99 protein-coding genes, 7 tRNA genes and 10 pseudogenes (2 of these 116 only partly in view) are annotated in these 115,343 nt (G+C 39.2%); 50 read left to right on the forward strand and 66 right to left on the reverse strand.

What is annotated here, in order from left to right:
• From JEU79_RS01855 to JEU79_RS01865, 3 genes are all read left to right on the forward strand, one after another.
• Positions 1-19 carry the end of a hypothetical protein gene (locus JEU79_RS01855; RefSeq protein WP_198262735.1) on the forward strand. It extends 569 nt beyond the left edge of the window, so only the last 19 of its 588 coding nucleotides appear in the window; its start codon lies off the left edge, out of view; it ends in the stop codon at positions 17-19.
• Positions 20-197: 178 nt separating this feature from the next.
• Positions 198-3,005 (forward strand): valine--tRNA ligase, encoded by a 2,808-nt coding sequence (locus JEU79_RS01860; RefSeq protein WP_198262736.1) that lies wholly within the window; start codon positions 198-200, stop codon positions 3,003-3,005.
• A 162-nt stretch (positions 3,006-3,167) separates the two neighbouring features.
• Positions 3,168-6,218: a DUF349 domain-containing protein gene (locus JEU79_RS01865; protein WP_198262737.1), complete on the forward strand. Its 3,051-nt coding sequence runs from the start codon at positions 3,168-3,170 to the stop codon at positions 6,216-6,218.
• Positions 6,219-6,388: 170 nt separating this feature from the next.
• Here JEU79_RS01865 and JEU79_RS01870 read toward each other — a convergent pair whose 3' ends face one another.
• The 5 genes from JEU79_RS01870 to JEU79_RS01890 all read right to left on the reverse strand — a co-directional run bounded on the left by JEU79_RS01870 (position 6,389) and on the right by JEU79_RS01890 (position 12,684).
• Positions 6,389-6,961 carry a DUF302 domain-containing protein gene (locus tag JEU79_RS01870; protein ID WP_246539902.1) on the reverse strand — a complete coding sequence of 191 codons (573 nt, stop codon included), beginning with the start codon at positions 6,959-6,961 and terminating at the stop codon, positions 6,389-6,391.
• A gap of 118 nt (positions 6,962-7,079) precedes the next feature.
• Positions 7,080-8,699 carry an ABC transporter ATP-binding protein gene (locus JEU79_RS01875; protein ID WP_198262738.1) on the reverse strand — a complete coding sequence of 540 codons (1,620 nt, stop codon included), beginning with the start codon at positions 8,697-8,699 and terminating at the stop codon, positions 7,080-7,082.
• A 12-nt stretch (positions 8,700-8,711) separates the two neighbouring features.
• Positions 8,712-9,767 carry an ABC transporter permease gene (locus JEU79_RS01880; protein WP_198262739.1) on the reverse strand — a complete coding sequence of 352 codons (1,056 nt, stop codon included), beginning with the start codon at positions 9,765-9,767 and terminating at the stop codon, positions 8,712-8,714.
• Between the two features lie 8 nt (positions 9,768-9,775).
• Positions 9,776-10,825: a microcin C ABC transporter permease YejB gene (locus JEU79_RS01885; protein WP_198262740.1), complete on the reverse strand. Its 1,050-nt coding sequence runs from the start codon at positions 10,823-10,825 to the stop codon at positions 9,776-9,778.
• A gap of 14 nt (positions 10,826-10,839) precedes the next feature.
• Positions 10,840-12,684, reverse strand: coding sequence for an extracellular solute-binding protein (locus JEU79_RS01890; protein WP_198262741.1), 1,845 nt, complete (start codon positions 12,682-12,684; stop codon positions 10,840-10,842).
• 111 nt (positions 12,685-12,795) lie between these two features.
• Between JEU79_RS01890 and JEU79_RS01895 the strand changes: the two genes are divergently transcribed.
• Positions 12,796-13,602, forward strand: coding sequence for an enoyl-ACP reductase FabI (locus JEU79_RS01895; protein ID WP_198262742.1), 807 nt, complete (start codon positions 12,796-12,798; stop codon positions 13,600-13,602).
• 204 nt (positions 13,603-13,806) lie between these two features.
• On the opposite strand, the gene JEU79_RS01900 is transcribed toward JEU79_RS01895, so the two are convergent.
• The 12 genes from JEU79_RS01900 to JEU79_RS01955 form a co-directional block, all read right to left on the reverse strand.
• A complete protein-coding gene (locus JEU79_RS01900; RefSeq protein ID WP_198262743.1) occupies positions 13,807-15,687 on the reverse strand; it encodes a peptidylprolyl isomerase in 1,881 nt (626 codons plus the stop codon).
• A gap of 121 nt (positions 15,688-15,808) precedes the next feature.
• A tRNA-Asp gene (locus JEU79_RS01905) sits at positions 15,809-15,885 on the reverse strand.
• 121 nt (positions 15,886-16,006) lie between these two features.
• Positions 16,007-16,083, reverse strand: a tRNA-Val gene (locus tag JEU79_RS01910).
• A 23-nt stretch (positions 16,084-16,106) separates the two neighbouring features.
• A complete protein-coding gene (locus JEU79_RS01915; protein WP_198262744.1) occupies positions 16,107-16,379 on the reverse strand; it encodes an HU family DNA-binding protein in 273 nt (90 codons plus the stop codon).
• Between the two features lie 544 nt (positions 16,380-16,923).
• Entirely contained in the window at positions 16,924-19,347 is a 2,424-nt protein-coding gene (gene lon / locus JEU79_RS01920; RefSeq protein WP_198265812.1) for an endopeptidase La, read from the reverse strand.
• Positions 19,348-19,553: 206 nt separating this feature from the next.
• Entirely contained in the window at positions 19,554-20,828 is a 1,275-nt protein-coding gene (clpX, locus tag JEU79_RS01925) for an ATP-dependent Clp protease ATP-binding subunit ClpX (protein ID WP_198262745.1), read from the reverse strand.
• A gap of 142 nt (positions 20,829-20,970) precedes the next feature.
• On the reverse strand, positions 20,971-21,618 hold the full coding sequence (gene clpP, locus JEU79_RS01930; protein ID WP_198262746.1) for an ATP-dependent Clp endopeptidase proteolytic subunit ClpP: 648 nt from the start codon (positions 21,616-21,618) through the stop codon (positions 20,971-20,973).
• A 136-nt stretch (positions 21,619-21,754) separates the two neighbouring features.
• Entirely contained in the window at positions 21,755-23,068 is a 1,314-nt protein-coding gene (gene tig / locus JEU79_RS01935; protein ID WP_198262747.1) for a trigger factor, read from the reverse strand.
• A gap of 353 nt (positions 23,069-23,421) precedes the next feature.
• Positions 23,422-23,506: transfer RNA gene (locus JEU79_RS01940), tRNA-Leu, on the reverse strand.
• Positions 23,507-23,559: 53 nt separating this feature from the next.
• Positions 23,560-23,635, reverse strand: a tRNA-His gene (locus JEU79_RS01945).
• A 103-nt stretch (positions 23,636-23,738) separates the two neighbouring features.
• Positions 23,739-23,815 (reverse strand) — tRNA-Arg (locus JEU79_RS01950).
• Positions 23,816-23,907: 92 nt separating this feature from the next.
• Positions 23,908-23,984: transfer RNA gene (locus JEU79_RS01955), tRNA-Pro, on the reverse strand.
• 255 nt (positions 23,985-24,239) lie between these two features.
• Between JEU79_RS01955 and folD the strand changes: the two genes are divergently transcribed.
• The gene (gene folD, locus JEU79_RS01960; protein WP_198262748.1) at positions 24,240-25,109 is read left to right on the forward strand and encodes a bifunctional methylenetetrahydrofolate dehydrogenase/methenyltetrahydrofolate cyclohydrolase FolD; all 870 of its coding nucleotides are present in this window, start codon (positions 24,240-24,242) and stop codon (positions 25,107-25,109) included.
• Positions 25,110-25,269: 160 nt separating this feature from the next.
• Here folD and ribA read toward each other — a convergent pair whose 3' ends face one another.
• Positions 25,270-25,854 carry a GTP cyclohydrolase II gene (ribA, locus tag JEU79_RS01965; RefSeq protein WP_198262749.1) on the reverse strand — a complete coding sequence of 195 codons (585 nt, stop codon included), beginning with the start codon at positions 25,852-25,854 and terminating at the stop codon, positions 25,270-25,272.
• 73 nt (positions 25,855-25,927) lie between these two features.
• The gene (locus JEU79_RS25725; protein ID WP_214660470.1) at positions 25,928-26,101 is read right to left on the reverse strand and encodes a hypothetical protein; all 174 of its coding nucleotides are present in this window, start codon (positions 26,099-26,101) and stop codon (positions 25,928-25,930) included.
• 206 nt (positions 26,102-26,307) lie between these two features.
• Between JEU79_RS25725 and pdsR the strand changes: the two genes are divergently transcribed.
• The 12 genes and pseudogenes from pdsR (at position 26,308) to nhaD (ending at position 36,754) form a co-directional block, all read left to right on the forward strand.
• Complete coding sequence (pdsR, locus tag JEU79_RS01970) at positions 26,308-26,940, forward strand: proteobacterial dedicated sortase system response regulator (protein WP_246540486.1); 633 nt, start codon at positions 26,308-26,310, stop codon at positions 26,938-26,940.
• The gene (locus JEU79_RS01975) at positions 26,909-28,612 is read left to right on the forward strand and encodes a histidine kinase dimerization/phospho-acceptor domain-containing protein (RefSeq protein ID WP_198262751.1); all 1,704 of its coding nucleotides are present in this window, start codon (positions 26,909-26,911) and stop codon (positions 28,610-28,612) included. Before pdsR ends, JEU79_RS01975 begins: the two co-directional genes overlap by 32 nt.
• A gap of 154 nt (positions 28,613-28,766) precedes the next feature.
• Positions 28,767-29,714 (forward strand): IS1595 family transposase, encoded by a 948-nt coding sequence (locus tag JEU79_RS01980; RefSeq protein WP_198262526.1) that lies wholly within the window; start codon positions 28,767-28,769, stop codon positions 29,712-29,714.
• 109 nt (positions 29,715-29,823) lie between these two features.
• A complete protein-coding gene (locus JEU79_RS01985) occupies positions 29,824-30,300 on the forward strand; it encodes a hypothetical protein (protein ID WP_198262752.1) in 477 nt (158 codons plus the stop codon).
• A gap of 15 nt (positions 30,301-30,315) precedes the next feature.
• Positions 30,316-30,714, forward strand: a complete 399-nt coding sequence (locus JEU79_RS01990; RefSeq protein WP_198262753.1) for a hypothetical protein — start codon at positions 30,316-30,318, stop codon at positions 30,712-30,714.
• A gap of 59 nt (positions 30,715-30,773) precedes the next feature.
• Complete coding sequence (locus JEU79_RS27895; protein ID WP_343074925.1) at positions 30,774-31,028, forward strand: hypothetical protein; 255 nt, start codon at positions 30,774-30,776, stop codon at positions 31,026-31,028.
• Positions 31,029-31,072: 44 nt separating this feature from the next.
• The gene (locus JEU79_RS27900) at positions 31,073-31,447 is read left to right on the forward strand and encodes a DDE-type integrase/transposase/recombinase (RefSeq protein ID WP_343075000.1); all 375 of its coding nucleotides are present in this window, start codon (positions 31,073-31,075) and stop codon (positions 31,445-31,447) included.
• 119 nt (positions 31,448-31,566) lie between these two features.
• A pseudogene (locus JEU79_RS28255) lies at positions 31,567-31,734 on the forward strand (Mu transposase domain-containing protein); the annotation flags it as partial.
• A 513-nt stretch (positions 31,735-32,247) separates the two neighbouring features.
• Positions 32,248-33,009, forward strand: a complete 762-nt coding sequence (gene istB / locus JEU79_RS28260; protein WP_425511161.1) for an IS21-like element helper ATPase IstB — start codon at positions 32,248-32,250, stop codon at positions 33,007-33,009.
• A gap of 74 nt (positions 33,010-33,083) precedes the next feature.
• Entirely contained in the window at positions 33,084-33,701 is a 618-nt protein-coding gene (locus JEU79_RS02005) for an ATP-binding protein (RefSeq protein ID WP_198262754.1), read from the forward strand.
• A 173-nt stretch (positions 33,702-33,874) separates the two neighbouring features.
• Positions 33,875-35,092, forward strand: a complete 1,218-nt coding sequence (locus tag JEU79_RS02010; protein WP_198262755.1) for an HDOD domain-containing protein — start codon at positions 33,875-33,877, stop codon at positions 35,090-35,092.
• Between the two features lie 165 nt (positions 35,093-35,257).
• The gene (gene nhaD, locus JEU79_RS02015) at positions 35,258-36,754 is read left to right on the forward strand and encodes a sodium:proton antiporter NhaD (RefSeq protein WP_198262756.1); all 1,497 of its coding nucleotides are present in this window, start codon (positions 35,258-35,260) and stop codon (positions 36,752-36,754) included.
• Positions 36,755-36,864: 110 nt separating this feature from the next.
• Here nhaD and JEU79_RS02020 read toward each other — a convergent pair whose 3' ends face one another.
• The 3 genes from JEU79_RS02020 to rluC all read right to left on the reverse strand — a co-directional run bounded on the left by JEU79_RS02020 (position 36,865) and on the right by rluC (position 39,602).
• Positions 36,865-37,857, reverse strand: coding sequence for a S49 family peptidase (locus JEU79_RS02020; protein ID WP_198262757.1), 993 nt, complete (start codon positions 37,855-37,857; stop codon positions 36,865-36,867).
• Positions 37,858-37,896: 39 nt separating this feature from the next.
• The gene (locus tag JEU79_RS02025) at positions 37,897-38,562 is read right to left on the reverse strand and encodes an HAD family hydrolase (RefSeq protein ID WP_198262758.1); all 666 of its coding nucleotides are present in this window, start codon (positions 38,560-38,562) and stop codon (positions 37,897-37,899) included.
• A gap of 83 nt (positions 38,563-38,645) precedes the next feature.
• Positions 38,646-39,602, reverse strand: a complete 957-nt coding sequence (gene rluC, locus JEU79_RS02030; RefSeq protein ID WP_198262759.1) for a 23S rRNA pseudouridine(955/2504/2580) synthase RluC — start codon at positions 39,600-39,602, stop codon at positions 38,646-38,648.
• A 921-nt stretch (positions 39,603-40,523) separates the two neighbouring features.
• Here rluC and JEU79_RS02035 point away from each other — a divergent pair.
• Entirely contained in the window at positions 40,524-43,577 is a 3,054-nt protein-coding gene (locus JEU79_RS02035) for an Rne/Rng family ribonuclease (protein WP_246539904.1), read from the forward strand.
• A gap of 116 nt (positions 43,578-43,693) precedes the next feature.
• Here JEU79_RS02035 and JEU79_RS02040 read toward each other — a convergent pair whose 3' ends face one another.
• Positions 43,694-44,188: a low molecular weight protein-tyrosine-phosphatase gene (locus tag JEU79_RS02040; protein ID WP_425511135.1), complete on the reverse strand. Its 495-nt coding sequence runs from the start codon at positions 44,186-44,188 to the stop codon at positions 43,694-43,696.
• Between the two features lie 148 nt (positions 44,189-44,336).
• Entirely contained in the window at positions 44,337-45,146 is an 810-nt protein-coding gene (locus JEU79_RS02045; protein WP_198262761.1) for an IS66 family transposase, read from the reverse strand.
• A gap of 199 nt (positions 45,147-45,345) precedes the next feature.
• Between JEU79_RS02045 and JEU79_RS25895 the strand changes: the two genes are divergently transcribed.
• Both JEU79_RS25895 and JEU79_RS02050 read left to right on the forward strand, forming a co-directional pair.
• Positions 45,346-45,666, forward strand: a complete 321-nt coding sequence (locus JEU79_RS25895) for a transposase (RefSeq protein ID WP_198263033.1) — start codon at positions 45,346-45,348, stop codon at positions 45,664-45,666.
• A complete protein-coding gene (locus tag JEU79_RS02050) occupies positions 45,644-46,507 on the forward strand; it encodes an IS3 family transposase (protein ID WP_198263029.1) in 864 nt (287 codons plus the stop codon). Before JEU79_RS25895 ends, JEU79_RS02050 begins: the two co-directional genes overlap by 23 nt.
• A gap of 288 nt (positions 46,508-46,795) precedes the next feature.
• Here JEU79_RS02050 and JEU79_RS02055 read toward each other — a convergent pair whose 3' ends face one another.
• The 5 genes from JEU79_RS02055 to JEU79_RS02075 all read right to left on the reverse strand — a co-directional run bounded on the left by JEU79_RS02055 (position 46,796) and on the right by JEU79_RS02075 (position 50,462).
• Positions 46,796-47,521 carry a type IV pilus secretin family protein gene (locus tag JEU79_RS02055; protein WP_198262762.1) on the reverse strand — a complete coding sequence of 242 codons (726 nt, stop codon included), beginning with the start codon at positions 47,519-47,521 and terminating at the stop codon, positions 46,796-46,798.
• Positions 47,522-47,620: 99 nt separating this feature from the next.
• Entirely contained in the window at positions 47,621-48,118 is a 498-nt protein-coding gene (locus JEU79_RS02060; protein ID WP_246539906.1) for a pilus assembly protein PilP, read from the reverse strand.
• Positions 48,119-48,193: 75 nt separating this feature from the next.
• Complete coding sequence (locus tag JEU79_RS02065; RefSeq protein WP_198262763.1) at positions 48,194-48,838, reverse strand: type IV pilus inner membrane component PilO; 645 nt, start codon at positions 48,836-48,838, stop codon at positions 48,194-48,196.
• Positions 48,839-48,843: 5 nt separating this feature from the next.
• Entirely contained in the window at positions 48,844-49,431 is a 588-nt protein-coding gene (locus tag JEU79_RS02070) for a PilN domain-containing protein (protein ID WP_198262764.1), read from the reverse strand.
• Complete coding sequence (locus JEU79_RS02075) at positions 49,431-50,462, reverse strand: pilus assembly protein PilM (RefSeq protein WP_198265816.1); 1,032 nt, start codon at positions 50,460-50,462, stop codon at positions 49,431-49,433. Before JEU79_RS02075 ends, JEU79_RS02070 begins: the two co-directional genes overlap by 1 nt.
• Before the next feature lie 728 nt (positions 50,463-51,190).
• Between JEU79_RS02075 and JEU79_RS02080 the strand changes: the two genes are divergently transcribed.
• Both JEU79_RS02080 and JEU79_RS02085 read left to right on the forward strand, forming a co-directional pair.
• Positions 51,191-53,578: a penicillin-binding protein 1A gene (locus tag JEU79_RS02080; protein WP_198262765.1), complete on the forward strand. Its 2,388-nt coding sequence runs from the start codon at positions 51,191-51,193 to the stop codon at positions 53,576-53,578.
• Positions 53,579-53,607: 29 nt separating this feature from the next.
• Positions 53,608-54,204 carry a hypothetical protein gene (locus JEU79_RS02085; RefSeq protein WP_198262766.1) on the forward strand — a complete coding sequence of 199 codons (597 nt, stop codon included), beginning with the start codon at positions 53,608-53,610 and terminating at the stop codon, positions 54,202-54,204.
• Positions 54,205-54,296: 92 nt separating this feature from the next.
• Here JEU79_RS02085 and JEU79_RS02090 read toward each other — a convergent pair whose 3' ends face one another.
• The 5 genes from JEU79_RS02090 to trxA form a co-directional block, all read right to left on the reverse strand.
• The gene (locus JEU79_RS02090) at positions 54,297-55,565 is read right to left on the reverse strand and encodes a malic enzyme-like NAD(P)-binding protein (protein ID WP_198262767.1); all 1,269 of its coding nucleotides are present in this window, start codon (positions 55,563-55,565) and stop codon (positions 54,297-54,299) included.
• 65 nt (positions 55,566-55,630) lie between these two features.
• Positions 55,631-56,344 carry a thermonuclease family protein gene (locus tag JEU79_RS02095; RefSeq protein WP_198262768.1) on the reverse strand — a complete coding sequence of 238 codons (714 nt, stop codon included), beginning with the start codon at positions 56,342-56,344 and terminating at the stop codon, positions 55,631-55,633.
• 116 nt (positions 56,345-56,460) lie between these two features.
• Positions 56,461-56,670 carry a 50S ribosomal protein L31 gene (gene rpmE, locus JEU79_RS02100; protein WP_198262769.1) on the reverse strand — a complete coding sequence of 70 codons (210 nt, stop codon included), beginning with the start codon at positions 56,668-56,670 and terminating at the stop codon, positions 56,461-56,463.
• A 123-nt stretch (positions 56,671-56,793) separates the two neighbouring features.
• Complete coding sequence (rho, locus tag JEU79_RS02105; protein ID WP_198262770.1) at positions 56,794-58,050, reverse strand: transcription termination factor Rho; 1,257 nt, start codon at positions 58,048-58,050, stop codon at positions 56,794-56,796.
• Positions 58,051-58,458: 408 nt separating this feature from the next.
• Entirely contained in the window at positions 58,459-58,785 is a 327-nt protein-coding gene (gene trxA, locus JEU79_RS02110; RefSeq protein ID WP_198262771.1) for a thioredoxin TrxA, read from the reverse strand.
• 268 nt (positions 58,786-59,053) lie between these two features.
• Here trxA and rep point away from each other — a divergent pair, with 268 nt between their 5' ends.
• Positions 59,054-61,084 (forward strand): DNA helicase Rep, encoded by a 2,031-nt coding sequence (gene rep / locus JEU79_RS02115; protein WP_198262772.1) that lies wholly within the window; start codon positions 59,054-59,056, stop codon positions 61,082-61,084.
• Between the two features lie 119 nt (positions 61,085-61,203).
• Here rep and JEU79_RS02120 read toward each other — a convergent pair whose 3' ends face one another.
• Both JEU79_RS02120 and JEU79_RS02125 read right to left on the reverse strand, forming a co-directional pair.
• Positions 61,204-62,601 carry a TorF family putative porin gene (locus JEU79_RS02120; protein ID WP_198262773.1) on the reverse strand — a complete coding sequence of 466 codons (1,398 nt, stop codon included), beginning with the start codon at positions 62,599-62,601 and terminating at the stop codon, positions 61,204-61,206.
• 393 nt (positions 62,602-62,994) lie between these two features.
• Positions 62,995-63,507, reverse strand: coding sequence for a c-type cytochrome (locus JEU79_RS02125; RefSeq protein WP_198262774.1), 513 nt, complete (start codon positions 63,505-63,507; stop codon positions 62,995-62,997).
• Between the two features lie 216 nt (positions 63,508-63,723).
• On the opposite strand from JEU79_RS02125, the gene JEU79_RS02130 reads away from it, so the two are divergent.
• Positions 63,724-63,800 (forward strand) — tRNA-Arg (locus JEU79_RS02130).
• Positions 63,801-63,816: 16 nt separating this feature from the next.
• On the opposite strand, the gene JEU79_RS02135 is transcribed toward JEU79_RS02130, so the two are convergent.
• The 3 genes from JEU79_RS02135 to gmd all read right to left on the reverse strand — a co-directional run bounded on the left by JEU79_RS02135 (position 63,817) and on the right by gmd (position 66,996).
• Complete coding sequence (locus JEU79_RS02135) at positions 63,817-64,779, reverse strand: Rpn family recombination-promoting nuclease/putative transposase (protein ID WP_198262775.1); 963 nt, start codon at positions 64,777-64,779, stop codon at positions 63,817-63,819.
• Positions 64,780-64,906: 127 nt separating this feature from the next.
• Positions 64,907-65,869, reverse strand: a complete 963-nt coding sequence (gene fcl / locus JEU79_RS02140) for a GDP-L-fucose synthase (protein ID WP_198262776.1) — start codon at positions 65,867-65,869, stop codon at positions 64,907-64,909.
• Between the two features lie 20 nt (positions 65,870-65,889).
• Positions 65,890-66,996, reverse strand: coding sequence for a GDP-mannose 4,6-dehydratase (gmd, locus tag JEU79_RS02145; protein WP_198262777.1), 1,107 nt, complete (start codon positions 66,994-66,996; stop codon positions 65,890-65,892).
• Between the two features lie 237 nt (positions 66,997-67,233).
• Between gmd and JEU79_RS02150 the strand changes: the two genes are divergently transcribed.
• Entirely contained in the window at positions 67,234-68,184 is a 951-nt protein-coding gene (locus JEU79_RS02150; RefSeq protein WP_198262778.1) for a glycosyltransferase family 4 protein, read from the forward strand.
• A gap of 318 nt (positions 68,185-68,502) precedes the next feature.
• Complete coding sequence (locus tag JEU79_RS02155; protein ID WP_198262779.1) at positions 68,503-68,742, forward strand: hypothetical protein; 240 nt, start codon at positions 68,503-68,505, stop codon at positions 68,740-68,742.
• A gap of 104 nt (positions 68,743-68,846) precedes the next feature.
• Here JEU79_RS02155 and JEU79_RS02160 read toward each other — a convergent pair.
• Positions 68,847-69,843: pseudogene (locus tag JEU79_RS02160) on the reverse strand (IS3 family transposase); the annotation flags it as partial.
• Positions 69,844-69,868: 25 nt separating this feature from the next.
• Here JEU79_RS02160 and JEU79_RS02170 point away from each other — a divergent pair.
• Positions 69,869-70,294, forward strand: a complete 426-nt coding sequence (locus JEU79_RS02170; protein ID WP_198262781.1) for a hypothetical protein — start codon at positions 69,869-69,871, stop codon at positions 70,292-70,294.
• A 367-nt stretch (positions 70,295-70,661) separates the two neighbouring features.
• Here JEU79_RS02170 and JEU79_RS02175 read toward each other — a convergent pair whose 3' ends face one another.
• Together JEU79_RS02175 and JEU79_RS25900 are read right to left on the reverse strand one after the other, a co-directional pair.
• Positions 70,662-71,471, reverse strand: coding sequence for an IS3 family transposase (locus tag JEU79_RS02175; protein WP_198263365.1), 810 nt, complete (start codon positions 71,469-71,471; stop codon positions 70,662-70,664).
• Positions 71,472-71,501: 30 nt separating this feature from the next.
• The gene (locus JEU79_RS25900) at positions 71,502-71,822 is read right to left on the reverse strand and encodes a transposase (protein WP_198263033.1); all 321 of its coding nucleotides are present in this window, start codon (positions 71,820-71,822) and stop codon (positions 71,502-71,504) included.
• A 77-nt stretch (positions 71,823-71,899) separates the two neighbouring features.
• Here JEU79_RS25900 and JEU79_RS02180 point away from each other — a divergent pair, with 77 nt between their 5' ends.
• Both JEU79_RS02180 and JEU79_RS02185 read left to right on the forward strand, forming a co-directional pair.
• Positions 71,900-72,517, forward strand: a complete 618-nt coding sequence (locus tag JEU79_RS02180) for a hypothetical protein (protein WP_198262782.1) — start codon at positions 71,900-71,902, stop codon at positions 72,515-72,517.
• Between the two features lie 211 nt (positions 72,518-72,728).
• Entirely contained in the window at positions 72,729-74,303 is a 1,575-nt protein-coding gene (locus tag JEU79_RS02185; protein WP_198262783.1) for an ATP-binding protein, read from the forward strand.
• 5 nt (positions 74,304-74,308) lie between these two features.
• Here JEU79_RS02185 and JEU79_RS02190 read toward each other — a convergent pair whose 3' ends face one another.
• The 3 genes from JEU79_RS02190 to JEU79_RS02200 are packed head-to-tail and all read right to left on the reverse strand — an operon-like array spanning position 74,309 to position 76,365.
• On the reverse strand, positions 74,309-75,850 hold the full coding sequence (locus JEU79_RS02190; RefSeq protein WP_198262784.1) for an ATP-binding protein: 1,542 nt from the start codon (positions 75,848-75,850) through the stop codon (positions 74,309-74,311).
• Between the two features lie 46 nt (positions 75,851-75,896).
• Positions 75,897-76,133 carry a BrnA antitoxin family protein gene (locus tag JEU79_RS02195; protein ID WP_198262785.1) on the reverse strand — a complete coding sequence of 79 codons (237 nt, stop codon included), beginning with the start codon at positions 76,131-76,133 and terminating at the stop codon, positions 75,897-75,899.
• A complete protein-coding gene (locus tag JEU79_RS02200; RefSeq protein ID WP_198265818.1) occupies positions 76,120-76,365 on the reverse strand; it encodes a BrnT family toxin in 246 nt (81 codons plus the stop codon). Before JEU79_RS02200 ends, JEU79_RS02195 begins: the two co-directional genes overlap by 14 nt.
• Before the next feature lie 15 nt (positions 76,366-76,380).
• On the opposite strand from JEU79_RS02200, the gene JEU79_RS02205 reads away from it, so the two are divergent.
• On the forward strand, positions 76,381-76,734 hold the full coding sequence (locus JEU79_RS02205) for a PD-(D/E)XK nuclease domain-containing protein (RefSeq protein WP_198262786.1): 354 nt from the start codon (positions 76,381-76,383) through the stop codon (positions 76,732-76,734).
• A 61-nt stretch (positions 76,735-76,795) separates the two neighbouring features.
• Here JEU79_RS02205 and JEU79_RS02210 read toward each other — a convergent pair whose 3' ends face one another.
• Positions 76,796-77,185, reverse strand: a complete 390-nt coding sequence (locus JEU79_RS02210; protein ID WP_198262787.1) for a hypothetical protein — start codon at positions 77,183-77,185, stop codon at positions 76,796-76,798.
• Positions 77,186-77,229: 44 nt separating this feature from the next.
• Positions 77,230-77,649, reverse strand: a complete 420-nt coding sequence (locus tag JEU79_RS02215; protein ID WP_214660471.1) for a hypothetical protein — start codon at positions 77,647-77,649, stop codon at positions 77,230-77,232.
• Positions 77,650-77,724: 75 nt separating this feature from the next.
• On the opposite strand from JEU79_RS02215, the pseudogene JEU79_RS28265 reads away from it, so the two are divergent.
• Both JEU79_RS28265 and JEU79_RS02235 read left to right on the forward strand, forming a co-directional pair.
• Positions 77,725-78,850: pseudogene (locus JEU79_RS28265) on the forward strand (IS3 family transposase).
• A 373-nt stretch (positions 78,851-79,223) separates the two neighbouring features.
• The gene (locus tag JEU79_RS02235; RefSeq protein ID WP_246539909.1) at positions 79,224-79,859 is read left to right on the forward strand and encodes an FAD-dependent oxidoreductase; all 636 of its coding nucleotides are present in this window, start codon (positions 79,224-79,226) and stop codon (positions 79,857-79,859) included.
• Positions 79,860-79,989: 130 nt separating this feature from the next.
• On the opposite strand, the gene JEU79_RS02240 is transcribed toward JEU79_RS02235, so the two are convergent.
• The 5 genes from JEU79_RS02240 to JEU79_RS02260 all read right to left on the reverse strand — a co-directional run bounded on the left by JEU79_RS02240 (position 79,990) and on the right by JEU79_RS02260 (position 87,529).
• The gene (locus JEU79_RS02240; RefSeq protein WP_198262790.1) at positions 79,990-80,886 is read right to left on the reverse strand and encodes a cation diffusion facilitator family transporter; all 897 of its coding nucleotides are present in this window, start codon (positions 80,884-80,886) and stop codon (positions 79,990-79,992) included.
• A 6-nt stretch (positions 80,887-80,892) separates the two neighbouring features.
• Entirely contained in the window at positions 80,893-84,090 is a 3,198-nt protein-coding gene (locus JEU79_RS02245) for an efflux RND transporter permease subunit (RefSeq protein WP_198262791.1), read from the reverse strand.
• Positions 84,091-84,181: 91 nt separating this feature from the next.
• The gene (locus tag JEU79_RS02250; RefSeq protein ID WP_198262792.1) at positions 84,182-85,507 is read right to left on the reverse strand and encodes an efflux RND transporter periplasmic adaptor subunit; all 1,326 of its coding nucleotides are present in this window, start codon (positions 85,505-85,507) and stop codon (positions 84,182-84,184) included.
• Positions 85,508-85,544: 37 nt separating this feature from the next.
• Positions 85,545-86,849, reverse strand: coding sequence for a TolC family protein (locus JEU79_RS02255; protein ID WP_198262793.1), 1,305 nt, complete (start codon positions 86,847-86,849; stop codon positions 85,545-85,547).
• Between the two features lie 179 nt (positions 86,850-87,028).
• Entirely contained in the window at positions 87,029-87,529 is a 501-nt protein-coding gene (locus JEU79_RS02260) for a hypothetical protein (RefSeq protein WP_214660472.1), read from the reverse strand.
• Positions 87,530-87,711: 182 nt separating this feature from the next.
• On the opposite strand from JEU79_RS02260, the gene JEU79_RS02265 reads away from it, so the two are divergent.
• Positions 87,712-89,607 carry an FTR1 family protein gene (locus JEU79_RS02265; protein ID WP_198262795.1) on the forward strand — a complete coding sequence of 632 codons (1,896 nt, stop codon included), beginning with the start codon at positions 87,712-87,714 and terminating at the stop codon, positions 89,605-89,607.
• Between the two features lie 129 nt (positions 89,608-89,736).
• Positions 89,737-90,144: a heavy metal-responsive transcriptional regulator gene (locus JEU79_RS02270; RefSeq protein ID WP_198262796.1), complete on the forward strand. Its 408-nt coding sequence runs from the start codon at positions 89,737-89,739 to the stop codon at positions 90,142-90,144.
• Between the two features lie 3 nt (positions 90,145-90,147).
• On the opposite strand, the gene JEU79_RS02275 is transcribed toward JEU79_RS02270, so the two are convergent.
• The 7 genes and pseudogenes from JEU79_RS02275 to JEU79_RS28275 all read right to left on the reverse strand — a co-directional run.
• Entirely contained in the window at positions 90,148-90,831 is a 684-nt protein-coding gene (locus JEU79_RS02275; RefSeq protein ID WP_198262797.1) for a transglutaminase-like cysteine peptidase, read from the reverse strand.
• A 103-nt stretch (positions 90,832-90,934) separates the two neighbouring features.
• Positions 90,935-91,315 (reverse strand): hypothetical protein, encoded by a 381-nt coding sequence (locus JEU79_RS02280; protein ID WP_198262798.1) that lies wholly within the window; start codon positions 91,313-91,315, stop codon positions 90,935-90,937.
• A gap of 176 nt (positions 91,316-91,491) precedes the next feature.
• Positions 91,492-92,220: a TVP38/TMEM64 family protein gene (locus tag JEU79_RS02285; RefSeq protein WP_198262799.1), complete on the reverse strand. Its 729-nt coding sequence runs from the start codon at positions 92,218-92,220 to the stop codon at positions 91,492-91,494.
• A gap of 12 nt (positions 92,221-92,232) precedes the next feature.
• Positions 92,233-93,957 (reverse strand): annotated as a pseudogene (locus JEU79_RS02290) (copper-translocating P-type ATPase); the annotation flags it as partial.
• A 292-nt stretch (positions 93,958-94,249) separates the two neighbouring features.
• Positions 94,250-95,381, reverse strand: a pseudogene (locus JEU79_RS28270) (IS3 family transposase).
• A 30-nt stretch (positions 95,382-95,411) separates the two neighbouring features.
• Positions 95,412-95,882: a heavy metal-binding domain-containing protein gene (locus tag JEU79_RS02310; RefSeq protein ID WP_425511162.1), complete on the reverse strand. Its 471-nt coding sequence runs from the start codon at positions 95,880-95,882 to the stop codon at positions 95,412-95,414.
• A 3-nt stretch (positions 95,883-95,885) separates the two neighbouring features.
• A pseudogene (locus JEU79_RS28275) lies at positions 95,886-95,942 on the reverse strand (heavy metal-binding domain-containing protein); the annotation flags it as partial.
• Positions 95,943-96,012: 70 nt separating this feature from the next.
• Between JEU79_RS28275 and JEU79_RS25905 the strand changes: the two are divergent.
• A pseudogene (locus tag JEU79_RS25905) lies at positions 96,013-96,282 on the forward strand (transposase); the annotation flags it as partial.
• A gap of 55 nt (positions 96,283-96,337) precedes the next feature.
• Entirely contained in the window at positions 96,338-97,039 is a 702-nt protein-coding gene (locus JEU79_RS25910; RefSeq protein ID WP_198264404.1) for an IS3 family transposase, read from the forward strand.
• A gap of 257 nt (positions 97,040-97,296) precedes the next feature.
• Here the strand turns inward: JEU79_RS25910 and JEU79_RS02320 are convergent, their stop codons facing one another.
• The 3 genes from JEU79_RS02320 to JEU79_RS02330 form a co-directional block, all read right to left on the reverse strand.
• A complete protein-coding gene (locus JEU79_RS02320; RefSeq protein WP_198262801.1) occupies positions 97,297-97,764 on the reverse strand; it encodes a YHS domain-containing protein in 468 nt (155 codons plus the stop codon).
• A gap of 174 nt (positions 97,765-97,938) precedes the next feature.
• The gene (locus JEU79_RS02325) at positions 97,939-98,541 is read right to left on the reverse strand and encodes a c-type cytochrome (RefSeq protein ID WP_246539933.1); all 603 of its coding nucleotides are present in this window, start codon (positions 98,539-98,541) and stop codon (positions 97,939-97,941) included.
• A 9-nt stretch (positions 98,542-98,550) separates the two neighbouring features.
• Complete coding sequence (locus tag JEU79_RS02330; RefSeq protein WP_198262802.1) at positions 98,551-99,861, reverse strand: porin family protein; 1,311 nt, start codon at positions 99,859-99,861, stop codon at positions 98,551-98,553.
• A 422-nt stretch (positions 99,862-100,283) separates the two neighbouring features.
• Here JEU79_RS02330 and JEU79_RS25915 point away from each other — a divergent pair, with 422 nt between their 5' ends.
• The 7 genes and pseudogenes from JEU79_RS25915 (at position 100,284) to tnpC (JEU79_RS02355) (ending at position 105,108) form a co-directional block, all read left to right on the forward strand.
• Positions 100,284-100,943 carry a hypothetical protein gene (locus tag JEU79_RS25915; protein WP_246539935.1) on the forward strand — a complete coding sequence of 220 codons (660 nt, stop codon included), beginning with the start codon at positions 100,284-100,286 and terminating at the stop codon, positions 100,941-100,943.
• Positions 100,937-101,191, forward strand: coding sequence for a hypothetical protein (locus JEU79_RS25920; protein WP_246539938.1), 255 nt, complete (start codon positions 100,937-100,939; stop codon positions 101,189-101,191). The genes JEU79_RS25915 and JEU79_RS25920 overlap by 7 nt, the downstream gene beginning before the upstream one ends.
• The gene (locus tag JEU79_RS25925; protein WP_198263328.1) at positions 101,178-101,903 is read left to right on the forward strand and encodes an IS66 family transposase; all 726 of its coding nucleotides are present in this window, start codon (positions 101,178-101,180) and stop codon (positions 101,901-101,903) included. Before JEU79_RS25920 ends, JEU79_RS25925 begins: the two co-directional genes overlap by 14 nt.
• Positions 101,904-102,028: 125 nt before the next feature.
• Positions 102,029-102,568: an IS3 family transposase gene (locus JEU79_RS02340; protein WP_198262803.1), complete on the forward strand. Its 540-nt coding sequence runs from the start codon at positions 102,029-102,031 to the stop codon at positions 102,566-102,568.
• A 267-nt stretch (positions 102,569-102,835) separates the two neighbouring features.
• Positions 102,836-103,066: an IS66 family insertion sequence element accessory protein TnpA gene (tnpA, locus tag JEU79_RS02345; protein ID WP_198262617.1), complete on the forward strand. Its 231-nt coding sequence runs from the start codon at positions 102,836-102,838 to the stop codon at positions 103,064-103,066.
• A gap of 142 nt (positions 103,067-103,208) precedes the next feature.
• Positions 103,209-103,510 (forward strand): annotated as a pseudogene (tnpB, locus tag JEU79_RS02350) (IS66 family insertion sequence element accessory protein TnpB).
• A gap of 73 nt (positions 103,511-103,583) precedes the next feature.
• A pseudogene (gene tnpC, locus JEU79_RS02355) lies at positions 103,584-105,108 on the forward strand (IS66 family transposase).
• Here the strand turns inward: tnpC (JEU79_RS02355) and tnpC (JEU79_RS02360) are convergent.
• From tnpC (JEU79_RS02360) to JEU79_RS02370, 3 genes are all read right to left on the reverse strand, one after another.
• A complete protein-coding gene (gene tnpC, locus JEU79_RS02360; protein WP_246539941.1) occupies positions 105,091-106,617 on the reverse strand; it encodes an IS66 family transposase in 1,527 nt (508 codons plus the stop codon). The pseudogene tnpC (JEU79_RS02355) and the gene tnpC (JEU79_RS02360) overlap by 18 nt on opposite strands.
• Positions 106,618-106,721: 104 nt before the next feature.
• Positions 106,722-107,087, reverse strand: a complete 366-nt coding sequence (gene tnpB, locus JEU79_RS02365) for an IS66 family insertion sequence element accessory protein TnpB (protein ID WP_198262804.1) — start codon at positions 107,085-107,087, stop codon at positions 106,722-106,724.
• A complete protein-coding gene (locus JEU79_RS02370; RefSeq protein WP_198262805.1) occupies positions 107,084-107,224 on the reverse strand; it encodes a hypothetical protein in 141 nt (46 codons plus the stop codon). Before JEU79_RS02370 ends, tnpB (JEU79_RS02365) begins: the two co-directional genes overlap by 4 nt.
• Positions 107,225-107,265: 41 nt before the next feature.
• Between JEU79_RS02370 and JEU79_RS02375 the strand changes: the two are divergent.
• Positions 107,266-108,420 (forward strand): annotated as a pseudogene (locus JEU79_RS02375) (IS3 family transposase).
• Positions 108,421-108,569: 149 nt separating this feature from the next.
• Here JEU79_RS02375 and tnpA (JEU79_RS02380) read toward each other — a convergent pair.
• Entirely contained in the window at positions 108,570-108,836 is a 267-nt protein-coding gene (tnpA, locus tag JEU79_RS02380) for an IS66 family insertion sequence element accessory protein TnpA (protein WP_198262806.1), read from the reverse strand.
• 270 nt (positions 108,837-109,106) lie between these two features.
• On the opposite strand from tnpA (JEU79_RS02380), the gene JEU79_RS02385 reads away from it, so the two are divergent.
• The 6 genes from JEU79_RS02385 to tnpC (JEU79_RS02410) all read left to right on the forward strand — a co-directional run.
• Positions 109,107-109,985, forward strand: a complete 879-nt coding sequence (locus JEU79_RS02385) for a phosphate/phosphite/phosphonate ABC transporter substrate-binding protein (RefSeq protein ID WP_198262807.1) — start codon at positions 109,107-109,109, stop codon at positions 109,983-109,985.
• A 42-nt stretch (positions 109,986-110,027) separates the two neighbouring features.
• A complete protein-coding gene (locus JEU79_RS02390; RefSeq protein ID WP_198262808.1) occupies positions 110,028-111,680 on the forward strand; it encodes a sensor histidine kinase in 1,653 nt (550 codons plus the stop codon).
• 46 nt (positions 111,681-111,726) lie between these two features.
• Positions 111,727-113,298, forward strand: a complete 1,572-nt coding sequence (locus JEU79_RS02395; RefSeq protein ID WP_198262809.1) for an EAL domain-containing protein — start codon at positions 111,727-111,729, stop codon at positions 113,296-113,298.
• Positions 113,299-113,377: 79 nt separating this feature from the next.
• Positions 113,378-113,701, forward strand: a complete 324-nt coding sequence (gene tnpA, locus JEU79_RS02400) for an IS66 family insertion sequence element accessory protein TnpA (protein ID WP_198262602.1) — start codon at positions 113,378-113,380, stop codon at positions 113,699-113,701.
• Positions 113,698-114,027 carry an IS66 family insertion sequence element accessory protein TnpB gene (gene tnpB / locus JEU79_RS02405; protein ID WP_198262810.1) on the forward strand — a complete coding sequence of 110 codons (330 nt, stop codon included), beginning with the start codon at positions 113,698-113,700 and terminating at the stop codon, positions 114,025-114,027. Before tnpA (JEU79_RS02400) ends, tnpB (JEU79_RS02405) begins: the two co-directional genes overlap by 4 nt.
• A 178-nt stretch (positions 114,028-114,205) precedes the next feature.
• Positions 114,206-115,343: the 5' portion of an IS66 family transposase gene (gene tnpC, locus JEU79_RS02410; protein ID WP_425511136.1), read on the forward strand. The gene runs 317 nt beyond the window's last position; only the first 1,138 of its 1,455 coding nucleotides appear in the window; the start codon lies at positions 114,206-114,208; the stop codon falls past the right edge of the window.

Below are 115,343 nucleotides of genomic sequence, written 5' to 3' on the forward strand. Positions count from 1 at the left end.
ATTTAACAAGTTTTCATAAGTTTTCAATACAAATTATCTCCCTTGACTCATACCGGACAAAGAAACAAACATTTAAAGCCCTCTCCTCACTTCTTTAGCCACTAGTATGAATAAAAGTATTACCTTTCGTAAAAGATCAGACTATAATATTAGCCTTGAAAAATCAGTTAAATACATTTTAAGAGTAAGCCTCCAACATGGAAAAAATCTACAACCCTCATGCAATTGAACAACGCTGGTATGAGACCTGGGAAAGCAATGGGTATTTCTCACCTGACATGAGTCAGGACACTGCCGAACAAAACAGTTATTGCATAATGATCCCACCGCCCAATGTAACTGGTAGTTTACACATGGGCCATGCTTTTCAAGACACCATAATGGATACTCTTACTCGCTACCATCGCATGAAAGGTGATAAAACACTTTGGCAACCGGGCACCGACCATGCAGGCATTGCCACGCAAATGGTAGTAGAACGGCTAATCAATGCAGAAGGACAAACTCGCCATGATGTCGGTCGTGATGCCTTTATAGAAAAAATATGGGACTGGAAAAAAGAATCCGGTAATACCATTACCAAACAATTACGCCGTATGGGAGCCTCTCTGGATTGGCCTAGAGAACGTTTCACCATGGATGATGGCCTATCTGAAGCCGTTAAAGAAGTTTTTGTACAGCTCTATGAAGAAGATTTGATCTATCGAGGTAAACGCCTGGTTAACTGGGATCCCGTACTACACACAGCGGTTTCTGATCTGGAAGTTATCTCCGAAGAAGAAAATGGTCATTTTTGGCATATGCGCTATCCACTCAGTGATGGCAGTGGCTCACTCATCGTTGCTACAACACGTCCCGAAACCATGTTTGGTGACTCTGCGGTAGCAGTTCACCCTGATGATGAACGCTATCAGGCAATGATTGGCAAAACAATTTCCCTACCACTGAGTGACAGAGAAATTCCCATCATTGGCGATGATTATGTTGATCCTGAATTTGGTACCGGTTGTGTAAAAATCACGCCAGCACATGATTTCAATGACTATGAAATGGGCAAGCGCCATGACTTACCCATCATTAATATTTTTACTGTTGACGCCGCGATTAACGACAACGGCCCGGAAAAATACCAGGGTATGGATCGCTATGTTGCAAGAAAAGCCATTGTTAAAGCTCTCCAAGCCAGTGGCTTATTAGAAAAGATAGAAGATCATCGTCACATGGTGCCGCGTGGTGATCGTTCCGGTGCCGTTATTGAACCTTATTTAACCGATCAATGGTATGTCAAAATCGGTCCACTGGCCGAGCCTGCCATCAAAGCAGTAGAAGATGGTGATATCCATTTTGTCCCTGATAATTGGAAAAACACTTATTACGAATGGATGAACAATATTGAAGACTGGTGTATCTCTCGTCAAATCTGGTGGGGACATCGAATCCCAGCTTGGTATGATGAAGCTGGCAAGGTCTATGTCGGCCATGATGAACAGGCCGTGCGTAAAAAATACCAATTAGCTGACAGTTTTAAATTACGCCAGGACGAAGACGTACTAGACACCTGGTTCTCCTCTGCCCTATGGCCTTTTTCGACCCTAGGCTGGCCGGAAAAAACACCTGAGCTTGATACCTTTTATCCAACCAATGTGTTGGTGACTGGCTTTGACATTATCTTCTTCTGGGTTGCCCGTATGATTATGATGGGCCTCAAATTTACTGGACAAGTCCCCTTTAAAGAAGTCTATGTGCATGGCTTGGTCAGAGATGCCAATGGCCAGAAAATGTCCAAGTCTAAGGGTAATGTACTTGACCCAATAGACTTGATTGACGGCATTGAACTGGAAACTCTGGTTGCCAAACGTACCAAGGGCATGATGCAGCCACAAATGGCCAAGAAAATTGAAAAAGCGACCCGCAAAGAATTTAAGGATGGCATCCCCTCCTTTGGTACTGATGCGCTGCGCTTTACCTTTGCCATTCAAGCCACTACAGGCAGAGACATAAAATTTGATATGGGTCGCATTGAAGGCTATCGTAATTTTTGCAACAAGCTTTGGAATGCCTCACGCTATGTATTGATGAACACCGAAGGCCATGATTGTGGCATCGGTGGTCTTGAAAAACACCCTGACATGCAGTTCAGTCTGGCTGACAAATGGATTTTATCCCGCCTACAGGAAACCAAAAAGCAAGTAGCTGAATCCTTGGATACCTATCGACTGGATTTAGCGGCACAAGCCATTTATGAATTTACCTGGAACGAGTATTGTGACTGGTACTTAGAACTCTCTAAATCCGTACTAAGCGATAAGGCTATCGACAATGATGGTAGTCTGGCATTACGTCAACAAGGCGCACGTTTTACGCTAGTCCATGTATTAGAGAACTTATTACGCATTATTCATCCCATCATGCCTTATATCACTGAGGAAATATGGCAAAGAGTCGCACCATTGTCTGGCCTTGAAGGAGACAGCATTATGTTGCAGGCCTATCCAGTGGCTGACGATGCAATGCTTAATGCTTCAGCCATTGAAGAAATGAACTGGCTACAGCAGTTTGTTTTAGGTGTACGTCAAATTCGTAGTGGCTATGATATCAAACCCGGCAAACCCCTAACCGTATTGTTGCAAAATGGCTCCGAGATAGACAAAGCCCTGCTCGACAATAATGAGTTCATGCTAAAAAATCTTGCTCGTTTGGAAACCATCCAATGGCTGGACAAGGATGCTGAAGTGCCTGAGTCATCCACTGCACTCGTTGGTGAAATGCAATTACTGATCCCTATGGCAGGCTTAATCGATGTCGATGCTGAGCGCGAACGTCTCAACAAAGAAATCAACAATAGTCAGGGCTTTATTAAGGGACTGGAAGGCAAATTAAGCAATGAAAATTTTGTTAGCCGTGCCCCCGAAACTGTCGTTGCACTGGAGCGTCATAAATTAACCGATGCCCAAAGCAAACTGAATAGCCTGACGGAACAACTTGAAAAATTATCAGCCTTATAAACGCTAAATTTTTCTCAAACTCAGAGTAAGCGAATTAATTTCAGCTTACTCTTCCGATTATTTTTTATAACACAGCATAATATAAAATATATCTGGACTTATTATTCTAATGAGTGAAACATAGCCGACATAAGACTGTTTCATAAAGATGGATCTCAACAAATGACACAACAAACAAATATACTCAACAAACTGTTCAAACCATTGCTAAGCCCGTTCACAAAAAACAAATGGCAAAGTCGCAATATTGACACAAGAAAAAAAGCAGTACTAGAACTGCCGGTTAGCGATCAAGAGACTCTAAGTCATATTGCAATGAATGATAGCGATGAATCAATTCGTGCCATTGCCGCCAACAAACTCAGTAATTTAGACCTCTTACAAACCATTATCATGAAAGGGACTAATGGCACCGTTAAACAAGCTGCTCAAAACCGTTTATTTCAATTGATTTGTGGCCTGAAACACCCGGTGCCAGAATTTGCTTTACGTGAAAAAATGATCCGGGGCAGTCGTAATTCAGCCCTACTAGAATTTGTTGCCGCCAATGCTGAAGAAGCATCACTGCGGGAAATCACCATTAAGAAAATCAGCCGTGACCCCCTATTAGGCGATATTGCACTACGGGATGATAGTCCGCATATTCGACAACTAGCGGCTCAACAAATTGCCAAACGCTCAACACTTGAACGCGTTACCAAAAATTCACGCCGTAAAGATAAACGCGTTTACAAAATAGTAAAAAACAAGCTTGACCACATTATTGAAGATGAACAACGTCCCGCATTACTGGCACAAGAAGTCACTGATATTTGTATAAAGCTCGAAAAACTACATAAACGTAAACGCCTATTACAAGAAAAAACCACCGTTGAAAACTATGTCACTCGCTGGAGTGCGATTCAGAATTTTGCCTCGCCTGAAACAACAGAACGCTATCATACTATCTGCAAGCAAATCATAAATGACATCGATGCTCTGGAATTAGCACAGCAACAAGAACACAATGCCATACAATCGCTGGAAAGCCTGCTTAATAATTTATCTCTTGCTGTAGACGATTTACTCACAGCAAGAGAAGCCTTAACTGCTCAAGCTACAGACTCCGAGAAAAAGACCGAGACAGAAAGCACCACAATAACAAGCAACTCAACAAAAAATGACACCATTCAAACATCAGAAACCGTGATACAAAATCTTGGTCGTGAATGGGATAACATCATTGCCCTACTATCGAAAGTAGATTTAATTGCTGACTATAACAACAAGTTTCAGGCAATTCTTGATCTTGCAGATACTCATAGCGATTTTCAGCAAGGTAAACATAATAAAAATTCCGAACAAGCGATCAATAGTAGTAAAAAACTGATAACGCTCACAGAACAAGCGGAAAAGTTATTATCCAAAACGGGCTTTATTCCAGAAAAAACTATTTCTGCCCTGCAAGAAAAATTCGAACAAGCGATCCAAGCTAATCATCATATTACTGAAAGCTTGCCCGATGACATTAAACAAGTCCATGAAAAATTTTCTACCATTATTAAATCACTCAAAAAACAGTTGCACGAACAACAACAAAGTGCCAAAAACTTTCAATCTCAAATTGAATCTCAAACAACACAAATACAAACATTTATTCAGGATGGACTGATCAGCAAAGCCGAAAAACTACTTAAATCTCAACTTAAAGACATTGATCAATCTAATTTAATTTCCAATATTGAAAAGCAACATTATCAAGCAGAAGCAGAAAAACTACACACTCAACTCACCGAATTTTCATCTTGGCGTCATTGGGCACATGACAATGAGCGTGAAAATCTTGCCATCAAAGCAGAACAATTGACTGAACAGGCAAAAAACTTAAATTCACTTGAGGATGAATATACTGATATAACCGCGCAGATAAAAGAGCTCAGAGCACAATGGAAATCAATGCATAGCCATACTCAAGAAGAGCTATGGCAGCGTTTTAACCGTGCCTGTAATAGCGCTTATGAACTATGTCAGCCATTTATTGATAAACAAACCGAGATAAGAGCAGAGCACTTAAAAGCAAAAGAAGATTTATGTATTCAATTGGAAGACTACATCCAGACTATGGGTTGGCCCACCTCTGAAGGTGATGAAATTAATCATTCAATTGACTGGATACAAGTGGATAAAATCACTAAACAAGCGCGCAAAGAATGGTCGGAAATTGGCTTTGTCGAACGCAAGCATCACAAAAGTATCAATCATCGCTTTGATAAGATCATAGAAACCATTCGTACCGAACTGAAAAAAACCTGGTCAGTTAATCATGAGCAGTTTTTTTCTCTCATAGAAAAAGTGGAAGCACTGCACGAAACACTTGAAGACAATTTAGCGGATGCCATTAATAAGGCCAAAAAATATCAACAGGATTGGAAACAAATTGGTCCGGTATCATCGTTTCAACGTAACAAATTATGGAAACGCTTTCGCAAGGGCTGTGATGTTATTTTTAACAAACGTCAGGAAAGTATTGAGCAAAAAAACAATGCCGAGACTAAACACCTGAGGGAGAAAGAAGCTATTTGTGAAAATTTAGAAGCCTTAAATCAACAGCCACTTAAGGAAAGCGATTTACGTCATGCTTTTGCTGACATTGAAACGATTTGGAAAGAACACGAGCATCTGGCAAAATCACTGAGCAAAACAGTTAATCTTCGCTATGCAAAAGCAATCGAGGATTACCAAAACAAACTCGCTAAATTACAAGCTGAACAACAGAAGCAACAACTTGACTTCATTATTCAACAAGCAGCCTTATGTTCACAAATAGAAACATCTGCAAATTCAGACAATATTGACGAATTAAAAGAACAGTGGCTTGCCTTAAAAAATAACGATTTGAATCTGTCATTATTAGATCAGCGTTACAATAAGGCAATATCTGCAATTGAACTTGATAAGACTGATATGACTGAAGCTGAATTGTCGGAGAAACAAACATTTTGTCTTAAATACGAAATCTTATTAGGCAAAGAAAGTCCTGAGGCGGCGCAACAAGCTCGCATGGAAATGCAGGTTGAATTACTTAATTCAAATCTAGGACAAAAACGCAATGAAGCGTCAACTAATGATAAGATTTCACCCTTTGAATTACAAATTAAATGGTATCAGATGAGTAATTATGCTCAGGATGCAGAGTTAGAGGCACGCTTTGAGGCTTTGTTAGGGGCTATTTAGGCAGAATTCAGGGTACTATTCAGGGTACTATGATGGGTACTATGATGGGATTGATTATTTTGTAGTGCTTCGTAGGGTGGGCATGGCTTTATCTGCCCACGCTGAAGATAGTGACAGCGTGGGCAGATAAAGCCATGCCCACCCTACAGATTTCTAAAGCTAGTATTAGTTTAAAAATCCCCTTCAGCAGCACGTTCCATGACTTCAAGAATGATTTTCTTGACGTTTTCTGCTTCAGCTTTCAACTTCGGTGGTAATGGTTTGCCACCATGAATCATTAAATCCATATTCAAACTATATAACCAAAGCTGACCGCTTTTATCTTCTACTAAGCTAATTCTACAGGGCAAATAGGCTGAAAATGCATCATTATGATCTAGCATTTGTGCCGCAGTTAAAGAATTACAAAAAAGGAAGATTTTAACAAAGCGATATTCCTTGCCTGATCGTGCAGAAATATCTTTAGAAAGCGGTAATTCCCCAACATTAGCAATATTAAGCTCATTAGCAATCATTTTAAGACTTTTTTCAACATCTTCAGGGCTTAGACCCTCTTCCACTGGAAAACGCCAAACAGTAGCACTGGCAGCATCTTTTGTTTTTAAAATATTAGTAAACAGCTCAATATAGGTATCAGCCGCACCCGGATCAAATTCACTGAGCGTATTTTTAACCCCTACATAAAGAACGCCCGAAGCAACTACGGCAACTAAGCCAATCAAGGCAAATAAATTCTTAAACAAAATGATTCTCCAGTTTTCTTTCGATATAAAAATAAAAGTATAGTCGTCTAGGCTCTTGTGATCAATAAGTGATTAAATATTATTCAATCACAGAGCCAAATCTTTACTTTCAATAGACTTAAACATCAACATCCTTAAAAAGTGAGGCTGTTAATAATTTCTTGGTATAAACTTCTTTTGGGGCATTAAAGATTTGTTCTGTATCACCTGACTCAACAATTTGGCCATTTTTCATCACCATAACACGATGCGCCACCGCTTCAATCACTTTGAGATCGTGGGTAATAAATAAATAAGAAATTTTATGACGTTCCTGCAACTCACGTAATAATTCCAATACCTGCTTCTGCACTGAAACATCTAAGGCACTGGTTGGTTCATCCAATAAAATTAATTTTGGTTCAAGGATGACCACACGGGCAATGGCAATACGCTGTCTTTGGCCACCGGAAAATTCATGGGGATAACGCCATAAAATATTATCTTCCAGGCCCACTTCTAACAAGATTTTTTTAATTCTTTCCCGTCTTTGAAGTTTGTTCAACTGTGGAAAATGAATTAATAAGCCTTCACCAACTATCTGTTCAATCGTCATACGCGGTGATAAGGAAGAATAAGGATCTTGGAATACTACCTGAAATTCTTTTCTCAGAGGACGTAAGGCGGTATGTTTTAGTTGATCAATTTGTTGCTGATTGAAAAATATATCACCACTACATTTTTCCAAACGGAGTAAGCATCGCCCTAAAGTAGACTTGCCTGAGCCTGATTCGCCAACCAGACCTAAGGTTTCACCTTCTCTGAGAAACAAATCAATATTATCAACGGCTTTAACGGTATTCGTTGTACGTTTGAAAAAGCCTTTACTGCTGGTAAAATAACATTTAAGTGCATGGCCTGATAATAACTTAGACTTGTCCTGCAAACTTTGTGTTTCCCCATCAGGGATCACACGTTCAGGCTCACTTTTAAGTAGTTTAATGGTATAAGGATGCTCAGGCTGAGCAAACAGCGCATCAACACTCCCCTGTTCAACAATGTTACCATCCTGCATGACACAAACATTGTCAGCAAAATATTTCACCAGATTCAGATCATGAGTAATCATTAATACTGCCATTGAAAATTCTTTTTTCAACTTTTCTAAAAGTAATAAAATTTGCAATTGTACAGTAACATCCAATGCCGTCGTAGGCTCATCTGCAATCAACAGCTTGGGTTCACATGCTAGTGCCATCGCGATCATCATACGTTGCCGTTGCCCTCCGGAAAGCAGGTGTGGAAAAGCATTAAAGCGATGTTGTGGTTCAGGAATACCGGTGAGCTCCATGAGTTCTATAGCGCGTTTTTTAGCCGCCGTTTTACTCATGTTTTTATGAATCAGCAAGGGCTCCATAATTTGGCTACCCACGGTAAAGGTTGGATTTAAGGAGGTCATGGGCTCTTGAAAAATCATTGAAATTTCACTACCACGTACCGCTTTAATTTGGCTTTCATCAATCCCCAATAAATCATGATCATTAAAGAGTATTGAACCAGATGAATAGTTCACTTTTTCTTCATCATGCAAACGTAAAATAGACATTGCTGTAACGGACTTTCCAGAGCCTGACTCTCCTACTAATGCCATCGTTTCACCGGAGTGCAGCGAAAAATTAATGTCTCGTACGACATTAATTTCACCAGCAAGTGTATTAAAACTAACACTGAGATCATTTACTTCGAGAATTTTTTTCATATTTTTGTAGTATTAGCCACGTCGAGTATCCAAAGCCTCACGTAGAGCCTCACCGATAAAAATTAATAGTACCAAGGTACCGACCAGAACTGAAAATGTAGTCATAGAAAGCCACCAGGCATCGATATTTTCTTTACCTTGAGACAATAACTCCCCCAAACTCGGGGTTGAAGGCGGTACTCCCAAACCAAGATAATCTAGACTGGTCAAAGCTAAAATCGCTCCACTGATGCGAAAGGGTAAAAAGGTTAACACCGGCACCATACTATTGGGCAATAAATGCTTAAACATAATATTAATATTGGATACGCCCATGGAACGAGCCGCCTGTACATAGTCTAAGTTACGGCCACGTAAAAATTCTGCACGCACATAATCAGATAAGCCCATCCAGCCAAACAATGATAAGAGTATTATCAATAAACCAATACTAGGCTTAAAAATCGAGGCAAAAATAATCAACAAATACAGTTCTGGCATCGAACTCCAAACTTCAATTAAACGCTGAGCAACCAGATCAATCTTGCCCGCAAAATATCCTTGAAGACCGCCAATAATAATGCCAATAACAACCCCAATAGCCGTTAAAACCAACGCAAAAATAACAGACAAACGAAAACCATAAATCAGTCTGGCTAAAACGTCACGACCGCGATCATCGGTACCTAAGAAATTTTGTGACGACGGAGCGGCAGGATTAGGTGAGTCAGCAAAATAATTAATTGAATCAAAACTATAATGATTCAATGGATAGAGTGCCCAATTATCGTCTTTAGTGATTTTCTTTATGATATAGGGATCGTTATAGTCAGTCATAGTAACAAAATCACCGCCGAAGGTGGTTTCTGGATAATCACTCAATAAAGGAAAATAATATTGCTGTTCAAATTGAATAATAATCGGCTTATCATTACTGATGAGTTCTGCAAACAAACTCAGGACAAATAAAATGACAAAAATCCACAGCGAATAATAACCTCGGCGATTATTTTTAAAACGCATCCAGGCACGTTGTCGTGGCGATAGATTGATTAATTGATCATTGGTTAAATTCACTTGCTTATCCATCGTCATTATTAAACATCTGAGTCAAATTTTATTCTGGGGTCAATCCAGACATAAGATAAGTCAGTAATTAACTTGGTGAACAGGCCAAGCAAGGTAAACAAATACAATGAACCGAGTACCACTGGATAATCACGACGGACAATAGATTCATACGATAATAGGCCTAAACCATCTAGAGAAAAAATAGTTTCAATTAATAAGCTACCAGCAAAAAAAGCCGCTAAAAAGCTGGCGGGAAAACCAGTAATCAAAGGTATTAAAGCATTTCGAAAAATATGTTTATACAGCACTTGATTACTGCTCAAGCCTTTTGCTTTGGCTGTCACAACATAGTTCTTTCTTATTTCTTCCAAAAAACTATTCTTGGTTAGCATTGTCATCACAGCAAAACTACCAATCACTGAAGAAATAATGGGCAAGACCATGTGCCATAGGTAGTCAGTGGTTTTTCCAAACCAACTTAGCTCTTCCCAATTATCAGAAGTTAAACCTTTTAATGGAAAGACATCAAAGAAACTACCACCACCAAATAGCACCAGTAGTAAAATGGCCAAGACAAAGCCGGGAATCGCATAGCCCACTAACACTATCGTGCTTGTCACCACATCAAAGCGAGTGCCATCTCTAACGGCCTTAGCAATACCTAATGGAATACAAGTCAGATAAGTAATAAAGAAAGTCCATAAACCTAAACTGATCGACACCGGTAACTTCTCTACCATTAATTCTGTCACCGACTGGTGATGATGGTAACTATCCCCAAATTCGAAGCGTAAATAATTGGCCATCATGGTAAAAAAACGTTCCGTCGCTGGTTTATCAAAGCCATACAAGGCCTTGATCTCATTCAGACGCTCTTCATCGATACCCTCAGCACCACGGTATAATTCACTGGCCGTACTACCCGCTTCCGTTTGCTGATCCTGCCCCGTCAATTGAGCAACCAATTGTTCCACAGGTCCACCGGGTACAAATTGAGTAATGGCAAAAGTGATCAGCATAACCCCAAACAAAGTGGGAATCATCAGCAATAATCGTTTTAATATATAATATAACATTGTTTATAATGGCATCATTTATGTCGGTATTCAGGTTTAAACCACCAAGTTGAAAGCATCCAACCTTCGGCAGAAAAATACTTGGGCAAGGTTTTCGGAAATTCAAATTTATCCCAATAGGCAATTCGATGAGTGGAAATATACCAATGCGGTACCAAATAAAACTCACTCAATAAAACCCGATCCATGGAACGAGTAATTGCAATGATTTCTTTTCTATCGGTCGTATTTGAAAGCTTTTCCAATAACACATCAATGGCTTTATTTTTGATTCCAGGATAATTTGCCGAGCCTTTCACATCGGCATTCTTGGAGTGCCAGCGTCCTTCTAATTCATTGCCAGGCACCTGACTTTGCGGATAACTGGAAACAATCATATCAAAGTCTTTATTATCGACTTTACGTTTATACAAGGCATAATCAACGGTTCTATACTCCATGCTAATGCCTAACTTTTTTAAATTACGCGCATAGGGAGCATCTATACGCTCAAAGCCTTTTTGCGCTAGGATCAAGTCAAAACGAAACGCCTGACCTTTATCATTACGCAAAGCCCCGTCCTTATATTCCCAGCCCGCAGCTTTAAGCAAGGCGATTGCCTTGCGCAAATTTTGTCTTAAAGATGAGGGTGGTTTGGTACTGGGAGGGATCCAGGCCGAACCAAATACACTGGGCTCTAAAATAGCTTCAAAAGGCATTAATAAGGCTTTTTCTTGTGGACTAATCTCGCCCTTAGCAGCCAATTCAGTATTACTAAAATAGCTATTATTACGCTGATATTGATTATAAAACAACATCCGGTTTGCCCATTCAAAGTCATAGGCTAGCACCAAGGCTTCTCGAACCCGTTTATCGGCAAAAAGTGGCTTACGGGTATTCATGATAAAGCCCTGAATACCCACACTATTTTGATGAGCAATATTATCCTTTAAGACTTCATTGCTATTAAAGACCCGCCCGGTATAATCTCTGGCCCACATCTTAGAATTGTATTCATGGCGAAAATCATAGTCACCTGCTTTTAATGCTTCTAGGGCAATTGTATTGTCCCGGAAATACTTATAAACCACTTCATCAAAATTAAATTGTCCTTTACGAATACCCAGATCTTGTGCCCAATAATCAGGATTACGTTTAAACTTGAGCTGTTTGCCCGTACTATAGCTATCCAGGGTATAAGGACCACTGCCGATAGGAATTCTCATCGCGGTATCTTTAAAATCCGTTTCCCCCACCCAATGTTTTGGAAATACAGACAAATAACTGCTAAGCAACATGGGCAATTTAGCGTTTTTTTCTTTAAAACTAAAACGAATGGTCAGTCTATCAATAATAGTCGCCTGACTAATATTACCCAGCGTGATTTTATAGGCAGGATGAACATGCTTATTCGTCATCAGGGTATCAAAAGAGAATTTAACATCCTCAGTGGTGACGGGTGTATTATCAGAAAAACGTGCCTTGGGGTTTATATGGTATGTTATTGACAAGCCATCATCGGCCAATTCAATATCATCCGCTAGCAAGCCATAAAAAGTATAGGGCTCATCAAGACTTTGTTCCATCAGGGTCTCAAAGACCAGACCATCAATACCATCTGCTGCCACCCCCTTCAATAAAAAAGGATTTAAGCGATCAAAGGTGCGTGAGCCATTTAAGTCAAGACGACCACCCTTGGGCGCCCCAGGATTAACATAGTCAAAATTAGGGAAATTCTTGGGGTATTTAGGGGTATAACCGTAGGCAATCGCATAATCAGAGAGGGCTGATTTGCTAATAAAGACACAACAAATGAAAACAGTTAGCAACAAGCTATGGCGTAATCTATGACTGTTTAATGCATGAAGAAGTTCAGGCAACATTTTTTCCCGATATTTATGTTTTTTTTTAATAATATCTAGTTTATTCTATTTATCAAAGGTATCATATCTGTAATAGAATTTTTTACAAGTATTTTCAAGGAGTCAAATATGGGATTTATGCAAGGTAAGCGCGCACTAATTGTTGGTCTCGCCAGTAACCGATCTATTGCTTGGGGAATTGCACAGGCAATGAAACGCGAAGGGGCTGAGCTTGCATTCACTTATCAAAATGACAAGTTGAAGAGTCGGGTAGAAAAATTAGCCACTGAATGCGATTCAGATATCGTTTTACCCTGTGATGTTTCCGATGATGAACAAATTGAAAAAGTATTTGAAGACCTGGATAACTTCTGGGATCATTTAGATATCATCGTTCATTCTGTTGCCTTTGCACCTCGCGAAGAGCTCAGTGGCGAATATCTTGATAGTGTGACTCGAAAAGGCTTCAATATGGCTCATGAAATCAGCTCATACAGCTTTGCCGCACTCGCTAAGGCTGGGCGCAATATGATGGAAGGTCAGAATGGTGCATTGCTAACGTTGTCCTATTTAGGCTCTGAACGCATTATGCCTAACTATAATGTCATGGGCTTAGCCAAGGCAAGCCTGGAAGCCAATGTACGCTATATGTCCGAATCTTTAGGTCCTGATGGCATTCGGGTAAACTCAATTTCTGCCGGTCCCATTCGTACATTAGCCGCTGCGGGCATCAGTGATTTTAGAAAGATGCTGTCTCATGTAGAAGAAAATGCGCCATTACGTCGTAATGTCACCATTAACGATGTCGGCAATACCGCCGCTTTCTTATGCTCTGATTTAGCTTCTGGCATCACCGGTGAAAACATTTATGTTGACTCTGGTTACAATCATGTTGGAATGGGTCCTTTAATTAGCTCAGACGACAAGAAAAAATAGCAAGTAAAACCTGCTGCTTCAAATGTAGGATGTGGTGAGGAACGAACCGCATCAATGGCTTTAAACATAAATGGCTTTAAACATAAGTTCTTGATGCGGTTCGTTGCACTCACCACATCCTACAAACTAAAGCAAAAAAAAGGGTGAACATTTAAATGTTCACCCTTTTTTTTGCTTTGCTTTTTTTATATAGATTCTATTTTCTTACTCATCTTCACTTAAGGACTTAGCATTAATTGAAATTTTAGATTCTGAGCGAATCTGAAGAATCGATAAGGAAGTTTCAATATTTCCCTTATTTTGTAATAAGGCCATTTTTATACTGTCAAATAAAGCCTTATCATCACTATTACCGTCTTCAATGGCGTTCACAGCAACAATTGCTATATTACCACCCATGAGTCGAGTACTGGCAAACTTTGTCTCACGCGGCATGGTAAAAGCCTTGCCTAATATTTCCCCAGGGACTGTCGCACTTTGACGGTCAACAACACCTGCGTTTTCTATCGTTAAAGAGTTACTGGTCGCAATTTCAGAAAATTCTGTGCCGTCTGATAATAATTTAACCAGTTCGTTCGCTTTTTCCTGAGCTTTATCAGTGAGCGCTTGTTTCTTAAGTTGCACTTCGATTAGGTCTTTCACTTCATCAAAAGGTTTAACATTGGCAGGTATTCTTTCGACGACACGAATAACAACCACATGATCATCACCCAACTCAATCAAATCACTATTATTACCTTCTTCTAAAACACTTTCACCAAAGGCAATATTAAGTAACTTAGTATTAGAAAAAATGCCATCTGTTCCTGTACTACTCATCAAAGGGCTTTCTTTGATTGTCATGTTTAATTCTGCAGCCACAGGCTCTAAAGAATCAGGTTGTTCATAAGCAATCGTTTGCATAGACTCAACCATTTCAAAATACGCATTTTCAACTTGATCAAATTGAATAGACGCTATAATGTTTTCTTTAACTGACTCCAATGGCTCTACTTCACCACCTTCGATCTTGGTTAATTTAATAATGTGGAATCCAAATGAAGATTCAACCAAATCAGAAATTTCACCCGGCTTTAATGAAAAAGCACTCTTCTCAAATGCAGGTACCATTTCACCGCTACCAAAAAAGCCTAAATCACCGCCATTATCTGCTGAACCTGGATCCTTAGAATATTGCTTGGCCATCTCAGTAAAATCAGCACCCTGGTTAATTCTTTCCAAGACCATATTGGCTTCAGCTTTTAGTTTCTCTTTTTCTTCATCCGTGGCATCTGTCGATAAAGTAAAGAGTATATGGCTGGCCTGACGGCGCTCAGGTTGTGTATATTGTGGCAAGTGATCCTGATAATACTTTTCGATTTGTTCATCACTTATTTGTAAATCTTTGGCCAGATCCTGACGTGCAACTTCCAGATAAGCAAGTTTAATTTGTTCAGGATTTTCAAACTGTTTTTGAAAGTTTTGATAAAAAGTTTTTATTTCTTCTTCACTGACCTTAACAGCATCTTTGAAATTTTCTGCTTTAAGTACTGCATAAGAAATATCACGTTTTTGTTTCACTAATTGAATAACCCGTTCCACTTCTTGATCAGAAACAAAACTAGAACTCACAATGCCATCAGAAAACTGTCTTAATAGTAAATCGGTTGCAACTGAGTTGCGATAATTGGATTTACTATAGGCACTTGGCAAAGAACGGTTATACAAGTCTTCAGAAAAACGACCATCTAATTGGAAATTCGTATCGACACGTACATACGCATCAATTTGTTCTTTGCTTATCGACAAACCCGATGCTTGCAAATAACTGATGAGCGCACGATTATTAATTAATTTTTCCAGTACAATTTTTTTGATAAAGGCATCATTGTCAATTTTACCTCTGAGCTCTTTGGACTCTCTCTGTACTGCATTTTGAAATTCTTGAACTGATATTTTATAGTCACCCACATTGGCAACAGCAGGACTTGAATCAGGTGTGATATAACTATTGATACCCCACAATGCGAAGGGAATAGAAATAAGAATAACAATAACCCAGGCAAACCAACCCGTTGCTCTTTCTCTGATACTATGTAGTAACATGGAACCTATCTCATTAAATTATAGTTATTAAAAAAGCCATTAAAAAGTTATAAATAACTTTGACTAAAAAGTGCAAAAAAAAGTGCAAAAAAAAGCGCGTCAAAAACGCGCTTCCCATATTTGGCGGAACGGACGGGACTCGAACCCGCGACCCCCTGCGTGACAGGCAGGTATTCTAACCAGCTGAACTACCGCTCCTAATTTTCTAAAACATATTTTAACAGTGTTTAAATCTGTTAATTAAAATCAGAACTATTTTTTTATTAATATAAACACTGAAAATGTTTATATATTTTATATAAATCAAACTGAGTTTTAATGGTGGGTAATATAAGATTCGAACTTATGACCCCCGCCTTGTAAGGGCGGTGCTCTAACCAGCTGAGCTAATCACCCAAAACCGTTCTTTTGAAAGTGGCTTAGTTTACCGCTTCTTTTAAAGCTTTACCAGCTTTAAATGCAGGATTTTTTGATGCTTTAATTTGAATGGTTTCACCAGTACGAGGATTGCGACCAGGACGTGCTGCTCTCTCTCTTACTTCAAAAGTACCAAAGCCGATCAGAGTAACAGGTTCGTTACTTGCAAGTGAATCTGTGATGGCTTTAATTGTTGCATCTAATGCACGGCCTGCTGACGCTTTAGGTAAGTCTGCATTCTCAGCAATAGCGTTTATTAGTTCGGATTTATTCACAAAAGCTCCCCTTTTTTGTACCTATAAAAAAACATATCAAGTCAGATAAAATTAAAAATTTAAATCAAAAGTTTAAACAATTTTTTAAAAGTATTTTTAAATACATTTATTTTTAAAAACACAGATTGTTTAAGATGTCATTATAGATAGATAAAATAAAATTATTAAATAACACAAGTGTTGTGTAACAACGGATACAGCCATATTGAATCAAAATTTATAGTTAAAATCTAGCAAAACTTATCATTTATTTAAAATAGTTTCAAAATAACATAAAAACAGATATTTTATAAAATTAATTAAAGACTCTAAATATCTGCAAACGTATATTAAAACAATATGTTACAGCCTTTTAATGTAAAAGTTTTGATATTACCAAACTTAGATATAATTAAAAATCAAGCTCCCTATCAACAAAGTAAGTAATGACTAGAACGATGCTAACAATAAAAAATTAACTCAAATTAGCTAAAACAATGCACAAAAAAACACCAATGCAGGCATTGGTGTTTTTTTATACAACTTTATAAGAGTGAAATATAAGTTAGTGAGCTCTTATTGTTGCTGCTTTCTTCCTTGTTTTTACCTTATTTGTTGCCGTCGTTGCTTTGATCGGTGTGGGTGTGGGTGCATGAACTAAAGCAATTTGTAGTACTTCATCAATCCATTGTACTGGAATGATGTCGAGTTTAGAGACAATATTTTTCGGTAAGTCCACCAGATCTTTTTTGTTTTCTATGGGAATGACAACAGTTTTAATGCCACTTCTTAGTGCAGCCAGAAGCTTTTCTTTAAGACCACCAATGGGTAACACCTCACCTCTAAGCGTAATCTCGCCTGTCATGGCCACATCAGCCTTAACCGGTATTTCTGTCAGTGCTGAAACGAGTGCTGTGCACATGCCGATACCTGCACTGGGACCATCCTTAGGAATCGCACCTTCAGGAACATGAATATGAATATCCTTATTCTCATACGTTTCATAGGCAATACCTAAACTATCAGAGCGACTACGCACCACTGACATCGCAGCTTGTATTGACTCCTTCATCACATCACCTAATTGGCCAGTGACACTATTTTTTCCCTTACCCGGCATGACGGCGGTTTCAATGGTTAAGATTTCACCACCCACTTCTGTCCATGCAAGCCCTGTCACTTGACCTACTTGATTTTCTTGCTCAACACTGCCGTAACGGAAACGTTTTACACCCAGATATTTTTCTATATTGCGACTAGTGACAGCCACTTTTTTGGTTTTCTTGTCAAGTAAAATTTCTTTAACTACTTTACGGGCAATTTTAGCCACTTCTCGCTCAATGCTACGCACTCCGGCTTCACGGGTATAATAGCGGACAATATCTCGAATCGCACCTTCACTAATGGTCAATTCAGATTCTTTAAGGCCATTATTTTTTAGCTGTTTAGGTATCAAATAACGAGCAACAATATTTACTTTTTCTTCTTCGGTATAACCTGGTAAACGAATAACTTCCATTCGGTCAAGCAATGGACCGGGGATATTCATACTATTTGAAGTCGCAACAAACATGACTTCCGATAGGTCATAATCAACTTCCATATAGTGATCATTGAAGGTGTCATTCTGTTCCGGATCAAGCACTTCTAATAATGCTGAAGAAGGATCACCACGCATATCCATGGCCATTTTGTCAATTTCATCCAATAAGAAAAATGGATTTTTCACCTCAACCTTGGACATATTTTGCATAATCTTACCCGGCATGGAGCCGATGTAAGTGCGACGATGACCACGAATTTCAGCTTCATCACGCACACCACCCAGGGACATACGGGTAAATTTACGGTTTGTTGCCCGGGCAATCGATTGCCCTAATGAGGTCTTACCGACACCTGGAGGCCCAACCAAACAGAGAATAGGCCCTTTAAGTTTTTTCATCCGTTGCTGTACTGCAAGGTATTCAAGTATACGTTCTTTAACTTTTTCCAGACCATAATGATCTTCTTCTAAGATCGCTTCTGCTTTAGCTAAATCATGACGCACTTTTGAACGTTTCTTCCAGGGTACATTGGTCAGCCACTCAAGGTAATTTCTGACCACAGATGCTTCAGCCGACATAGGCGACATCATTTTTAATTTATTTAATTCTGCCATGCCCTTTTTCTTAGCTTCAGTAGACAGGCCTGAGTCTTTGATCTTGTTTTCCAGTTCTTCTAGCTCATTGGGTACATCATCAATGTCATTGAGCTCTTTTTGAATCGCTTTCATTTGCTCATTCAAATAGTATTCACGCTGACTTTTTTCCATTTGCTGTTTAACGCGACCACGAATACGTTTTTCTACTTGCAGAATATCAATTTCAGATTCCATTTGTGCCAATAAATGTTCTAGACGTTCACGCACATCTGAAATTTCCAGAATAACCTGTTTTTCTTCAATTTTAAGCGGCATGTGTGCTGCAATGGTATCGGCTAAACGACTAGGATCTTCGATACTGGATAAGGAGGAAAGTATTTCAGGCGGTACTTTATCATTCATTTTGACGTATTGATCAAACTGATTCATTACTGTACGCGTCAGCACATCAGCTTCACGTTCTTCAATTTTTGTGGCTTCGAAAATTGACACCTGTGCCGTATAAAAATCATCTGAAGCAAATAAATTATCTACCTGTGCACGCTCATCACCTTCGACTAAGACTTTAACCGTGCCATCCGGTAATTTTAATAAACGCAAAATAGAGGCGATTGTACCTACCGAATGGATATCTTCTGGCTTTGGATCATCATCCGATGCATTTTTCTGGGCAATAAGAATAATTTTCTTATCTTCTTCCATGGCAGCTTCAAGCGCATTTATCGACTTTTCTCTTCCCACATAAAGTGGAATGACCATATGAGGATAAACAACTACATCTCTAAGGGGTAAAACGGGATAGATTTGTGTGGTATCAGTGATTTTTGAAATATTAGCGTCATTCTCCATCAAGGAGTTCCTCTTGTAATACTTATTATTCAGACGCCCAATCAAGCACCTGAGAATGTTATTCTGTGTCTATTAAATATGGGTCTTAGAGCCAAAAAATCAAGTAAATATGCATTTTATAAAGCTTAAACACAAAAAAAGAGGCTATATAGCCTCTTTTTTTGTGTTGGTACTCATTAAGCAAATCAATAAAAACGACTAATGATTTACTCTCCGGAGGCTTTTTTGGCTTCTTTGGCGTAAATGAGCAATGGCTCAGATAAACCATTTATGACTGATTCATCAACAACCACTGTTTCCACGTCATCAATAGAAGGCAGATCATACATAGTGTCAAGTAATGACTGTTCTAAAATAGACCGTAAACCCCGTGCGCCGGTTTTTCTTGCCATGGCTTTTTTGGCAATGGCTTTTAATGCTTCCTGACGTAAATCAAGTTCAGCACCTTCCATTTCAATCAGCTTGCTATACTGTTTTGCCAAGGCATTCTTAGGTTCAGTTAGAATTCGAATAAGCGCTTCTTCATCTAACTCTTTTAAGGTCGCAATCACGGGTAAACGCCCAACAAATTCAGGAATTAATCCATAACGCGTTAAATCTTCTGGTTCGATATCATCCAATAACTCACCAAAACTTTTCGCATCATCCTTACTAGTGACCTCAGCCCCAAAACCAATACCACTCTTATCAGAGCGATTTTGAATAACCTTGTCCAAGCCGGAAAAAGCACCGCCACAGATAAATAAAATATTCGCAGTATTGACCTGCAAAAATTCTTGTTGCGGATGCTTACGACCCCCTTGAGGAGGTACTGAAGCAATAGTGCCTTCAATTAACTTTAACAAGGCTTGCTGTACGCCTTCACCCGAAACATCACGGGTGATGGATGGATTGTCAGACTTACGAGAAATCTTATCGATTTCGTCAATATAAACAATACCTGTTTGTGCCTTTTCTACATCATAATCACATTTTTGCAGTAATTTTTGGATAATATTTTCAACATCTTCACCCACATAACCTGCTTCTGTTAAAGTCGTTGCATCTGCAATGGTGAAAGGTACATCCAACATACGCGCTAAGGTTTCAGCTAATAATGTCTTACCTGATCCCGTAGGACCAATTAACAGGATATTACTTTTTGATAATTCCACGTCATCTTTTTTATGGCCACTTTCAAGACGTTTATAGTGGTTGTAAACAGCCACAGAAAGAATCTTTTTAGCACCGACTTGACCAATAACATACTCATCAAGGGTTTTGTTAATTTCACGGGGTGTTGGTAATTTCTTACCAGGCACAGATCCACCCTGCTCTTGAATTTCTTCACGAATAATGTCGTTACAGAGTTCAACGCATTCATCACAGATGAATACCGAAGGTCCAGCGATTAGCTTGCGTACTTCATGCTGGCTTTTACCACAAAAAGAGCAATAAAGTAACTTGCCATTTTCATCTTTATTTTGAGTATCATCACTCATAAAACAAACCTCATATCAGGGCTTATGCCCCTAGTTTTATACTGATTATGTTATCTATAACTAACATATATAAGTCTTATTTATTAATAAATCAACATTTATCATCAATTTGGCTTATTTATTCTCATAAATAAACTGCACATTAATCTTCTTCTGATGAAGTTTCACGTTTACTAATGACTTTATCAATTAAGCCATAATCAACTGCCTGATCAGCACTGAGGAAGTTGTCACGATCAGTATCTTGTGCAATGGCATCTAAATCCTGGCCAGTATGAGTCGCCATAATTTGATTTAATTTATCTTTAAGTGTCAAAATCTCTTTGGCATGAATTTCAATATCAGAAGCCTGACCTTGAAAGCCACCCAATGGCTGATGAATCATCATTCTTGAATTAGGCAAACAATAGCGCTTATCTTTTGCTCCACCGGTCAATAATAAAGCCCCCATACTGGCAGCCTGACCAATACACATGGTGCTGACATCTGGTTTAATAAACTGCATAGTGTCATAAATAGACATCCCTGCGGTAACCGAACCACCGGGTGAATTAATATATAGGTGAATATCTTTATCAGGATTTTCTGATTCAAGAAACAATAATTGGGCAACAATTAAATTAGCCATGTGGTCTTCAACCTGACCGACTAAAAAAATCACTCGCTCTTTTAATAATCTTGAATAGATATCGTAGGAGCGTTCCCCTCTTGAAGTCTGCTCGATAACCATTGGCACCAATCCCAGTGCATCAACTTGTGCAGCCCCATTTAAAATGTGATTATTTGTCATTGATAGACAGTCCTTTTTGTAAGACGAATGTATTTAAGATGATTTATTGGCAAAGCAATAAGGCAATAAAAAGGCTATCTATTGCCCTTCTATACCCCTTTTAAAAAAGGCTATAGACAATTGCTTAAAAAAGCAATTATGCTTCTTCTTCATCCTTTTTAGGATTCATAAATTCAGTAAAGCTAAAGTCTTTTTCTGCAATTGTTGCTTGTTCACAAGCCCAATCGACAATTTTCTCTTCTAACACAAAAGATTCGATTTCAGCTAACTTTTCTTTATGGGACATATAATAATCCATGACTTCTTGTGGATTTTCATAGCTCTCTGCCATTTCATTGATTTTTTCTTTCACCAACTCAGGTGTTGCTGTGATTTCATTCACTTTAACGAGTTCAGCCAAAATCATACCCAAAGTCACACGACGTGTAGCCTGATCTTCAAACAAGCTCGTTTGTAACTGGGAATCACCCTGGGTTTGCATTTGGTACTGAGACTGCATTTGCTCTGCCATGTTTTTAGCTTCTTCTTCCACTAAAGCCTTAGGCGCGATCACATCATTAATTTCAATGATGGTATCCATAACCTGGTTCTTTAATTTAGCATCAATAGCCTTATCAAGTTCAAGCTGCATGTTCTTTTTGACTTCTGCGCGGAAAGCGTCATTACCGCCCTCTGATACGCCAAACTTAGTAAAAAACTCATCATTTAACTCAGGTAATGTCGCTTCTTTTACTGCTGAAACAGTCACAGCAAAATCAACATTCTTGCCGGCAACATCTTTATAGTGATAATCTTCTGGGAATTTCAGGTTCAGGGTCTTTTCATCACCAGCCTTAGCGCCTTTTATGCCTTCTTCAAAACCTTCAATCATTTGACCCTGACCAATAGTCACAGGCACTTGCTTGCCTTCATTACCCTTGAATGCTTCGCCATCAATGGTGCCCACAAAATCAACAACAACCTGATCGCCTTCTTCTGCACCACGGTCAACATCAGTAAAAGTCTGATTTTGTTTACGAATATTTTCTACTGTTGAATCAATATCTTCTTCGCCAATCGTCACATTGGCTTTTTCAAAAGCCTGACCATCAAATGATGCGGGGGTGATTTCTGGATAAACTTCAAACACAGCCTTATATTTGACGATATTTTTATCATCATTATCAACCATATCGATGGTTGGCTGACCCGCAGGCTTTAATTTTTCTTGATTGACAGCTTCAAAATAGCTCTGTTGTAGTTTTTCATTTAAAACTTCGGCTTCAACATGACCACCATAACGCTTTTTGATCACTGACATTGGGATTTTACCCGGACGGAAACCATTAATTTTTGCAGTCTTTGTTAGCGATTGTAGACGAGAATTAACCTCACCATTAATATCTGATGTTGGAAACTCAACAAGCATTTCTCTTTCTAGCCCTTCTTTTGTTTCTATTGAAACCTGCATTTTTTATCCTCATTACAATCGAAATTAATTTTAAAAAAACTCATTACCCATATTCAGCAATGATTGTCTGAATATGGGTAATGAGTTTTACATCTTATAGCTATGCCACTTTTAGAATAAATGGTTTACTAAGCAGTTATATATAGCTGAACAGCTCATTATACAATATCTTGAAGGGAAAAATTAACACTTTTTAGCAAAGAAACTAATAAAAATGGGATATTGGGCAACTTAAAGAGAAACAAAGACTGTAATTCAATAAAACGAGGGTAAATTTTAGGAAATATAAGAGGCTTTACGTAAAGAGGGAAAAATTAGTAGAGATATTTGCAAATAAAAATGCAAAAAATAAATGGTGCGGATGGAGAGACTCGAACTCTCACGCCTCGCGGCACTGGTACCTAAAACCAGCGTGTATACCAATTTCACCACATCCGCATGTGATATTTATATAAAAATATAATTCTAAGAATATTTCATTGATAGGTAAATGGGGTGAACGAAGGGGTTCGAACCCTCGACCGCAGGAGTCACAATCCTGAGCTCTACCAACTGAGCTACGCTCACCACAATGATCTTACTTTAGAACAATTTTACTTTAGAACAATTTTACTTTAGAACAATTTTACTTTAGAACTACTGGATTTCGAAAAATCCGACTAGGCAATAATGGTGCGCCCGGCAGGACTCGAACCTGCTACCCTCGGCTTAGAAGGCCGATGCTCTATCCAGATGAACTACGGGCGCAGAGTCTATTGCTAAATCGTTTAATACTGGTTTTTTGTTGTATACGTCTGTATAACCAAAATTAACCAGTCCAAAAGACTTAGTAATAAAATTGGTCGGGGTAGAGAGATTCGAACTCCCGACATCTTGCTCCCAAAGCAAGCGCGCTACCAGACTGCGCTATACCCCGATTAATGTTTATTCTGCGTCGCTACGCCTGCTTTTAAGCAGTCACTGCGTCTAAACATCAAGTGGTGCGTATATTAATGAGTTTGCCAGAGCAATGCAAGCGTTTTTTTGAAATATTTCTTATGATAAATAAATGCCTGCTTTTTTATAATAAATTACCAATAAGCCTGAGTTTTAGGTAAAATATATCCCCTATAAAAAATAGGTCTGAATGACTTTTCATTCACTCAAATCAAATTTCGGAAAATTACCCTACATGACGGCAAAAATAATTGATGGCAAGGGCATTGCCAATGATATCAAAGCACAGTTAAAACTACGTGTTGAACAACGTCTACAAAAAGGTTTGCGTGTCCCCGGCCTGGCCGTCATTAAAGTAGGTAATGATCCGGCCTCTGAAGTATATGTACGCAACAAGCGCAACTCCTGTGAAAAAGTGGGAATTAAGTCTGTTGCTCATGACTTGCCAGAAGCAACCTCACAAGCCGATTTACTGGCACTCATTGATGAATTAAATGATGATGCCAGCATTGATGGCATTTTGGTGCAATTGCCGGTGCCAGCACATATTAATTCAGAAACCATTATTGAACGCATTCATCCGAATAAAGATGTCGATGGTTTTCATCCTTATAATGTCGGTCGTCTGGCATTACGTATGCCGGTTTTACGTCCTTGCACACCCCGTGGCATCATGACGCTATTAAACCAAACTCTCGATAGTACTAATACGAATATCAAAGGTTTAACGGTTTGCATTGTAGGCGCATCAAATATTGTTGGGCGTCCTATGGGGCTAGAGCTATTATTAGCAGGCTGTACTGTCACCACTTGTCACCGTTTTACCAAAAACCTTGAAGAACATGTGCGCAGTGCTGATATTTTGGTCGTTGCTGTGGGTAAGCCCGGTATCGTTAATAGCGAATGGGTTAAACAGGGCTCTATTGTTATTGATGTGGGTATTAATCGTCTTGATAATGGTAAATTGATCGGTGATATCGATTTTGAAGTCGCCTGCGAAAGGGCAGCCTATATTACCCCTGTTCCTGGTGGCGTTGGCCCTATGACAGTCGCAACATTATTACAAAATACTGTTGATGCGGCTGATAAGATGCATGTTGGCTAGGGGACAGTTCAAATAAACCAATTTATCTTTACATTGGTAGGATGTGGTGAGTACAACGAACCGCATCAAAGATGTACATTTAAAGCCATTGATGCGGTTCGTTCCTCACCACATCCTACTGAAATGTAAAATTGTAGGGTGGGCACTAGCCAGATGAATATTAAAACATGTGCCCTAATTTTCCGGCCTTAGTAGACAGATAGTGGGAGTTGTGGGGATTTTCACCATGTTTCCATGGTAAGCGTTCAACGACGTCAAAACCAAGCTCTTCAAGTGCTGACACTTTCTTGGGATTATTGGTCATTAAGCGTAGTTGTTTTACTTGTAGATGCTCTAGCATATCGCGAGCAATATCATATTCACGTAAATCTGCATCAAAACCCAGTTGTTCGTTGGCTTCAACGGTATCAGCACCACCATCTTGCAAGTGATAAGCTTTAATTTTATTGATTAAGCCAATCCCACGGCCTTCTTGACGTAAATACAGTAATAGACCACGACCTGCTTCTGCAATATGCTTCAAAGCGGCTTCTAATTGCGGGCCACAATCACAACGCATGCTGAACATAGCATCACCCGTTAAACATTCTGAGTGCATTCGTATATCAACGGGCTCGCCATCTGCAATATCACCCAAGACTAAGGCAATATGATCCTTACCTGTTTGCTCATCTTCATAGCCGCAAATTGTAAATTCTGCCCATTGCGTTGGTAACTTGGCTGATTCAACAAACTTTAACGCCACTATGACTCCTCGTCAGCTTAAACTTATGATCTATTCCAGCATTTTAGCATTATCTAATTCATTTGGAAAATATCTATAGGTTTAAATTGCTTTGAGGTGATTTTTTATCCGTTTCAGTGGCTAAATGCGTTTGTATTTGCTCGCTTTCATCAATCTCACACCAATGCTCATAGTCAGCAATTGACTCAGGTGCCCAATACAAAAAATCTTGTGATGATGGGCAGTAAACTTTATTGGTATTGTTCATTAGTCATCCTCGTCGCTTATTTATTGATTAAAACTCTGACAATGATTTAATCAATAAAATATGCAATTCCTACTTGTTAATTGTGACTAAATAATGAAGAATTATGGCTAAATTATGTCAATTCACACAAAGTAGGTTTATTTAGTTTGGCTAAACGTATTGTTATTGTAGAAGATGAACCGGCAATCCGGGACAATTATAGTGAAATGTTAGTGCGCCAAGGCTATCAGGTACAAGCTTATGGGACAAAATCCGCCGCTGAATCTGCATTTAATGAACAACTGCCTGATTTGGTTTTACTAGATATTGGTTTGGATGATGAAATTGAAGGTGGATTTGATTTATGTCGGCAATTACGCCAGCAGTCAGAAACCTTGCCCATTATATTTTTAACCGCCAGAGACAATGATCTGGATACCATTTCAGGCTTACGTTTGGGCGCAGATGATTATTTAACCAAGGATATCAGTCTCCCCCACCTCAGTGCCCGCATTTCTGCCCTCTTCCGTCGAATTTCAGCCATTGAGAAAAAGCCACAGGAAGAAAAACAAGTGAAAGTTGGCCTCTTGCAAATAAATCTGGAGCGTCTGGAAATTCACTGGCAAGACACCCTGGTTGATCTAAGCCTGACAGAGTTCTGGATGTTACACTCCTTAGTGCGCCACCCTGGACACGTCAAATCACGCGAACAATTAATGGATGATGCCAGCACAGTAGTCGATGATAGTACCATCACCTCGCATATCAAACGTATTCGACAAAAATTGATACAAATCGACAAACACTTTGATTGTATCGAAACGATTTATGGCGCTGGTTATCGGTGGCGTTGCCATTAACATATCGCATAAGCTCCAGCAGCCACAAAAGCCTTATAAAAACAGGTTTCGATTAATAGGTCTACGGGGCAAGCTATTACTAGCAACCATTGCCCTATTTATCTTGCCCATTGCCGGACTGAGCTACTTAAAAGAATTGGAACTATTTTTAAAAAACAATCATGCTGAATCCACCTTAGTCAATGCCAAAACCATTGCCTCAGTGTTTAGAAACAATGCATCTCTCGTGCGTCTTAACCGACTCACTGAGTCATCCAGTCCTGCGATTTATTGTCATTCCTTACAGAATAAAAAAATCATCGATGGTTTTGCCGGTGATTGGTTTACTTTGCAAAATCGCCAGCAATATTTTTACCCTATTCAGCAGACCAATACAGAAGATGCTTTAGCCCACAAGCTGTCATTACTCTGTGTTAATGATGATCAATATTATTATTTCTTATTGAGCGTCGATAAATCTTCACTGGAAGAAAATAAAAGCTTTGGCCAGATAGGTTTTATCGCAAGCAAAGCCACCGATATGATTCGCTTTGACTTCCTGAATTATGCCCGTCAAATACAGAGCTATGAATTCAAGTTACAGACACCGGGTTGGGTCAAGGCTCAGGCAATCACCCCCGTACAAAAAAATTCTCTCAGTCCACAAATCACAGCTCAGTGGCAAGCAAACAATCAGGGCTTTAGTTTAGAGTTCAAAGTGCCTATAAATGGCATTAATTCACAATTAGCATTTCAATTTCAGCAGCTTACGCCACAAAACATTATCAAGCCACTGATCTCAAGCGCTCATAGTAGTACTATTAATTCATTCTCAACCATTCAAATACTTAATCCTATTGTCACTAATGATCGACTCAACACCTTAAAATTACAACATCTGACGCCTCCCAATACCCGCCTCTGGCTACTCAATAAGCAACATTATATTAATGCAAAAAGCACTTCGGAAATGCTCAAGAAGGACAGGACGAACAAAGACAATAAAAAAATTACTGAGTCTGAGTCAAATAACACCTTCTCTCTGCTTGCCTTATACCGGCGCTTATATCTCATCGTAATGAACTACCCACAACAACAATCAATTTATGGCCGCAATCAGGCAAAAATAGACAATCCCTTTGTGCAATTAAACCTACAGGGGAAGTCATCTACCGACTGGTTAGACAATCCTCATAGTGACAAAATGCTCCTCTCAGTCACAACGCCAGTATATGACTATGATAATCGTGTCATTGGCAGTCTGGTACTGGAACAAAACAATGACACCCTCTTAGCCTTACAGGATCAAACCTTTGAGCGAATTTTATACCTCACTCTGCTGGTGTTTTTTACTATTACTTTGACCTTGTTCTTTATTTCCAGTCGCTTATTGAAGCGCATTATTAATTTACGCAACGATACTAATCTTGCCCTGTCCAATGACGGACATATTTCCAACCAGCTTTATCGCAATGATAATGATGAAATAGGTGATTTAGCACGTAGTTTTTCTACTTTATTGTCTCGCATTGAACAAAATAATGAATATTTACGTTCTCTATCCAGCAAGTTATCCCATGAATTAAGAACTCCTCTCACCATTATTAAATCATCACTGGAAAATATGGATAGGCAGTCGCTAAACACAGACAATAGTAAATACACTGTCAGGGGTCTCCTGAAAGTGTCCTAATCTTGGCCATTTGAAAATGTCATTTCTTCTTCTGCTTTTTCTTCCCAATTTTTAAAAAAATCTTTCTTGATTACCCACAAAGCTCCGCCATATTTCGATAATTATACTATAATTATACTATAATTAAAGTATAGATTATGTGTGGAGTAGAATGATGTCAAAAAATAAAATTCAGTTTCAAGAAGGTTATAGTTTATTTGAGCTTTTTAATGATTATGGCACTGACAAACAGTGCCGACAAGCCTTATTTAAATGGAAATTTCCTGATGGATTTGTTTGCCCAGAGTGTGGCAATAAGACTTATTGCACTCTAGAACATCGCCATCTTTATCAGTGCCACCATTGTCATCATCAGACATCAGCAACCTGTGGGACAATATTTGATAGTACCAAACTGCCTTTATCTAAGTGGTTTTTAGCGATTCATCTTATGACTCAATTGAAGACAGCGGTTTCAGCATTAGAATTAAAGAGACAGCTTAAGGTAAGCTACAATACAGCCTGGAGTATGAAACAAAAGATCATGCAGGTTATGAAAGAACGTGATGACAGTAAACCTTTATCAGGCATCATTCAAATTGATGATGCCTACTGGGGTGGTGAGCACAGAGGCGGCTCCAGAGGTCGTGGTTCAGAAAATAAAACACCGTTCGTTGCAGCCGTTTCTACTAATGAAGATGGACACCCGATTGCAATGAATTTAAATGTGCTTAAAGGGTTTAAATCCAGTGAAATAAAACGATGGGCACAAACTCATTTAACACCTGGAAGTACTGTTTACTCAGATGGGTTAAATTGTTTTCCTGCGGTTAAAGAAGCTGACTGTAAGCATGTTCCAATCGTCACGGGTGGTGGTGCGGCAAGTGTTGATAAAATTGAGTTTATCTGGGTTAACACTATGATAGGTAATATTAAAAACTCTATGAAGGGAAGCTATCATTCCATTAACTCAAAACATTTACCTCGGTATCTTGCTGAATTTTGTTATCGGTTTAATAGACGCTTTAACTTAAAAGACATGATGCCAAGGTTTTTATGCGTGGCGATGAAAACGCCACCTATGAATGGAAAGCTCCTAAAAATGGCGGAGCTTTATGGGTAATCAAGAAATCTTTTGTTCTACTTGGATTTTCTTCTGTCTTCTTCCGTTCTTTTCTTTGCTGTACTTTTTCTTGCTTTTCCTCAACTATCTCAGGTAGAGGAAATACTCAATGCCACGTTCAGGAACTTGCAAGTGCTTGCACTGCCACACTTTTTTCAAACCCAACCCCCGCTCTAAAGGTCGTCAGAAATTCTGCTCAGCACCTGAGTGTCGACAAGCCAGTAAGGCCGCCAGTCAAAAAAAATGGCTGCAAAAACCTCAAAATAAAAACTACTTCTGTGGCACTGTCAATGTCCAGCGTGTTCAGCAATGGCGTTCCCAAAATCCAAAATACTGGAAAATTGTACAACAATCATTGGATAACCCATTACCGTTACAAGATACCTTAATCACGCAAGCGATTGATATAAAAGAGAAAACAGACGATCTTAACGCCAATGCGTTACAAGAGATCTTAAAGTCCCAACCCACTGTTTTAATAGGATTAATTGCACATCTTATCGGTAGTACGTTACAAGATGACATAGTCGAGAGTGGTCTGAAACTGCGAGAATTAGGCGAGGATCTTTACTCAACACTCACCTAAAACATGGAGAAAACAATGACCGAGCATCCTATGCCCAATCCAGGGCAATTACGTCAAATCCCCTCTCAGTTCAGTTGGATCGATCACCGCCTGGTTCGTGATGGCCACTTTGAGTCTTGCTCTTGTGAATCAATGGCATTTTATTTATTTTTACTTACCGTTGCCGATCAAAATGGGCTGAGTTATTACTCACAACCGAGCTTAATGAAACAGTTGAATATAGGGACATTAAAGTTCACTCAGGCACGAACAGAACTCATTCAGGCCAAACTAATCACTTATAAACATCCTTTGTATCAAGTCCTATCTTTATCCCCATCAGCCAAATCTGACCCCGTTAGACAAACCTCATCTTCACCTGTCCACATAAAACAAATACTCAAACAATTAAATGCTGGAGGCCATCATGATTGATTATGAAGCCTGGTGCCGTATGAAACAGTATCAACAGGATAAGCTGAACGTAGGTCAGATTGCACAAAGATGGATCAGATCACCGCACAGTAGAGAGCTGGCTACAGGAAAAACATTATCGACCACGGAAACCGGCAGCACAAAACAGCAAACTCGATCCCTATAAGGATGATATTGTCAGTTTGCTGGAAAAGCATGCTTATACGGCGACTCAGCTCTTTCAACGAGTACAGGAGGAGGGTTATGACGGGAGCTACTCTGTGGTCAAACGTTATGTTCATCAGGTTCGACCCAAACGAAAGCCCGCTTTTTAACCTTAGCCTTTGCACCAGGTGAAGCTGCTCAGGTTGACTGGGGCCTGTACAAAACCATTCAAGTGGGTGAAACCACTCGCAAGCTGAACTTCTTTGTGATGGTGTTATGCCATTCCAGAATGATGTACGTAGAATTCACTTTATCACAAAGCATGGAACACTTTCTGGCCTGTCATCAACATGCTTTTGAGTTCTTTGGTGCCGTGCCGGAAAAAGTCATGATTGATAATTTGAAGACGGGCGTTCTCTCTCGCCCTGCAGGAGAAGATATTGTTTTTAACCCTAAATACTTAGACTTTGCACATCATTATGGTTTTAGAATTAAAGCCTGTGGCGTTCGTAAGGGCAATGAAAAAGGTCGGGTTGAAAACGGGGTGGGTTATGTCAAAAAAAAAACTTCCTCAATGGCCTGGAGTTGACTCAGTTTGAGATCTTGAATCCAGCCATTAAAATCTGGATGGCTGACATTGCTAATGTGCGCATCCATGGCGAAACCCGAAAAAAGCCAGTGGATTGTTTGCCTGAAGATGTGCAGGCCATGCGCTCTTTGCCCATTAACCGATATGACATTGCACGGATTGAAACCGTCCGCTCGACCAAACTGTTTCGCATCAGTCTGGATTCTAACCGCTATTCAGTGCCCGCAGAATATGCCAGCCAGTCACTGACCTTAAAAATCTATCCCGAGCGACTTTGTGTTTATGATCAGGAAAAACTCATTGCCCGACACATTCGCAGCTTTGAGCGCCATCGTGATTTTGAAGATCCGGACCATCCCAAAGAATTGCTAGCCCAGCGCAGACGTTCAGAAGATCAAAAACTGTTTCAACGCTTTATTGCACTGTCACCTCGTGCCAGTGATTACTATCAAAAGCTGGCTCAGAAGCGTTTAAACCCTAAAGTTCATGTGCGAAAGATTGTTGGCCTCAGTGAAATCTATGGCATTGAAGCCACTGAACGAGCCATGCTGGATGCCTTTGTCTTTGAAGCCTTCAGTAGTGAGTATGTGGCCAATTTATTGGAACAGCGACTCAACAAATTACCCGAAGCAGGTGCTTTGCATTTAACCCGCAGTGAAGACTTACTCGACATTACGTTAGAAAAACCCGACATCAATATTTATCAACCTAAAGAAATCAAAGGAACAACTTATGACTCAACCATCCAGTTTGAAACAAAACAATCAAACAAAAAGAAGAAAAGTGAAGCCATTCAAATGATGCTTGATATGCCCACTGATAAAGAAGTCGAAAGACTACTTGAACAGTTGAAATACTTTAAGTTGCCTGGTATTGCCGAGCATTATGAAGAGACGGCTTTAAAGGCTAATAAAGACAGTTGGTCTCATGTTAATTACCTGACTCAGTTAATTGAGTTGGAAGATAATAGGCGACAGGAAAGAGCAATTGAACGTAAAGTGAAAACGGCTCGATTCCCATTTGTGAAAACACTACAGCAGTTCAGTTGGAACTGGCCAAAGAAAATTAATCAACTGCAGATCAAGGATCTCTTTCGGCTACAGTTTTTAAAGCAACACACTAATATTATTTTACTGGGTGGCGTTGGCTTAGAAAAAACGCATCTGGCCACCGCCTTAGGTCATCATGCCTGTCTCAATGGAAAACGGGTCTTGTTTACAAATACGGTGGATGCCATTAACTCACTCATTGTGGCACAGAAATCGGGTCGTTTGAAACTGGAAATGCGCAAATACATTAAACCTGAAATCCTCATTTTAGATGAACTGGGCTACTTACCCATTGATAAGAATGGAGCCGATATGCTGTTTCAAATCATCTCTGGTCGTTATGAAGTGGGCTCAACGGTGATCACCACCAATCGTGCCTTTAAGGACTGGCCAGAGATCTTTAACAATGACAGCACATTGACCTCAGCATTGCTGGATAGATTACTGCATCATGCTCAGACAGTGGTTATTGAAGGAAAAAGCTATCGTATGAAAGATCAGATTGAAAGTTAAAGGGAAGTCATTCAAATCCCAGATCATGACTTGATCTGGGAGTCATTGAGGTGATCTGGCCGAAACAATTTCAAATGGCCAACTCTTTACAAATTCACGAGACCGCTGTCAAATACACTGAACGAGCTCAGGAAGGTTGCACGCGTCTGAATAATCTGCTCAATAGAATGAGTGAGGCTAGTCGTCTGGAACAATCCATCGACGCTATGGGAAAAGAAAAAATTGAAATGGTGGGCTTTATCCGCCACTACATTGACGCCCAAAAAGCCACCCATCCTGATATCAATTTTCAATTTCAAACTGACTTAAAGGTGCTATACAATATCATATCACCTGAATTAATCGCTCAGTTATTCGATAAATTATTCAGTAATGCCATCAGTTTTCATAAAACCGGAACGCCCATTATTCTTAGTCTACATGAAGCAAAAAATCAGCAGTCCGGTGAGAACAAGCACACCGTTCAGATAGAGCTGAGCAATTATGGTGCGATGATCGATGACGATAAATTAGAGTCCATTTTCACCTCATTAACCAGCTATAGAAATCATCGTTCAATGCAAGACCATTTGGGTTTAGGTTTATATATTGCCAGCCTGATTAGCCAGTTCCATCAAGGGCGTTTGACTGCACTCAATAACAAAAGGGAGCAAACCATGCATTTTATTTTCAGCTTGCCAATAAACAAGTAAAACATCCAAGTGAATCACAGTTCTTCAATTAATATCTAATCAGGCCAGCTATTTGCCCCTGTGGACGTGCATTTATTGCAAAGTTCTACTATAAGAAAGGTGAGGCATTTTTTTATTATCTATAAAACACAGTAGCTGAAACCCCCTATTTTTTTAAAATATGGTTTTTAAATATGGTTCTTAAATATATGGTTCTTAACTTTCTTAAATTTTTTTTACCATTTCAGCATCTCAATCATCATCAATTAATTGAATTAGGCAATTTAATACAAATAAAAAAAATCTCAGCCAATGAAACCTTTATTCAACTCTTTAGCGATACGCCACTACAATATTTTCTCATAGACGGTACTGTTGAAGTCGGTGATGAGTCCAGCACACAATGGCTGATCCATGCCCGCAGTGAAAATGCTAAAAACCCACTGTCTCGTTATCGACCCAGCCGTTATAGTGTTAAGTCTGTCAGTGAGATTAAAGTAGTCATCGTTGATATTGATACCGTTTTACAATTCATCAACAAAGCGGCTCAAGAAAATGGTACTGAAAAAATCAAAGACCATTATTTGTATAAGCAATTATTAAAAGATCTCTCTAATGATCGTTTACAATTACCCAGCGTACCGGATGTCGCATTAAAAATTCGTCAATCACTCTATGATGAAAAAAGTAATTTCAAGCATATTGCCAATATCATTGCATCTGACCCAGCGATTACCACAAAAATTATAAAAACAGCCAATAGCGCCCTCTACCGCTCAATCAAAAAAATTGATGATTGCCAGATGGCCGTCACTCGACTAGGAACGAAAGTAACTTCACAATTAGTCACGTCGTTCAGCATGAAAGAACTGTTTACCACCAAGAATAAAACTTTGAAAAAGAAAATGATGGCTATCTGGAATCACAGTCGGGAAGTAGCTGCTTTAAGTTTTGTATTAGCCAAAATCACCCCCGGCTTTAATCCCGAACATGCCCTATTAGCAGGCTTATTACATGACATTGGTGCCATTCCAATTATCACTTATGCAGACAAACACCCTGACATACTCACTGATAAAACAGATTTTGACCTATTGATAGAGCAATTAAAAGGTGAAGTGGGCGCTGCCATATTAACTAAATGGAATTTTTCTGAAGATTTAGTGACCACAGCCAGAGAGGCGGAATACTGGCTACGACAACCCGGAGAAAAACCTGAATATTGCGATATCATCATTGTGGCTCAATTACATGCCTTAGTAGGCAAACCCACATCATCCGCATACCCCAAACTCAATGAAGTCCCTGCATTTACCAAATTGGCACTCGGCCAACTCACCCCTGAACTCAGTATCAAAGTGCTTGAGCAAGCCAAAGAACAGGTTGAGGAAACAATTAACCTCTTGGCTTGAATACGAGTAACAAATGATTGATGAGCTTTCATGCATTTATGACTTGAATTCAGGTGTTTTTACAGGATTTCGAATAAAAATTAGATTTATTTCAAATGCTTGCTATATTTATCTAAAAGATAATAATATTGTTACTTGATAACAAAACAAAGGGATTATAACCACATGCTTAAACACACCTACCGCTTTAGTTTGCAAAGCGTACTCTTTTTCTTAATCTTGGTATTGCCATTTTCTTTTGTTATCGCTTCAGGCGGTATTGGGACAACAGCCGATCTCACCAGTTCTACTTATGGCATTATTGCCATTATTGTCTTTGTACTCGCTTATAGTCTGGTGATCGGAGAGGAATTTCTACATTTAAGAAAATCCAAACCGGTATTAATCGCAGCGGGTATTATCTGGGTACTCGTCGGCATGGCCTATAATAGTATTGGCGAACCCCATACTGCCGGCATTGCTGTTAAGCACAACATTGAAGAGTATGCTGAGTTACTCCTCTTTTTACTGGCTGCAATGACCTATATTAATGCCCTGGAAGAGAGAAATGTCTTTGATGCCTTACGTGCCTGGCTGGTTTCTAAGGGCTTTTCTTTAAAAACAGTTTTCTGGATCACCGGATTTTTAGCCTTCATCATTTCTCCAATAGCTGACAACCTGACTACAGCTCTATTAATGGCTGCGGTTGCCATGGCTGTAGGTGCTGGCAATAAAACTTTCATCGTTCTTGCCTGTATTAATATTGTTGTGGCCGCCAATGCTGGTGGTGCATTCAGTCCCTTTGGTGATATTACGACATTGATGGTATGGCAAAAAGGCATCGTGCAATTTGATCAATTCTTTGCCCTGCTAATCCCCTCTCTGGTTAATTGGCTGATTCCTGCTTTTATCATGTCTTTTTCTGTGCCAAAAGGTAAACCAGCCCCCATTGAATCTGAGGTCATTGTTAAACGTGGCGGTTATTTTATGATTGGTTTATTTCTTTTTACCATCATAATGGCTGTCAGCTTCCACAACTTCCTGCACTTACCTCCCGTGCTCGGCATGATGACAGGTCTTGGTTTGCTTAAACTGTTTGCTTTTTACCTGAAAAAACGTGAGTTAAGTGAATCACTGGAAAACTCAGACATGTCTGATTCAGCATTACATGCCGATGATCAGCCACCAGCAAATTATGATATTTTCAATATATTAGCACGTGCCGAGTGGGACACCTTGATGTTTTTCTATGGTGTCATCCTCTGCGTCGGTGGTTTAGGAACGCTGGGCTATCTGGCGATGATTTCAGAAATGATGTATTCCGGCACCGGCATTATGGGCACTGGCACCACCGGTGCAAACATTATTGTTGGAGTCTTATCAGCCATTGTTGATAACATCCCCGTCATGTTCGCAGTACTGACTATGAATCCCGATATGTCTCTGGGGCAATGGTTATTAGTCACCTTAACGGCTGGTGTCGGTGGCTCATTGCTATCCATCGGTTCTGCAGCAGGTGTTGCTCTAATGGGTCAGGCTCGTGGTGTCTATACTTTCTTTGCCCACATGAAATGGTCTTGGGCCATTGCTTTAGGCTATGCCGCCAGTATTTGGGTGCATCTATGGCTCAACGCAGATTTGATGACGACAGGGATTAGTGCGGCTAAGGCTTATGTTAAATAAAGGTTAAGTAATGCTGAATTTTAAATGCTTAATGTTGAATGCTTAATGATTACATTCAACATTAATCATTCAACATTAATCATTCAACATTAAAAATTTAATATTAACTTCTAGCGTAATTGTGGGGTGATATTGAAGCCGCTGATTTCTGCCATTTTGGTCGCTATTGATGCGCCCATTTTTTTGGCAAAACGGTCAATGAAGGCTTCTGAAACGGTGAAGTCTTTTATCTTTTCTGCACCAATAACTTCCCGTGCCACATAGCTACTGCTACCGAGTTTATCAACCAAGCCTAATTCGATGGACTGTTCACCGGTCCAGACATAGCCACTGAATAAGAGTGGATCATCTTTAAGCTTATCACCACGGCCTTTCTTAACCACATCAATAAATTGCTTATGTATATTAGTCAACATGGATTTTGCATGATCGATGTCAGCATCCATAGGCTTAGTGAATGGGTCAAGAAAGCCTTTGTGCTCACCAGCGGTATACAAACGACGGGTAACACCGACCTTATCAATGGCATTTTCAAAGCCGAAGCTATTCATAAGTACACCGATTGAACCTACCATACTGCCCTTGTCTGCATAAATTTCATCTGCGGCAGCAGCAATATAATAACCACCCGATGCACACACATCGACAATAACGGCATAGACTTTAATATCTGGATGTAATTTTTTTAGACGATAAATTTCATCATTAATATAGCCTGACTGAACGGGGCTACCACCGGGGGTATTCATACGTAAAATAACCCCTTTGGTTTTTTTATCATCAAAGGCATCGCGTAAGGCGGTGATAATATAGTCAGCACTGGCCTTAGAATCCGCAGAGATAACGCCCTCGACATTAATGACCGCAGTATGCTTATCACCACTTTTATCTAATGAAGCGGGATCAAAGGGTGCATAAACCAAAACGGCTAAAGTCACAATATAGGTCAAAAAAGCGAGTTTAAAGAAAATTCCCCAGCGTCGAGTGGTTCTTCTTTCTTTGAGCGCCGCAAGCGCAAGATCTTCAACCAGTTTTTTTTCCCAACCGGCTTTAGTCGTCATTTTGTCATAATCATCATTAAGTCGAATTTCATCTTTATCCATTATTATTTCCTGAATGAATGCATGGTTAATTTTTAATTTTTAATGTTTAAGCGCACAGGCCAATAGACAGTCGGATAGCTCAGTGATGCTATCAACACAGAATAAGGGCTTATGTTTTAATATTGTTTCTTTGTCATGGACGCCATAGCTAACGGCTAAAGTGTCCATGCCAAGTGTATTTGCCATCAATAAATCGTATTCCGTGTCCCCCACCATAATAGCATCTTCTGCTTCGACACCGAATTCATCTAATAATTCTTCTAACATCTGAGGATGGGGTTTTGAACGGGTTTCATCCGCACAACGACTACCATGAAAGAGTTCATTTAGGCCCGATTCTAATAGCACAGGTTCAAGACCTCTGCGCGCCTTGCCGGTGGCAATGGCTAACATAAAGCCTTTGTCTCGCAACTGCTCAAGCATTAGTCTAACATCAGCAAACAAGCCGGAAGGTGTGTCATTAGCCGTCAGAAAGTGATAACGATATCGATCAGCAAAGTGGGTGATTTGTGCTTCATCTAAATCAGCATAAAGGCGGGCAATGGCCTCACGTAAACCCAGACCAATGATATGTTTTAACTCATCATCTGATAAGGCAATGAGTTTTAAATCTTCAGCAGCACAGCGTAAACAGGCCACAATTCTAGCCTGAGAGTCCATTAGGGTGCCATCCCAGTCAAAAATAATCAGTTTGTATGCAGGCATTATTGTTGTTTTTATTCCGCTTTAATAGACAATATTGAGAAAGGCACTTATTTTACCCTGCTTTAGGAAAATTGTCTGATTTTTTACTTCTGACGTTTTAAAATCTGTAAAAAGTTTGCTAAATCATCACTTAATGGGGCTTTTATGGTGATATTTTCACCTGTATCTGGATGTTCAAAGCTAATTTGTGCTGAATGCAGGAATAATCGTTTCAATCCCCTATCTTTGAGGCGTTGGTTACAGGCATAGTTGCCATATTTATTATCACCGGCCACATTATGTCCTAAAAACTTAGCATGTACGCGTATTTGATGGGTTCGTCCTGTGACAATCTTAATTTCAACCAGACTGGTATCATTAAAACGCTCTTTGACGGTAAAGAAGCTGGTTGATTCTTTACCTTTTTTATCAACACGCACAAAACGCTCACCAGACTTGAGCTCTTCACGCAATAAAGGCGCGGTGACTTTTTCTCGTTTAAATGTTGCTTTGCCACAAAGCAACGACAAATAACGCTTATCGGTTTTTCTTTGCCGTAATAAGTCCTGCACAAAAACCAAGGCTTGACGTTTTTTGGCAACCAATAAGCAACCGGAGGTATCTTTATCCAAGCGATGAATCAGCTCAAGAAATTTAGCATCAGGTTTTAGCGCACGAATTGCCTCAATAATGCCATAACTGATGCCACTTCCCCCATGCACCGCCACGCCACTGGGTTTATTGATGGCCAATAAACTATCATCTTCATAAATAATGGAATTTTCAATTAATGTTAATAAGGAACGGCCCGGTGCGGGCAATTGTTTCTTTTCTGCTAATTTAACAGGAGGTATTCGTACACTATCGCCGAATTGAAGCTTATACGTTTGTTTTATTCGGCCTTTATTGACCCGCACTTCACCCTTGCGAATGATCTTATAAATATGCCCCTTGGGCACACCTTTTAGTTGATTTAACAAAAAGTTATCAATTCTTTGCCCGGCATTTTGGGCATCAATTTCGATAAATTTAACAGAATGATTAATTATTTTAGGATTCATGCCATATTTCTGTGATTTTACGTTGATGGAATTGGTTGCAACTGTTATATTAAATTCGTTTAAAATTATTAACTACAGATTAGCGTCGGAAACTTCCAAATTATTTCCAAACTATACTGTTAACAGTAAGTATTCACACCTAGCTTTGGTTTATTTGTCATCACAGCTCAGCGTCAGTACATATTATGTATAATTTTACGATGAATAAAAATTAATATCGACAAATACTCAGCATGACCCATTTTAATAACTTTGCTTCAGTGATGGTTCTGTGATTATTGTAAATGAAATGCCACTTTAACTAAGTGGCATTTGCAATCGCTTAAGATTGCATTCAATTGGTTCTTACAAGGCCAATTAAACAAACAACGTTTAACAAATTTATTACAATAGTCCGAGAAATAGTCCTGGCAATATAAAGTTTTAAAAAATGTAACTCATGAAAAATGAATAATTTAACTCCTGTATAAAGTTTACCGGAAAAGTGACAACATATTTTATCCACTTGTTTTAGGCAAATTATTTAGCTTAAGCTATAACACTTCCATCAAAACAATGTGGATTATATTTGAGTAATAACTCTTGTTCAATGAGCAGTAGGTATATTTTACCCGTATCCTTTGAATAGAGATTATAAAGCCCAAAACAAATTTGAATTACAATTGCATCTAGAATCAAAGTATTTTGAATCACAGTGTATAGGCATGCAAGTTAATAACATGCTAATAACAATAATGATATAAACTATACCCATTATGTGATTTCTTACCTAGAATGGCATGATATCAAGCTGAAACCAGTGTTTAACACTTTCAGTTCAAAAATAAATAATTCAATTTACTGTTGCTTTAATCCTGAACAATAAGCAATTCTGCTTTAAACTTTATATAGTCGAGCCTAAGAGAATTTGAGCATAACTATATGAAAAGAATGTTATTTAATGCAACTCAACCTGAAGAGTTGCGCGTTGCACTAGTCGATGGCCAGCACCTGTTTAATCTGGATATCGAAACCACCCAAAGAACCCAGAAAAAAGCCAATATTTACAAAGCCAGAATTACCCGAGTCGAACCAAGCCTGGAAGCAGCCTTTGTTGACTATGGCTCTGAACGTCATGGTTTTCTTCCCCTAAAAGACATCTCCCGTCAATACTTTAGAAAACCCGTTGAACGTGGCAAGCGTGCAAATATCGCTGAACTACTTCAAGAAGGCATGGAAGTAGTTGTTCAAGTAGATAAAGAAGAACGTGGTAACAAAGGCGCTGCGCTGACCACCTTTATTAGTTTGCCCGGTCGTTACCTAGTCTTAATGCCCAACAACCCAAAGGCTGGTGGAATTTCACGCCGCATTGAGGGTGAAGAACGTTCTGAACTGAAAGATATCTTGAGTCAGCTAACAGTGCCTGAGTCCATGGGCTTGATTGTTCGCACTGCTGGCATCGGCAAGAGCATCGAAGAACTACAACTGGATCTGGATTACTTATTACACCTCTGGACAGCCATTGATAATGCCTCTGCTGAACGCAAAGCGCCTTTTCTGATTTATCAGGAAAGCAATATCGTCATTCGTGCTATTCGTGACTATCTACGTTCTGACATTACCGAAATCATTATTGACGATGAAAATACCTATAAAGAGGCCTATGACTTCATGCAGCGCGTTATGCCGCAAAATTTACATAAGGTTAAGCTCTATAGTGACAACATCCCTCTATTTTCACGCTATCAGATAGAAAGCCAGATCGAGACTGCATTTCAACGTGAAGTTCATCTACCTTCTGGTGGTGCTATTGTTATTGATCACACCGAAGCCTTGATTTCCATTGATATTAACTCCGCAAGAGCAACACGCGGCAGTGATATTGAAGAAACCGCTCTGAATACCAATCTCGAAGCGGCCGACGAAGTCGCACGACAATTACGATTACGTGACCTAGGTGGCCTTGTGGTCATCGATTTCATTGATATGTCGCCAGCGAAAAATCAACGTGCGGTAGAAAATCGCATGAAAGATGCACTAAAACTGGATCGTGCCCGAGTACAAGTCGGCCGTATTTCCCGTTTCGGTCTATTAGAAATGTCACGCCAACGTCTAAAGCCATCCCTAGGTGAGTCCAGCCAAATCACCTGCCCTCGTTGTAGTGGTCATGGCACCATTCGTGGTATCGACTCTATGGGTCTATCTGTACTGCGTATTCTTGAAGAAGAATCAACTAAAGACAATACTGGACGTATACTGGCACAATTACCGGTCAATGTTGCTACCTTCTTATTAAATGATAAGCGCGATATTATTAGTGAAATAGAAAGTCGTCAAAATATTACCATCACACTGATTCCAAATGAAAGTCTGGTCACACCGCATTACCGTATCGAACGTATACGTAATGATGAGAATATGACCGACAAGTATCAGGTTAATAGCTATAACTTTAACCGTATCCTAGATGATGATGAGGCCAATGGCCTAATTGCTGAACCGGCAAAATTTGAAGAACCTGCGGTCAAGGCACCAACAGCCTTGCAACCACAAAAGGTGAAGCAACCACTGACACTTGTTAGACGTATCTGGACGACATTATTTAATCGTTCTGATGCTGACGAATCAGATGTATCTCAAGCTCAGCCTGCTCAAAACAGCAATCGCCCTGCTCAAGATCGCTCTAAGGAAAGAACATCACAATCCAATCGCAAACAGGATAGTCGTAAAAAGAATGATAATCGTGGTGACAAACGCAAAAAACCACAAAAACAAAACAATAAACGCGATGATTATAAAAATAATCAACGAAACAATAATAACAATAATAGAAATACGAAGCCTGCCGTGCAAACGAAAGACATCGCCGCTCAACATAGCGCTCAAAACATACAGAGTGAATCACCTGCACTGTTTTCCACCAGCGATGAAAAAGACACTGCAAACGATTCAGCGGCTAATCAAAACAGCAAAAAATCAAGTAGCCAAAATAAAAATCGTAGAAAGAATACCAATCAAAATAAAAAGCCTTCTCCAACAAAGACTCAGACTGAAAATGCTGCTGTTGAAAGTACCAATACGCCTGTCTCCAGCGAAGACAGTGTAAACACTCAAACGAGTTCTGATAATTCCGGCATACCTGAGCAAAAAGTTGAGAATAAAGTTGAACAAAAAGTTGAACAAACAGCCACTGAATCATCCGCACAGGCTGATAATACGGAAACAACCAATGAAGCAATAGATACAACTAAAACTCAAAGCACTAAGAAGAAATCACTTCGTGGACCAGGCTCACGTCGTACCGGTCGTAGAACCACCAGCACCAGAAAAAAAGCAATAAAAAAAGACACGCCTAATGCCACTGACACAAATTCAGCACCTGTAGATGCTGGGCTTGGTAGTGAGAGCAAAGAGCCTTTAGCGGGACATATAGAGTCTTCAACTGCAAATAAAGAGTCCTCAACTGGAAATAAAGAGCCTTCAGCGGATAGTAAAAAGCCTTCATCAGATGCTAAAAAACCAACCCCAATAAAGGAAGAAACAGCAAGCAAACCCGAATCAGCAGTACCTTCGGAAACCAGCTCTGACTCAGTAGATAATAAGCCTGCAACCAGTGCCGGTACTAAATCACTTGTTGCAGATAAACCATCCACAGTCAAAAAAGCACCAGCAAAGAAAAAAGCGCGGAGAAAATCAACTGTCAAGAAAAAAGCGGTGAGTACGGCTAAAAGTAAACAAAGCAAAGAAGAAAGCACTACTGATGCTAAGCCAGTCGCAGTTGAGAAAGAAAAAACTGAAAAAGCACCGGCGCCTGTAGTAAAAGAGCAAGCAACACCTGAAGCAAAGACAAGCTTAACCCCAGAAGAGACGACCAAGCCCAAAAAAGCATCTGGGCGCCGTAGCCGTCGCTCTCGCACAACAACCAGCTCTGTCGGCAATACACCTTCCGGCTCAGCAAAAATGGTTGATAAACGTGATGGTCGAAGCTCGAAATAAATCTCCGTTAGTGTCCAGCCGTTTATTTTGCTTTTAGCTTTCCCCTTCTTTAGAAGGGGGATTAAAGAAATGAGCAAAGCATTTTAGCAGCGTCTTTGTATAACGACTCAGCATTTTTAAGCCAAATGATGTGCTTTAATATCTTCTAATAAGCCTTTACTTGCCATATCAACCATTTCAAAAACATTAGCAAATCCTTTTATGCCACCATAATAGGGATCGGGTACTTCATCCAATGGATGAGCAGGGGCAAATTTAAGAAACAACATTACTTTATCTAAATACTCACTCGGACAGTCTTGCTCAAGCATGGCATAATTATCACTATCCATAGCAAGAATATAATCATAGTATTCAAAGTCAGACGTTTTCACTTTACGCGCCCGAATATAACTTAAATCAACCTCATGTTGTAGAGCAGTTTCTTGCGCCCTTTTATCCGCTTGTTCACCGACATGATAAGCATGTGTACCAGCCGACTCGATCTCAATCTGATCACTCAGATGTTCATTATTAACCATGGATTCAAATACACCATGTGCCGTTGGTGAGCGACATATATTCCCCATGCAGACGAATAGGACTTTAATTTTATTTCTGTTTTTCAACAATATAAACCTCTTTTAAACACGCTATAGCGATTGAGCCAAAAGCTCATTTTAGCTCTTTCGAGACAATAATATCAATGGAGGTCATTAAATGGCAGTCATCAATCATATTCTAGGTATTATCTGGTAACTTCTCAATAAGTCTGTGCATTTAAACAGCACAAACTTTACCTTTCAGCAACTCAGGCAGATATGGGATCAAATTTCTCTTGCTGATCCGGTCATTAATAAAATCCCAGAATGAAATTCCTTGTTTCAAACAAGTTTTCTTTAAACTGACAAAGGTATCTCTGCAAAGTTGCCCATCCTTTGAGCGTGTACTACCACTAATTTTACGCTTAATAACATATTCTCGAATATCATTTTCACTCAAATTATTATGAAGAGGAATATCAGGCCGTTCCAATACCAGCAGTAATTCTGTTTTATTTCTTGCCAATCGTTTCAGTGCCTGATTCAACGTTTCAAAGCTTGTTTTAGTCCGGCACAATTCATCAAAATGTTCAGCAATCGCTGACTTCAACGGATCATCTGGCTCAAGTTTATATTGTTTGAGATCATAAAATAGTTCCCAAATCTGAGTATGTACCCAGTTCAGTTCTTTATCATGTCGCTCATTGAGTGGTAGTATCCGCTGAAACACTCTGTCTGCATGTATCCAACATAATGCGTGCAACAAAATATCAAATTGTCCTGCATCATCACTCACAATCACCAAATCACTTGGAAAGCCACTGTTAATTAATGCCCCCAGTAAAGCGCCTTCTGTGGCAATGCGAACATGCCGTTGTGTTATGATACTATTGTTCTGCAGATAGTATTTCCAGGCTTCTTCATTATCAAAGCAAGTCTGATGACTTTGTTCAATAACGCTCAATGGCTTGTGAGGTAATTTTTCTGCTCTCATATAATCAAGTGCTGCATCGTTGAGCGTATAATCAACAGCAGCACCTCGTAACAATTGTAGAAAATTAATCCGGCTCTTATATCGAGTACTTGAAAACCAGGCAAAGGTTTCATTGCCAACGTGAGTACAATAACCATTCTTTCCATCATGACGACTACCCGTATCATCAACATGGATATAAGTACTATAATGTGGCTATACTTAACCGGACACACAACTTAAAATAACTAAAAGATAAAAAGTGTGACCTAAAATGAATGATCAAACAAAAAAACCGAATAAAAGCTATACATCAGAATTTAAAGAATCAGCTGTCAAATTAGCTAATGAGACGGATCAACCCGTTTCTCAGACTGCCAGGGAGCTAGGTGTTAATGTAAATACTCTACATACCTGGATCAGTAAATATTCCAAACCGGTGAAGACGGTAGCCAATAGAAGTGATGAACACATTTATGATGAAGTAAAACGTCTGAAAAAAGAATTGGCAAAAGTGATTCAGGAGCGTGATTTATTAAAAAGGCCACAGCGTACTTTGCAAGGGAAACTTTGTGAAGTACGCATGGATAACTGATCAGGCTAAAGATTACCCGGTAACGATTCTGTGCCGTTTTATGGATGTTTCCCGTAGTTGCTATTATGATTGGGTTAGCTCTCCTAAAACGGATAGAGAGAAAGAAAATGAAGCGCTTACTGAGCAGCTAAAAAACTGTTTGAAGACAGTCGCAAGACTTATGGAACCCGTCGTCTTAAAAAGAAAACTGGCTGAAAAAGGCGTTCATATAAGCCGCCGGAGAATTGGTCGATTAATGAAAAAAGCCGGTTTGTTTTGTAAAACGAAGAGACGCTTTAAAGCGACGACTAATTCCAAGCATAATAAGCGTATATCTCCAAATTTACTGGAAAGAGAGTTTACTGTCTCTCAACCTGATCGCTACTATGTGGGTGATATTACCTATATTGCCACCAAGGAAGGCTGGTTATATTTAGCGGTTGTCATTGACTTATTCTCTAGGCAAATTGTTGGCTGGTCGATGGATGAGCGAATGAAAGCCAAGCTAGTCAATGATGCTTTACTGATGGCCATATGGAAGCGTAAACCAATGGATGGATTGCTTTGGCATACTGACCGAGGTAGCCAATATGCCTCTGATAGTCATAGAAAAATATTGTCGGATCATAACATAATTCAGTCTATGAGCCGCAAAGGAAATTGCTGGGACAATGCTGTATCAGAGAGCTTCTTTCATAGTTTGAAAACTGAATTGACGCACCATTGTCGATTCAAAACCAGAGTAGAAGCAAAGCAGGCAATATTTGAATATATTGAGGTATTTTATAATCGGGAGCGACTTCATTCGGCTAATGATTATTTGTCACCAGTCGATTATGAAATACAGCAGGAAATAGCTTAAATCGATTGATTGAAGAGGGGTAAAAGGCGACATAAATGCCGCCCATTACCGTTGACGGCCATCGGCTCCTCAGCCTGTGCCGTGAAGATATTGTAACAGGATCATTACCGTTGTGAAAATACCTTGGGTGAATGGAACGGCTCTATCGTTCCAGAGGGCAAAGCCCTTTCTCTTCATCTGTTTAAAGTTAACATGAGAAACTAAAATGATAGGAAATACAAAATGACAAAAATCACTTGAAACAGCCAAAAAAATATTTAGAAAACTGTCCGGAAAAGTGTTGACACATCAGGTAAAGGTATTTCCTGCCTGATAGCCCAGTTGTTCAAATTCACCCTTAGTATCAATCATCATTTTGATGTTTTTTCCAGAAGTAAAAGTATCAATAAAAGACACTGGCGTATTAAAATCATTCACATCTAAACGACGCTCTAAATCACCGGGCAAACCCACATTATTAATTTCTACAATGAGTTTATTCAGTTCTTGTTTTAAGTTCACATTTTTAGGTTGCTCAGCAAAAGTGATAATAATATTACCCTCGCCGTCTTCACCTAAACGGAAATCAATATCTCTGATGCTATTTCGACCTAAAGATGCCGTTGAATGAGCAACATTTGCTTTGTCCAGAACAATAACAACGCGATTACCATCAACTTCAGTAGAGTAGGTTGTTAAAGCAACCATATTTAATACCACACGCGTTCGACCTCCCGCAGCCACGGCATTGATACTGCGGGCTAAGCCAATGCCGATTGTTTGGCGCTTATTTTTCAAAGCCACTCCCGTATCGGGAAAATCCAGAGCAATTCGAGCCGGAGAATCAATCGTAAAAGAGCCTGGTGCTGAGGCGCTTTCACTAAATTGTAAAATCACTTGTACCTTATCGCCCGGTATGGAGGCAAAGGAAATATCTTCGAGCATATTAGCGGCATGCACAGCGCCCATCAGGCTGATGGATAGACTCCACAAGACAGCCAATAAAAACCGTTTGAAAATTATTTTACTGTTCATAATATTCTCTCTAATATTTCCCGGATTACTTATATGAAAATCACTTTTATTAGTAACTATTTTTTGTTTTAAAAACTTTATCCTAGAATAATTTTGATATTACTCTTTCAACGCAATGGATGCTTTACGCTCTTCCCACCCGCCTTTACCGTCTGACACCAGCTCCAGCAACAAAACATACTCTTCATTAATGGCTGTTACCCGACCATAATTTTTGCCCATATAATGGCCAATTGAAACTCTATGCAATAAGCCATCAGGATCTTTAATCAAAATCCATTCCGACTCTTTTTGTGCCAAAGTGCCCACCATTCTCAAACTATCCAGTGAAAAATCTTCCAGAGGCTCTCTTGGACGAGCCTCATCTGGGCGTGGTCCTCTATAGGGACCACTAAAGACTTCAATATCAACTACTGGTTTAAATGGGTCTCGAATATCCCTAGCATTATAAGCATACGGAGGATGCGTTATAAATTCTGGCAAGTGTTTTACTTTCCCCTTATAGGTTGCTTTGGTTTTTTGCACATAGCCTTGTAAGTCGCTCATGTCATTGTTGACACAGCCCGACAGTATCATTAACGATGATATGATTAGCAATATTTTTTTCATCAAATAAATCTCAATTATTTTCTTTAACTACTGATAAATTGATTAGTTCGTTATCAATAAACATTAGCGTCTACGTTTTCTCTTACTTTTCTTTTTCGTCGATGAAATTTCATCTTGATCAAGATAACGATAAGTCTTAGCCACTAAAGTGATGGTGAGCTTTTTATCTGCCTCATCAAGCACGCTATCTTTTTTAGTCTTTATAGGTACCATAGACACATTATGAATAGTCACAATTCGAGGTAATGCAGCAATACCGGTGGCAAAACCACCAAAGTCATGGAATGTCCCAGTCACTTTAATATTCACTGGTAACTCAGCATAGAACTCTTTTCTACTTTCGCCTGAAGGCTTAAACAAGCTAAATTCAAGATTATTACTCAGACCCGTTTGAGAAATTTCCACTAACAAATCGGCCACTTCGGTTTTTTGTGGTAATTGCTTTAAAATAGAATCAAAGCGTTTTTCCATTTCAACCATTTGTAATTTATAAGCTTCAAGATTTGCTGCTTTACCCTGCTTTGCTTTAAATTCTTTCTTTAGCGGTTGTTCTTTACTTTCAACTTTTTCAAGTTCAAGCATCGTATCCTGAGTGAAATAATAAAAACCACCACCTAAGACCAAAGCAAAAACGATAAAAGTTGCTATCAGCCTTACACCAAGCGGCCAACTGCCAATATTTTCAAAATCCAGTTCATTTATATTCATTATGCTTAACCCTTAGCCTTTTTTGCTTTATTAGCTTTTTTCTTTTCAGGATTGGCTTGTTGCGATGTCAAAGTAAACTGACTATAACCTTCAGCATTTTTACCTTTTTTCTTACTCTGAATCACTTTCAATTTAGGATTTTTTAACCACTCTGCACGTTCTATATTACGCATATAAGCAGAAACACGGGCATTAGATTGGGCAACACCATCAAACGTCAGTTGCTTTTTCTTTTGGTTAAACTTATTTAAATGTACACCTTCTGGCAGCACTTTTACCATTTCATCCAGCATATGAACACTATCAGAGCGGTTTCCCTGTAGCTCTTGAATTACATTCATACGTGATAATAAATCTGATTTCTTTTTCTCCAGCGCCTTAATTTCAGCAATGGCTTTTTCAACTTTTTTGATTTCTGATTTAAGATAGCCATTACGTGCAGATTGATAATCAATCATCGCCCCCAATTGCATTTGCACGGCAAAAACAACCGCCACACCGGCAATGCCAGCCGCAGCCAACATCCCATAAAACTGTTGTTCAATTTGTTTGCGTCGTTCTTCACGCCAGTTGAGTAAATTAATTCTAGCCATTAGTCAAAACTCCTTAATGCCAATCCACAGGCTATCATAAGTGCCGGTGCATCATTGCTCAATACCTGCGCTTTGATTTTGGATGATAAGGTCATATTGGCAAAGGGGTTAGCAATTGAGGTGCTGATGCTGAGTCTTTCTTCAATCATTTGATCAACATCGGGAATGGATGCACTCCCTCCCGCTAACACTATATGGTCAACCGAGCTAAACTGACTGGAAGAAAAGAAAAATTGCAAGGAACGACTAATCTGTTGTGTCATTGCTTCTTTAAACGGCTCTAAAACTTCTGGAATATAGGTATCAGGTAAACCACCCTGTTTTTTTGCCATCCCTGCTTCTTCATAGGACAAGCCATAACGACGCTGAATTTCTTCGGTTAATTGCTTACCACCAAAAACGGCTTCTCGGGTATAAATTGTTTTTAAATCGTGCAGGACACTAAGAGTAGTCATCGTTGCACCCACATCAAATACCGCAACAGTCATGTCTTCTGCGCCATTGGGTAATTGCGGTGCAATAAGAGAAAAAGCATTTTCCATTGCATAAGCTTCAACATCAATTACTTTTGAGACCAAGCCACCTAAATCAGCGGCCGCCACTCGTACATCAACATTTTCACTACGTGATGCCGCTAGGAGTACATCCATTTGATCCGGCGAGTTTTCACTCGGCCCCTGAACTTCAAAATCAAGGTTTACTTCATCTAATGAATAAGGAATGTATTGATCAGCTTCAACCATAATCTGGCTTTCTAATTCGTCTTCGGTTAAATCTGCTGGCATTTGTACAATTTTGGTAATCACTGATGAACCTGCAACAGCCATTGCAGCATTTTTCTGTCGCGTTGCTGAGCGTTTCACTGCTTTTCTGACGGCTTCGCCTACCGCGTCAACATCAGTAATGTTTTTTTCTGCAACAGAATTAGGCGGCAAGGGTTCTACCGTATAAGCTTCGACACGGTACTTGTTACCTTTTTGGGATAGCTCAAGCAATTTGACGGCCGATGAACTTATATCAACGCCTAGCATGCTTGGTGCTTTAGTTCCGAATAATTGTGAAAAAGCCAAAACCAAATCCTTTATTATTAGAGTGACGCCCTTAATTAGAGTCTTAACTAGCACCTTAATTAGAGTTTTATTATTAAAGCCTTACCATTTTCAATAACTTTTCAATAACTTTTCAATAACTTACAAGACAATCATAATATATTAGATTGATTTTGCAAGTTTATCCTGAAAATTGCAAATAATTTACCGATATATCACTGATTCTTTACAAACTTAGACTACAAATGATAAATAAACAAAGTTCTAGTTCATCTTTTAGTAAAAAAGTCATAAAAAAGTCATAAAAAAGTCATAAAAAAGTCATAAAAAAGTCATAAAAAAGTCAATTATTTTTGTTATTTGTCGAATTTGTCTATTTTAGGGTCTATTACGATTGCCTGACAACTATCTTTCATCCTTCTTTCACATCATAGGAAGATGACTCTATTTATAAGAATTCATCCTATCATTTTAATAGCTTTTTGTTTTTCTTCAATCGCTTAGATGATACTCGTATGATAGTACATTAATTTATAGAATCAAGTCGCTTATTGATTTATTTTTTAAAAACGAGTGTGATATCACAAAAAAAGCTCTATAATTAAGTATATTACGTGATCATATTAACACCAACTTGAGCAATTATGCGCCGTCTATACCAACTTTTTCTGACTCTCCTCACACTTTTTCTAACCGTTGCCGTTATTTCTGTGATTACAATCACATCGGCTTATCTCTACCTTGAGCCCAAACTACCTGAAATTGATGTTCTCAGAGATGTGCAATTACAAGTCCCATTGCGCGTCTACTCTTCTGACAATAAATTAATGGCTGAGTTTGGAGAAAAGAAACGTGAGCCCGTTACCTTTGAAGAGCTGCCCGAGCAATTAATACAGGCCGTTATTTCCGCTGAAGATGAAAACTTTTTTCATCATCCCGGCGTAGACTATAAAGGCATTCTTCGTGCAGTGGTTCATCTGATAAAAACGGGGCAAAAAGGCCAGGGTGGCAGTACCATTACCATGCAGGTTGCCCGTAACTTTTTCCTCACCCGCGATAAAACCTACATTCGTAAAATCAATGAGATCTTTTTATCACTAAAGATTGAAAAAGAGCTGTCAAAACAGGAAATTATGGCACTCTATATGAATAAAATTTATCTAGGGCATCGTTCTTATGGTGTGGCTGCCGCTGCTAAGGTCTATTATGGCAAGCCATTAAGTGAACTCTCTTTAGAGCAATATGCCATGATTGCCGGACTACCCAAGGCCCCATCCCGATATAATCCTGTGACCAATTCCAGTCGCGCAACCATTCGCCGCAACTATGTGCTGGGACGGATGTTACAACTTAATTATATCAGTCAGGAGCGCCATTCTCAGGCAATTACCACCATTGATGACGCATCAATACACAGTGCTAACATTGAAATCAAATCACCTTATGTGGCCGAAATGGTGCGTGCGCACATGATAGAAAAATACGGTAGCAACGCTTATACCACCGGCTTTAATGTCTATACCAGCGTCTCCAGCAAACTGCAAAAAGCAGCCAACAATGCATTGCGTTCAGCACTCATGAGTTATGAACACCGCCATGGTTATAAAGGTGTGTTAGGACACTTCGATCTGCAAGCCGATACACCGATGTTGGAACAGGTCGAGTTACTTAATGACTTTAAACCCGTTGGCCACTTGAAACCCGCTTTAGTCATTGCCATTGCTGAGCACCCCGCTGAAGAAATAAGCAAAGATAAAAAAAGCAAGAAAAAGAAAAATAACGACAATAGACAATTTGCCCAATTGTTATTAAAAGATGGTAGTAGCGCAGAATTAGACTGGAAACACATCAAGTGGGCAAAAAAATACATTAATGACCGCCGCATGGGGAAAAAACTGAAGAAAATTGAAGATGTCATTAATATTGGTGATGTTATCTATATCGAACGCTATAAAAACGGTGACTATGTGCTGGCACAAATTCCCGAGGCAGCAGGCGCACTGGTTTCTTTAAATCCACAAAATGGAGCCATCAATGCCTTGACCGGTGGCTTTGATTACTACCATAGTAAGTTTAACCGTGTGATTCAAGCTAAGCGCCAGCCAGGCTCAAATTTTAAGCCATTCATTTATTCAGCGGCTTTAAACAAGGGCTATACCACTGCCACTCTAATCAATGATGCACCGGTAGTGTTTAAAGATAATTATCTCGAAGGTTTTTGGCGTCCCGATAATTATAGTGGCAAATTTTTTGGCCCCACCCGTTTACGCAAGGGACTGATCAAATCAAGAAACCTAGTTTCCATTCGTATCCTGCGTGACATTGGTATTAAATACGCCATTGACTACGTACAACGCTTTGGTTTTACCGAAGATGAGCTACCTAAAAACCTGTCTCTGGCATTGGGTAGTGCGACTTTAACACCCATGCAAATTGCCCATGGTTATGCGATTTTGGCCAATGGCGGTTTTGATGTTAAACCCTGGTTTATTGAGCGCATTGAAAATCCACAACATGAAGTGATTTTTTCTCAGCAATACACCCGTGTTTGTAGCAATGACTATCCTCAAGAAAGCTGTCCCGATGATGAAAGCCTACGTGCCCCCCGCGTCGCAGAAGCAGATAATATTTTTCTCATGACGACTATTTTGCGTGATGTTATTAAGCGTGGTACCGGTAGAAAGGCCATGAAACTGGGGCGTAAAGACTTAGCAGGAAAAACAGGCACGACCAATGATCAATTAGATGCCTGGTTCTCCGGCTTTAATCGCCAAGTGATGGCCACTAGCTGGGTTGGTTTTGACACACCACGCTCTTTAGGACGTCTGGAGTTTGGTGGTACGGCTTCACTGCCTATGTGGATGAGTTTTATGAAGGTGGCATTAAAAGATGTACCAGAACAACCATTGGTCCCACCAGAGAACATTGTGACGGTGAAAATTGATTCCGAAACAGGTTTATTGGCTTCAGCTAACTCTAAAGCCACACAATATGAATATTTTATTGATGGCACAGAGCCACAGCGTTCCGGTACTGAGAGTGGTGCAGCAAACGTACCCGGTGGAGGAAATGAAGCAGCTAACGAGGAACTATTCTAATAAAAAAGTCTAGTGGAAATAAAGCCTCAATGCGGCAACAACAAAGCCTGGCATTTGAAGCCGCTCGCTTAATGACCGAAGAAGGGTTCGACAGCCTCCCAAAAGCAAAAAGAAAAGCGGCTAAAAAATTAGGCTTGGAAAACCCGAAAGACTGGCCAGACGATAGCTTAATTTTAAGCGAACTCAGCCTGCAACGGTCCTTGTTCCAATCAAACCATCATCAAGTGCTATACGACTTGCGGGAAACTGCACTCAAGGCAATGCAACTTTTCGCAACGTTCAAACCTCGTCTGATGGGTGCATTGGTTTCAGGCTATGCCAGTGAACAGACAAGCATTGATATTCTCCTCACAGCCAACACTGCTGAAGAGATTGCACTAGAATTGATGCAACAGCAAATTCCCTATCAAATTCAGGAACACAGCTTACACTATGAACGTAGTTCTACAGCGAAAAAAAACCCGATAATGATACCCGTCTATCAATTTTATGCCGCACAACAACAGATTAAACTCATGGTATTGGAAGAGCAGCATCACAAAAAATCACCCTTTGATCCTGCTACAGGACAAGCATTTGCAAAGCTCTCCATTGAACAACTAAAAAGATTACAGCTAAAGATTTAGTGGGGTATCGTAGGGTGGGCTGCCCACGCAGACCTGGGACTTATCCTCACATTTTCAGCGTGGGCAGATAAAGCCATGCCCACCCTACGATTTTAGTCTATCTTATAAGGCTTATAGGGCATTCTGGACACACCGCTATCAATAGCAGCCTGAGCGACGGCTGGTGGTACGGTTACCATAAGACGTGGATCAAAAGGCTTAGGGATAATATAATCCGAACCAAATTCTAAACTATCCATCCCATAGGCTTCTAAGACTTCATCCGGCACTGGCTGTCGGGCGAGATCAGCCAATGCATGAACGGCAGCAATTTCCATTTCGGTATTAATTGTAGAAGCCCGTACATCCAATGCGCCACGGAAGATAAAGGGGAAGCCCAACACATTATTGACCTGATTAGGAAAATCTGAACGCCCCGTGGCCATGATTAAATCATCCCGAACTGCCAATGCAACATCAGGATCAATTTCAGGATCAGGATTAGACAGAGCAAAAATAACCGGGCGTTCGGCCATACTGGCGACCATTTCAGCGGTCACAAGATTTGGCCCAGAAACACCAATCAAGACATCCGCACCCTGCATGGCATCGGCCATGGTACGGTCATCAGTTTTGGAGGCAAATTCCTGCTTATAAATATTTAAGTCGTCACGCCCGCTATGAACAACCCCCTTGCGATCAACTAGGTTGATTTGTTGTTTATCAATACCCAGAGAAAGCAATAAACGCATAGAAGCAATACCGGCTGAACCCGCACCAATACAGACAATTTTAATGCTCTGTAAGGATTTTTTCTGCACGGCTAAGGCGTTCAATAAGCCAGCAGCAATAATAATTGCCGTACCATGTTGATCATCATGAAAAACAGGAATATCCAAACGCGCTTTTAATTCTTTTTCAATTTCAAAGCATTGGGGTGCGGCAATATCTTCCAAATTAATACCACCAAAGGTGGGTGCGACATTAACCACAGTTTCGATAAAAGAGGCTTGCGATGGCGCAGTGACTTCCAGATCAAACACATCAATGCCAGCAAATTTTTTGAATAACACACCCTTGCCTTCCATGACGGGCTTTCCTGCTAAAGCGCCCACATTCCCCAGACCTAAAACAGCCGTACCATCGGTGATGACGGCGACTAAATTACCCTTGGAAGTGTATTCATAAGCTAATTCAGGATCTTTGGCAATTTCACGTACCGGCTCAGCAACGCCGGGGGTATAGGCTAAAGAAAGATCGTCCTGTTGCTCACAAGGCTTACTGGGGATGACACTAATTTTCCCCGGAAATGGCTTGGCATGATAGGCCAGTGCTTTTTCACGTAGAATTTCATGTTTGGTTTTTTTGCTATTATCAGACATTCTCTGTCCCCATATTTATTAGATACTTTAAAGAGTTATTAGATATTTTAAAAAATAGTTAGATATTAAAGAGTACTTGGAATAATCAGATCGTGAGCAGTACGCACAGCGATAGACTGCCTACCTTTATAGGTACTCACCCAGCCTCTGACTCGAACGTATTTGCCCACTAAGTTTTTTAACTTCAGCCCTGGGAAATATTGCCTGTCTTTTTTGGCAATTCGGATAGCTAATTTTTTACTCAATTGTAAATAGATACTTTTTCTACTTTCACTATAGGCTGTGATCCTGCCTTTTACAAAGCGCTGACCTTTGCTTTTTTTAGATAATTGACTGGCATTTTGCCATTGATTTTCCTGTAAACGCCAAATACCCTTCTGTGCATCACGTGCTTCTCTTTCCACACGACGATAACATTGAATTCGTGCATCATTAGGTGGCACGACAATACTATGCGCTAGGCCTTTAGCTAAGAGTAATTGCTCAATGCTTCGACCATCAGGCAAATTAATATAGGCTAATACACGTTTATAGTGATCTTTTTTATCTTTATCATACGTCAGGCCAATTTTTTTATCTCGTCCTAACAATTCTACTAAGGCTTCACGAGCCTTTCTTGCATAGGGCTGAGAACGAGCACCACGACGACCAATTTCAGGAGTATTAATACCAATAAAGCGGATTTTTCTACCATCAGTCAAGTGTACTGTATCACCATCAACAATGCGTGACACTTTAGCCCAGTCATCAACCTGTGCTAATTGCTGCTGCGCTGACAAGCAAGGGGAAGCAGCGCTGGCGACGTGAATCTGAGCCAGAAAAAAAACAAAAAAAAGACACCTCAGAAAACTGAGATGCCCTTTTTTTTGTGTCACATCAAAAATCGATGAAGTGCTTATTTCTTCATACCATACTTCTGACGGAACTTATCAACACGACCAGCAGTATCAACTAATTTTTGCTTACCGGTATAGAATGGGTGACATTCTGAACAGACTTCGATAGACAGTGTATCTTTAGCCAGTGTTGAGCCTGTACTGAAACTATGGCCACAACTACAGGTGACTTGAACTTGTTCGTATTTTGGGTGGATATCTGCGCGCATAATATTAAACCTTTTTAAGTGCTTTGAATGCCGCCACCAGAACTTATTTTTAAAATAGTCTGACACCGCAATCATTAAGAACGGGCGATCATACGCCCCTTCCAGGATTTTTTCAAGAATTTCTTAGCGATTCATGGAATTAAAGAATTCTGCATTGGTTTTGGTATCACTCATCTTATCCTGCATGAATTCCATCGCACTGATTTCATCCATAGGGTGCAAGATTTTACGTAAGATCCAAACTTTATGTAAGTCTTCAGGATTCATTAGTAGGTCTTCTTTACGCGTACCGGAACGATTTACACTGATGGCAGGATAAATGCGTTTCTCGGCCAACTTGCGGCTCAGATGCAATTCCATATTACCTGTGCCTTTAAATTCTTCGTAAATGACTTCATCCATTTTTGAGCCGGTATCGACTAAGGCTGTTGCTAAAATGGTCAAAGAACCACCTTCTTCAATATTTCGTGCCGCACCAAAGAAGCGCTTTGGACGTTGTAATGCATTGGCATCTACACCACCAGTCAAGACTTTGCCTGATGATGGTATGACGGTATTGTAGGCACGGGCGAGACGGGTAATGGAATCCAGCAAAATAACCACGTCTTTTTTATGTTCGACTAAGCGCTTGGCTTTCTCAATCACCATTTCTGCCACTTGTACGTGACGACTGGCGGGCTCATCAAAGGTTGAGGAAATGACTTCACCTTTTACTGAGCGTTCCATTTCTGTTACTTCTTCTGGACGCTCATCAATCAGCAACACCATTAAAAAACATTCTGGATGATTGGCTGCAATGGACTGAGCAATGTTTTGCATCATCATTGTCTTACCGGTTTTAGGTGGCGCAACAATTAAACCACGCTGACCTTTACCGGTAGGTGACATCAGGTCAATGACACGAGCCGTAAAATCTTCGGTACTGCCATTGCCCTGTTCCATGGTGAAGCGATCATTAGGGAACAAAGGCGTTAGGTTTTCAAACAGCACTTTATGACGTGAATGTTCGGGTTGGTCAAAGTTGATTTCATTCACTTTGAGTAAAGCAAAATAACGTTCGCCATCTTTAGGGGGGCGAATTTTACCTGAAACCGTATCACCTGTTCTTAGCCCAAAACGTCTGATTTGACTGGGTGAGACATAAATATCATCAGGGCCGGCCAAATAAGAACAATCGGCTGAACGTAAAAAACCAAAGCCATCTTGCAGAATTTCTAATACGCCATCACCATAGATATCTTCTCCACTCTTAGCATGTGCTTTAAGAATGGCAAAAATAACATCTTGTTTTCTCGCTCGGGAGATATTGTCGATTTTAAGATCTTTGGCGGATTCGATTAGTTCTGAGGCGGGTTTTTTCTTTAATTCGGTGAGATTCATGTTGACCTTTAGTGTTTCTGTCTATTGATAGTTAATTGATAGGCAATAATTGATATGATTTTAAAATTTGGATGAGTTGTTAATTCAGTTTCCGTTTAGGCTTGTGTGATTTTCTGGATTTGTCAGTCTAAGATTTTTTTGTCAAAAAAGCGGACTTACACAATCATTAATAAATCATTTTGTCATTATATTATCAAATGGAGTATTGAAATTTTTTGTGAGGCTTATTACGAATGGGTAATATTTAACTTGTATAAAAATTGCTTATTAATACTTGTAGTAATATTTCTATATTGAAATTCTGACGAATTCTACCCTAAAAAAAATAGGATGTCCAGCAACTTATCTAATTTAATTGAAAATTATATAAATAAACTGCTGAAAAAAACCTTTAACAACTTAAATAGCTTAAATATTGCTATCGATAAAGGCTGTTAATTGTGACTTGGAAACAGCGCCAACTTTAGTCGCTTCAACCTGGCCATTTTTATACATCATCAAAGTTGGGATGCCACGAATACCAAATTTAGGCGGGGTATTAGGATTATCATCAATATTGAGTTTAGCAACCTTCAAGCGGCCTTCATATTCATCGGAGATTTCATCCAGAATTGGCGCTATCATTTTACAAGGTCCACACCAATCTGCCCAAAAATCAACCAATACCGGCAAATCATCCTGAAGTACTTCTTCATCAAAGGTATCATCGGATACGTAAACGATCTTATCGCTCAATTTAAATTCTCCAAATTTGTCTTATGCTGTGAAAAACGCAATATCGAACCGGGATAAACACAGTTGATTCATTTTCGTCTTTCTTCTTATGACAAAGGATATAGTTCAATGTCTCAATATTCAAGCTTCTTTCGTAAATAATAAGCAAATAATCATTAATTTATTCACAGAACAAACAACTTGTAGTCTTAATTTGTTAAAATAGGCTTTTTATCTGCCCTGAGAATGGTCTTGCATTAATAATCTTCACCCACTCCGGAAATCTGCTTTGCCTGAATTGAATCGCCGCCAACAACAAGCTGTTGAACATATTGATAGTCCTCTTTTAGTATTAGCCGGTGCCGGTAGCGGCAAAACCCGGGTGATCACCAATAAAATTGCCTATTTAATTCAGCAATGTGGTCATAAAGCCCATACCATTGCCTCGGTTACTTTTACTAATAAAGCCGCCCGTGAAATGAAAGAACGGGTGTCGCAAATTATCCCTAAGTCACAGACACGAGGGCTTAGGGTTTCCACTTTTCACACCTTAGGCTTGAATATTATTAAGTCTGAGTTAAAACGCTTAGGCTTAAAAAGCGGCTTTTCTATTTTTGATACCCATGATAGCCATGCCTTGCTCAAAGATTTAATGCGCCAGCCCGATGCCAAGGGAAAAAGCCTCGATGAAGAAACCATCAAAGAACATTTTGAGAAAATAGCCAAACAAATCTCCAATTGGAAAAATGATTGTCTCACCCCTGAGCAATTAGCACAGGAAACCGCAAGCGATCCGGCATTTAGTTATCATGTGAAAATTTATGGCGAATACAATCACCATTTACGTACCTATAATGCAGTGGATTTTGATGATTTGATCATGTTGCCCGTACTCGTATTCAGCAATCACCCTGAAGTACTGGAAAAATGGCGCAATCGCATTCGTTATTTGTTGGTTGATGAATATCAGGATACCAATACCACGCAATATCAATTAGTGAAATTGCTAGTAGGGGATCGCACCTCGTTAACGGTTGTGGGCGATGATGATCAATCCATTTATTGCTGGCGCGGGGCAAAACCTGAAAATCTAGCCTTGTTGGAAAAAGATTTTCCACAATTGCGGGTGATTAAGTTAGAACAAAATTATCGCTCCACAAAAATTATTTTAAAAGCCGCTAATACCCTCATTGCTAATAATCCCCACGTGTTTGAAAAAGCCCTATGGAGTGAATTAGGCAATGGTGAGCCGATTCGAGTCATGCGCGTGGCGGATGAGCATAAAGAAGCGGTAAGAGTGGTTTCATCCCTCGTTGCCCATCATTTTCGCTTTAAAAAATCCTATGGTGATTATGCCATTTTATACCGTGGTAATCATCAGTCACGCTTGTTTGAAAAACAACTCAGAGAGCAGCAAGTCCCTTATTTCATTAGTGGTGGCACTTCGTTTTTCTCGCACATCGAAATTCGTGACATCATGTCTTATTTGCGCCTCATGGTAAATCCATCGGATGATAATGCTTTTTTACGCATCATTAATACCCCAAGGCGTAAAATCGGTAGTGCCACCATTGAAAAACTCAGTCACTATTGCAATCAGTCCAATACCACTTTATTAGCCGCCTGCGACCATTTAGCTTTAAATGAGTACTTGCCTGACAATGCCATACAACGGCTCAGCGAGTTCGCCCATTGGATGGAGCGCTTGCAACGTCAGAGTGATTCTGACAAGCCCATTAAAGTGGTAGAACAACTCATTGTTGATATCGACTACGACACCTGGCTGTTTGAAACTAGCAATACCGAAAAACAGGCCGAAAAACGCATTGAAAATGTCAATGAGCTAGTGGCCTGGATCAAACGCCTGCATGAAAATGAACCCGAAAGCAGTTTAGGTGATCTGGTCTCCAAAATGCTCTTACTGGACATTATGGAGCGCAATGAAGACGATTCGGCCAATGATCAAGTCGCCCTCATGACCATGCATGCCTCAAAGGGCTTAGAGTTTCCCTATGTCTATATTGTGGGCATGGAAGAAGAATTATTACCTCACCGCACCAGTATTGAAGAAGAAAATGTTGAGGAAGAGCGACGACTTTGTTATGTCGGTATTACCCGGGCACAAAAAGAGCTGACCTTTAGTTTGACCGCTAAGCGCAAGCAATATGGAGAAATGATCGATAGTGAGCCTAGTCGTTTCTTAGATGAATTACCGCAAGAAGATCTGGAGTGGCTCGATGGCAAGCAACAACTTGAAGGAGAAGAGCGGAAAGAGTTCGGCAAAGCCAGTATGGCGGGGATTCGGGATATTTTGGGCTAATGAATACCTGGGGTTCGATTGAGGCACGAAGCGTACCATTGCAAGGCATAAAAAAAGCCGTTCTTCTTAAGATAAGAAGAACGGCTTTTTATTGACTACTTGAATATTCGCTAAACGGTTTAGAAACCTTTAGAGAAACTCAGAACAAAGCGATCATCACAATTGCCTTTGCTCGCAGCATAGCCATAAGCATCACATTCTTTATTGCTTAGGTCATTGCCGACATAGCTCACATCAACATTAATGCCACCAAAGTCACGGTTCACACCTAGCTTATAGTCAACATAATCAAAATCTCTGCCACCCTTGACTTCATAAGCATCACCGAAGGATTTACCAACGCTTGCGCTTAAAGCTAGGCCCATAGGCATTTCATCGTAATCAAAGCCTGCATGAACATATTTTGATGAATCATGAGAACCAAACCAGCTTGGGCTATAAGCAAAACCGGCTGAGAAATAGCTATATGAACCATTCAAATACCATTCAACGGGATCATCATGAGATGAAGTATCATTATAGTTATACTTGATTACACCCACATCATAAGAAAAATCACCGATGTCATTGGCAAAACCAGCATAAGTATCAAACTCCAGATTAGTGTCACCAAAGGCAACATTAGAAGCCCAAACACCAATATAAGCACCGCTATCATGGCTATAATCAAAACCGCCCTGAAGTGCGCCATCATTATCTGACTGTGAAATACCACGGAAATAATAATCCGTCACTAAGCTAACATTAGCAGTAATTGGCAAATCAGAACCTTCTGAAGACTTGCTTACATCATCAATTGACTTAGAAATGGTTAATACAAAACGGTCATCACAATTACCTTTGCTCGCCGCATAACCATAAGCATCACACTCTTTATTACTTAAGTCATTACCAACATAGCTAACATCCCAGTTCAAACCATAAAAATCTTTGTTCAAACCAATTTTATAATCAACGTAATCATAATCTCGGCCACCCTTCACTTCATAAGCATCGCCAAATGACTTACCGACGCTCGCACTTAAAGCTAAGCCCATAGGCAATTCATCATAGTCAAAACCTAAGTGAATATATTTAGATGAGTCATGCGAACCAAACCAACTTGGGCTATAAGCAAAACCAGCGGAGAAATAGCTATAAGAACCATTTAAATACCATTCAACCGGATCATCATGAGAAGAAGTATCATTATAGTTATATTTGATAACACCAATATCATAACCAAAATCACCTACTTCATTGGCGAAACCAGCATAAGTGTCAAATTCAAGGTTGGTATCACCAAAGGCAACATTAGAAGCCCAGACACCCGCATAAACACCGCTATCATGTGACCAGTCAAATCCACCTTGAATGGCACCGTCATTGTCTGACTGAGAAATACCACGGAAATAATAATCAGTGGTTAAAGCAACATTTGCAGAAACAGTACCAAAGCCTTCTGCACTTGCGATAAGAGGTGTTGCAACGATAGAAGCAACAGCCAGTGAAAGTAACGATTTTCTAATTGTGATCATAAGCTATCCAAAAAAATTATGTTGTGAAAAAACAACGAAACTATGTAGATATTTAGCATCTTTCATGCCAAAAACAACATTTCAATGTATATCAATGAGTTGTAAAGCTTGAGTGTTTTACGGGGGTAATAAAACTGTCACATTTGCACCAAAACAAAACATGAAAGGGTGCAACCGCACCAGAATGTAACATTAGACTAAAATTAACGCTCGTTACATCATTTATTTACTTGGAATATACAATTGATATGAACGACTTGCGTTTGGCAGTGGGTGGGTTTTGGCTTTCCGCCCCTTTAACTTTTTTAAACAGATAGTCGAGCACATGGCTGCACAATAGCAGCCCGTACTCACTCTCTATTCTTTAATTGATGAATATGTTAAAAAACGCTTTTACTTCATCATAAACTCAATAGCAGCCTGAACTTCAGCATTACTCAAATCCGCATTACCACCACGAGCAGGCATTGCACCTTTACCTGTAATCGCTGATTTTACTAATCCTGTTAAATCACCATTCGCCTGTAAACGTGAATCCCAGGCTGCTTTATCACCAATTTTAGGTGAACCCAGTAAACCAACAGAGTGACAAGCAAAACAAGTGGCTGTAACAATCGCATTAGCATCAATACCACTGGTATCAATATTTGACATATCATCTGATTCAGCAGCCTTTTCAGGTGCCACAGCAACAGATGCCTTTGCTTCAACAAGCGCAACGACTTCAATTGGCTTTAAGCGCTCAATCACTGCAGTACGATCCATTGCATTCGCCGTAGGTGTACCAAAGGAAGCAGCAAAAGAAGTTAAAATAATAAAAACCCATATAACAACTAAAGTGATTGAACCTAATAACGGAAACAATAGAAAATAACTGGTTGCTTTTACTTCTTCACTACTACTCATATCGATACTCCTAGGACTATTAAGATTGGCACGTTTAAAATAAGTATCCATCGAAATACTTATTTTAAAAATATTGGAGTGCGTATTATACACTAAAACCCATATTGGGACTAGTCGATTTTTTGCAGTGAAAACAGGCAAGCACCTCTTAAATTTAGTTTTTTCGATGAACCTTTTAAATTTTCCTTAATATAGTGTATAGTTTCGCATTCAAATGCGCCTGTAGCTCAGCTGGATAGAGTGCTGCCCTCCGGAGGCAGAGGCCGGACGTTCGAATCGTCTCAGGCGCACCATTTTCTTTCTCCATTGTTACTTTAACTGAGATTTCAATTTTTCTATCTCAAGTTGAGCTCGTTTTAGTTCGGCTTCAGCTCTTAACTTTTCATCAACAGCCTTATTCTTAGCCTCTTCAGCCTTATTCTTAGCCTCTTCAGCCTTTATCTTTTCATCAATAGCTTTATCCCTAGCACCAACAGCTTTATTTCTGTCATCAAAAGCCTTATCCCTGGCATCAACGGCCTTATTCTTGGCTTCTTTAGCTTGTTCTTTTTCTAGTCTGGCTAACTCTTTTTCTTCTTCCATTGTCATTTGATCACGCAGGTAGTTAATCCGTGCTCGATAACGATCGTATGCGCGTTCTTTTTCGGAAAACTGTTTTAAAATGGCCATGGCTTGCCCCATCTCTTTGGTTTGCATGTACTGTGGTAAATGGCCGTCATTCAACGCTTTGCCTTCTCGAAAAAAGCGTGTCCAGCGATCAAGATCGTTTTCGACCTGAGATTTATTCCATTTACACAACTCTATAATATGTATATTAGCATGTTCCGTTAATTTCAACTTATTTTTATCATCGTAAAAGCTAAAAGAACTGTGGAAACCAAGGAAATTTTGGAACACCACCTTATTGACTAACCAAATTGAAATCACAGGTTTTAACTTAGTCCAAGAATCACCTTCTTTCAGTTGGCGGCTATAAATTTCTGCCCAGTTATGGAGCATTCGTTGCTTAAGACTATTTGAAACAAATAATTGAATTTCTATTTGAAAAACATTTCCGGCATCATCATTTGCTTTGACATCAACAATGCTCATTTTATCCGTCATAAAATCCTTTTCATTATAGGGATTTATGATAGTTAAATTAGCAACGGGAGAATGTAATTCCCCCTCACAAACAGAATTAATGAAATTGAGTAATAAATTGATATGCTCATTAGAACCGAGAATGGCCTTAAAAACGCAATCCACCATGGGATCAACTGAATGCTTCATAAAATATCCTTATTTTGATAATCGTACAACAAGATAAGAATAATGTATAAACGTACAAATATCAACTAGTATGATATTACTTTTTTATGAATTAAATCTGTGGAGCTATAGCCCGTAGAAGTAGTATCTAGCGACTCAAGAAATCCTGATAGGCGTCTGCCAGGCCTGTTTTTAAATCAATTTTTGCCTGCCAGCCCATTTGGTTTAAGCGTGATACATCGAGCAATTTTCTAGGGGTGCCTTCGGGCTTACTCGCATCAAAGACTAGTTGGCCTTCAAATCCGACCACGTCTTTGACTGTTTGTGCTAACTCAGCAATAGTGACATCTTCGCCCGTACCAACATTGATGTGGGACAACATGGGTTCAGTATTTGCTTGATACACTGAGGCATCCATTTGCATGATAAAAACACTGGCAGCCGCCATATCATCCACATTGAGAAATTCTCGCATCACCTTGCCCGTCCCCCACACTTCAACCGCATCAGCCTTGGCCTGCTTGGCTTCATGAAAACGTTTGATCATGGCGGGCACAACATGACTATTCATACCGTGATAATTATCACCCGCCCCGTAGAGATTGGTCGGCATAACAGAACGATAATCGGTGCCATATTGGCGATTATAGGACTCACATAATTTGATACCAGCAATTTTTGCCACTGCATAAGGCTCGTTGGTGGCTTCTAAAAGCCCCGTCAATAAGTCAGATTCGCTCATGGGTTGCTTGGCAAATTTAGGATATATGCAAGAGCTGCCTAAAAACAATAAATGTTTGATCCTGGCAGAATAAGCCTCATGTATGACATTGGCTTCTACCATCAAGTTGTCATAAATAAACTCAGCAGGATAGGTGTTATTAGCATGAATACCTCCCACTTTTGCTGCGGCCAAAACAATATAGTCTGGCTTTTCTGTCTGCATGAAGTCTCTTACGGCCTGCTGGTTGCAGAGATCTAACTCGGCATGTGTGCGACCTACAATATTTTCAATACCGAGGGCATGCAATTGACGGATAATGGCAGAACCTACCATGCCACGGTGTCCGGCAATATAGATATTTGAGTCTTTATTCAATACATTATTCATTGTTATTTATTCGTTATCAATTATTCATTATAGTCAAAGGTTTTAAAGCCTTCTTTTTTACACAGCTCATCACGTTGTGCGATGGACAGATCTTCGCGCACCATTTCAGCCACCATTTCTGCCAGCGTGATTTGTGGCACCCAGCCTAATTTCTCTTTCGCTTTCGTGGGATCGCCCAATAAGGTTTCCACTTCTGTCGGACGGAAGTAGCGTTCATCCACCTGTACCACCACCGTGCCTTCTTTTAATGCTGTATTCCCAGGCTCAACAATAATACCTTTTTCATCAATACCTTTGCCTTCCCAACGCAACTTTATACCCAGCTCATCAGCCGCTGCATTCACAAAGTCACGCACTGAATATTGAACTCCCGTGGCAATACAAAAATCATCCGGCTCATCCTGCTGCAACATCAACCATTGCATTTCGACATAATCCTTGGCATGGCCCCAGTCACGCTTGGCATCTATATTACCCAGATAAAGACAGTCTTGCAGTCCCAAGCTGATGCGGGCAATCGCACGAGTGATTTTACGGGTCACAAAGGTTTCACCGCGCAATTTAGACTCATGATTAAACAAAATGCCATTACAGGCATACATGCCATAGGCTTCACGGTAATTGACCGTGATCCAATAGGCATACAACTTAGCTACCGCATAAGGGGAACGAGGATAAAATGGGGTGGTTTCTTTTTGCGGAACTTCTTGAACCAAGCCATATAATTCAGAAGTTGAGGCCTGATAATAACGCGTCTTTTTCTCTAAGCCTGAAATACGTATCGCTTCGAGAATACGCAAAGCGCCCAGTCCTACGGTATCTGCCGTATATTCTGGGCTTTCAAAGGATACCGCCACATGACTCTGCGCACCGAGGTTATAAATTTCATCAGGACGTACTTCCTGAATGATGCGCACTAAGTTCATCGAGTCACTTAGGTCACCATAATGCAAAATGAAATTGCGATTACTAACATGTGGATCTTGGTACAAGTGATCGATTCTATCGGTGTTAAAAGAAGAGGCGCGACGCTTAATACCATGCACTTCATAGCCTTTTTCTAATAAAAACTCAGCCAAATAAGCGCCATCCTGACCTGTTACACCCGTAATTAGTGCTTTTTTCATCGTTATTTAAATCCTTAATATGGCAATTGAACAAGATTAGCTATTTATTTACATCAAGCTCGTCTTTTATTGAGACTTATTATACACAAGTGGCTGCTATTAATTTCATTTTATTCACTACTCATTTATAATTCAGCAATGTCTATTCTAACATTTTTTTCACATATTATTTTTGCCGTCTCATTGTTTGTTATCTCTTTTGCTATCACTTGGTTCATGTGCCATAAGGTAGCGATTATGGATCATCCTAATGAGCGCTCATCTCATCAAATTGCTGTACCGCGTGGCGGAGGCATCGCCATCGTCATTACTTTTTTTATTGGCATGCTGGTGATTTATTTTGTGGGGGATAATACCCATATCAAACAAGAGTATATGCAAGGCTTTATCATCTCCTCACTGCTCATCGCAGGCATCTCATTTTATGATGACATCAAGAGCAAATCCGCCCGCTTTAAACTGATTTCACAACTCATCGCAGTCTTATTAGTCTTATGGTTCGGCATTGTACTTGATGAGTTGGCATTTCCTATTGTGGGCTATGTTAAACTGGGCTGGATAGGCTACGTGCTCTCACTATTTTGGATCATAGGGCTCACCAATGCCTATAATTTTATGGATGGGCTGGATGGACTCATCAGTGGCATTACTGTCATTGCCAGTTTGTTTTTTATGGCCATCAGCTACTATGGCGGCAGTCATTTCGTCTATATCAGCTGTTATACACTACTTGCCGGTTCACTCGGCTTTTTGATGCTCAATCGCTCCCCGGCAAAAATATTCATGGGTGACGTAGGGAGCACATTTATCGGTTTTACCTTTGCCACATTGGCCATTATTGCCGCACGATATGATGAAGCCCATATTTCCTTTTTTGTTGTGCCCCTACTGCTATTCAACATTATCTATGATGTGATTTTCACCCTGATACGACGCAAGCTCAAGGGTGAAAAACTCACACAGGCACACCGTACTCACTTATACCAATTGATGAACCAAATAGGTTATAGCCATCTGGAAGTGTCATTAAGCCATTATTGCATGGCCTTCTTGCAAGGGATTGGAGCACTGTGGATGGTGCAATTACAGGGTTCCAATCGGATCTATATTTTTCTCCCGTTTCTTGCCTTACAAATTATTTATAGCGTATTAGTGATACGCAAGGCCAAAGAAAAAAATATTTTATAAACAATACCGGTGCACGCCAACAACAACTTCTGCTTCATGAATGGATATATGCATTTTTGGATTCTAACATATCATTTCATTTCAAATTTTGGGCCACTATACCCAATCAGCAATTCTCGCTGAGATGAACAATTGAGTTGTAGTGGTGCTTACCAAGCAGAAATAAAAAAACTTTTCGCAGTAACTTTAGCAAAATTAAAAAAATCGAATAAAAAGCTTGCATTTTGAGAAACAAGAGATCAAACCCTTGTTTTTCAATTGGTTGAATGACTTCATGTTAAAAAATATTTCCCTTTTATATGCTTGGTACTGTGAATTTTGGCCTCTTTAAGTCAGCAAAAAAAACATTTAAGTTTTTCTGCCCTGAAACAGGCCATCTCACTGCACTTTCATGCAATCAAAGATAGCCGAGTACAAGGAAAGTGTGATTACAGTCAACATGATGTGCTTATGAGTGCTTTTGCCTGCATGTATTTTCAAGATCCCTCTTTAAGTGAATTGATGTGTTCTGGAACGATAGAGCCGTTCCATTCACCCAAGGTATTTTCACAACGGTAATGATCCTGTTACAATATCTTCACGGCACAGGCTGAGGAGCCGATGGCCGTCAACGGTAATGGGCGGCATTTATGTCGCCTTTTACCCCTCTTCAATCAATCGATTTAAGCTATTTCCTGCTGTATTTCATAATCGACTGGTGACAAATAATCATTAGCCGAATGAAGTCGCTCCCGATTATAAAATACCTCAATATATTCAAATATTGCCTGCTTTGCTTCTACTCTGGTTTTGAATCGACAATGGTGCGTCAATTCAGTTTTCAAACTATGAAAGAAGCTCTCTGATACAGCATTGTCCCAGCAATTTCCTTTGCGGCTCATAGACTGAATTATGTTATGATCCGACAATATTTTTCTATGACTATCAGAGGCATATTGGCTACCTCGGTCAGTATGCCAAAGCAATCCATCCATTGGTTTACGCTTCCATATGGCCATCAGTAAAGCATCATTGACTAGCTTGGCTTTCATTCGCTCATCCATCGACCAGCCAACAATTTGCCTAGAGAATAAGTCAATGACAACCGCTAAATATAACCAGCCTTCCTTGGTGGCAATATAGGTAATATCACCCACATAGTAGCGATCAGGTTGAGAGACAGTAAACTCTCTTTCCAGTAAATTTGGAGATATACGCTTATTATGCTTGGAATTAGTCGTCGCTTTAAAGCGTCTCTTCGTTTTACAAAACAAACCGGCTTTTTTCATTAATCGACCAATTCTCCGGCGGCTTATATGAACGCCTTTTTCAGCCAGTTTTCTTTTAAGACGACGGGTTCCATAAGTCTTGCGACTGTCTTCAAACAGTTTTTTAGCTGCTCAGTAAGCGCTTCATTTTCTTTCTCTCTATCCGTTTTAGGAGAGCTAACCCAATCATAATAGCAACTACGGGAAACATCCATAAAACGGCACAGAATCGTTACCGGGTAATCTTTAGCCTGATCAGTTATCCATGCGTACTTCACAAAGTTTCCCTTGCAAAGTACGCTGTGGCCTTTTTAATAAATCACGCTCCTGAATCACTTTTGCCAATTCCGGTTTTTTTCAGACGTTTTACTTCATCATAAATGTGTTCATCACTTCTATTGGCTACCGTCTTTGTCCACATTAAATTTCAGAAACAGATGGAAGAGGAACAGAATCAAAATAATTTACGCACTCTTTTTAATGTTGAAAAAATTCCTAAAAATAGTCAACTAAGAGACATTTTGGATCTCATACCCTCTAAAACATTTGCACCTGCATTTAAAGATTTATTTGAACGACTCAGACGACATAAGCATCTTGAAGAGTATGCCATATTACCCAACACATTGCTTTGTGTTATTGATGGCACGCAATATTATTCCTCTAAGCAAATCCATTGTGACTGTTGTCTTCATAAAGAATATAGAACGGGTGAAATAACCTACAGTCATGCTGTTTTACAAGGTGCCATTATGCACCCCGATAAAAAACAAGTGCTCCCTGTCATGCCTGAAGCAATACAAAATACGGATGGTACAAAAAAAAACAGGATTGTGAAAGTAATGCAGCCAAACGTTTTATAGCCAATCTAAAAAAAGCACATCCAAGACAAGGATTTATGATTTGTGGTGATGGTTTGATGTCACATCAACCTATGATTGATGTGTCAACACTTTTCCGGACAGTTTTCTAAATATTTTTTTGGCTGTTTCAAGTGATTTTTGTCATTTTGTATTTCCTATCATTTTAGTTTCTCATGTTAACTTTAAACAGATGAAGAGAAAGGGCTTTGCCCTCTGGAACGATAGAGCCGTTCCATTCACCCAAGGTATTTTCACAACGGTAATGATCCTGTTACAATATCTTCACGGCACAGGCTGAGGAGCCGATGGCCGTCAACGGTAATGGGCGGCATTTATGTCGCCTTTTACCCCTCTTCAATCAATCGATTTAAGCTATTTCCTGCTGTATTTCATAATCGACTGGTGACAAATAATCATTAGCCGAATGAAGTCGCTCCCGATTATAAAATACCTCAATATATTCAAATATTGCCTGCTTTGCTTCTACTCTGGTTTTGAATCGACAATGGTGCGTCAATTCAGTTTTCAAACTATGAAAGAAGCTCTCTGATACAGCATTGTCCCAGCAATTTCCTTTGCGGCTCATAGACTGAATTATGTTATGATCCGACAATATTTTTCTATGACTATCAGAGGCATATTGGCTACCTCGGTCAGTATGCCAAAGCAATCCATCCATTGGTTTACGCTTCCATATGGCCATCAGTAAAGCATCATTGACTAGCTTGGCTTTCATTCGCTCATCCATCGACCAGCCAACAATTTGCCTAGAGAATAAGTCAATGACAACCGCTAAATATAACCAGCCTTCCTTGGTGGCAATATAGGTAATATCACCCACATAGTAGCGATCAGGTTGAGAGACAGTAAACTCTCTTTCCAGTAAATTTGGAGATATACGCTTATTATGCTTGGAATTAGTCGTCGCTTTAAAGCGTCTCTTCGTTTTACAAAACAAACCGGCTTTTTTCATTAATCGACCAATTCTCCGGCGGCTTATATGAACGCCTTTTTCAGCCAGTTTTCTTTTTAAGACGACGGGTTCCATAAGTCTTGCGACTGTCTTCAAACAGTTTTTTAGCTGCTCAGTAAGCGCTTCATTTTCTTTCTCTCTATCCGTTTTAGGAGAGCTAACCCAATCATAATAGCAACTACGGAAACATCCATAAAACGGCACAGAATCGTTACCGGGTAATCTTTAGCCTGATCAGTTATCCATGCGTACTTCACAAAGTTTCCCTTGCAAAGTACGCTGTGGCCTTTTTAATAAATCACGCTCCTGAATCACTTTTGCCAATTCTTTTTTCAGACGTTTTACTTCATCATAAATGTGTTCATCACTTCTATTGGCTACCGTCTTCACCGGTTTGGAATATTTACTGATCCAGGTATGTAGAGTATTTACATTAACACCTAGCTCCCTGGCAGTCTGAGAAACGGGTTGATCCGTCTCATTAGCTAATTTGACAGCTGATTCTTTAAATTCTGATGTATAGCTTTTATTCGGTTTTTTTGTTTGATCATTCATTTTATTATCTTTTAGTTATTTTAAGTTGTGTGTCCGGTTAAGTATAGCCACATTAGATAGAAGATATAATTGAAGAAATGATGCATTATTTATTGGTTGCCAAACCTGGTGATCACACATATTTATTTGAATGGCTTGAAGCATTTTCTGAACTCCCATCAATGGACTGGATTGACGAAAAAGGGCACCAACATCATTATCGATGGAAAAATAATGTCCCTTTACATGGCGAAAAAAATGCCATTGAAGTTAACTTTTTTGAATATACCCTCACCAATACCGCAGGGAAAATTATCTACCGAAATAGCTGGGTCACCGACATAAAGATCAGTGAACATAATATTCAAACAATGACCCAGGCGGGTCGATGTCGTTGGAAAATAGAAAACGAATGTTTCAACACATTAAAGAACCAAGGCTATCACATTGAGCATAATTATGGTCATGGGAAGAAGCACCTGAGCTTTAATATGTATCTGTTAACCTTGCTGGCTTTTTATTTCCATCAAATTTTTGAATTAACCGATGGGGCTTATCAAGCTTGTCGTAAAAAGTTTGGCTCTAAAAAATTAATGTGGGAAAAGTTCAGAGGGGTTATTACCTTTTTTGTGATGGACTCCTGGGAACATTTAATGGATTTTTTATTGTACAGAGACGATTATGAGGAGATGAGACCTGTAAAAATAAGAAAATAAACCTATTTTAGGGAAAATGCGTCGATTAAACGCAGCATCTCCCGTGCCTGCTATTTAGAAAGAAAGAACAAAAAAAATTTTAAAAAGCATCAGGCAAACAAAAAATGCTGTTTTCAGCTTAATTCATAAGAATAAGTTACTTCACCGAGTTTTGCTGATACCCAATGAATCGACTTAGCTTGCCAGTTTCTTTTTTGTTATACTCAAAAACATGAAAAAACTGCCCATTGCCATCACCACATTTGCTGATATTCGCGACCCCGAACAAAATTATCTCTATGTCGATAAAACAGCGACTGCTCTACGCTTAGCTGACCGTGGTAGATATTATTTTCTCTCCCGTCCTCGGCGCTTTGGTAAGTCTTTATTTCTAGACACTCTGAGTGATTTATTCCAGGGAAATAAAGCCTTATTTGAAGGTCTGGCGGCTTATGAGCAATGGGATTGGTCTGTGAGCTATCCCGTGATTTCAATTTCTTTAAATTCTGGTGATTTCAGCAGTAAGCTTCAGATTCAAAAACGTATTATCAACATTCTCAAAAACAACCTAAAATACCATCAAGTCGAATGTGACGACACTCAGGATATTCCCGGTTGCTTTTCTCAGACAATTCAAAGTATTTATGAAAAACACCAACAGAAAGTAGTCATTTTAATCGATGAATACGACAAACCCATTCTGGACAACATCGCCAACCGAGAACAAGCAAAAGTCGCAAGAGAGGTATTAAAAACCTTCTATAGCGTCATCAAAGACAATGACCGCTATATTAAATTTGTCTTTATTGCCGGTGTCTCTAAATTCTCTAAAATGAACCTCTTTAGTGGCCTAAACAATCTGACTGACATTACCACCATGACCGATTATGCCGATATTTGCGGTTATACCCAGCATGATATCGAAACCACCTTTGCCGAGCATTTGCAGGATGTTGACTTAGACAAACTCAAGCAATGGTACAACGGCTATGATTATTTGGCAGGGGATGAAAAGCGGGTGTATAACCCTTATGATATTTTATTGTTTATCAACAATGGCTGTCACTATGAAAACTACTGGTGGGAAACCGGCAATCCCTCTTTTTTAATTGAGAAGCTTAAAGAACAGAATTATTACATTCCTAATCTGGAAAACATTATTGTTTCCAAAGAAATTCTTAACACCTTTGATATCGAAAAAATTGACCTCGTCGCACTACTTTGGCAAACCGGCTACCTCACTTTCGCCAATAAGGTTTTAACCTATGATGAGGCCTATGATTATCAGCTCAAAGTGCCCAATCGAGAAATTCAGAAGTCTCTAAACCAGTTGTTTATTAACTACCTTACCGATCAGTCCCTGGAAGTTCGCCCCCAACAACAACAAATTTATCAGGCCATTAGTGATGACATCACACAACTAGAAAGCACGCTAAGCGCTCTTTTTGCCGCTATCCCCTACAACAACTACGCCAATAAAATCATTGAACGCTATGAAGGCTACTATGCCTCGGTAGTCTTTACCTATCTCATGTCCCTAGGCTTTCCCTGTGTCGCAGAAGATGTCACCCATAAAGGCAGAATTGACCTGACCATCAAACTACCCCATCGCATCGTCATCATTGAGTTTAAAGTGGATCAGCAAGAAACCGCACTCGCGCAAATCAAGACCAAGCGCTATTGGGAAAAATACCTTATAGAAGCTAAAACTCAGCAACAAGAAATTGTCTTGGTCGGGATTTGTTTTAGTAGTGCCAATAAAAATATTACAGAATTTGAAGTAGAACAGGTAGATATTTCAATATGATGCCATTAACACTGCAAACGCTCACACTCAAAGGTAGAAATATTTCTTGCTTGCGTATCAAAGGTTATACCCAGCAGATAAATAGGCAGGTTTTCAGCTAAGTATTTCTCATGGTATTGCTTTTCTTTGATCTGCTCTAAGGCCGAAGTCCCGTCTGTTTTAAACTCACAAATATAGATGGCATTGTCCAGTTTTATAGTTAAATCAATTCTGCCCTTATTGGTGACATCTTCACCGACGATATCAAAGCCTAAGGCTTTGATATAGGCATAAAAGAGACTGACATAGTAACCTTCATATTCATACATCTTGTTATTTGTGAACAGATTATAGGGGATGGATGCAAACAGTGCTTTTATGTTAACTTCCAGTTTAACTAAGTCTTCCTCTAAAAGAGCATACAGGATATTATCATTGACTTGTACTGAGTTTTGGATTTTACTCATAAAGTCCGCTATGCTACCCATCAGTGATATTTTCACCTCCTGATTAGGGATATCCAATTGGTAGCGTATGCCTTTTGGTGTCTCTTTCGTGTCTACGATAGTCAAATACCCCGTCTGCCACATCAACGTTTCAAGTTCAATATAATCGACATCAAAACTGTTTAACATTGTCTCATCTTTGATAATATTTTCTAAATTGGGCAAGAAATAGTTATTTTTTTCGATTATCTTTAAAAGAAAGCTGGGCGTTGCTGTTGAGAACCAGTAATTTCTAAATTCAAAATTGTTTGAGATAAAAAGCAGAATATCAAAGGGATTGTAAACGCCTTCGCCTAAAAACTTGTAGCCGTTATACCAGGTCTTAATCTTCTCAAAATCTTGCCCTTCCAAATGCCGGGCAAAGGTTGTTTCTATATCATTTTGTGTATAGCCACAAATGGTGGCGTATTTGTAGTGTAGGGTAATATCTTGTATGTTATTTAAGCCACTAAAAAGGCTTACTTTTGAGAACTTGCTGACCCCGGTGATAAAGACGAATTTTATATATTCATCACTATTTTTTATCACACTATAAAAGTTTTTAAGCAGCTCTCTATTTTCTCGTGCTATTTCAGTTTGATCAATATTATCCAGTATGGGTTTGTCATATTCATCAACTAAAACAACTACTTTTTTATTGTACTTTATATATGCCTCTTCAATGAGGCGCTTAAAACAGCCCGCAGATGAAAAGTCTTTGGGGCACTCTATGCCTAAATGCCTTTCGTTTGTATCGAGAATTTCGTATATGGTTTGGTTAAGTTTTTCTCGATCTGAAAAATCACCACTTCCAAAAGAGATATGAATGATAGGATGTTTCTCAAATGTATAGCCATTTTCATCAATACTCAGCCCTTTAAATACTGCTTTGTTACCATCAAAAATGGTCTTTAGGGTATCAAGAAAAAGAGACTTGCCAAACCTTCTCGGGCGCGACAGAAAGTAGTACTGACCATTTTCTATCAATTCTTGAGCGATATCAGTTTTATCGACATAAAGATAACCTTCATCCAGTATCGTTTTAAGTGTTGATATACCAATGGGCAATTTTTTAAGTTTCATTCGATTATTTTCAAGCTTTTTAAATTGGGAAAACGGATGGATATAACTAAGGCTTTAAGCCTCTCTCTATTGATTTTCGTAACAGAGTATTAATCAATGTTTGATAGGCTATATGTTGCTCAGCAGCATATTTTTTTAGGTAAATTAATACATCATTATCAATGCGCATCGTCGTTGGTACTTTTTTCGATGCATAAAAACGACCACGCACACCTTCACTAAAATCATAATGTTCATCTAACTCAAAATCATCATGTTTTGCTCTTTCTTCAATAGGTTTCATAAGTTTGTACCTCTTGTTTATTGGCTTCCCGAGCAGAAATAATCCGGATGATTTCCCGACCATCATCAGAAAAAAAAAGATTTGCAACCACCAGAATTTTTCTTGTTTTTGCAGCCCCTAATGTGATCCACTGTTCTTCACGATAATTAAACCTAAAATCTAACTGCGATATTTGTAAGGGATCATCAAACACCTCCCTCGCCTTCTCAAAGTCCCTAATCGGTAAATTCAGAAACCTCTAAAGCAGTTGTTTATTAACTATCTTACCGATCAGTCCCTGGAAGTTCGCCCCCAACAACAAATTTATCAGACCATTAGTGATGACATTACACAACTGGAAAGTACGCTAAGCGCCTTATTCGCCAGTATTCCCTACAACAATTACGCCCCGAAGGAAGTGCCCTTGGGGTACGCTAACAAAGTTATTGAGCGTTACGAAGGCTACTATGCCTCGGTAGTTTTCACCTATCTCATGTCCCTAGGCTTTCCCTGTGTCGCAGAAGATGTCACCCATAAAGGCAGAATTGACCTAACCATCAAACTATCTCATAGAAGCCCAAACTCAGCAACAAGAAATTGTCCTGGTTGGGATTTGTTTTAGTAGTGCCGATAAGAACATTACTGAGTTTGAAGTAGAAGAAGTCGGTGTAACAGAATAACAATCAATCTAAGGCGATTATTTTCAACCTTTTTATAGTTACTTCTCCAGCAGTTGCAATCGGATCTAACCTCATCACACGGCCTAAATTATTAACACCTATAAATGCATGGACAGTATTCTCACCTTTTTTGACTGGGAAGCGTAGTGAGTTTTTTTCTGAAAGAGCGCGCGTTTTCTGAGTCGATTCAGTATAATAAATCTGTAGTCTTGACTCAACAGAGGAGGTCATTTGTATATCTATTAGGTATCGCGTATTTGCTTTAAATGATAGCAGTGGGAAATTAATCCGGGGATCATCACCTGCTGATTTCACAAACAAATCACCACTATCGTTCACTGAACGATGAACAGTTCCTTTGATCGAAAGTTTATCCCAGTCATTTGCAAACAAAAAAGAGTTTGAATTTCCTTGTTCTGACGTAGAAGATGAGCCGATCACATCAAAAAAAAACTAATCCATAAAATCAGTGACAACAAAGAAAGCGCCAAAGTAAACCACATGACCTTTTGGTTTAAGTTGGTGACTTTTAACAAAAAACGTGTCACCGTCTCTAAATCATGTATTTTTTTAGGAATCGAAGCTGTTGGAACACCTTTAACGGGTATTGTCTTGGTGTTTTCGGCAATACGGCAGAGAGCCCCCGTTCCTTCAATTGCAGACTTGTATTTTTCCGCAATTTCTTTCGACAGGTTTCTTTTTAAGACTGTTTTCTCTTTTGAAAACAATTGTTTGACAAGTTCAGGATTATTGTTAAAAAATTGCTCAAGATTCTTCTTAACAACGACATCACAGCCATCTTTAATTTTCCGTTCAAAAACTAAATTGTATGTTTTTTCTAGATCTTCACTCAACATTCTATCTCAGCATTAATCATTCTTAAAAACATTCAATTATCACTGTCTATACAATACGGTGATAATGAAACTTTAATGTGGCTCTATACATCAGAATTTAAAGAATCAGCTGTCAAATTAGCTAATGAGACGGATCAACCCGTTTCTCAGACTGCCAGGGAGCTAGGTGTTAATGTAAATACTCTACATACCTGGATCAGTAAATATTCCAAACCGGTGAAGACGGTAGCCAATAGAAGTGATGAACACATTTATGATGAAGTAAAACGTCTGAAAAAAAGAATTGGCAAAAGTGATTCAGGAGCGTGATTTATTAAAAAGGCCACAGCGTACTTTGCAAGGGAAACTTTGTGAAGTACGCATGGATAACTGATCAGGCTAAAGATTACCCGGTAACGATTCTGTGCCGTTTTATGGATGTTTCCCGTAGTTGCTATTATGATTGGGTTAGCTCTCCTAAAACGGATAGAGAGAAAGAAAATGAAGCGCTTACTGAGCAGCTAAAAAACTGTTTGAAGACAGTCGCAAGACTTATGGAACCCGTCGTCTTAAAAGAAAACTGGCTGAAAAAGGCGTTCATATAAGCCGCCGGAGAATTGGTCGATTAATGAAAAAAGCCGGTTTGTTTTGTAAAACGAAGAGACGCTTTAAAGCGACGACTAATTCCAAGCATAATAAGCGTATATCTCCAAATTTACTGGAAAGAGAGTTTACTGTCTCTCAACCTGATCGCTACTATGTGGGTGATATTACCTATATTGCCACCAAGGAAGGCTGGTTATATTTAGCGGTTGTCATTGACTTATTCTCTAGGCAAATTGTTGGCTGGTCGATGGATGAGCGAATGAAAGCCAAGCTAGTCAATGATGCTTTACTGATGGCCATATGGAAGCGTAAACCAATGGATGGATTGCTTTGGCATACTGACCGAGGTAGCCAATATGCCTCTGATAGTCATAGAAAAATATTGTCGGATCATAACATAATTCAGTCTATGAGCCGCAAAGGAAATTGCTGGGACAATGCTGTATCAGAGAGCTTCTTTCATAGTTTGAAAACTGAATTGACGCACCATTGTCGATTCAAAACCAGAGTAGAAGCAAAGCAGGCAATATTTGAATATATTGAGGTATTTTATAATCGGGAGCGACTGCTAATGATTATTTGTCACCAGTCGATTATGAAATACAGCAGGAAATAGCTTAAATCGATTGATTGAAGAGGGGTAAAAGGCGACATAAATGCCGCCCATTACCGTTGACGGCCATCGGCTCCTCAGCCTGTGCCGTGAAGATATTGTAACAGGATCATTACCGTTGTGAAAATACCTTGGGTGAATGGAACGGCTCTATCGTTCCAGAGGGCAAAGCCCTTTCTCTTCATCTGTTTAAAGTTAACATGAGAAACTAAAATGATAGGAAATACAAAATGACAAAAATCACTTGAAACAGCCAAAAAAATATTTAGAAAACTGTCCGGAAAAGTGTTGACACATCAATGTCGGTTACAAAATCAATAAGCAAGATGGTTTCGTAGCCGGTCGTGCTGGACAAATCTATGAGTGTGCCGCCCTATTGGATCACAGTCTAAAAGAAAAAGGCATTCGTGATAAGTTTGAAATACATTTCTTTTCTTCTAATGTTGAACCCGGTGAAACGGGTAATATTACCGACCGTTTGCAAGAAAGAAACATCATTCTTGACTATGGCTATGAGCCTGTAGAATTCATTGAAGGTGGCATGAAGGATGCGGATGGAAGCATTCGTAAGGCTGATTTAGTCATGTATTCACCTGGCATTACCGGTGCTAAATGGCTGGCCGATTCTTGTATTAGTGTTTCAAAAGGTGGTCATATTGATGTTGATAAGTATGGTCAGGTTAAAGGTCTGAGCAACGTCTTTGCTGCAGGTGATTGTGCTAGTCATGAAGATCCACCACCCTGGGTGCCCCATCAGGCTCACATGGCACAACTTCGTTCTGAAGCCACGGCAAAGAATATTAATGCCGTCGTTGATGGTAAAGCAGCCAATACCACCTATCGTTATGAGCTTTCCTGCATTTTAAACATGGAAAATGATGGTATGTGGATGCATATGTCCAGTGATGGCAAGCCACCTTTCTGGAATTTATTTCCCCGTCGTTCAAAGAATCTCACCAAGTTAAAAGACTTATTTGAAAGGCTTTATTTGGTCTATTTAAAGTTTATGTAAGCCATACTAAGCTTTAAATTTGTAGGATGTGATGAGGTACGAAGCGCATCAAAAACGTTTGATTTAAGCCATTGATGCGGTTCGTACCTCACCACATCCTACATCTGACGTGTCAGGAGCTTGTCATGGTTTAATGACAATTAGGATCATGGGCGGGAAATTCATGTCCATGCTGTTCAACTTGAATGGTTGCATGTTCAACACTAAAGTTGTCATGCAGGTGTGATTGGATTTTAGCGAGAAATTGATTATCAATCTTCTCCGAAGAGACAACCAAATGTACCGATAATGCTGTGATTGTGGTACTAATTGCCCAAACGTGTAAATCATGAAAATTATACACTTCATCAATATCTGATAAATACTGCTTAATGCCGGGCATATCAATATTTTCCGGTACAGCATCAATGGAAAGATTGAATGAGTCGCGTAACAGTCCCCAGGTACCGATCAAAATAATCATCACGATGGCAATACTCATCAGAGGATCAATGATCAGCCAACCCGTTTGCCAGATAATTAAACCGGCTATAGCAACTCCCAATGAAATAGCTGCATCGGCTGCCATGTGCAAATAAGCGCCACGGATATTAAGATCATGCCCCTGATCAGAGACAAATAATAAGGCGGTGATGGTATTGATCACCACACCAATTAAAGCCACTATGATAACGGTCGTTGTGGCTATGGGCTGTGGCTCATTAAAACGTCCTACGGCTTCCCAAACGATGCCACCCAGTGCAAGTAAAAGTACAATTGCACTGGCAACAGAGGCGATAACCGTCATTTTTCGATAGCCATAAGTCCTTTTTTCTGTAGTTGGCTTATTGGAAAAATAAAAAGCGCCCCAGGCCAACAACAAGCCTAATACATCACTGAGGTTATGACCAGCATCAGCCAACAAAGCTAATGAACCAGCCAAAACCCCATAAATCGACTCAATAATAACAAAAATAATGTTTAAGCTAATGCCAATGGCAAAGGCCTTATTATAATTTTTACTACCATGTGAGTGATTATGTGCCATTTGAATTTAATCTTTCTTGTTAAATTTAGCTTTAGAAAAGAAGATGAATAGACATGGTACAACAAATAAAGTTAAAAATGTTGCACTAATGAGACCACCTTCAATGACGCTGGCTAAGGGCTTTTGAATTTCAGCACCAACACCTTTTGACATCAGTACTGGCACTAGACCTAATGCAGATGTTAAAGCGGTCATTAATACCGGCCTTAAACGTGATACCGCACCATCATATACCGCATTTTCCATGTCTTGACCACTTTCAATCCGTTGGTTGATACTTTCGACCATCACCACACCATTCAACACGGCGACCCCAAACAAAGTAATAAAACCTACCGAGCTGGGTACCGACAAATATTGCCCCGTAAAGTACAGGGCAAATATACCGCCGATTAAAGCTAAAGGTACATTAACAAGAATCAATAATGCCTGACCAACTGAATTAAAAGCAAAATAAAGTAACAAAGCAATTAATGCGATAGAGATCGGCACTACAATCATTAAGCGACTTTGGGCACGTTGTTGGTTTTCATATTGACCACCAATGTCGATACTATAGCCAACAGGTAATTCAACATTGTCAGCAATGGCTTGTTTAATATCATTAACCACACTGCCCATATCACGACCTTGCACATTGGACTGAATAACCACACGACGTTGTACATCATCACGACGAATTTGTGGTGGACCCGATTCAATTTCAACCTTGGCTACATCAGACACACGCACCCAGGCACCATTGGCCGCCTGAAGTCGTAAATCTTTAATTGCCTGCGCAGAATTGCGGTATTGTTCTTTTAAGCGAACATAAATATTATAGCGCTCATTACCTTGAATAACCTGGCCTGCGGTTGCACCACCAACGCCATTTTCAACCAAGGACATGACTTGTGAGATGGACAAGCCAAAACGTGCTAAGGCTTTTCTATCAGGGCGAATAACCAATTGTGCTTCACCAGCAATTTGTTCCATCGCCACATCCACTGCGCCATCAATTTTTTTAACTTGTTCTTCAATTTCCTTGCCCTTGCTCGCAAGTACGGACAAATCTTTACCAAAGAGTTTAATGGCTAATTGTGCTTTTACACCCGATAATAATTCATCAACACGGGTAGCAATCGGCTGTGAGAAATTGAATAACAAGCCGGGATGAATTTCAAGTTTTCGTTCCATCAAATCTTGTAATTCAATACGATTGGATGCTGAAGTCCATTCTTCCACTGGTTTTAAACCAATATAAATTTCAATATTGTTAACCGGTTCAGGATCCCCGCCAATTTCAGCACGCCCGACACGACTTAATGTGTACGTGACTTCAGGGAAGCTCATCAATTCTAACTCAAGTTTTTTTGCGACATTGATTGATGTTTCCATACTGGCAGAAGGTGCTAGCGTGGTTCTTAAGTTGATTGTACCTTCCTCAAGTTCGGGTACAAATTCTGTACCGATATTGGGGACTGTTGAAGCGGCACCTAAAAATAATAGCACTGAAAAAATGACTACCACATAAGGTCTATTTAAAGCCGCTCTGAGACTTTTCTTATAGAGATATTCCAACGGCACTAGCACCGGACTTTGTCTGGGTTTAATCCCCCTTCTAAACAAATAAGTCGCTAATGCTGGCACCACTAATAAGGCTACAATTAATGCGCCTAGAATGGCCAACATAATACTTATCGCCATGGGCTGAAAGAGCTTAGCCTCAACGCCTTCAAACGAAAAAATGGGCGAGAAAACCACTAAAATAATCATCGCGGCAAAGAAAACCGGTCTGGCAACTTCTTTACCGGCTTGCTTGATACGCAAAGCAATACCATGCTCATCATGTTGTACATCATAAGGGTCTGAATCATTCAAGGCTACATGATCAGAGACATCTTTATCATGCTGTCTATCCGGTTGACTGAGGTGTTTAAAGATATTTTCTACCATCACCACAGAGCCATCAACCAGCATACCAATGGCGACGGCTAAACCACCTAATGACATTAGGTTTGCTGATAGTCCGTACCATGACATAACCATTAATGCCATACCAATGGATAAGGGAATGGAGATAAGCACCAAAAATGTCGCGCGAATATTAACCAAAAATAAGGCTAAAATAATGATAATAAAAATAAATGCCATTAATAGTGCATCAACAACCGTTTGAACTGCTTTGGTTATTAAATCAGCCTGATCATAAAAACCATCAAAGGTCACACCTTCAGGCAAGGCTTGTTGAATGAGCTCAACACGCCCATTAATACCATCAATCGTAGCTTTAGTATTTGAGCCCATACGTTTAAGGACAATACCAGAGACCACTTCACCCAGCGCTTCAATCTTGCCATCACTGGTACGTCGAGTCATGGTAACTGCACCCTGACGAATTTCCTGACCAAATTCTACCTTGGCTAAATCCCCGACTTTAACAACAATGCCATCTTTTTCTAATACTGGAATATTAGCAATATCCGTTAGGCCTTTTGTACCACTACTGAGCCAACCCACACCACGGATAACAAGTTGTTCCTGCCCACGATCCATATACCAGCCACCAGAATTTTTATTGCCTGCTTCAATTTTTTCTATCACGTCACTGATGGTTAAACCATAGGATAATAATTTAGACGGTTCAATATTCACCTGATACTGTTTTACTTCACCACCAAATGAAAGCACATCGGTAACGCCATCTACCGGCATGAGCAATAATTTAACTACCCAATCATTTAAACTTCTTAAGGCCATCGAGTCATAACCTGAGTCAGGATCAGCCACCAGTAAGTATTGATAAACTTGTCCAAGGCCAGATGTATTAGGACCAATTTCAGGTGTACCCACTCCTTCTGGAATCATTTCTTTGGCTTGTTGTAAGCGTTCAAAAACAAGTTGACGTGCAAAATAAATATCAGTACCTTCTTTGAAGACAATCGTGATACCAGACAGGCCTGTTTTAGAAATTGACCGTACCTCTTCTACGTCAGGCAAGGCATACATGACCGACTCAATAGGAAAGGTAATTAACTGTTCTACTTCTTCAGAAGCAAGTCCTGGCGCTTCTGTGTTGACTGCCACCTGAACATTGGTGACATCAGGAAAGGCATCAAGATTTAATTTTGGTATGACCAGATAACTGGCAAAGCCAAAGACTATCAATGCAATGATAACCAGCAAGCGGTTACAAACTGACCAATCGATTAATCGATTAAACATAATAAATTCTCCACACACTTTTTTCGTAAATTATGTGTATTTTGGGTTTCTTTAAAATTGAACTAAAAATAGCGTTAAATCTTTAATCGAATTAATGGTTATGTGGATCAAATCCACCCTTGGCCATTTCGGAAGCGAGAAAAAAAGCCCCTTCAACAGCGACACGTTGTCCGGACTTTAAGCCCTTGATACGATGCATGCCATTAATGGTATTTTCTAATTCAACTTCATCTTGCTTAAAGACACCGGGTTCCTGTTCAATAAATACTGTCCAGTCACCATCTGAAGAACGCATTAGAGCGGTTTCAGGGAGTAATATCACATTTTCTTTCATCGGTATTTCTAAAAACACCTGGGCAAATAAACCGGCGTGGAGTAAATGCTTGGTATTCTTTATTGATAGGCGAATTTTTCTAGTACGCGTTTGCTCATCAATCGCATGACTATCATGAATGACTTTAGCGGTAAATGTTTTACCACCAACAATAACTCTAGCCTTGGTTCCAACCGCAATGCGCTGACCGATTTGTGGTGCTAACAGCGCTTCGACCCACACATCATTTTCATCAACTAAACGCGCAATAGTTGAGCCAGATGCTAAGAACTGTCCTGACTGGAAATTATCTTCAAGGATTACGCCATCATGAGGTGCTATAACCGGGTATTCACCTGATTTGTAGCTATTTTTACCATTCATTAGGGCTGTAATAAGCTTATTGTTAAAACCATAGGCTTGTAATAGTGATTTGTTTTTCTCTAAATCAGCCTTAGCCGTAATAAAGCGTTTAGCACCAACAGTTTGTTTGCCTAAACTACGAACGCGTTGCCATTCTGATAAGGAGACTTTAAGTGCATTCTGTGCAGTCGCAATATCGAGGCTATAAAGAATGGCAATGATATCGCCCTTATTAACATGCTGTCCCAATACTACTTTGCGCTTAAGCACTTTTGAGTCAATTTGTGTCGTCAATAAGGTTGTATTGTAGAGGTCATTGACTATTTCTCCGGGCGCAGAAATAACTTGATTGACATTTTTTTGCAGCTTAACTGATTTAACAACAATACCTGCCATCACCTGTTGCTCTGCAGACAATTTAACTAAGCTTGGCTCTTCTTCATCTCCATGCCCATGCCCATGACCATGTTCGTCTTTATCATCGTGCTCGTCTTTATCATCGTGCTCGTCTTTATCACCGTGCTCGTCTTTCTCTTCATGGCCATGCTCGTCTTTATCGTCATGCTCATCTTTATCATTATGAGCGGCTTTAGTTTCATCACCATGTCCATGTTCTTCATGGTCATTATGAACATCATGGGTATTTGTTTCCGCAGTGACATAATTTAACGATGAGAATGCAATAATAATGCTTATCGCTAATAGATTTTTGGTCAATTTAGTGTGTTTATTTTTTAACATAATTTTACTCAATTTATTCTATAGGAAAGATAGGTATTTAAAGGCTATTGAGCCATTTTTTGACCTGGCTGGAAGCTAATAGCCACTCAACCCAAGCTTTATGCATTTCCCCATTTAATTCGATACTTGCAATCAGCGTATCAGTACGTTGACGCAAAGCAAACAAATAGTCAGAGGTGGATATATCACCACTTTTCCATTGTTTATTTAACAGTTTTTGGGTGTTTTTTAAGCGTGAGCCAGTTAATCTTTCCCAGCTTAAAACGCGTGTTTTTAAGGCCTTATAATTGATCAAACTTTGCTCGATATTATTTTTCAATAAGCGTTGTTGCTCTTTTAACTCAAGTTCTGTTTGATTAACCCTATGTAAGGCTGCACTGTATTCCGCAGAAAAGGTATTTCTCACATTCAAAGGTATTGATAACTCTAAAAGAACAGTGTTTCTATTTCCATCACGCCCTGCTCCCAAGCCAATCGTAGGATTTACTTTCTTATTGAGTTGGGCGATTTTTGATTGAGAAACTGATTGCTCTAATTGTTTTTTAGCCAATTGAACCCTAAGACCTGAATCAACCTTGCTGTCAATCTCTGCTTCAGGGACTTCATTAACCCAGATTGATGTCTTTGGGTGATAATGAAGTGCCTTACTGTTCAGGCTTTGTTGTAAATTAGCCCGTGCTTTCCGATAGCGAATTTCAGTTAAACTGATTTGTTGTAAATTTTGTGATAATGAAAGATAGGCCATTTCTGCATCAATTTGACCCACATCGCCAGCAGCTTCACGCAGTCTCAGATCATTGGATAATTTAGTCAGTAGTTTTTCCTGATCTTTAGAAACAGCCAATAATTGTTCTGACATGGCATACTCAATATAGGCAGTCAAAGCCTCAGAGAGTTTTTCTTCTACCTGCAAAACTTTATCCAGCATCACCAAGTCATAATCTACCTGACCTAATTGTGCATTGGCAGAACGCTTATCAAACCAATCAATGGTTTGGGACAAAATCATGCCGTATTCATCATCTTTATTATCAGTATAAAAAGCACCTAATTCAGGGTTATATAGAGCTTGTTGTGATGCATTACGTTGTTCATCTGCAACCAAAGTCCCTGTTTCAATCGCTTGTATAGAAGGCAGGGATTGAACTTGCGTTAGGACCCACTTTGACCATTGAGAACTATTAGAGTTTTCATTTTGACTGGAATGACTCATAGATACTTTTGACATTTCAGCAGCGAGTGCTGTTTGAGCAAAAGGAAGTATTAATAAACCACTGATGCATAGAGTAGAAAGAGGTCTAGCAGTGTGGGTTAAAATAGATTGAAAAAAATTATTTTTCATAAATATCCTAATAAATAAGTTAAAAATATAAAATTATTTAATTAGTCTATTGAATATAGTTTATTGAATGACGTCACAACATATGAATTAAAAGTAATCCAAATATTATCATTCATTAATAAATTATGATGGGGTCGTCAGCAAAATATAGCAGACACAATAGACTAACAAGCTATGTGTTAAACCGCTATTGGAGGTCTTTTGGGGAATTTTAAGGTGATTGAATAATCACTTAAAATATAGCTAAAACGGGATTGAAAAGCAGTAAAGATAAGATGTATAGATGAAAGTGATGTAAAAGTTAAGGCCGTCGTATGGCCATGACATTCATGGTGATGGTGATTGGCAGTAAAATCGTGAGAAGCCGCCTTGTATTTATTAGGTACATCAGAGTATTTATCAGGTGCATCAGAAGTTGATGAAGTCTTTGTCACGGTATGCGAATGATTATTATCAGACTGTTGATCATTTTTTTGATTATATTGACACTTGTGATTGATGCTTGAAAAAACATCATGAGCATCAATGTAGTGCTCAATAATATCAACCGTGGCATCGTGTTTGTTAGTAATATGTTTGCCAGCCATGTCATCGCTATTAGTAGCATGCAGATCAATGCCCGCCAAAACTGACTGGGTAAAGAATAACACTAACACAAAGATGATTGATTTTTTCAACATGTTGTGATTATAGACAACTATAGTCATTATTGCGATCATTTTGCGAACAAATTTGCAAAATGCTTATATACGAAAGAATAAAAAAAGTGTACATTAGAATAAAGCCATGTACTAAGCAAGTATTTACAATGTAACTGATATGTATTATCATTTACATTAAGATTAATTAAAGAGATTTAGATATGAAAGTGTTAATGCGCCCTATTACCCTGATTGCTATTTTTTGTTTATTGATTTCAAAAGTAGCTTATTCTGACACTCAGCAACTATTACAACTGATTGATTATGTCGGTGTTGACTATGGAGCAGCAGTCACAGAAGGGCAAATTACTAATCCCGGTGAGTACGGCGAGATGATTGATTTCGCAACTGGGATAAGCCAACACGCTAATGACTTACCCGAACATGCAATTAAACCGTCAATCATAGAAGGTAGTCAACAATTAACACAACTGATCAAAGATAAAGAATCTGCAGTTAAAATTAAGCAATTAGGTGCAAAAATGCACCTAAATATCATCAATGCTTATCAAATCACCGTCATTCCACGTAAAAAACCCAGTCTAAAACAAGCTAAACCGCTCTATGCTCAACATTGTGCCTCCTGTCATGGTGCAACAGGTATGGGTGATGGTGTCGCTGCAGCAGATATGTCTCCTCCTCCAATAGATTTTACTGATATAGAACGCTATCAACAACGCACTTTATACGGCCTTTATAGCACGATTACTCAGGGGGTACATGAGACTGCCATGCAGGGCTATAGTGAAAAATTAAATCCTCAAGAACGTTGGTCACTGGCTTTTTATGTCGGCAATATGGCCGCGCCAGCTGAGCCCGTAGAGATAGATAATAGTCCATTATTAGACATTGCTACATTAACCACATTGACACCTGAAAAAGCAAAGGCTGATTATGGTGTTGAGGGTGAAAAAATAATGGCATTTTTACGCCATCATCCTGAAGTTTTTTACAATGATAAATCAGGATTGGCCTTTGCTCGTACCCGTCTTGATGATGCTCTGACGGCCTATAAAAACAATGAAACAAAAAAAGCCTATAAATACGCAGTAGAAGCCTATCTTGAAGGTTTTGAATTAGTCGAACAAAATATTTCAGCCTTTGATAAATCCTTAAAACTCACCATTGAAGTCTCCATGACAGAATTACGTAATAAAATTCGTACCGGTGTTGATGTAGCAATCATAGAAAGTGATATTGAGCAAATTTATCAACACCTCGATATTGCAGATGAATTGCTAGGCAGCAGAAGCCTTTCAGGTGGCGCTGCCTTTGCCAGTGCATTTTTCATACTACTTAGAGAAGGCTTAGAAGCCTTATTGATTGTCGCTGCACTTGCGGCTTTCTTGGTCAAAACCAAACGCAAAGATGGCCTAATATTCATCCACATTGGCTGGATCTCTGCCCTACTACTCGGCGGCCTTACCTGGTGGGCCTCTATGTCTTTGTTTAACATCTCTGGTGCATCAAGAGAGATCACTGAGGGTGTGGCTGCGATAGTGGCCATGATTATTTTATTGTATGTCGGCTTTTGGATGCATGACAAAAGTAGTGCCGCAAAATGGAAAACATTTATTGATGGCAATATGAAAAAAGCCCTCAGCTCCGGCACACTATGGACATTAACAGGACTATCCTTTATTGCTGTTTACCGTGAAGTTTTTGAAACAATTTTGTTTTATCAAGCGCTTTGGATGCAAACGAGCGTTGATGGTAAAAGTATGGCATTAAGTGGTGTATTGGCGGCAATTGCAGTGCTAGTATTAGCGGCATGGTTTATCATGCGCTATAGTGTTCGTCTACCCTTGCGCCAGTTCTTCTCAATTACCGGTGGACTGATGTTTGTCCTAGCCATAGTATTTGCCGGCAAAGGTATTGCTGCACTACAAGAAGCGGGATTGATTATTTCTAGTCCGGTTAATTTTATAAGAATTGATCTCTTAGGTATTTATCCAAACTTACAGGGCTTATTATTTCAGTTAGCGCTTATTATTATTGCAGCTATCTTATGGAATAAAAAATCGGCCGGTATTCCTGCAGAAGAACAGGCCAGCTAGAATCGTAGGGTGGGTATGGCTTTATCTGCCCACGCTGAAAGTGTGCATAATGAGCTCCTGAGTCAGCGTGGGCAGATAAAGCCATGCCTACCCTACGATTACTTTATATAATTACGGATAGACGAGTTAATGAAGCAAGCTTCAACACAAAATTGCATTGGTGATGTTTCACAACTATTAGGATTGAGTACTGATACTTTGCGTTATTATGAGAAGTCAGGCTTATTGCCTCGAATTGCTAGAAATGATTCGGGGAGACGTATTTATGATGAGATGGACATTTCCAAGCTACGTTTTATTATTCGTGCTAAAAAGATGAATTTTAGCTTGGCAGAAATTTCTGACCTTTTAAAAATGCGTCAAAAACCTCAGCATGTTAAGGATGACATTCGTTTTTTAACCCGCCAAAAACTCACAGAAATAGAAAGTCATATTGACGAATTGAGCCATCTAAAAAATGAGCTGACGCTATTATTGAATTTATGCCAGAGTAGTGAGGATGGATGCCCCATTATTGATAAGTTGGATGAGCTTTGACGTTTATTCTAGTTTTATTCTATCGATCATCTTTGACCATTGTTTAATGATATTCTTTTCATCCGGTTCGGTACTGGTATTATTTTTTAGCCACAAACCTTCATCATTAAAGCTGAACATGTAACGTATATCGGGTCTATCTGATTTTTTTTCTATTTCCGGCCGCATATTATCCAGCACCAAGGGTTCTAGATTGTTATTAGGATCATTTTTGGGGGCATTTTTGGGATAGTAGAACAAAACCATATGACCCTGATGATTTTCTAAAGTCACATAAGTAACACGTAATTGTTCTTCGGGAATATCCATGGCAAGCAGGGTGAAGTATTTAGCGATAGAAAAATCTTCACAATCACCTGAATTTTTAATTAAACTCTCAAGTGGTGTGGCCCAATAATCTTTTGCATCCCAAATATCTCTGTCTTCCGCCCATTTCATTTTATTGAAAAAGTCATTGACCAGTTTGAGTTTTGTATCGGTATCCATACCCAGGCTATGAAAAATGAGTCTTTCCCATTCATTCAAACGCTGAGTGGTTTTTTTATCGTGAACAACATTGATTTGATGATTTGCCATTGCCAGTAAAAATTCATTTTTACTGGCAAAGCTCTTGTGGCTAACGAAGAACAAGCTGACTATAAAAAAATGCAGTAGAACGGATAAGAATCGATTAATTATTTTTTTCATCAATATACCACACAAGCATACGCTTAAATTATTAAAAAAAAGACATCTAATAAACTAATCCTGATTCTATTCCTCACTGCTCCTTTTTACGTATTAGCTTTATTTATTGAAGTTGATATTCATCTGCGGTGTCATCCCAGATAAATATTTGATTGCTTCGACCACCGCCTGCTGCAGGTGGGTTATTTTCCATTTCCAATAAAGCACTCGCTAAAGTTTGTTGCGCAGAGGAGCTAAAATCAGCTGGATTAACCCATTCTTCATAAGAGGTACTCCAAACGATCTGCTTAGTCTCATTAATAATACGAATAGGCTGTTCTTTGATTGTAACACTTTGTACAGGAAACACATCATTCATAGCAGGATCACCATAAAGCTCCGCATTATTATCTGCATTGGCATTAAACGCTATGCCTGCACTGAGGACAATGGCTGTTATGCTGATTGTTCTTGTATTGACTATTAATTGTTTGATTGTTTTCATGGTTCTATCCTTTTAATTGGTAACTTCTAAAAGTTGTTATTAATTGAAAGACTCACTAAAAACCACATTCGGTCTATGCTTAAAAGTATATATGAATGACTATTGCACCAACCTTACAGCAAGATTAATTTTTCTTAATGATTAATTTATGCTAATTGAATTATATAAAAATAGAATTAATTACTTCTGTTAGATTCACATTTCTTAATAGAAAATAGCGTTTTAAACTGTCCATAACGATAAAATACAAACATAGCAATACTGACAGGTAATAGCACAACAAGTCCTGCCAACATCATCCCAGAAAACATTGCATCAAAATCAATCTTGGCAAGTTCACCTCCAACGTGAGCAAGAAAGAAACTGGTTGGTATCACCCCAATTAAAGTCGCAATAGAAAATCGCCAGAGTTTTAATGGTGTTAAACCCATTGCATAACTGACAATATCATAAGGAATAATAGGGATAAATCGTGACACCAATAAGCCCCACATCAACCAGGACTGAGATTGTTCCTGCTCTAGCTTGATACGACGCCCAGAAAGCCGACATAAGGCATCATTACCCAATAGACGAGTAATTGAAAACGCAATGATTGCGCCTAGCCAAGCGCCTAGAATAATATAAATTGTCCCCCAAGTATGTCCATAAGCTGCGCCTGACGCAAGAGCAACCGCAGCACTGGGGAGCAATTTGAATAAAATAGCAAAGGCCATTAGGGCGATAATAATTAACACTCCCCAATAGCCTGTCGATTGTATATATTGTTTAAACTGCTCGGTGTCCAACAATAAAGCAACAAAGCCAGTCGCATTTAATAGCCAATAAATACCTGCCAATAAGGCGATGATCATTATAAAGACTAATATGCGTCCTGGTTTGTAATTTTTATGCACACAACTCATTTCAGATTTTATCTACAATTTTAAACGTTTCAACCTCAATGAGTTTACTATAACCGATACCGAGCTAAAACTCATCGCTGCAGCTGCGATAATAGGTGAGAGCAATAGTCCAAAGACAGGAAATAGCACACCTGCTGCCACTGGAACACCTAAGGAATTATAAATAAAGGCAAAGAATAAATTCTGGCGAATATTATTCATCACCGCATGGCTGAGTTTACGAGCCCTAACAATGCCACGCAAATCACCCTTAACCAAAGTCACACCGGCACTTTCCATTGCCACATCTGTGCCTGTTCCCATAGCAATACCAACGTGAGACTGAGCTAATGCGGGTGCATCATTAATGCCATCACCCGCCATTGCCACGATTTTACCTTCGTCTTGTAATTGTTTAACAATTTTTGCTTTTTGATCCGGTAATACTTCCGCTTCTACCCTATCAATATTTAATTGACTCGCCACAGCTTCGGCTGTTTTACGACTATCACCGGTTAGCATAACCACATGAACTCCAGCGGCATGTAAATCCTTAATTGCTTCTGCCGTTGACTCTTTGATTGGATCAGCCACACCGATCAGACCTGCCGCTTTACCATCTATTGCTAATAGCATGACTGTTTGACCTTTCTCACGACCTTTATCAGCTTGCTCTGGTAAATCGCCAGCAGTTATTGATAAGCTTTCAAATAATTTCAAATTACCCAGTGCTAATTTATGACCATCAACCAATCCCGTAACACCCATACCGGTAATGGATTCAAAACTATCAGCCGCATTAAGACTAATGCCCTTCTCTTCTGCACCTTTAACAATGGCTTCTGCTAAGGGATGTTCACTGGCACGCTCTAAACTGGCGGCTAATGCGAGAATGGTATTTTCATCAAATCCATCTTCGGCAATAACCGATACTAATTTAGGTTTACCTTCGGTTAAAGTACCTGTTTTATCTACCACTAAGACATCCACTTTTTCAAGAGTTTCCAAAGCTTCAGCATTTTTAATTAATACGCCCATGGTTGCTCCCTTACCTGTTCCAACCATGATAGACATTGGTGTTGCCAGACCTAAAGCACAAGGACAAGCAATAATCAACACCGCAACCGCATTGACAATAGCATGTGCTAATCGAGGTTCAGGCCCCCAAAATCCCCAGACCACCATTGTTGCAACCGCGATTAAAACCACTACAGGGACAAAATAACCTGCAACAATGTCAGCCAGTTTTTGAATCGGTGCACGAGAACGCTGCGCTTCACTGACCATTTGTACAATTTGTGACAATAAGGTATCGGAGCCAATTTTTTCAGCTTTCATTAATAAACTACCGGTACCATTGACCGTTGCACCAATGACTTTTTCTCCAGCTTCTTTTTCTACCGGAATAGGCTCGCCTGTTACCATGGATTCATCAACTAAACTACGGCCTTCAGTGACAGTGCCATCGACCGGCACTTTTTCACCGGGTCTTACACGCAAAATGTCACCAACAATAACTTGTTCCATTGGAATATCTTCTTCGCTACCATCAGCACGAACTATGCGTGCCGTATTAGGTGCAAGACCTAAGAGCATTTTAATGGCTTCATTCGTTTGGCTTCTGGCACGTAGTTCAAGCACTTGTCCCAGCAATACTAATGCGGTAATAACCGCCGCAGCTTCAAAGTAAACATCAACTAGACCACCTTCCATTTGCATGACCGGTGGGAAAATTTCCGGCATCAATAAAGCCACAGTATGATGTGTCAACACTTTTCCGGACAGTTTTCTAAATATTTTTTTGGCTGTTTCAAGTGATTTTTGTCATTTTGTATTTCCTATCATTTTAGTTTCTCATGTTAACTTTAAACAGATGAAGAGAAAGGGCTTTGCCCTCTGGAACGATAGAGCCGTTCCATTCACCCAAGGTATTTTCACAACGGTAATGATCCTGTTACAATATCTTCACGGCACAGGCTGAGGAGCCGATGGCCGTCAACGGTAATGGGCGGCATTTATGTCGCCTTTTACCCCTCTTCAATCAATCGATTTAAGCTATTTCCTGCTGTATTTCATAATCGACTGGTGACAAATAATCATTAGCCGAATGAAGTCGCTCCCGATTATAAAATACCTCAATATATTCAAATATTGCCTGCTTTGCTTCTACTCTGGTTTTGAATCGACAATGGTGCGTCAATTCAGTTTTCAAACTATGAAAGAAGCTCTCTGATACAGCATTGTCCCAGCAATTTCCTTTGCGGCTCATAGACTGAATTATGTTATGATCCGACAATATTTTTCTATGACTATCAGAGGCATATTGGCTACCTCGGTCAGTATGCCAAAGCAATCCATCCATTGGTTTACGCTTCCATATGGCCATCAGTAAAGCATCATTGACTAGCTTGGCTTTCATTCGCTCATCCATCGACCAGCCAACAATTTGCCTAGAGAATAAGTCAATGACAACCGCTAAATATAACCAGCCTTCCTTGGTGGCAATATAGGTAATATCACCCACATAGTAGCGATCAGGTTGAGAGACAGTAAACTCTCTTTCCAGTAAATTTGGAGATATACGCTTATTATGCTTGGAATTAGTCGTCGCTTTAAAGCGTCTCTTCGTTTTACAAAACAAACCGGCTTTTTTCATTAATCGACCAATTCTCCGGCGGCTTATATGAACGCCTTTTTCAGCCAGTTTTCTTTTAAGACGACGGGTTCCATAAGTCTTGCGACTGTCTTCAAACAGTTTTTTAGCTGCTCAGTAAGCGCTTCATTTTCTTTCTCTCTATCCGTTTTAGGAGAGCTAACCCAATCATAATAGCAACTACGGGAAACATCCATAAAACGGCACAGAATCGTTACCGGGTAATCTTTAGCCTGATCAGTTATCCATGCGTACTTCACAAAGTTTCCCTTGCAAAGTACGCTGTGGCCTTTTTTAATAAATCACGCTCCTGAATCACTTTTGCCAATTCTTTTTTCAGACGTTTTACTTCATCATAAATGTGTTCATCACTTCTATTGGCTACCGTCTTCACCGGTTTGGAATATTTACTGATCCAGGTATGTAGAGTATTTACATTAACACCTAGCTCCCTGGCAGTCTGAGAAACAGGTTGATCCGTCTCATTAGCTAATTTGACAGCTGATTCTTTAGTTTTTTGTTTGATCATTCATTTTAGGTCACACTTTTTATCTTTTAGTTATTTTAAGTTGTGTGTCCGGTTAAGTATAGCCACATTAGTACTATAAATCCAAGCCACCGATACACCCAGCCCGATTAAGGTGAACATATTCAAATTCCAGGTGACAACTGATTGCACTGCACGCACATAAAAAGGCCAACCACCCCACATAACCACAGGTGTCGCTAGGACAAACATAATCCACTGTACTACCTGCATACTCAGTCCGCTTGGTAACAATGATGGCATTAAGTCAGCCACCATCGCTAAAACAAAGACTGGAAAGGCAAGAATAGAACTGAATTTAAAACGTCGTGTCATGTCATCAAGTTCATCATTGTTTTGTTCAGCAGTAACTGTTTTGGCTTCCAGCGCCATGCCACACTTTGGACAACTGCCAGGATGTTCTTGTACAATTTCAGGATGCATTGGGCAAGTATATTCTGTGCGAACAGTTGCAATAGGCTCGCCTACTGCATCCAGTCCCATACCACATTTTGGGCAGGTGCCGGGCTCATTTTGACGAATTTCTGGATGCATGGGACAGGTATAATAATGTGGTTATACTTAACCGGACACACAACTTAAAATAACTAAAAGATAAAAAGTGTGACCTAAAATGAATGATCAAACAAAAAAAAAACCGAATAAAAGCTATACATCAGAATTTAAAGAATCAGCTGTCAAATTAGCTAATGAGACGGATCAACCTGTTTCTCAGACTGCCAGGGAGCTAGGTGTTAATGTAAATACTCTACATACCTGGATCAGTAAATATTCCAAACCGGTGAAGACGGTAGCCAATAGAAGTGATGAACACATTTATGATGAAGTAAAACGTCTGAAAAAAGAATTGGCAAAAGTGATTCAGGAGCGTGATTTATTAAAATAAAACGGATAGAGAGAAAGAAAATGAAGCGCTTACTGAGCAGCTAAAAAACTGTTTGAAGACAGTCGCAAGACTTATGGAACCCGTCGTCTTAAAAAGAAAACTGGCTGAAAAAGGCGTTCATATAAGCCGCCGGAGAATTGGTCGATTAATGAAAAAAGCCGGTTTGTTTTGTAAAACGAAGAGACGCTTTAAAGCGACGACTAATTCCAAGCATAATAAGCGTATATCTCCAAATTTACTGGAAAGAGAGTTTACTGTCTCTCAACCTGATCGCTACTATGTGGGTGATATTACCTATATTGCCACCAAGGAAGGCTGGTTATATTTAGCGGTTGTCATTGACTTATTCTCTAGGCAAATTGTTGGCTGGTCGATGGATGAGCGAATGAAAGCCAAGCTAGTCAATGATGCTTTACTGATGGCCATATGGAAGCGTAAACCAATGGATGGATTGCTTTGGCATACTGACCGAGGTAGCCAATATGCCTCTGATAGTCATAGAAAAATATTGTCGGATCATAACATAATTCAGTCTATGAGCCGCAAAGGAAATTGCTGGGACAATGCTGTATCAGAGAGCTTCTTTCATAGTTTGAAAACTGAATTGACGCACCATTGTCGATTCAAAACCAGAGTAGAAGCAAAGCAGGCAATATTTGAATATATTGAGGTATTTTATAATCGGGAGCGACTTCATTCGGCTAATGATTATTTGTCACCAGTCGATTATGAAATACAGCAGGAAATAGCTTAAATCGATTGATTGAAGAGGGGTAAAAGGCGACATAAATGCCGCCCATTACCGTTGACGGCCATCGGCTCCTCAGCCTGTGCCGTGAAGATATTGTAACAGGATCATTACCGTTGTGAAAATACCTTGGGTGAATGGAACGGCTCTATCGTTCCAGAGGGCAAAGCCCTTTCTCTTCATCTGTTTAAAGTTAACATGAGAAACTAAAATGATAGGAAATACAAAATGACAAAAATCACTTGAAACAGCCAAAAAAATATTTAGAAAACTGTCCGGAAAAGTGTTGACACATCATAAAAAGTTGCACCAATATCACACTTACCATCTGGACAATAGTCTTCACTGACTTTGTCAGTCGATGGACTATGTGAATGATGATGGTTTGAAGAATGTTCAGTCGATTTTTCTTGAGCATATTGTTCAGGATCGGAGGTAAATTTGTCATGGCAACTTGAACTACAGAAATAATAATCATCATGCTTATAATGTTCATGATGTTCGCTGTCTTTTGTTACATTCATACCACAGACAGGGTCGGATAGCTGTGCTTGTGCAGCTTCTTCTGGTGATATGTATTCTTCGGGGTTTGAGTTAAATTTATCATGGCAGTTACTACTACAAAAATAATAGTCTGAATGATTAAGGTGCTCATGGTGTTCTGAATCTTTAGTGACGGACATGCCACAGACAGGATCGGACAATCCAATATCTTCGTTTTCGTTTGACATAGTACTTCCCTTGCTAATTGTTTTAGATGCTAATGATTAAAATTTTGCTCCTTGATCTAAAACTATACGCCTATAACTATTGCATTAATATGTCCCCAACATTAAATTTATTTAATAAATGGATGCTGCTGTGTAAATGGTATAACAGCACCCATAAAAAGGCTCAAATTATTATTATGAACCAAATTGCTTGTGTAGATATTCTAAAACAGATTTCAAATCATTATCACTAAGCTTAGGATTGCCACCTCTTGGTGGCATAACCATTGCGTTACCAGGGGTTTGAAAACCGTCTCTGATATGCTTAAACAAAACATCATCAGATTTTGTTAAACGACCATCTTTCTGAGTGAAGTCCGGTACACCTGGTATAGTTCCCTTACCAGTACTACCATGACAGCTAACACAGGTTGACTTAAATATCTGTTCACCTGACATACCAACATCAGGAATATTTGAATCAGCACTTGAGCCTGAGATAGAAGGTAATACGGGATCATTGGATGCCGAAATAAATGCCAAAATATCACGGGCATCTTTGCCCGTTAAACCGGCACGGACACGCATGTGAGTAATAATAGCCTTCCATTCATAATCTGAAAACTCTGAGGGTTCACGCAGGTTATGACAGCGCACGCAGACTTGAGCCCATACTTTTGCGCCATTGTTTAAGTCGCGTACTTCATTCGGATCGGCAGGAAAAACCTGGGCCTGAACATTGGCAGTACTTAATAAACCAACAAATACTAATGCGGATAATTTTTTATATGTAATCATGAGTTTTCCTTAAAATCCATAGGTCATTTGTAATGTCAGGGCATCTTCATCTTGTAAAGAGTCTTTATTACCATCGTTTATATCATAGGAAATCTTACCAATAATATTATTAGCAAAAAGATAATTTACACCCAGAGACCATTGATCAAGATCATTTTTCACGAACGGATCATCTGGATCACCATCACCAGAATTTGGGGAATCAAATTCACTATATCGAGTAACAATTTCCCACTTTGTTGCAGGGAAACGGTAGGAACCTTGTAAATACCAGGCTGACCATTTATTGCTACCTGAATCGATTTCACTACCGCTTCGACTACCTAGCTTTTGGGATATATATTCACCACGACCCTGAAAGCCTTTCATGGTGTATACAAAATCGGCACCAAAGACATCATAATCACGATTTTTTTCAGTAATTTGTATAGCATTAACATCAGTATAAGTTAAAGCAGCTTTACCCGTTGCTGCTGAAATACCAACTTCCAAGGCAGATATAGGCATCATTGCGATACGACCACCATAGGTGAGTTCATCATTATCATTATCTGTAGTACCAACAGCTTCTATACCAATCCCTGCACCACCGTGTCCACCTGAACTTAGCTTAGGACCATTACCAACATAGGTGGCATAACTGAACATGGTATCCGACAAATAAAATCCACCACGTAATTGCGCACCAATGTTAGCAATAGGAGCAGCCTGATCATGGCCGAAACCAACCGGCGCAGTGGCTAGTTTATTAATCCAACCAGGGTGTATGTTTTGTCTAAATTGACCAATTGGACTTAAGAATTTACCAACCAATAAAGTCATGTTGTCATTGATCATTAAGTCAGCAGTGGCATATTCAAGTTCTGTGTCGGTATTCCCTTCATCATCTATCGATAATGCCATCTCAGCTTCAAACATTAATAAATCATTATATTGGTAATGAAATATAGGTGCAAAAGTAGTATTAGAAAACTCATTATAATTCGTTGCTTTATTACCATCATCTACATAGGTACGATCTTTTGCACTATAGTTAAATTGTGCATAACCGGCCAAATGTGCTTGTGAAGCTGAATTTTCAGTTTCCAACTGTGTCTTAGCCACTTTTTCAACGCGTTTTTTCATTACTGCAACATCAGATTTTGTGACCTGATTTTTGCGTATTTCTTTCATCATGTTACGCATTTCAGCTAAATCATTTTTTAGTTGAGAAACCTCAGCTTCTAACTGTTTATTGGATTTAGCTGCAAAAGTAAGCCCCGGCATTAAACCGATACAAGCGATAATTACCGCTCGTGTTAATTTTTTTTGTTTTATCATTGTCATTCCTTAAATTGTCTATAAAGACTTTAAATACAGAGATTTATCTATGAAATAAACCTCTGTGAACCACATTTAATCAGTTCTACATGACATGAACCTTACATGGACATTAAAACTATTTAATATTAGAAATAAATGAATCACATAAAAATATATGGTAACTTCTCAATAAGTCTGTGCAAAACTTGAAATAAAAACAAAAAAAGTCTTGACAGCATTTTAGAGGACAAAAATTGCATTTTCACTGCCCCATGTAATTTATCCCTATAAATGATCCTGTCGATCTGTCTCAGATCGAAATAGAATATTTTTGAATATTATCTTAACTGAGAGGGAGTTTGATCAACACAGGGCAAACTAAAGAGCCTTAAAAAGCCATGATACAATTGTTTTATTGAAAACAACCTGTATTGATTATAGTGAAAAAATTACCTCCAATTCCAGAGATACCTGAAGAAGAAAAGACACCGGTAGTCCGATTACTCCTTGCTTTCATGGAGCAACAACAGGAAATCATTCAAAACCAACAGGTTGAAATCGATGCCCTTAAAACAGAAGTTGCTAAGCTTAAAAAGCTACCTCCAAAGCCTAAAATAAGAGCCAGTAAATTGCCAAAGGATGATGACAATGATAATCCGACAGGTCATTCAGGAAGCAAGAAAAACAACTCAGGAAATGGGACTAGTAAAAGTCGTAAACGAAAGAAGAAATTGGCTATTCATAAAACCACCGTTATCAAACCAGATAACCTGCCAGAACATTCACGTTTTTTAGGGTATCAGGATTATTTTGTTCAGGAGCTGCTGATTAAGCCTTTCAATACTCGTTATCGATTGGCTCGCTATAAAACACCCGATGGTGATACCTGTATAGGAAAATTGAGCTTTGATACACATATAGGACATTTTGGCCATACATTACAGAGTTATATCGTTTATCAATATTATCACCAGAGAGTGACTCAGCCATTGATAATACAACAATTAACAGAATTAGGTTTTGATATTTCAACGGGTCAGATCAATGAGATTTTAATCCATGACAAAGACCATTTCATACTGAAAAAAATACATTGCTAACTGCCGGTATCAACAATAGTACTTATATCCATGTTGATGATACGGGTAGTCGTCATGATGGAAAGAATGGTTATTGTACTCACGTTGGCAATGAAACCTTTGCCTGGTTTTCAAGTACTCGATATAAGAGCCGGATTAATTTTCTACAATTGTTACGAGGTGCTGCTGTTGATTATACGCTCAACGATGCAGCACTTGATTATATGAGAGCAGAAAAAATTACCTCACAAGCCATTGAGCGTTATTGAACAAAGTCATCAGACTTGCTTTGATAATGAAGAAGCCTGGAAATACTATCTGCAGAACAATAGTATCATAACACAACGGCATGTTCGCATTGCCACAGAAGGCGCTTTACTGGGGGCATTAATTAACAGTGGCTTTCCAAGTGATTTGGTGATTGTGAGTGATGATGCAGGACAATTTGATATTTTGTTGCACGCATTATGTTGGATACATGCAGACAGAGTGTTTCAGCGGATACTACCACTCAATGAGCGACATGATAAAGAACTGAACTGGGTACATACTCAGATTTGGGAACTATTTTATGATCTCAAACAATATAAACTTGAGCCAGATGATCCGTTGAAGTCAGCGATTGCTGAACATTTTGATGAATTGTGCCGGACTAAAACAAGCTTTGAAACGTTGAATCAGGCACTGAAACGATTGGCAAGAAATAAAACAGAATTACTGCTGGTATTGGAACGGCCTGATATTCCTCTTCATAATAATTTGAGTGAAAATGATATTCGAGAATATGTTATTAAGCGTAAAATTAGTGGTAGTACACGCTCAAAGGATGGGCAACTTTGCAGAGATACCTTTGTCAGTTTAAAGAAAACTTGTTTGAAACAAGGAATTTCATTCTGGGATTTTATTAATGACCGGATCAGCAAGAGAAATTTGATCCCATATCTGCCTGAGTTGCTGAAAGGTAAAGTTTGTGCTGTTTAAATGCACAGACTTATTGAGAAGTTACAATATATGTTTTTAAGCAATTGATTTTAAAGATTTATTAGAATAATAATGTGGGCGTGATTTATTAAAAAGGCCACAGCGTACTTTGCAAGGGAAACTTTGTGAAGTACGCATGGATAACTGATCAGGCTAAAGATTACCCGGTAACGATTCTGTGCCGTTTTATGGATGTTTCCCGTAGTTGCTATTATGATTGGGTTAGCTCTCCTAAAACGGATAGAGAGAAAGAAAATGAAGCGCTTACTGAGCAGCTAAAAAACTGTTTGAAGACAGTCGCAAGACTTATGGAACCCGTCGTCTTAAAAAGAAAACTGGCTGAAAAAGGCGTTCATATAAGCCGCCGGAGAATTGGTCGATTAATGAAAAAAGCCGGTTTGTTTTGTAAAACGAAGAGACGCTTTAAAGCGACGACTAATTCCAAGCATAATAAGCGTATATCTCCAAATTTACTGGAAAGAGAGTTTACTGTCTCTCAACCTGATCGCTACTATGTGGGTGATATTACCTATATTGCCACCAAGGAAGGCTGGTTATATTTAGCGGTTGTCATTGACTTATTCTCTAGGCAAATTGTTGGCTGGTCGATGGATGAGCGAATGAAAGCAGTCAATGATGCTTTACTTGGCCATATGGAAGCGTAAACCAATGGATGGATTGCTTTGGCATAACCGAGGTAGCCAAAGCCTCTGATAGTCTATTGTCGGTCAATCAGATGCTTTACTGATGGCCATATGGAAGCGTAAACCAATCAGCCTGTGCCGTGAAGATATTGTAACAGGATGAAAATATGGAACGGCTCTATCCAGAGGGAGCTTAACGAACAGCGTAAACGTCAATTAAAACCCACGTTCACAATAAGCTTCAGTTAGCTCAAACTATGATCTTCAATTCGTAATTTGGAGATACAAATGAGCAACCATTCAAAAGATGCTTCGATGAAGCAACACATAGAGGCCTGCCAAGCCAGTAACTTAAGCCAGGCAGTTTATTGTCAACAACATAAGATACCCTCTCATATTTTTAGCTATTATCGAAAGAAGTTGGGTTATGTTAGCTCATCAAAACAGGTCAACACCAACAATCAACTCATTCCCATTAATTTACTGGCCAATTCCCCACAAGCAATGCAATTAAAGTAAGCCATACCAATGGTTTCAGTTTGGAAATCAATTCTGATACGAACCTGAATCAGCTCAAGTCCATTCTGGATTTGCTCAGGACTGTTTCATGATAACGGGCATCACAGTCAATCAGGTTTATCTGGTTTCTGGTGTTACCGATATGAGAAAAGCAACCAATGGGCTATCACTGATTGTCTCAGAGCAATTGGAACACAATCCCTTTGATGGCAGTGTCTTTGTTTTTGTAATCGTCAGCGAGATAAACTTAAAATACTGTACTGGGAGCGTAATGGTTTCTGGCTTTACTATCGTACACTTGAAAAAGGGAAATTCCAGTGGCCGATGGAAAAAGAACAACCCACTCTTTCGTTAACACTGAGAGAATTACAGTGGTTACTGGATGGTTTATCTTGCACACAACACCATGCTCACCCTGAAATTCATGGTCTGGAAAACAACTAAAAAAGTCCCTTTAGATGCGCATTAAACAGAATAAATACAAGCATTTAACGCTCATTTTAGTATAATATAACGCATGAGTTCAACAGACAAAATACTACCAGAAGAGATACCAACGCTCAAAAACAGGGTGCTTGAACTCCAGTCAAAAGTGGACTGGTATGAGACAATTTCGTCTGTTGCAACATAAACGGTTTGGTACTTCCAGTGAAAAGAAGTTCACCCCGACTTCTTTAATGAGGCAGAAACGTTCGCCGAAGAAGCACCGGAAGTCCGTGAAACCATTACTTATGAGCGTAAAAAGCCCGGTCGTAAGCCTTTACCTAAAGACCTACCTCGTAAAGTTGTTCGTCATGAGTTATCTGAAGCAGAACAAGTCTGTGACTGCGGTCATCACTTGCATGAAATTGGTGAAGAGACCTCAGAGCAACTGGAAATTGTTCCTGCTCAGGTATATGTTGTAGAACATGTTCAGGTTAAATATGCCTGTCGTGCTTGTGAGGAAGGCGTTAAAACTGCTCCTAAGCCTGCACAGCCCATTCCTAGAAGTTTTGCATCACCCAGCCTGCTGGCCTATATCATTGTTTCTAAATTCCTAGACAGCTTGCCTCTCTATCGACAGGAAGCGATATTTAAACGCTATAAGATAACACTTTCCAGAGCCAGTATGTCCAACTGGGTGCTTAAATCAGCTGAATTACTCAAACCCTTTTATAATCGGTTGTTGTATTATCTCATTAGGCAGAAAATCATCCAGGCCGATGAAACAACGATGCGAGTGATCCATGATGGACGTGAGAATTGCCCTAAATCTTATATGTGGCTCTATCAAAGTGGCGGCTATCATTCCAAGTGTCCCATTGTTTTGTATGAGTATCAGCCTACTCGTGCAGGCCAACATGCAAAACCTTTTTAACGGGGTTTTCAGGTTACCTGCAAACGGATGGCTTTCCCGGTTATCATATATTCGAAAATGAGAACAGTGAAGTCACTTTATTAGGCTGCATGGCACATGCTCGTCGCAAGTTCCATGATGCCTTAAAAGCATTACCCAAGAACAGTCAGAAAAAGCCTGGCATGGTACAAATGGCGATCAGTAAAATTGCTAAATTGTATGCGATTGAAAAACAAATCAAACCGCTCAATGCTGAACAACGTTACCTGATCCGTCAGGAAAAAAGCAAACCACTACTGGATGACTTTAAAAGTGGTGTGATGATAAAGTGACTAAAACAACAAAAGACAGTAAGTTGGGTGTCGCTATTCGTTATGTGATCAATCAATGGAAGTATCTGACTGTCTATCTTGAAGAGGGCAACCTCCAGATTGATAATAATATGGCAGAGCGGCGGATCAAACCCTTTGTGATTGGGCGCAAAAACTGGGTCATGAACCAAAATCCTCGTGGTGCTGAGGCCAGTGCTATTTTATATTCAATCGTGCAAACAGCGAAAGCAAACAACCTAGAGCCCTTTGCCTTTTTAACACACATTCTGACTGAGTTACCTAAGCTGGGCAGGCATTATGATGATGAGGCTTTAGAGCAATTGTTGCCATGGAATTTGACTGAAAAAATTCAGCCTTTAAATAAAGTGGAATGATACGTCAACGTGGGAAGTTTTGACGTATACCGAACAGCGTTCTTTACCTTTTCCAAATTTTTTAAAATTCCAGGGAAGCAATGCTTCCAGCTTTTCAACCGTATCCGCATAAGGTAATTGGGTTAATACATAGACCATATACGCATATGGCTCAATATCATTGGCCTTAGCGGTTTCAATAAAACTATAATGAACTGCACTGGCATGTGCACCCTTTGGCGTATCTGAAAATAACCAGGCCTTTCTACCCACGCAGAATGGACGGATAGCATTTTCTGCCAGCACATTACTGATATTCAACCGACCATCTTCACAATAAACAGTCAGCTTAGGCCATTGATTATTAATATAGGTGAGTGCTTTTCCTGTCAAGCTGTCGTTCGGCACTTTGCCCAGGGTGTTATCGACCCATGTTCTTATTTTCTCAAGAAGCGGCAGGCTCTGTTTCTGACGAACCTTAAATTTTTCATTAACACTGGCTTCTTTTATCTCACGCTCAATTAAATACAGCTTATTGATATGGGCCAGTGCCACATCGGCTTTTGTAGGCTTTTGATTGCTCTTTTTCTTTGGTTGTGCCGTCTGAGAATCTTTGAATTTACGGCGAGTGTGATCCCAGCAGCCGACCGATGTGGCATTATTTTGTGCACACACGGCATTGTAACCGGCATAGCCATCGGTTTGCAGATAGCCGCTAAAGCCATCAAGCAGGCGCAGTGGTACTTCCTTCTTACGAGAAGGATCGTATTCAAACAGCACACTGGGTTGTCCAGGTGGCCCGCCACGACTGACCCACATGTATTTGTTCGAATGAGCACTGAGTCCCGGCTCTTTTAATACTTTGAGCACCGTTTCATCCATTTGGATGATGTCACCCGACAGTTGATGTTCTCGCATGAGGTTGATGAGCGGCTGGAACTGATGAGCCAGTTTAATAGCCCAATTGGCCATGGTGGCTCGGGTTATATCGCCGCCATAGCGTGATAATATGCCTTCCATTCGATACAGAGGCAAACCATCGGCATATTTTGAGATAATGATGTGTGCCATCAGGTGAATACTGCCCATTGATTTAGGTAATGGATGTTTTGGCATGACCGCAGCTTTCATTGAACGACTGTCTGTGTCATTGGTGCCTGCAAAGACGGCTTTTTCCTGGAAGTATTCCAGTATTTGGACTTTAGCTGGAATGATATCCAGCTTCTCTGACTTTAGTGTAAAAACCTCAATGGCACCGGCTTTTTCTTCATCTGTCAGATCGATGAAGACAGGGACTCTTGGAATAGTCTTTGAGAAAGGCTTCCTGCCTGTTTTTTCTTTCTTCTTAGGCGAAGTGGTTTTAGGTTCAGGGAGCCCCTCATCGTCAGCCGCCTGCTCAGCTTCATCAAATAAGCGTTCCTGACCATCACTTTTTTCACTGCTGGGTGCAAAGCGTTTACTACGAGCCAGACGAAGGGCTTCTTCCAGTATTTTTATACGTTGGTTTTTCTGTTCAATGACACTCAACAATTCATTCTTGTCCGCGTGTGAAAAAGCGGAAAATATAGAGTCGTTTTGTGGATTCAGCCTTGTTTTGCATGGCTTTATTATAACAAAAAATAGACTAAAAGTACTTAAAATACAGACTCATAATGCAATTTCTTATGCGGTTTCATGACACTGATATCATAGCCGTCTAATAGCCAGTTGATTTGTTGTCCGGTGATATTCATCAGGTCATCTTCACCCTTTGGCCATTTGAACTTTTCTTCTGAGAGACTTTTGTAATAGAGTACAAAACCGGTATTATCCCAGAAGAGGCATTTAATTTTATTACGCTGACGATTGGTAAAGGCATACAGATGGCCTGCAAAAGGATTATGACCTAATTCACATTCAACAATGGCACTGAGGCCAATAAAACTTTTACGAAAATCAACAGGCTTCAGATAGAGATACACCTGTGGCAGGCTGAGTGATGGAAGTATGGCTGACTTCATTGGAACAATCCTGCTAATTGTTTTACCAGCTGTACATTATCGGCAGTCACCCCTTCAATGCGTAGCTGATTGGGTAATTCTACAATTAATGCTGAGGTGCGGGCTGAATAGTATAGTGGACCCCGAAAACTGGACAATAGGTTAAGATATAAGAGCTAACCTAACGGGGAACAAAAAAATGAGCACAAAAAGAAAAACATTCAACAACAAATTTAAAGCAAAAGTAGCCATTGAGGCTTTGAAAGGTCAAAAACAGTCGCAGAAATTGCGTCAGAATTTGAAGTGCACACCACCCAGGTCAATAGCTGGAAAAAGCAGATGCTTGATGGTGCAGCCGATACTTTTTCAAAAAAAATTAGAGAATAAAGATGCTGAACATGAAAAGGAAAAAGAACACCTGTACAGCCAAATAGGTCAACTAAAAGTAGAGGCTGACTGGCTGTCAAAAAAGTTGAAGATGTTCAACTGAGTAGAGCAGAAAAGCGGTGTTGCATAGAAAAAGAGCACCCTCAGTTGAGCATCAAAAACAATGTGAGCTTATCGGCCTGAACCGTTCAAGCTATTACTATCAACCTAAAAAGCCTCTGCAAAATAAAGATTTAACATTAATGAATTTGATTGATGAGTTGTACATAAAACATCCATTCTATGGCAGTCGTCAAATTCGTAATGCATTAAGATTGAAATGTTATAAAATTAATCGTAAAAAGTTCAACGGCTTATGCGGATCATGGGATTGGTTTCAGTGGCACCAAAACCCAATACCAGCAAGCCTTGCAAAGTAAATAACCTCTATCCATATTTGCTCAAAGGAATTGATATTAATAGGAATAACCAGGTTTGGTGCACAGATATCACGTATTTACGGATGCCACATGGATTTGTCTACCTAAGTGCTGTTATGGACTGGAGTAGCCGTTTTGTGCTGTCCTGGGAAGTGTCAACCAGCATGGAAGAAAGCTTTTGTATCAGTAGTCTGGAAACAGCACTGCGACGATATGGAAAGCCAGAAATCTTCAATACGGATCAAGGTGCTCAATATACTAGCAGAGCATTTACAGGTGTTCTAAAGGCCAATGATATAAAAATCAGCATGGACGGCAAAGGCAGAGCAATGGATAACATTATGATTGAACGACTCTGGCGAAGTGTAAAATATGAGGAAATTTACCTCAAGGATTACCAAAGTATTGATGAGCTAAAGAGCTCATTAAAGGAATATTTTGAGTTTTACAACCATGAACGACCACACAGTACACACGGTGGAAAAACGCCTGCAGAGATCTATGGCGTGATGAAAGAAGTTGTTCCAGACTTAAAACGGGCAGCATGATGAGAGGATAATCAACTTTACTGGCAACCGCCTTGTCCACATATCCACAGGCCAAGCCAGTAGCCCTGAGATATATCGCAAGCGTCTCTGGACTACTGGCAGACCTGTGGATATGTGGATAAGACTAATACTATAAATAACCAACAGAATTATATCTTAATATTTGAGAAAGCTGTCTTGACAATGGGGTCCACTGTATAGTGTGTCGGGGAAGATAGTTGAATAAAACCATTCCCCTTTGTCATCGCACTGGTTTGCGTTGTTGCACCCAGCAACTTACGCTTGTAATAGCCAAAACGTTTGATGGGTAGCCCATGTTCCTGACAATAGGATGCCTGGCTGATACTGTTTTCATTCCATTGATTAACGTGGTCTTGCCAAAATTGTTTTGAGTTGGCTTGGGTTTCTGGTTTCATTGATGTGCCTCATAATTAATCGATGGATTGATTATGAGGCAGGGGAGATATTTTTTGAATAACGCTAGATGGTTAAGCGCTTACGCCAAAAAAATATTTAGAAAACTGTCCGGAAAAGTGTTGACACATCATAACTAATAAAGGGAAATTAAAAACTAAAAGATTAAACTTGAAATTATTATGATTTATATCAATTTATGCTATTGAAATTGAATAATATGAATATGTCTACTAAACTGACAATAGACTTTATCTAATTGGACATTTTAAATGAAATATTTGGCTGTATTTATTTTACTTTTTACCACTTTATCTTTCTCTACTCTTTCTGCTGAAGAATTAAAGTCTTCGAACACTGTTTCAAAAAACAAGCCTCATTTGTTTGTGATATCTGGTGTGATAGTTAATAGTTCGAATAGTAAAAAAATCGATGATTTTGTTCAAATGATTGCCAGAAAATCTGGCTATCCATTAAAACCCTATTTTGTAGACTCTTATGCTCGTTTATCACAAATTCTTCGAGATAAGCCTGATTCTTTAGCCTGGACATGTGGTGCACCGTTCGTAGAAGACAACATTAAAGATCAACAGCAATTGATTGCTGTGCCCTTATTAAATAAGCTACCGACCTATAGTAGTTATGTTGTGACTAAAAAATCGGCTAAAGGTACAAAGTTGATAGATTTTAAAGGTAAGATTCTTGCTTATTCCGATCTCCGTTCAAATTCTGGTTTTGTAGCCCCATCAATTGTTCTAAAGAATAATGGGGCTGATATTGAAGATTTTTTTCGAGTTAAAATAAATGCAGGCACTCATGAAAAAAGTATTGATGCCATCTATCGTGGTATTGCAGATGTCGGTGCCATTGATGAATATATATGGGATAACTATACAAAGGATAAACCTGAAATTTTAGACCGGTTACATATTATAGAAAAAATAGGTCCATTTCCTTTCACACCCATTGTAGCGGGCAGTCAGGTGAATGAAGAAACAATCAATAACATTAAGAAAGCTTTAATTAATATGACTGCTAATGAATTAAAACACTTTAATGAGCAATTTCAAATGGATGGCTTTGTAGAAAAGGAGGATAGTTTTTACCAGCCTATAAAAGAAATGATGCTAAAGTTAGGTTATCAGCTTTAAATTAATAAGAGAAAAGTTAATAATGTTATCAATAGGGATATCATGCTAAAAATAATTGAACAATCATTTAAACGAAAAATTATATTTTTGATGCTCACGGTATCAATTATTTTTAGCATACCTATTTTTTATGCGTATTATACCAGTGAGAAGGACAAGTTAAATGATATTTTAAAAAGACAGATCACTCAATTATCGCAAAAATTTTCCTTAGTAGTAAAAAAAGATGTTCTTTATAATAATTATTTAACCTTATCAGATGATATTTTTGATGTTTATAATTATAGTTTGCGTACCAAAGAAAAAAAAGGCAGTCTCTATAGTATCCTAAGCATTGCGGTGATAGATGCCGATGGCAATATCTTAGGTCATTCAAGTCCCGGTGATAACCCAATATTAACCCACTATAAGCATGACCTGACTCTGACAAAAAAATCTCCCCTCATCGAACAAGAAAAAACCACCCTTCATTGGCCAGAAGATTCAAATCTTATCAAAATAAGAACGCCCATTTTTCTAAACTCAGAAATTATTGGCTATATCATTATAGATATTGATGCCATTATTCTAAAAAGTAATGAACGTAAACTTCAGCTTAATATTTTTATTATCTTTTTAATTTTGGTTATTACACTAATAACCATCATCATAATTTTAAGTTCATGGATAGAAAAACCACTCTCCTATATCATGTCACAAGTAAATAATATAGGTAATGGCGACATAAATTTTCCTGAACTGGAAAAAAGAGAAGATGAATTCTTTGTCCTTGCCAATGCACTTAAATATGCAGATAGACGTATCCATCAACAAACACAAGATTTAATAAATAATAAACGAGAACTTGAAAACAAAGTACAAGAGCGAACCAAGGAATTAGAAGCAAGTAGCATAGAACTCAGTCAGGCAATGGAAGTCCTACAACACTCTCAGAAGCAATTAATTGAATCAGAAAAAATGTCATCACTAGGCAGTCTTGTTGCTGGGGTAGCACATGAAATTAATACACCTATTGGCATTAGCCTAACGGGTATTACCCATATTCAGTCTGAAACAAAAACAATTATCGATTCGATGAAAGAGGAAATATTAGGCCGAAATGCCCTCGTTGATTATCTTGAGATGATTGATGAAATGTCTAACTCAATGCATCTGAGTCTTATCAGTGCTGCCGATCTTATTCGCTCTTTCAAACAAGTCGCTGTTGACCAACATATTGAAGATAAACGTACTTTTGATTTGAGGGAATATGTTGATGAAATCTTGCGCAGTTTGCACAATAAAATCAAACATACCAATATCACTATCATTAACAACATATCACGAAATGTGCTTATCCATTCTTATGCCGGTATCTATTCTCAAGTGATGACCAATTTCATTATGAACTCCATTAACCATGGTTTTGATGAGGGTCAGGAGGGTGAAATTATTATCTCGGGCAAGTTTGAAGGAAAATTTCTTGAAATCACTTATTCTGATACAGGCAAAGGTATTGATAGTGAAATAATTGATAAGATCTTCGACCCATTTTTTACCACAAAATTAGGTCAGGGTGGTAGTGGTCTTGGCTTGAACATCGTATATAATTTGATTACCCATAAATTGAATGGTGAAATTACCTGTGAAAATCTATTATCAGGTGGCATTATTATGTTTATAAAAATACCGCTTTCGGAACTAAAAATTGAATAAAATAGCATTTATAAAATACTATTTTAATTTTGGAAATAATAAATAAATGAATGATACTCTTTTTTTAGTTGATGATAATAAAAATAAAGAAAACCATAAGCATTGGAAAGTATTAATCGTGGACGATGACCAATCTGTTCACACCGTCACCAATGTCGCACTCAAAAACAAATTATTTGATGGCAAAAAATTGCAAATTTTAACAGCAATGAGCGCCAAGGAGGCAAAGAAAATATTAGCTCAGCATGACGATATTGCACTGGCACTTATTGATGTAGTCATGGAAACGCCTGATGCAGGTTTAGAGCTCATCAATCATATTCGTAATGACCTTGACAATGAAATGATTCGCCTTGTTTTACGTACAGGTCAACCCAATCAAGCTCCTGAAGAAAGTGTTATCAACCTTTATGATATTAATGATTATAAAGAAAAAACAGAACTGACCGCGCAAAAGCTTTACACCCTACTTCGAACTTCCCTAAAACAATATGCACAAATACAAGCACTTAAAGAAAGTCGAGATGAAATTTATAAAAAAATGACCACCAATGAAGTAACACGATTACCCAATCGTATGAAGCTTAATGATACATTGGATTCTATTGGTCAAAAATCCTTAATCTTGATAAATATAGATGACTTTAGTAGCATTAATGATACACAAGGTTATGATATCGGCGATCAATTATTGCAATCATTTGCTGAGTTTCTGACCACAAAATTGTGTGGTGACGCTATCGTGTTTCATTTACAAGCCGATGAGTTTGCACTATTACTTTATGACGATGATATTGAGGAAACTCAAAGATATGTAAAAATGCTTAAAGAAGATGTAGCAGCTCATACCTTTAATGCAGGTATCAATTCATTATTGATTACCGTAAGCATTGGTATTGTCTTACATGAAAGCGGTAATATAATACAAAAAGCGGAATATGCTCTAAAAGAAGCCCGCCATTATGGCAAAAATCATTCTCAAACCTATACTGATGACTTAAATATCATCCGTACGATTCATGCCAATTCTTTATGGACTGCTCGTGTCCGTAAAGCAATTATAGACAATCGTATTCATGCTTATTTTCAGCCTATTATTAATTTAACGACTAACAAAATTGACAAATATGAAACACTAATCCGACTAGAATATGATGGCGAAATTTTTTCTCCTAGTCATTTTTTAGAAGCCGCATTTTATAGTTGTCAGATTTTTGATATGTTTAAAATCATGTTTGCCAAAGCCTGTGAACAAACTAGCAATAGTGAAACATCGTTTAGTATCAATGTCAGTGAATATGATTTGAAAAACCCGATGTTTTTTGAATTTATTAAAACCACATTAATAAATTCAAATACCTCACCTGATAAAATAACCCTAGAGATTTTAGAACATAAAAGTATTTCTAGTGAAATAGAAATTCAAAAATTAATTAATCAATTACATGATTTCGGTTTAAAGATTTCGATTGATGACTTTGGTTCACATTGTTCAAATTTTGCTCAACTTTGTAATATCAGTATTGACTATATCAAGATCGATGGTATTTTTATTAAAGATATTGTAGAAAATAAAGAGTCCCAGATTATTTCCAAGACTATCATTGATTATGCGTAAACGTCAATTAAAACCCACGTTCACAATAAGCTTCAGTTAGCTCAAACTATGATCTTCAATTCGTAATTTGGAGATACAAATGAGCAACCATTCAAAAGATGCTTCGATGAAGCAACACATAGAGGCCTGCCAAGCCAGTAACTTAAGCCAGGCAGTTTATTGTCAACAACATAAGATACCCTCTCATATTTTTAGCTATTATCGAAAGAAGTTGGGTTATGTTAGCTCATCAAAACAGGTCAACACCAACAATCAACTCATTCCCATTAATTTACTGGCCAATTCCCCCACAAGCAATGCAATTAAAGTAAGCCATACCAATGGTTTCAGTTTGGAAATCAATTCTGATACGAACCTGAATCAGCTCAAGTCCATTCTGGATTTGCTCAGGACTGTTTCATGATAACGGGCATCACAGTCAATCAGGTTTATCTGGTTTCTGGTGTTACCGATATGAGAAAAGCAACCAATGGGCTATCACTGATTGTCTCAGAGCAATTGGAACACAATCCCTTTGATGGCAGTGTCTTTGTTTTTGTAATCGTCAGCGAGATAAACTTAAAATACTGTACTGGGAGCGTAATGGTTTCTGGCTTTACTATCGTACACTTGAAAAGGGAAATTCCAGTGGCCGATGGAAAAAGAACAACCCACTCTTTCGTTAACACTGAGAGAATTACAGTGGTTACTGGATGGTTTATCTTGCACACAACACCATGCTCACCCTGAAATTCATGGTCTGGAAAACAACTAAAAAAGTCCCTTTAGATGCGCATTAAACAGAATAAATACAAGCATTTAACGCTCATTTTTAGTATAATATAACGCATGAGTTCAACAGACAAAATACTACCAGAAGAGATACCAACAACGCAAAAAAAACAGGGTGCTTGAACTCCAGTCAAAAGTGGACTGGTATGAGGAACAATTTCGTCTGTTGCAACACAAACGGTTTGGTACTTCCAGTGAAAAAGAAGCCCACCCCGACTTCTTTAATGAGGCAGAAACGTTCGCCGAAGAAGCACCGGAAGTCCGTGAAACCATTACTTATGAGCGTAAAAAGCCCGGTCGTAAGCCTTTACCTAAAGACCTACCTCGTAAAGTTGTTCGTCATGAGTTATCTGAAGCAGAACAAGTCTGTGACTGCGGTCATCACTTGCATGAAATTGGTGAAGAGACCTCAGAGCAACTGGAAATTGTTCCTGCTCAGGTATATGTTGTAGAACATGTTCAGGTTAAATATGCCTGTCGTGCTTGTGAGGAAGGCGTTAAAACTGCTCCTAAGCCTGCACAGCCCATTCCTAGAAGTTTTGCATCACCCAGCCTGCTGGCCTATATCATTGTTTCTAAATTCCTAGACAGCTTGCCTCTCTATCGACAGGAAGCGATATTTAAACGCTATAAGATAACACTTTCCAGAGCCAGTATGTCCAACTGGGTGCTTAAATCAGCTGAATTACTCAAACCCTTTTATAATCGGTTGTTGTATTATCTCATTAGGCAGAAAATCATCCAGGCCGATGAAACAACGATGCGAGTGATCCATGATGGACGTGAGAATTGCCCTAAATCTTATATGTGGCTCTATCAAAGTGGCGGCTATCATTCCAAGTGTCCCATTGTTTTGTATGAGTATCAGCCTACTCGTGCAGGCCAACATGCCAAAACCTTTTTAACGGGGTTTTCAGGTTACCTGCAAACGGATGGCTTTCCCGGTTATCATATATTCGAAAATGAGAACAGTGAAGTCACTTTATTAGGCTGCATGGCACATGCTCGTCGCAAGTTCCATGATGCCTTAAAAGCATTACCCAAGAACAGTCAGAAAAAGCCTGGCATGGTACAAATGGCGATCAGTAAAATTGCTAAATTGTATGCGATTGAAAAACAAATCAAACCGCTCAATGCTGAACAACGTTACCTGATCCGTCAGGAAAAAAGCAAACCACTACTGGATGACTTTAAAAAGTGGTGTGATGATAAAGTGACTAAAACAACAAAAGACAGTAAGTTGGGTGTCGCTATTCGTTATGTGATCAATCAAT

The sequence above is a fragment of the sulfur-oxidizing endosymbiont of Gigantopelta aegis genome (assembly GCF_016097415.1).
GTDB lineage: Bacteria > Pseudomonadota > Gammaproteobacteria > GRL18 > GRL18 > GRL18.

What these genes read in the sequence shown, in the direction of transcription:
- JEU79_RS01860 (WP_198262736.1), top strand. Translation starts at nt 198, where the DNA reads ATGGAAAAAATCTACAACCCTCATGCAATTGAACAACGCTGGTATGAG.
- JEU79_RS01865 (WP_198262737.1), top strand. Translation starts at nt 3,168, where the DNA reads ATGACACAACAAACAAATATACTCAACAAACTGTTCAAACCATTGCTA.
- JEU79_RS01875 (WP_198262738.1), bottom strand. Translation starts at nt 8,699, where the DNA reads ATGAAAAAAATTCTCGAAGTAAATGATCTCAGTGTTAGTTTTAATACA.
- JEU79_RS01880 (WP_198262739.1), bottom strand. Translation starts at nt 9,767, where the DNA reads ATGGATAAGCAAGTGAATTTAACCAATGATCAATTAATCAATCTATCG.
- JEU79_RS01885 (WP_198262740.1), bottom strand. Translation starts at nt 10,825, where the DNA reads ATGTTATATTATATATTAAAACGATTATTGCTGATGATTCCCACTTTG.
- JEU79_RS01895 (WP_198262742.1), top strand. Translation starts at nt 12,796, where the DNA reads ATGGGATTTATGCAAGGTAAGCGCGCACTAATTGTTGGTCTCGCCAGT.
- JEU79_RS01900 (WP_198262743.1), bottom strand. Translation starts at nt 15,687, where the DNA reads ATGTTACTACATAGTATCAGAGAAAGAGCAACGGGTTGGTTTGCCTGG.
- lon (WP_198265812.1), bottom strand. Translation starts at nt 19,347, where the DNA reads ATGGAGAATGACGCTAATATTTCAAAAATCACTGATACCACACAAATC.
- clpX (WP_198262745.1), bottom strand. Translation starts at nt 20,828, where the DNA reads ATGAGTGATGATACTCAAAATAAAGATGAAAATGGCAAGTTACTTTAT.
- clpP (WP_198262746.1), bottom strand. Translation starts at nt 21,618, where the DNA reads ATGACAAATAATCACATTTTAAATGGGGCTGCACAAGTTGATGCACTG.
- tig (WP_198262747.1), bottom strand. Translation starts at nt 23,068, where the DNA reads ATGCAGGTTTCAATAGAAACAAAAGAAGGGCTAGAAAGAGAAATGCTT.
- folD (WP_198262748.1), top strand. Translation starts at nt 24,240, where the DNA reads ATGACGGCAAAAATAATTGATGGCAAGGGCATTGCCAATGATATCAAA.
- JEU79_RS25725 (WP_214660470.1), bottom strand. Translation starts at nt 26,101, where the DNA reads ATGAACAATACCAATAAAGTTTACTGCCCATCATCACAAGATTTTTTG.
- pdsR (WP_246540486.1), top strand. Translation starts at nt 26,308, where the DNA reads ATGTTAGTGCGCCAAGGCTATCAGGTACAAGCTTATGGGACAAAATCC.
- JEU79_RS01975 (WP_198262751.1), top strand. Translation starts at nt 26,909, where the DNA reads ATGGCGCTGGTTATCGGTGGCGTTGCCATTAACATATCGCATAAGCTC.
- JEU79_RS01980 (WP_198262526.1), top strand. Translation starts at nt 28,767, where the DNA reads ATGTCAAAAAATAAAATTCAGTTTCAAGAAGGTTATAGTTTATTTGAG.
- JEU79_RS01985 (WP_198262752.1), top strand. Translation starts at nt 29,824, where the DNA reads ATGCCACGTTCAGGAACTTGCAAGTGCTTGCACTGCCACACTTTTTTC.
- JEU79_RS01990 (WP_198262753.1), top strand. Translation starts at nt 30,316, where the DNA reads ATGACCGAGCATCCTATGCCCAATCCAGGGCAATTACGTCAAATCCCC.
- istB (WP_425511161.1), top strand. Translation starts at nt 32,248, where the DNA reads ATGCTTGATATGCCCACTGATAAAGAAGTCGAAAGACTACTTGAACAG.
- JEU79_RS02005 (WP_198262754.1), top strand. Translation starts at nt 33,084, where the DNA reads ATGGCCAACTCTTTACAAATTCACGAGACCGCTGTCAAATACACTGAA.
- JEU79_RS02010 (WP_198262755.1), top strand. Translation starts at nt 33,875, where the DNA reads ATGGTTCTTAAATATATGGTTCTTAACTTTCTTAAATTTTTTTTACCA.
- nhaD (WP_198262756.1), top strand. Translation starts at nt 35,258, where the DNA reads ATGCTTAAACACACCTACCGCTTTAGTTTGCAAAGCGTACTCTTTTTC.
- JEU79_RS02020 (WP_198262757.1), bottom strand. Translation starts at nt 37,857, where the DNA reads ATGGATAAAGATGAAATTCGACTTAATGATGATTATGACAAAATGACG.
- JEU79_RS02025 (WP_198262758.1), bottom strand. Translation starts at nt 38,562, where the DNA reads ATGCCTGCATACAAACTGATTATTTTTGACTGGGATGGCACCCTAATG.
- rluC (WP_198262759.1), bottom strand. Translation starts at nt 39,602, where the DNA reads ATGAATCCTAAAATAATTAATCATTCTGTTAAATTTATCGAAATTGAT.
- JEU79_RS02035 (WP_246539904.1), top strand. Translation starts at nt 40,524, where the DNA reads ATGAAAAGAATGTTATTTAATGCAACTCAACCTGAAGAGTTGCGCGTT.
- JEU79_RS25895 (WP_198263033.1), top strand. Translation starts at nt 45,346, where the DNA reads ATGAATGATCAAACAAAAAAACCGAATAAAAGCTATACATCAGAATTT.
- JEU79_RS02055 (WP_198262762.1), bottom strand. Translation starts at nt 47,521, where the DNA reads ATGAACAGTAAAATAATTTTCAAACGGTTTTTATTGGCTGTCTTGTGG.
- JEU79_RS02065 (WP_198262763.1), bottom strand. Translation starts at nt 48,838, where the DNA reads ATGAATATAAATGAACTGGATTTTGAAAATATTGGCAGTTGGCCGCTT.
- JEU79_RS02070 (WP_198262764.1), bottom strand. Translation starts at nt 49,431, where the DNA reads ATGGCTAGAATTAATTTACTCAACTGGCGTGAAGAACGACGCAAACAA.
- JEU79_RS02075 (WP_198265816.1), bottom strand. Translation starts at nt 50,462, where the DNA reads ATGCTAGGCGTTGATATAAGTTCATCGGCCGTCAAATTGCTTGAGCTA.
- JEU79_RS02085 (WP_198262766.1), top strand. Translation starts at nt 53,608, where the DNA reads ATGCGGCAACAACAAAGCCTGGCATTTGAAGCCGCTCGCTTAATGACC.
- JEU79_RS02090 (WP_198262767.1), bottom strand. Translation starts at nt 55,565, where the DNA reads ATGTCTGATAATAGCAAAAAAACCAAACATGAAATTCTACGTGAAAAA.
- rpmE (WP_198262769.1), bottom strand. Translation starts at nt 56,670, where the DNA reads ATGCGCGCAGATATCCACCCAAAATACGAACAAGTTCAAGTCACCTGT.
- rho (WP_198262770.1), bottom strand. Translation starts at nt 58,050, where the DNA reads ATGAATCTCACCGAATTAAAGAAAAAACCCGCCTCAGAACTAATCGAA.
- JEU79_RS02120 (WP_198262773.1), bottom strand. Translation starts at nt 62,601, where the DNA reads ATGATCACAATTAGAAAATCGTTACTTTCACTGGCTGTTGCTTCTATC.
- JEU79_RS02125 (WP_198262774.1), bottom strand. Translation starts at nt 63,507, where the DNA reads ATGAGTAGTAGTGAAGAAGTAAAAGCAACCAGTTATTTTCTATTGTTT.
- JEU79_RS02135 (WP_198262775.1), bottom strand. Translation starts at nt 64,779, where the DNA reads ATGAAGCATTCAGTTGATCCCATGGTGGATTGCGTTTTTAAGGCCATT.
- fcl (WP_198262776.1), bottom strand. Translation starts at nt 65,869, where the DNA reads ATGAATAATGTATTGAATAAAGACTCAAATATCTATATTGCCGGACAC.
- gmd (WP_198262777.1), bottom strand. Translation starts at nt 66,996, where the DNA reads ATGAAAAAAGCACTAATTACGGGTGTAACAGGTCAGGATGGCGCTTAT.
- JEU79_RS02150 (WP_198262778.1), top strand. Translation starts at nt 67,234, where the DNA reads ATGGATCATCCTAATGAGCGCTCATCTCATCAAATTGCTGTACCGCGT.
- JEU79_RS02170 (WP_198262781.1), top strand. Translation starts at nt 69,869, where the DNA reads ATGGAAGAGGAACAGAATCAAAATAATTTACGCACTCTTTTTAATGTT.
- JEU79_RS25900 (WP_198263033.1), bottom strand. Translation starts at nt 71,822, where the DNA reads ATGAATGATCAAACAAAAAAACCGAATAAAAGCTATACATCAGAATTT.
- JEU79_RS02180 (WP_198262782.1), top strand. Translation starts at nt 71,900, where the DNA reads ATGATGCATTATTTATTGGTTGCCAAACCTGGTGATCACACATATTTA.
- JEU79_RS02185 (WP_198262783.1), top strand. Translation starts at nt 72,729, where the DNA reads ATGAAAAAACTGCCCATTGCCATCACCACATTTGCTGATATTCGCGAC.
- JEU79_RS02190 (WP_198262784.1), bottom strand. Translation starts at nt 75,850, where the DNA reads ATGAAACTTAAAAAATTGCCCATTGGTATATCAACACTTAAAACGATA.
- JEU79_RS02195 (WP_198262785.1), bottom strand. Translation starts at nt 76,133, where the DNA reads ATGAAACCTATTGAAGAAAGAGCAAAACATGATGATTTTGAGTTAGAT.
- JEU79_RS02215 (WP_214660471.1), bottom strand. Translation starts at nt 77,649, where the DNA reads ATGTTGAGTGAAGATCTAGAAAAAACATACAATTTAGTTTTTGAACGG.
- JEU79_RS02240 (WP_198262790.1), bottom strand. Translation starts at nt 80,886, where the DNA reads ATGGCACATAATCACTCACATGGTAGTAAAAATTATAATAAGGCCTTT.
- JEU79_RS02245 (WP_198262791.1), bottom strand. Translation starts at nt 84,090, where the DNA reads ATGTTTAATCGATTAATCGATTGGTCAGTTTGTAACCGCTTGCTGGTT.
- JEU79_RS02250 (WP_198262792.1), bottom strand. Translation starts at nt 85,507, where the DNA reads ATGTTAAAAAATAAACACACTAAATTGACCAAAAATCTATTAGCGATA.
- JEU79_RS02255 (WP_198262793.1), bottom strand. Translation starts at nt 86,849, where the DNA reads ATGAAAAATAATTTTTTTCAATCTATTTTAACCCACACTGCTAGACCT.
- JEU79_RS02260 (WP_214660472.1), bottom strand. Translation starts at nt 87,529, where the DNA reads ATGTTGAAAAAATCAATCATCTTTGTGTTAGTGTTATTCTTTACCCAG.
- JEU79_RS02265 (WP_198262795.1), top strand. Translation starts at nt 87,712, where the DNA reads ATGAAAGTGTTAATGCGCCCTATTACCCTGATTGCTATTTTTTGTTTA.
- JEU79_RS02270 (WP_198262796.1), top strand. Translation starts at nt 89,737, where the DNA reads ATGAAGCAAGCTTCAACACAAAATTGCATTGGTGATGTTTCACAACTA.
- JEU79_RS02275 (WP_198262797.1), bottom strand. Translation starts at nt 90,831, where the DNA reads ATGAAAAAAATAATTAATCGATTCTTATCCGTTCTACTGCATTTTTTT.
- JEU79_RS02280 (WP_198262798.1), bottom strand. Translation starts at nt 91,315, where the DNA reads ATGAAAACAATCAAACAATTAATAGTCAATACAAGAACAATCAGCATA.
- JEU79_RS02285 (WP_198262799.1), bottom strand. Translation starts at nt 92,220, where the DNA reads ATGAGTTGTGTGCATAAAAATTACAAACCAGGACGCATATTAGTCTTT.
- JEU79_RS02310 (WP_425511162.1), bottom strand. Translation starts at nt 95,882, where the DNA reads ATGGGACTGGATGCAGTAGGCGAGCCTATTGCAACTGTTCGCACAGAA.
- JEU79_RS02320 (WP_198262801.1), bottom strand. Translation starts at nt 97,764, where the DNA reads ATGTCAAACGAAAACGAAGATATTGGATTGTCCGATCCTGTCTGTGGC.
- JEU79_RS02325 (WP_246539933.1), bottom strand. Translation starts at nt 98,541, where the DNA reads ATGATTACATATAAAAAATTATCCGCATTAGTATTTGTTGGTTTATTA.
- JEU79_RS02330 (WP_198262802.1), bottom strand. Translation starts at nt 99,861, where the DNA reads ATGATAAAACAAAAAAAATTAACACGAGCGGTAATTATCGCTTGTATC.
- tnpA (WP_198262617.1), top strand. Translation starts at nt 102,836, where the DNA reads ATGAGCAACCATTCAAAAGATGCTTCGATGAAGCAACACATAGAGGCC.
- tnpB (WP_198262804.1), bottom strand. Translation starts at nt 107,087, where the DNA reads ATGAAGTCAGCCATACTTCCATCACTCAGCCTGCCACAGGTGTATCTC.
- tnpA (WP_198262806.1), bottom strand. Translation starts at nt 108,836, where the DNA reads ATGAAACCAGAAACCCAAGCCAACTCAAAACAATTTTGGCAAGACCAC.
- JEU79_RS02385 (WP_198262807.1), top strand. Translation starts at nt 109,107, where the DNA reads ATGAAATATTTGGCTGTATTTATTTTACTTTTTACCACTTTATCTTTC.
- JEU79_RS02390 (WP_198262808.1), top strand. Translation starts at nt 110,028, where the DNA reads ATGCTAAAAATAATTGAACAATCATTTAAACGAAAAATTATATTTTTG.
- JEU79_RS02395 (WP_198262809.1), top strand. Translation starts at nt 111,727, where the DNA reads ATGAATGATACTCTTTTTTTAGTTGATGATAATAAAAATAAAGAAAAC.
- tnpA (WP_198262602.1), top strand. Translation starts at nt 113,378, where the DNA reads ATGAGCAACCATTCAAAAGATGCTTCGATGAAGCAACACATAGAGGCC.
- tnpB (WP_198262810.1), top strand. Translation starts at nt 113,698, where the DNA reads ATGATAACGGGCATCACAGTCAATCAGGTTTATCTGGTTTCTGGTGTT.